At 69.9% G+C, this 111,377-nt stretch carries 106 protein-coding genes, 1 pseudogene and 2 riboswitches (2 of these 109 only partly in view); of the genes and pseudogenes, 76 read left to right on the forward strand and 31 right to left on the reverse strand.

Annotated features, from left to right (window positions below; genetic code table 11):
- From GGR24_RS17865 to GGR24_RS11900, 5 genes are all read left to right on the forward strand, one after another.
- Positions 1-1,102: the 3' portion of a cell wall hydrolase gene (locus GGR24_RS17865; protein ID WP_183395564.1), read on the forward strand. It extends 272 nt beyond the left edge of the window; 1,102 of the gene's 1,374 nt are visible here — the last part of the coding sequence; the start codon falls outside the window, past its left edge; it ends in the stop codon at positions 1,100-1,102.
- A 21-nt stretch (positions 1,103-1,123) separates the two neighbouring features.
- Positions 1,124-2,146 carry a P1 family peptidase gene (locus tag GGR24_RS11885; RefSeq protein WP_183395565.1) on the forward strand — a complete coding sequence of 341 codons (1,023 nt, stop codon included), beginning with the start codon at positions 1,124-1,126 and terminating at the stop codon, positions 2,144-2,146.
- Between the two features lie 207 nt (positions 2,147-2,353).
- Positions 2,354-2,557 (forward strand): hypothetical protein, encoded by a 204-nt coding sequence (locus GGR24_RS11890; protein ID WP_183395566.1) that lies wholly within the window; start codon positions 2,354-2,356, stop codon positions 2,555-2,557.
- 123 nt (positions 2,558-2,680) lie between these two features.
- On the forward strand, positions 2,681-3,541 hold the full coding sequence (gene murI / locus GGR24_RS11895) for a glutamate racemase (protein ID WP_183395567.1): 861 nt from the start codon (positions 2,681-2,683) through the stop codon (positions 3,539-3,541).
- An 84-nt stretch (positions 3,542-3,625) separates the two neighbouring features.
- Positions 3,626-4,162: a GNAT family N-acetyltransferase gene (locus tag GGR24_RS11900; RefSeq protein ID WP_183395568.1), complete on the forward strand. Its 537-nt coding sequence runs from the start codon at positions 3,626-3,628 to the stop codon at positions 4,160-4,162.
- Positions 4,163-4,171: 9 nt separating this feature from the next.
- Here the strand turns inward: GGR24_RS11900 and metH are convergent.
- The 6 genes and pseudogenes from metH to ettA all read right to left on the reverse strand — a co-directional run bounded on the left by metH (position 4,172) and on the right by ettA (position 13,057).
- A pseudogene (gene metH / locus GGR24_RS11905) lies at positions 4,172-7,983 on the reverse strand (methionine synthase).
- A 46-nt stretch (positions 7,984-8,029) separates the two neighbouring features.
- Positions 8,030-8,947, reverse strand: coding sequence for a methylenetetrahydrofolate reductase [NAD(P)H] (gene metF, locus GGR24_RS11915; protein ID WP_183395571.1), 918 nt, complete (start codon positions 8,945-8,947; stop codon positions 8,030-8,032).
- Complete coding sequence (locus GGR24_RS11920) at positions 8,947-9,969, reverse strand: metalloregulator ArsR/SmtB family transcription factor (RefSeq protein ID WP_183395572.1); 1,023 nt, start codon at positions 9,967-9,969, stop codon at positions 8,947-8,949. Before GGR24_RS11920 ends, metF begins: the two co-directional genes overlap by 1 nt.
- Positions 9,970-10,026: 57 nt before the next feature.
- A complete protein-coding gene (locus GGR24_RS11925) occupies positions 10,027-10,614 on the reverse strand; it encodes an MOSC domain-containing protein (protein WP_343066247.1) in 588 nt (195 codons plus the stop codon).
- A gap of 9 nt (positions 10,615-10,623) precedes the next feature.
- Complete coding sequence (tam, locus tag GGR24_RS11930; RefSeq protein WP_183395574.1) at positions 10,624-11,397, reverse strand: trans-aconitate 2-methyltransferase; 774 nt, start codon at positions 11,395-11,397, stop codon at positions 10,624-10,626.
- Positions 11,398-11,404: 7 nt separating this feature from the next.
- Positions 11,405-13,057, reverse strand: coding sequence for an energy-dependent translational throttle protein EttA (gene ettA, locus GGR24_RS11935; protein WP_183395575.1), 1,653 nt, complete (start codon positions 13,055-13,057; stop codon positions 11,405-11,407).
- A 1,971-nt stretch (positions 13,058-15,028) separates the two neighbouring features.
- On the opposite strand from ettA, the gene GGR24_RS11940 reads away from it, so the two are divergent.
- The 3 genes from GGR24_RS11940 to GGR24_RS11950 all read left to right on the forward strand — a co-directional run bounded on the left by GGR24_RS11940 (position 15,029) and on the right by GGR24_RS11950 (position 17,614).
- Positions 15,029-15,628, forward strand: coding sequence for a hypothetical protein (locus tag GGR24_RS11940; protein WP_183395576.1), 600 nt, complete (start codon positions 15,029-15,031; stop codon positions 15,626-15,628).
- 10 nt (positions 15,629-15,638) lie between these two features.
- Positions 15,639-16,562 carry a Kiwa anti-phage protein KwaB-like domain-containing protein gene (locus tag GGR24_RS11945; RefSeq protein WP_183395577.1) on the forward strand — a complete coding sequence of 308 codons (924 nt, stop codon included), beginning with the start codon at positions 15,639-15,641 and terminating at the stop codon, positions 16,560-16,562.
- A gap of 668 nt (positions 16,563-17,230) precedes the next feature.
- The gene (locus tag GGR24_RS11950; RefSeq protein ID WP_183395578.1) at positions 17,231-17,614 is read left to right on the forward strand and encodes a DUF4260 domain-containing protein; all 384 of its coding nucleotides are present in this window, start codon (positions 17,231-17,233) and stop codon (positions 17,612-17,614) included.
- 15 nt (positions 17,615-17,629) lie between these two features.
- On the opposite strand, the gene GGR24_RS11955 is transcribed toward GGR24_RS11950, so the two are convergent.
- Together GGR24_RS11955 and GGR24_RS11960 are read right to left on the reverse strand one after the other, a co-directional pair.
- Positions 17,630-18,922 carry a serine hydrolase domain-containing protein gene (locus GGR24_RS11955; protein WP_246398335.1) on the reverse strand — a complete coding sequence of 431 codons (1,293 nt, stop codon included), beginning with the start codon at positions 18,920-18,922 and terminating at the stop codon, positions 17,630-17,632.
- A 28-nt stretch (positions 18,923-18,950) separates the two neighbouring features.
- A complete protein-coding gene (locus GGR24_RS11960; protein ID WP_246398337.1) occupies positions 18,951-20,411 on the reverse strand; it encodes an alginate export family protein in 1,461 nt (486 codons plus the stop codon).
- Positions 20,412-20,599: 188 nt separating this feature from the next.
- On the opposite strand from GGR24_RS11960, the gene GGR24_RS11965 reads away from it, so the two are divergent.
- Positions 20,600-21,529 carry a sensor domain-containing diguanylate cyclase gene (locus GGR24_RS11965; RefSeq protein ID WP_183395580.1) on the forward strand — a complete coding sequence of 310 codons (930 nt, stop codon included), beginning with the start codon at positions 20,600-20,602 and terminating at the stop codon, positions 21,527-21,529.
- A gap of 31 nt (positions 21,530-21,560) precedes the next feature.
- Here the strand turns inward: GGR24_RS11965 and GGR24_RS11970 are convergent, their stop codons facing one another.
- On the reverse strand, positions 21,561-23,585 hold the full coding sequence (locus tag GGR24_RS11970) for a TonB-dependent receptor plug domain-containing protein (RefSeq protein ID WP_183395581.1): 2,025 nt from the start codon (positions 23,583-23,585) through the stop codon (positions 21,561-21,563).
- Positions 23,586-23,702: 117 nt separating this feature from the next.
- Positions 23,703-23,903, reverse strand: a riboswitch (cobalamin riboswitch).
- Positions 23,904-24,101: 198 nt separating this feature from the next.
- Between GGR24_RS11970 and GGR24_RS11975 the strand changes: the two genes are divergently transcribed.
- The gene (locus GGR24_RS11975; protein WP_183395582.1) at positions 24,102-24,836 is read left to right on the forward strand and encodes a cytochrome c biogenesis CcdA family protein; all 735 of its coding nucleotides are present in this window, start codon (positions 24,102-24,104) and stop codon (positions 24,834-24,836) included.
- A gap of 348 nt (positions 24,837-25,184) precedes the next feature.
- Here GGR24_RS11975 and GGR24_RS11980 read toward each other — a convergent pair whose 3' ends face one another.
- From GGR24_RS11980 to GGR24_RS12005, 6 genes are all read right to left on the reverse strand, one after another.
- Positions 25,185-26,285: a branched-chain amino acid ABC transporter substrate-binding protein gene (locus tag GGR24_RS11980; RefSeq protein WP_183395583.1), complete on the reverse strand. Its 1,101-nt coding sequence runs from the start codon at positions 26,283-26,285 to the stop codon at positions 25,185-25,187.
- A gap of 61 nt (positions 26,286-26,346) precedes the next feature.
- The gene (locus GGR24_RS11985; RefSeq protein WP_183395584.1) at positions 26,347-26,703 is read right to left on the reverse strand and encodes a DUF6867 family protein; all 357 of its coding nucleotides are present in this window, start codon (positions 26,701-26,703) and stop codon (positions 26,347-26,349) included.
- Positions 26,704-26,725: 22 nt separating this feature from the next.
- Positions 26,726-27,436 carry an ABC transporter ATP-binding protein gene (locus tag GGR24_RS11990; RefSeq protein WP_183395692.1) on the reverse strand — a complete coding sequence of 237 codons (711 nt, stop codon included), beginning with the start codon at positions 27,434-27,436 and terminating at the stop codon, positions 26,726-26,728.
- An 8-nt stretch (positions 27,437-27,444) separates the two neighbouring features.
- Positions 27,445-28,329: an ABC transporter ATP-binding protein gene (locus tag GGR24_RS11995; RefSeq protein WP_183395585.1), complete on the reverse strand. Its 885-nt coding sequence runs from the start codon at positions 28,327-28,329 to the stop codon at positions 27,445-27,447.
- The gene (gene livM, locus GGR24_RS12000; RefSeq protein WP_183395693.1) at positions 28,326-29,597 is read right to left on the reverse strand and encodes a high-affinity branched-chain amino acid ABC transporter permease LivM; all 1,272 of its coding nucleotides are present in this window, start codon (positions 29,595-29,597) and stop codon (positions 28,326-28,328) included. The genes GGR24_RS11995 and livM overlap by 4 nt, the downstream gene beginning before the upstream one ends.
- Before the next feature lie 47 nt (positions 29,598-29,644).
- Positions 29,645-30,562 (reverse strand): ABC transporter permease subunit, encoded by a 918-nt coding sequence (locus GGR24_RS12005; protein ID WP_183395586.1) that lies wholly within the window; start codon positions 30,560-30,562, stop codon positions 29,645-29,647.
- Positions 30,563-30,975: 413 nt separating this feature from the next.
- On the opposite strand from GGR24_RS12005, the gene GGR24_RS12010 reads away from it, so the two are divergent.
- The 4 genes from GGR24_RS12010 (at position 30,976) to GGR24_RS12025 (ending at position 34,404) form a co-directional block, all read left to right on the forward strand.
- Positions 30,976-31,734, forward strand: a complete 759-nt coding sequence (locus GGR24_RS12010; RefSeq protein ID WP_183395587.1) for a class D beta-lactamase — start codon at positions 30,976-30,978, stop codon at positions 31,732-31,734.
- A 71-nt stretch (positions 31,735-31,805) separates the two neighbouring features.
- Positions 31,806-32,114, forward strand: a complete 309-nt coding sequence (locus tag GGR24_RS12015; protein WP_183395588.1) for an XdhC family protein — start codon at positions 31,806-31,808, stop codon at positions 32,112-32,114.
- Complete coding sequence (locus GGR24_RS12020; RefSeq protein WP_183395589.1) at positions 32,111-32,797, forward strand: XdhC family protein; 687 nt, start codon at positions 32,111-32,113, stop codon at positions 32,795-32,797. Before GGR24_RS12015 ends, GGR24_RS12020 begins: the two co-directional genes overlap by 4 nt.
- Positions 32,794-34,404, forward strand: coding sequence for an NTP transferase domain-containing protein (locus GGR24_RS12025; protein WP_183395590.1), 1,611 nt, complete (start codon positions 32,794-32,796; stop codon positions 34,402-34,404). The genes GGR24_RS12020 and GGR24_RS12025 overlap by 4 nt, the downstream gene beginning before the upstream one ends.
- A gap of 12 nt (positions 34,405-34,416) precedes the next feature.
- Here GGR24_RS12025 and GGR24_RS12030 read toward each other — a convergent pair whose 3' ends face one another.
- On the reverse strand, positions 34,417-34,887 hold the full coding sequence (locus GGR24_RS12030) for a DUF488 domain-containing protein (protein ID WP_183395591.1): 471 nt from the start codon (positions 34,885-34,887) through the stop codon (positions 34,417-34,419).
- On the reverse strand, positions 34,884-35,399 hold the full coding sequence (locus tag GGR24_RS12035; RefSeq protein WP_183395592.1) for a hypothetical protein: 516 nt from the start codon (positions 35,397-35,399) through the stop codon (positions 34,884-34,886). Before GGR24_RS12035 ends, GGR24_RS12030 begins: the two co-directional genes overlap by 4 nt.
- Before the next feature lie 235 nt (positions 35,400-35,634).
- Between GGR24_RS12035 and GGR24_RS12040 the strand changes: the two genes are divergently transcribed.
- Complete coding sequence (locus GGR24_RS12040) at positions 35,635-35,940, forward strand: usg protein (RefSeq protein ID WP_183395593.1); 306 nt, start codon at positions 35,635-35,637, stop codon at positions 35,938-35,940.
- Here GGR24_RS12040 and bglX read toward each other — a convergent pair.
- Positions 35,888-38,164, reverse strand: coding sequence for a beta-glucosidase BglX (bglX, locus tag GGR24_RS12045; protein WP_183395594.1), 2,277 nt, complete (start codon positions 38,162-38,164; stop codon positions 35,888-35,890). The genes GGR24_RS12040 and bglX overlap by 53 nt on opposite strands.
- A 140-nt stretch (positions 38,165-38,304) precedes the next feature.
- Between bglX and GGR24_RS12050 the strand changes: the two genes are divergently transcribed.
- The 5 genes from GGR24_RS12050 (at position 38,305) to msrP (ending at position 42,601) form a co-directional block, all read left to right on the forward strand.
- Complete coding sequence (locus GGR24_RS12050) at positions 38,305-39,216, forward strand: NAD(P)-dependent oxidoreductase (protein ID WP_183395595.1); 912 nt, start codon at positions 38,305-38,307, stop codon at positions 39,214-39,216.
- A 51-nt stretch (positions 39,217-39,267) separates the two neighbouring features.
- Positions 39,268-39,624 carry a DMT family protein gene (locus GGR24_RS12055; protein ID WP_183395596.1) on the forward strand — a complete coding sequence of 119 codons (357 nt, stop codon included), beginning with the start codon at positions 39,268-39,270 and terminating at the stop codon, positions 39,622-39,624.
- A 75-nt stretch (positions 39,625-39,699) separates the two neighbouring features.
- Positions 39,700-40,902, forward strand: a complete 1,203-nt coding sequence (locus GGR24_RS12060; protein ID WP_183395597.1) for a pyridoxal phosphate-dependent aminotransferase — start codon at positions 39,700-39,702, stop codon at positions 40,900-40,902.
- A gap of 70 nt (positions 40,903-40,972) precedes the next feature.
- Positions 40,973-41,503 carry a DUF992 domain-containing protein gene (locus GGR24_RS12065; protein ID WP_183395598.1) on the forward strand — a complete coding sequence of 177 codons (531 nt, stop codon included), beginning with the start codon at positions 40,973-40,975 and terminating at the stop codon, positions 41,501-41,503.
- 108 nt (positions 41,504-41,611) lie between these two features.
- Positions 41,612-42,601, forward strand: coding sequence for a protein-methionine-sulfoxide reductase catalytic subunit MsrP (gene msrP / locus GGR24_RS12070; RefSeq protein WP_183395599.1), 990 nt, complete (start codon positions 41,612-41,614; stop codon positions 42,599-42,601).
- Here the strand turns inward: msrP and GGR24_RS12075 are convergent.
- Positions 42,565-42,846: a hypothetical protein gene (locus GGR24_RS12075; protein WP_183395600.1), complete on the reverse strand. Its 282-nt coding sequence runs from the start codon at positions 42,844-42,846 to the stop codon at positions 42,565-42,567. The two genes, msrP and GGR24_RS12075, sit on opposite strands and share 37 nt — an antisense overlap.
- A gap of 793 nt (positions 42,847-43,639) precedes the next feature.
- Positions 43,640-46,720, reverse strand: a complete 3,081-nt coding sequence (locus tag GGR24_RS12080) for an SIR2 family protein (protein WP_183395601.1) — start codon at positions 46,718-46,720, stop codon at positions 43,640-43,642.
- A gap of 392 nt (positions 46,721-47,112) precedes the next feature.
- Here GGR24_RS12080 and GGR24_RS12085 point away from each other — a divergent pair, with 392 nt between their 5' ends.
- From GGR24_RS12085 to GGR24_RS12180, 20 genes are all read left to right on the forward strand, one after another.
- Positions 47,113-47,409, forward strand: coding sequence for a hypothetical protein (locus tag GGR24_RS12085; protein ID WP_183395602.1), 297 nt, complete (start codon positions 47,113-47,115; stop codon positions 47,407-47,409).
- A 154-nt stretch (positions 47,410-47,563) separates the two neighbouring features.
- Positions 47,564-48,340, forward strand: a complete 777-nt coding sequence (locus GGR24_RS12090) for a DUF4198 domain-containing protein (protein WP_343066248.1) — start codon at positions 47,564-47,566, stop codon at positions 48,338-48,340.
- An 8-nt stretch (positions 48,341-48,348) separates the two neighbouring features.
- Positions 48,349-48,957, forward strand: a complete 609-nt coding sequence (gene cbiM, locus GGR24_RS12095) for a cobalt transporter CbiM (protein WP_183395603.1) — start codon at positions 48,349-48,351, stop codon at positions 48,955-48,957.
- The gene (locus GGR24_RS12100) at positions 48,954-49,511 is read left to right on the forward strand and encodes a cobalamin biosynthesis protein CbiL (protein ID WP_183395604.1); all 558 of its coding nucleotides are present in this window, start codon (positions 48,954-48,956) and stop codon (positions 49,509-49,511) included. The genes cbiM and GGR24_RS12100 overlap by 4 nt, the downstream gene beginning before the upstream one ends.
- Positions 49,512-49,513: 2 nt before the next feature.
- Positions 49,514-50,221, forward strand: a complete 708-nt coding sequence (cbiQ, locus tag GGR24_RS12105) for a cobalt ECF transporter T component CbiQ (protein WP_183395605.1) — start codon at positions 49,514-49,516, stop codon at positions 50,219-50,221.
- The gene (locus GGR24_RS12110) at positions 50,218-50,949 is read left to right on the forward strand and encodes an energy-coupling factor ABC transporter ATP-binding protein (protein ID WP_183395606.1); all 732 of its coding nucleotides are present in this window, start codon (positions 50,218-50,220) and stop codon (positions 50,947-50,949) included. Before cbiQ ends, GGR24_RS12110 begins: the two co-directional genes overlap by 4 nt.
- Before the next feature lie 188 nt (positions 50,950-51,137).
- Positions 51,138-51,440, forward strand: a complete 303-nt coding sequence (locus tag GGR24_RS12115; RefSeq protein ID WP_183395607.1) for an urease subunit gamma — start codon at positions 51,138-51,140, stop codon at positions 51,438-51,440.
- Positions 51,441-51,460: 20 nt separating this feature from the next.
- Positions 51,461-51,886 (forward strand): urease subunit beta, encoded by a 426-nt coding sequence (locus tag GGR24_RS12120; RefSeq protein ID WP_183395608.1) that lies wholly within the window; start codon positions 51,461-51,463, stop codon positions 51,884-51,886.
- 34 nt (positions 51,887-51,920) lie between these two features.
- Positions 51,921-53,639 carry an urease subunit alpha gene (locus tag GGR24_RS12125; RefSeq protein WP_183395609.1) on the forward strand — a complete coding sequence of 573 codons (1,719 nt, stop codon included), beginning with the start codon at positions 51,921-51,923 and terminating at the stop codon, positions 53,637-53,639.
- Positions 53,640-53,699: 60 nt separating this feature from the next.
- A complete protein-coding gene (locus GGR24_RS12130) occupies positions 53,700-54,083 on the forward strand; it encodes a fluoride efflux transporter FluC (protein ID WP_183395695.1) in 384 nt (127 codons plus the stop codon).
- Between the two features lie 9 nt (positions 54,084-54,092).
- The gene (locus tag GGR24_RS12135) at positions 54,093-54,476 is read left to right on the forward strand and encodes a CrcB family protein (protein WP_183395610.1); all 384 of its coding nucleotides are present in this window, start codon (positions 54,093-54,095) and stop codon (positions 54,474-54,476) included.
- A 23-nt stretch (positions 54,477-54,499) separates the two neighbouring features.
- Positions 54,500-55,186 carry an urease accessory protein UreE gene (locus GGR24_RS12140; protein ID WP_183395611.1) on the forward strand — a complete coding sequence of 229 codons (687 nt, stop codon included), beginning with the start codon at positions 54,500-54,502 and terminating at the stop codon, positions 55,184-55,186.
- A gap of 38 nt (positions 55,187-55,224) precedes the next feature.
- Positions 55,225-55,905, forward strand: coding sequence for an urease accessory UreF family protein (locus GGR24_RS12145; protein WP_183395696.1), 681 nt, complete (start codon positions 55,225-55,227; stop codon positions 55,903-55,905).
- Positions 55,906-55,932: 27 nt separating this feature from the next.
- Complete coding sequence (gene ureG, locus GGR24_RS12150) at positions 55,933-56,580, forward strand: urease accessory protein UreG (RefSeq protein ID WP_183395612.1); 648 nt, start codon at positions 55,933-55,935, stop codon at positions 56,578-56,580.
- A gap of 3 nt (positions 56,581-56,583) precedes the next feature.
- On the forward strand, positions 56,584-57,519 hold the full coding sequence (locus tag GGR24_RS12155) for an urease accessory protein UreD (protein ID WP_183395613.1): 936 nt from the start codon (positions 56,584-56,586) through the stop codon (positions 57,517-57,519).
- A gap of 14 nt (positions 57,520-57,533) precedes the next feature.
- A complete protein-coding gene (gene yut / locus GGR24_RS12160) occupies positions 57,534-58,547 on the forward strand; it encodes an urea transporter (protein ID WP_183395614.1) in 1,014 nt (337 codons plus the stop codon).
- A gap of 116 nt (positions 58,548-58,663) precedes the next feature.
- Complete coding sequence (locus GGR24_RS12165; protein ID WP_183395615.1) at positions 58,664-59,905, forward strand: ammonium transporter; 1,242 nt, start codon at positions 58,664-58,666, stop codon at positions 59,903-59,905.
- 124 nt (positions 59,906-60,029) lie between these two features.
- Positions 60,030-61,274, forward strand: a complete 1,245-nt coding sequence (locus tag GGR24_RS12170) for an SLC13 family permease (protein ID WP_183395616.1) — start codon at positions 60,030-60,032, stop codon at positions 61,272-61,274.
- An 86-nt stretch (positions 61,275-61,360) separates the two neighbouring features.
- Positions 61,361-62,134, forward strand: coding sequence for an SDR family NAD(P)-dependent oxidoreductase (locus GGR24_RS12175; RefSeq protein WP_183395617.1), 774 nt, complete (start codon positions 61,361-61,363; stop codon positions 62,132-62,134).
- 93 nt (positions 62,135-62,227) lie between these two features.
- Complete coding sequence (locus GGR24_RS12180; protein WP_183395618.1) at positions 62,228-64,051, forward strand: diguanylate cyclase domain-containing protein; 1,824 nt, start codon at positions 62,228-62,230, stop codon at positions 64,049-64,051.
- Between the two features lie 7 nt (positions 64,052-64,058).
- On the opposite strand, the gene GGR24_RS12185 is transcribed toward GGR24_RS12180, so the two are convergent.
- Positions 64,059-65,129 carry an ATP-binding cassette domain-containing protein gene (locus tag GGR24_RS12185; protein WP_183395619.1) on the reverse strand — a complete coding sequence of 357 codons (1,071 nt, stop codon included), beginning with the start codon at positions 65,127-65,129 and terminating at the stop codon, positions 64,059-64,061.
- A 402-nt stretch (positions 65,130-65,531) separates the two neighbouring features.
- On the opposite strand from GGR24_RS12185, the gene GGR24_RS12190 reads away from it, so the two are divergent.
- The 8 genes from GGR24_RS12190 (at position 65,532) to GGR24_RS12225 (ending at position 75,861) form a co-directional block, all read left to right on the forward strand.
- On the forward strand, positions 65,532-66,692 hold the full coding sequence (locus GGR24_RS12190; RefSeq protein WP_183395620.1) for an aminotransferase: 1,161 nt from the start codon (positions 65,532-65,534) through the stop codon (positions 66,690-66,692).
- A gap of 52 nt (positions 66,693-66,744) precedes the next feature.
- Positions 66,745-68,040, forward strand: coding sequence for an NCS2 family permease (locus tag GGR24_RS12195; RefSeq protein ID WP_210286156.1), 1,296 nt, complete (start codon positions 66,745-66,747; stop codon positions 68,038-68,040).
- A 68-nt stretch (positions 68,041-68,108) separates the two neighbouring features.
- Positions 68,109-69,830, forward strand: a complete 1,722-nt coding sequence (ade, locus tag GGR24_RS12200; RefSeq protein ID WP_183395622.1) for an adenine deaminase — start codon at positions 68,109-68,111, stop codon at positions 69,828-69,830.
- 5 nt (positions 69,831-69,835) lie between these two features.
- Entirely contained in the window at positions 69,836-71,206 is a 1,371-nt protein-coding gene (locus GGR24_RS12205) for a glycosyltransferase family 4 protein (RefSeq protein WP_183395623.1), read from the forward strand.
- Positions 71,207-71,260: 54 nt separating this feature from the next.
- Positions 71,261-72,361, forward strand: coding sequence for a hypothetical protein (locus GGR24_RS12210; protein ID WP_183395624.1), 1,101 nt, complete (start codon positions 71,261-71,263; stop codon positions 72,359-72,361).
- Positions 72,358-73,659 carry a DUF6716 putative glycosyltransferase gene (locus GGR24_RS12215; protein ID WP_183395625.1) on the forward strand — a complete coding sequence of 434 codons (1,302 nt, stop codon included), beginning with the start codon at positions 72,358-72,360 and terminating at the stop codon, positions 73,657-73,659. Before GGR24_RS12210 ends, GGR24_RS12215 begins: the two co-directional genes overlap by 4 nt.
- 86 nt (positions 73,660-73,745) lie before the next feature.
- Positions 73,746-74,621, forward strand: a complete 876-nt coding sequence (locus GGR24_RS12220; RefSeq protein WP_183395626.1) for an N-acetylneuraminate synthase family protein — start codon at positions 73,746-73,748, stop codon at positions 74,619-74,621.
- A 73-nt stretch (positions 74,622-74,694) separates the two neighbouring features.
- Positions 74,695-75,861 (forward strand): cytidylyltransferase domain-containing protein, encoded by a 1,167-nt coding sequence (locus tag GGR24_RS12225; RefSeq protein WP_183395627.1) that lies wholly within the window; start codon positions 74,695-74,697, stop codon positions 75,859-75,861.
- Positions 75,862-75,864: 3 nt separating this feature from the next.
- On the opposite strand, the gene GGR24_RS12230 is transcribed toward GGR24_RS12225, so the two are convergent.
- Positions 75,865-77,247, reverse strand: coding sequence for a DUF6716 putative glycosyltransferase (locus GGR24_RS12230; RefSeq protein ID WP_183395628.1), 1,383 nt, complete (start codon positions 77,245-77,247; stop codon positions 75,865-75,867).
- Positions 77,248-77,408: 161 nt separating this feature from the next.
- On the opposite strand from GGR24_RS12230, the gene GGR24_RS12235 reads away from it, so the two are divergent.
- The 3 genes from GGR24_RS12235 (at position 77,409) to GGR24_RS12245 (ending at position 80,156) form a co-directional block, all read left to right on the forward strand.
- Positions 77,409-78,218: a transglutaminase-like domain-containing protein gene (locus tag GGR24_RS12235; protein ID WP_183395629.1), complete on the forward strand. Its 810-nt coding sequence runs from the start codon at positions 77,409-77,411 to the stop codon at positions 78,216-78,218.
- A gap of 110 nt (positions 78,219-78,328) precedes the next feature.
- Positions 78,329-79,309 (forward strand): tRNA dihydrouridine(20/20a) synthase DusA, encoded by a 981-nt coding sequence (gene dusA / locus GGR24_RS12240; protein WP_246398394.1) that lies wholly within the window; start codon positions 78,329-78,331, stop codon positions 79,307-79,309.
- A 7-nt stretch (positions 79,310-79,316) separates the two neighbouring features.
- Positions 79,317-80,156: a sulfite exporter TauE/SafE family protein gene (locus GGR24_RS12245; RefSeq protein ID WP_183395631.1), complete on the forward strand. Its 840-nt coding sequence runs from the start codon at positions 79,317-79,319 to the stop codon at positions 80,154-80,156.
- A gap of 9 nt (positions 80,157-80,165) precedes the next feature.
- Here the strand turns inward: GGR24_RS12245 and GGR24_RS12250 are convergent, their stop codons facing one another.
- From GGR24_RS12250 to cobS, 3 genes are read right to left on the reverse strand one after another with little or no spacing between them, the layout of a single operon-like run.
- Positions 80,166-80,465 (reverse strand): hypothetical protein, encoded by a 300-nt coding sequence (locus GGR24_RS12250; protein WP_183395632.1) that lies wholly within the window; start codon positions 80,463-80,465, stop codon positions 80,166-80,168.
- A complete protein-coding gene (locus GGR24_RS12255; protein ID WP_183395633.1) occupies positions 80,462-80,674 on the reverse strand; it encodes a DUF1289 domain-containing protein in 213 nt (70 codons plus the stop codon). The genes GGR24_RS12250 and GGR24_RS12255 overlap by 4 nt, the downstream gene beginning before the upstream one ends.
- 58 nt (positions 80,675-80,732) lie before the next feature.
- A complete protein-coding gene (cobS, locus tag GGR24_RS12260) occupies positions 80,733-81,545 on the reverse strand; it encodes an adenosylcobinamide-GDP ribazoletransferase (protein ID WP_183395634.1) in 813 nt (270 codons plus the stop codon).
- Positions 81,546-81,662: 117 nt separating this feature from the next.
- On the opposite strand from cobS, the gene cobT reads away from it, so the two are divergent.
- The gene (gene cobT / locus GGR24_RS12265; RefSeq protein ID WP_183395635.1) at positions 81,663-82,712 is read left to right on the forward strand and encodes a nicotinate-nucleotide--dimethylbenzimidazole phosphoribosyltransferase; all 1,050 of its coding nucleotides are present in this window, start codon (positions 81,663-81,665) and stop codon (positions 82,710-82,712) included.
- 7 nt (positions 82,713-82,719) lie between these two features.
- Here cobT and GGR24_RS12270 read toward each other — a convergent pair whose 3' ends face one another.
- Positions 82,720-82,953: a hypothetical protein gene (locus GGR24_RS12270; protein WP_183395700.1), complete on the reverse strand. Its 234-nt coding sequence runs from the start codon at positions 82,951-82,953 to the stop codon at positions 82,720-82,722.
- 123 nt (positions 82,954-83,076) lie between these two features.
- Positions 83,077-84,636 (reverse strand): sensor histidine kinase, encoded by a 1,560-nt coding sequence (locus tag GGR24_RS12275; protein ID WP_183395636.1) that lies wholly within the window; start codon positions 84,634-84,636, stop codon positions 83,077-83,079.
- 90 nt (positions 84,637-84,726) lie between these two features.
- Between GGR24_RS12275 and GGR24_RS12280 the strand changes: the two genes are divergently transcribed.
- The 5 genes from GGR24_RS12280 (at position 84,727) to GGR24_RS12300 (ending at position 87,557) form a co-directional block, all read left to right on the forward strand.
- Entirely contained in the window at positions 84,727-85,383 is a 657-nt protein-coding gene (locus GGR24_RS12280; protein WP_183395697.1) for a uracil-DNA glycosylase family protein, read from the forward strand.
- A 91-nt stretch (positions 85,384-85,474) separates the two neighbouring features.
- Positions 85,475-86,029: an EF-hand domain-containing protein gene (locus GGR24_RS12285; RefSeq protein WP_183395637.1), complete on the forward strand. Its 555-nt coding sequence runs from the start codon at positions 85,475-85,477 to the stop codon at positions 86,027-86,029.
- Between the two features lie 28 nt (positions 86,030-86,057).
- Positions 86,058-86,696: a sigma-70 family RNA polymerase sigma factor gene (locus tag GGR24_RS12290; protein WP_246398342.1), complete on the forward strand. Its 639-nt coding sequence runs from the start codon at positions 86,058-86,060 to the stop codon at positions 86,694-86,696.
- Positions 86,697-86,698: 2 nt separating this feature from the next.
- The gene (locus tag GGR24_RS12295) at positions 86,699-87,130 is read left to right on the forward strand and encodes a hypothetical protein (RefSeq protein WP_183395638.1); all 432 of its coding nucleotides are present in this window, start codon (positions 86,699-86,701) and stop codon (positions 87,128-87,130) included.
- Position 87,131: 1 nt separating this feature from the next.
- The gene (locus tag GGR24_RS12300; RefSeq protein ID WP_183395639.1) at positions 87,132-87,557 is read left to right on the forward strand and encodes a periplasmic heavy metal sensor; all 426 of its coding nucleotides are present in this window, start codon (positions 87,132-87,134) and stop codon (positions 87,555-87,557) included.
- Between the two features lie 12 nt (positions 87,558-87,569).
- On the opposite strand, the gene GGR24_RS12305 is transcribed toward GGR24_RS12300, so the two are convergent.
- Positions 87,570-88,364, reverse strand: coding sequence for a transporter substrate-binding domain-containing protein (locus GGR24_RS12305; RefSeq protein ID WP_183395640.1), 795 nt, complete (start codon positions 88,362-88,364; stop codon positions 87,570-87,572).
- A 63-nt stretch (positions 88,365-88,427) separates the two neighbouring features.
- Positions 88,428-89,015 carry a molybdenum cofactor guanylyltransferase MobA gene (gene mobA / locus GGR24_RS12310; protein WP_183395641.1) on the reverse strand — a complete coding sequence of 196 codons (588 nt, stop codon included), beginning with the start codon at positions 89,013-89,015 and terminating at the stop codon, positions 88,428-88,430.
- Positions 89,016-89,192: 177 nt separating this feature from the next.
- Between mobA and GGR24_RS12315 the strand changes: the two genes are divergently transcribed.
- The 10 genes from GGR24_RS12315 to GGR24_RS12360 all read left to right on the forward strand — a co-directional run bounded on the left by GGR24_RS12315 (position 89,193) and on the right by GGR24_RS12360 (position 100,766).
- Positions 89,193-90,359: an Mrp/NBP35 family ATP-binding protein gene (locus GGR24_RS12315; RefSeq protein WP_183395642.1), complete on the forward strand. Its 1,167-nt coding sequence runs from the start codon at positions 89,193-89,195 to the stop codon at positions 90,357-90,359.
- Between the two features lie 173 nt (positions 90,360-90,532).
- Positions 90,533-91,807 (forward strand): imelysin family protein, encoded by a 1,275-nt coding sequence (locus GGR24_RS12320; RefSeq protein WP_183395643.1) that lies wholly within the window; start codon positions 90,533-90,535, stop codon positions 91,805-91,807.
- Positions 91,808-91,886: 79 nt separating this feature from the next.
- Positions 91,887-93,347, forward strand: coding sequence for a multicopper oxidase family protein (locus tag GGR24_RS12325; protein ID WP_183395644.1), 1,461 nt, complete (start codon positions 91,887-91,889; stop codon positions 93,345-93,347).
- Positions 93,344-94,600, forward strand: coding sequence for a di-heme oxidoredictase family protein (locus GGR24_RS12330; RefSeq protein WP_183395645.1), 1,257 nt, complete (start codon positions 93,344-93,346; stop codon positions 94,598-94,600). The genes GGR24_RS12325 and GGR24_RS12330 overlap by 4 nt, the downstream gene beginning before the upstream one ends.
- 19 nt (positions 94,601-94,619) lie before the next feature.
- On the forward strand, positions 94,620-95,663 hold the full coding sequence (locus GGR24_RS12335; RefSeq protein WP_183395646.1) for an imelysin family protein: 1,044 nt from the start codon (positions 94,620-94,622) through the stop codon (positions 95,661-95,663).
- 4 nt (positions 95,664-95,667) lie between these two features.
- Positions 95,668-96,786 (forward strand): DUF1513 domain-containing protein, encoded by a 1,119-nt coding sequence (locus GGR24_RS12340; RefSeq protein WP_183395647.1) that lies wholly within the window; start codon positions 95,668-95,670, stop codon positions 96,784-96,786.
- Positions 96,787-96,874: 88 nt separating this feature from the next.
- Positions 96,875-97,666: a trehalose-phosphatase gene (gene otsB / locus GGR24_RS12345; RefSeq protein WP_183395648.1), complete on the forward strand. Its 792-nt coding sequence runs from the start codon at positions 96,875-96,877 to the stop codon at positions 97,664-97,666.
- A 126-nt stretch (positions 97,667-97,792) separates the two neighbouring features.
- Positions 97,793-97,901, forward strand: a riboswitch (guanidine-I (ykkC/yxkD leader).
- Between the two features lie 97 nt (positions 97,902-97,998).
- A complete protein-coding gene (locus tag GGR24_RS12350) occupies positions 97,999-99,057 on the forward strand; it encodes a putative urea ABC transporter substrate-binding protein (protein WP_183395649.1) in 1,059 nt (352 codons plus the stop codon).
- 93 nt (positions 99,058-99,150) lie between these two features.
- Positions 99,151-99,972: an ABC transporter permease gene (locus GGR24_RS12355; protein ID WP_183395650.1), complete on the forward strand. Its 822-nt coding sequence runs from the start codon at positions 99,151-99,153 to the stop codon at positions 99,970-99,972.
- Complete coding sequence (locus GGR24_RS12360; RefSeq protein ID WP_183395651.1) at positions 99,969-100,766, forward strand: ABC transporter ATP-binding protein; 798 nt, start codon at positions 99,969-99,971, stop codon at positions 100,764-100,766. The genes GGR24_RS12355 and GGR24_RS12360 overlap by 4 nt, the downstream gene beginning before the upstream one ends.
- Here GGR24_RS12360 and GGR24_RS12365 read toward each other — a convergent pair.
- On the reverse strand, positions 100,763-102,139 hold the full coding sequence (locus tag GGR24_RS12365) for an aminotransferase-like domain-containing protein (RefSeq protein WP_183395652.1): 1,377 nt from the start codon (positions 102,137-102,139) through the stop codon (positions 100,763-100,765). The genes GGR24_RS12360 and GGR24_RS12365 overlap by 4 nt on opposite strands.
- A gap of 274 nt (positions 102,140-102,413) precedes the next feature.
- Here GGR24_RS12365 and GGR24_RS12370 point away from each other — a divergent pair, with 274 nt between their 5' ends.
- From GGR24_RS12370 to GGR24_RS12410, 9 genes are all read left to right on the forward strand, one after another.
- Positions 102,414-102,896, forward strand: a complete 483-nt coding sequence (locus GGR24_RS12370; RefSeq protein WP_183395653.1) for an MSMEG_0572/Sll0783 family nitrogen starvation response protein — start codon at positions 102,414-102,416, stop codon at positions 102,894-102,896.
- Between the two features lie 28 nt (positions 102,897-102,924).
- The gene (locus GGR24_RS12375; RefSeq protein WP_183395654.1) at positions 102,925-103,980 is read left to right on the forward strand and encodes a Nit6803 family nitrilase; all 1,056 of its coding nucleotides are present in this window, start codon (positions 102,925-102,927) and stop codon (positions 103,978-103,980) included.
- Positions 103,886-105,019, forward strand: a complete 1,134-nt coding sequence (locus tag GGR24_RS12380; RefSeq protein ID WP_428978227.1) for an MSMEG_0568 family radical SAM protein — start codon at positions 103,886-103,888, stop codon at positions 105,017-105,019. Before GGR24_RS12375 ends, GGR24_RS12380 begins: the two co-directional genes overlap by 95 nt.
- Positions 105,016-105,558, forward strand: a complete 543-nt coding sequence (locus GGR24_RS12385; protein ID WP_183395655.1) for an MSMEG_0567/Sll0786 family nitrogen starvation N-acetyltransferase — start codon at positions 105,016-105,018, stop codon at positions 105,556-105,558. The genes GGR24_RS12380 and GGR24_RS12385 overlap by 4 nt, the downstream gene beginning before the upstream one ends.
- A complete protein-coding gene (locus GGR24_RS12390; RefSeq protein WP_183395656.1) occupies positions 105,558-106,538 on the forward strand; it encodes a sll0787 family AIR synthase-like protein in 981 nt (326 codons plus the stop codon). Before GGR24_RS12385 ends, GGR24_RS12390 begins: the two co-directional genes overlap by 1 nt.
- Entirely contained in the window at positions 106,535-107,686 is a 1,152-nt protein-coding gene (locus tag GGR24_RS12395) for an MSMEG_0565 family glycosyltransferase (RefSeq protein WP_183395657.1), read from the forward strand. Before GGR24_RS12390 ends, GGR24_RS12395 begins: the two co-directional genes overlap by 4 nt.
- Entirely contained in the window at positions 107,679-107,966 is a 288-nt protein-coding gene (locus GGR24_RS12400; RefSeq protein ID WP_183395658.1) for an MSMEG_0570 family nitrogen starvation response protein, read from the forward strand. The genes GGR24_RS12395 and GGR24_RS12400 overlap by 8 nt, the downstream gene beginning before the upstream one ends.
- A 4-nt stretch (positions 107,967-107,970) precedes the next feature.
- A complete protein-coding gene (locus GGR24_RS12405) occupies positions 107,971-109,254 on the forward strand; it encodes an MSMEG_0569 family flavin-dependent oxidoreductase (RefSeq protein ID WP_183395659.1) in 1,284 nt (427 codons plus the stop codon).
- A gap of 116 nt (positions 109,255-109,370) precedes the next feature.
- Complete coding sequence (locus GGR24_RS12410) at positions 109,371-110,678, forward strand: LicD family protein (RefSeq protein ID WP_183395660.1); 1,308 nt, start codon at positions 109,371-109,373, stop codon at positions 110,676-110,678.
- 79 nt (positions 110,679-110,757) lie between these two features.
- Here GGR24_RS12410 and GGR24_RS12415 read toward each other — a convergent pair whose 3' ends face one another.
- Positions 110,758-111,377, reverse strand: the end of a protein-coding gene (locus GGR24_RS12415) for a LicD family protein (RefSeq protein ID WP_183395661.1). The gene runs 844 nt beyond the window's last position; 620 of the gene's 1,464 nt are visible here — the last part of the coding sequence; its start codon lies off the right edge, out of view; it ends in the stop codon at positions 110,758-110,760.

The following is a 111,377-nucleotide window of genomic DNA, read 5'->3' on the forward strand; positions in this document are numbered from 1 at the left end:
GCGCGTTCTGGATCTCCCGGAGCCGCCTCCGGTCGCCGGCTCCAAGAGCGAGCTGCCCGCGCCATTCGTCGACAGGACCGTGAAGGGCGACAGGCAGTTGGTGCGCGCCCCGGCGCTCGCGGAGACGGCCGCAGCGGAGCCGCGCGATCCGGCGTTTGAAGCGCTCGCATCGGCGCATACGCTGCTTCGTCCGGGCCTGACCGGGCTGAACGCCGTGCCTCAGATCGGCGATGTCGCGCCCCCCGCCACCAGCTCCGACCGGGCCGTCGCCTCGGCTGCGATCAAGGGGTCCTCGGGCCCGGCGACGCCGAAGGCGCGAGCGTCTTCTCCGGGCGCGGTGCAGGGCGAGCAGGCGGTCGCCGAGGCGGGATTGACCAGCATCCCGATGGTGCCTCGCGAGGCCGGGCTGAACCATGACGGCTCGACCCCTTCCGTGGCCAGCCTCGCCGGCGGGGCGCTGCCGCACACCACAACCCCTGCAGGCGAGGCGCCGCTCGCCGTCGCGGCGCTGCCGGTGACGCCGCTCGCGGGCCGCGTGCTCGGCGACGATCTCCGCAGCCGACGCGTCGCTCTCACGGCCAGCGAACGCGCGACGGCGGAGGGCGAAACGATGGCGTCCCGCGGCGACGTCAGCGGCGCCATCGAAACCCGCGTCTCGCACCGCGTCTACATTCCGGCGGCGCAGCTCGCCAAAGCTCAGCAATGCCTGGCCGAAGCCGTCTACTTCGAGGCGCGCGGGGAGCCGATCAAGGGCCAGTATGCGGTCGCGCAGGTCGTGCTGAACCGCGTCCGCTCCGGCTATTATCCCTCGGATGTCTGCGGCGTCGTCTACCAGAACAAGCACCGGCGGAACGCCTGCCAGTTCTCCTTCGCCTGCGATCGCATTCCTGATCGCGTCAACAACCTCCACTCTTGGCGGATCGCCGTGCGGGTGGCGCGCGACGTCACGGAGAACGGCGCCTGGCTGCCGGAGGTCGGGGACTCCACGCACTACCACGCGACCTATGTGCGGCCGAACTGGATCCGTGACATGGTCAAGGAAGACAAGATCGGTCGCCACATCTTCTACCGCGTCCGCTGGCGCGCGCCGCTCGACGCTTGATGATCTAAAGACTTTGCGCCCATGCAGCTGTCCGCAGGCCCGCGTAACCTGATCACCGACGTCGCCGGCGTCAGCGTCGGCCATGCGCAGGACCCGATTCTCGCGTCGGGCGTGACGGCGATCGTGTTCGACGCGCCCGCGACCGCATCGGTCGACGTCCGGGGAGGGGGGCCGGGCGTACGCGAAACGGAGCTGCTCGCGCCGGAACGGACGGTCTCCGCCATCGACGCGCTTTGTCTCTCCGGAGGCTCCGCCTTCGGACTGGACGCCGCCGCCGGCGTCATGGCCGCGCTCGCCGAGCAGGGCCGCGGCTTCGCCGTCGGGCCGGCGCGCGTTCCGATCGTCCCGGCTGCGATCCTGTTCGACCTGCTCAATGGCGGCGACAAGAACTGGGGCCGATATCCGCCCTATCGCGAGCTCGGCTTCGACGCGGTCCGCTCCGCGGGTCAGGACTTCGCGCTCGGCAGCGTCGGCGCGGGGCTCGGCGCTCAGACCGCAACCCTGAAAGGTGGGCTGGGCTCGGCCTCGGCGGTCATGCAGACGACGGGGATAACCATCGGCGCTCTCGCGGCGGTCAATGCGCTCGGCTCCGCGACCGTCGGAGACGGTCCCCATTTCTGGGCCGCTCCGTTCGAGCTCGAAGACGAGTTCGGCGGCCTCGGGCCCGCAAACCGGATCCCGCCGGACGCCTGGTTCGCGCCTCAGAAGCCGGTCCCGGGGGCGCACACGACGCTGGCGCTGGTGGCGACGGACGCGAGCCTCACCAAGGCCGAGGCCAAGGCGCTGGCGAGCGTCGCCAATGACGGTCTCGCGCGCGCTCTCTTGCCCTGCCACACGCCGCTCGACGGCGACATCGTATTCGCAGTCTCGACCGGCCAGCGGCAGATCGGCGACGATCGCACTACGACCCTGGCGGCGCTTGGGCACGTCGCCGCCTTGACCCTGTCTCGAGCGGTGGCGAGAGCGGTCTATGAGGCGGAAGAGCTTCCTTTCGCCGGAGCGCTGCCCTCCTGGAAAGCGAAGTTCGGAGCCCGCGCGGGTTAAGGCGGAGGCGGCCCGCGGCCGCTCTCTGTGCTGTAGCGGGACGGGCGCGCGCAGCCCGCCACGGTGGGATCGCCCCCAAAAGGCGCAGGACGCAAAAACGATTAGCGGCTTTTTGTGTTGCGTGTAGCATCGACGGCGTCGGCTGCGGCCGGCGCGGATGCGACGCTTGTCGGGGGCGCCGTGAGATCCAGCGGGCTGGGGGAGCTCGTGGCCTATTATCGCCTGTATTTTTTGAGTGCTGACGGTCGCATATCCGATGTCGTCGAGCTGCACTGCGACACCGACCAGGACGCCTTGGCCGAAGCCGAGAGCAGGCGCGAGGGCCGCCCGACGGAGCTCTGGAACGAGCAGCGGTTCGTGGCGCTGCTCGGGCAACCGACCGCATCGCCGCCCGCCGATGTGAGCCGCTGACGCTTTAGGTCGCAGCTCCCGCCAAACCCGTCACGGAAGCCACAAAGTCGCCGCCTCCGCACGATTCAGTAACCATCCGGCGCTTCAATCAAGGCTGTCGGGGGCGCGGTGCAAGGGCGGGAAATGGGCGTGGATCTGTTCGCGGGGCTCGCCAACACGACGCTGCCGCGGCTCGATAGGGCGCCCAAGGTTCTGGTGTTCGATTCAGGGCTCGGCGGCCTCACCGTGCTGGGCGCCCTGACCGCAGCACTGCCCTCCGCGGACTATGTGTACGCCGCCGACGACGCCGCTTTCCCGTATGGCGGGCTGAGCGACGAGGCGCTCGTGGCCCGGGTCCTGCGCGTGATCGACAGGCTGATCCAGCGCGAGAGGCCGGACCTCGTGGTGGTCGCCTGCAATACGGCCTCCACGCTGGCGCTGCCTGCTTTGCGCGCCCGCTTCGACCTGCCATTCGTCGGCACTGTGCCGGCGATCAAGCCAGCCGTGGCTGCGACGCGCTCGGGAGTCGTGGCGGTGCTGGCCACCCCGGGCACGGTCCGCCGCGAGCACACGCGCGCGATGATCGACGCCTTCGCGGACGGCGCGCAGGTCGTTCTGGTGGGAGCCCCGAATCTGGCGGCCTTCGCGGAGGCGGAACTGCGCGGCGCGCCCGTGGACGACGCGACCCTGGCCGCGGAGATCGGCCCGTGCTTCGTCGAGTCCGCCGGCCGCCGGACGGACTCGGTGGCTCTCGCCTGCACGCATTTTCCGCTGCTGACCGGACGTTTCAGGCGGCTCGCTCCCTGGCCGGTCGACTGGATCGACCCCGCGCCCGCCGTAGCGCGCCGTGTGGTGGCCTTGGTCGGCCGCTCGCCGTCGCCGCGACCGGGCGCTCCGATGCGCGCGCTCTTCACCTCCGAGCGTCCTCTGCCGAGCGCGCTCGAAGCCGCGCTCGAAAGCCGCGGGCTGACGGCGATCGAGCGGGAGCCGCTTCCCCTCGATTGACCGCTTCTCGTCTTCGCGCCGTCATGAAACGCTGGTCGAATGCGCCGCTGCATGGCGCTCGCCGTCTGACCGATCGGAACCGCAATGCTGGGCCGCCTCTATCCGACCATTCTCGAGATCGACGGGCTTCTGGCTGACGTTCCGCATGACGGCTACGCCGACGCGGTGGCCGCGCTGCTGCAAGATCCGCCGGCCGTCGTGACGCTCGGCGGCGCTCGTTCCGGGGAGAGCGCGACGAGCCTGATCGCCCGTGCGCGGGCGCACTGGCGGGAGGCGGGCTTCGGCCTCTGGTTCTTGCGGGACATGCGCGACGGCGGCTTCGCCGGCTGGGGCGGCCTGCGCCGGCGTGAACTCGCCGGCGGGCGCGTGGTGGAGTTCGCCTATGCGCTCGCCCCCAGGCTGCGATGCAAGGGCAACGCCGTGCGGCTCGGCCAGGCGGCGCTCCGGCTGGGCTTCGACAGCCTCGGCCTTCGGGAGATCGTCGCGGTCACGACAGCCGAGAACCAGCACGCGCTGGGCGTGACCGAGCGGCTCGGCTTCGAATACGCCGAAACGGTTGATAGGCCGGACGGCCGCGACCTCATCTACCGCCGAACGGCGGCCGCGCACGCGGCCGCCTGAGGGCGCTGCCTACTCTGCGGCCATCTTGGCGGCGGCGGCCGGATTGTAGTTCAGCACCGGCGCCAGCCACTTCTCCATCGCCGCGAGGTCGAGCCCCTTGCGCGCCGCGTAGTCGGCGGTCTGGTCGCGGTCGATCTTGCCGAGGCCGAAATAGCGGCTCTCCGGATGGCTGAAGTAGAGACCGGACACGGCCGACCCGGGCCACATCGCGTAGCTCTCCGTCAGCTTCAGGCCGATCGCCTCGGTCGCTCCCAGAAGGTCGAACAGGATGCCCTTCTCGGTATGGTCGGGCTGCGCCGGGTAGCCGGGCGCCGGGCGGATGCCCTGATACGCTTCCGCGATGAGCTCGTCGTTGCCGAGCCGCTCGTCGGGAGCGTAGCCCCAATGCGTGCGGCGAACCTCCATGTGCATCCACTCCGCCGCGGCCTCGGCGAGCCGATCGGCGAGGGCCTTGGCGAGGATGCCGCCGTAGTCGTCGTTGGCGCGCGCGAACCGCTGGGTGACCGCTTCCTCGCCGATGCCGGCGGTGACCGCGAAGCCGCCGATGTAGTCCGGAACGCCTGACTCCTCCGGCGCGATGAAGTCGGACAGCGCGAGGTTCGGGCGATCCTTGCCGCGCGCCATCTGCTGGCGGAGCGTGTGCAGCGTGGTCAGTTCGGTGGAGCGGCTCTCGTCGGTGAACAGCACGATGTCGTCGCCGCGCGAGGCGGCGGGCCAGAAGCCGATGACCGCGCGGGCCTCCAGCCACTTCTCGTCCGCCATCTGCTTGAGCATGGCGGTCGCGTCCTCGAACAGGTTCCGCGCGGCCTCGCCGTACTTCTCGTCGGTGAGAATCTCGGGATAGCGGCCCTTGAGCTCCCAGGTCGAGAAGAACGGCGTCCAGTCGATGTAGGGGATCAGCGTCTCAAGCGGGATCTCGTTGAACACCTTCGTCCCGAGGAAGGAAGGCTTCGGCTGGACCTGGTCGAGGTCCAGCGCAAGCCTGTTGGCCCGGGCGACGGAGATCGGCGAGCGGACCTTGTCCTCCTGCGCGCGCGCGTGGTTCTCGGCGAGCCGCGCATAGTCGGCCTGGATCTCGGCCACGTAGCCGGCCTTCGCATCCTTGGCGAGCAGCTGGGACACGACGTTGACGGCGCGGCTTGCGTCCACGACGTACACGGCCTGGCCGCGCTCATAGGCCGGGTGGATCTTCACCGCGGTATGGATCTTCGACGTCGTGGCGCCGCCGATCAGCAGCGGGATGTCGAAGCCCTCGCGCTCCATCTCGGAGGCGACCGTCACCATCTCGTCGAGCGACGGCGTGATCAGCCCCGAAAGACCGATGGCGTCGACCTTGTGCTCCTTGGCGGCGCCCAGGATCTTCTGAACCGGCACCATCACGCCGAGGTCGATGACCTCGTAATTGTTGCACTGGAGCACGACGCCGACGATGTTCTTGCCGATGTCGTGGACGTCGCCCTTCACAGTCGCCATCAGGATCTTGCCGGCGTTGGAGCGCTCGGTCCCGCCGTTGAGGCGCTTCTCCTCCTCCATGAAGGGCATCAGATAGGCGACCGCCTGCTTCATCACGCGAGCCGACTTCACCACCTGCGGCAGGAACATCTTGCCGGCGCCGAACAGGTCGCCGACCACGTTCATGCCGGCCATCAGCGGGCCCTCGATGACATGCAGCGGCCGCTCGGCCTGCTGGCGCGCCTCCTCGGTGTCGGCCTCGATGAACTCGGTGATGCCGTGCACCAGCGCATGCTCCAGCCGCTTGGTCACGGGCTGGTCGCGCCACTTGGTGTCGACGACGCGGGCTTCCTGCTTGCCGCCCTTGAACTTGTCTGCGGCTGCGAGCAGCCGGTCGGTCGCGTCCGGACGGCGGTTGAGGACCACGTCCTCGGCGAGTTCGCGCAACTCCGGGTCGATGTCGTCATAGACGGGCAGGGCGCCCGCGTTGACGATGCCCATGTCCATGCCGGCCGCGATGGCGTGGTACAGGAACACGGAATGCATCGCCGCGCGGACCGGCTCGTTGCCGCGGAACGCGAAGCTGAGGTTCGAGATGCCGCCCGAGATATGGGCGTGCGGCAGGTTCTCACGGATCCATCTGGTGGCGTTGATGAAGTCGACGCCATAATTGGCGTGCTCCTCGATGCCGGTCGCGACCGCGAACACGTTCGGGTCGAAGATGATGTCCTCCGGCGGGAAGCCGACCTGCTCCGTCAGAACCTTGTAGGCGCGGCCGCAGATTTCGGTCTTGCGCTCGAAAGTGTCCGCCTGGCCGACCTCGTCGAACGCCATCACCACCACGGCGGCGCCATAGGCGCGCACCTTGCGGGCGTAGTGGATGAAGGCCTCTTCGCCCTCCTTCATCGAGATCGAGTTCACGATCGGCTTGCCCTGGACGCACTTCAGGCCCGCCTCGATCACCGACCATTTCGACGAGTCGATCATCACCGGCACCCGGGCGATGTCGGGCTCTGCGGCGATCAGGTTGAGGAACTCGACCATGGCCTTCTCGCTGTCGAGCAGGCCCTCGTCCATGTTGACGTCGAGGATCTGGGCGCCGTTCTCGACCTGCTCGCGCGCGACGTCGAGGGCGGCCGCATAGTCGCCGGCGGTGATCAGCTTCCTGAACTTGGCCGAGCCGGTGACGTTGGTGCGCTCGCCGACATTGACGAAGCGGGAGGCGGCGGAGGTCATGAGGCGTCCGTTCCGTGGAAAGTTGACGACGAGGCGCAGCGCGCGGGAGGCCGGCCGGCCTCCCGCAATCGGATTCAGGCGGCGGTCAGCTCGAAGGGCTCGAGGCCGGACAGCCGCATCTTCGGCGGGATCTCCGGAATCTTCCGCGGGGCCTTGCCCTTCACCGCCTCGGCGATCGCCGCGATATGCGCCGGCGTCGTCCCGCAGCAGCCGCCGACGATGTTGACCAGGCCGGACGAGGCGAACTCGCCGACCAGCTCGCCCATCGCCTCCGGGCTCTCGTCATAGAGGCCGAATTCATTGGGGAGGCCCGCATTCGGGTAGGCGCAGATCAGCGTGTCGGCCACGCGGCTGAGTTCGGCGATGTGGCCGCGCATTTCCTTCGCGCCGAGGGCGCAGTTCAGGCCGATCGAGAGCGGGCGCGCATGATTGAGCGCGTTCCAGAAGGCCGCGGGAGTCTGGCCCGACAGCGTGCGGCCGGAGAGATCCGTGATGGTTCCGGAGATCATCACCGGCACGCGGACGCCGCGGTCGGCGAAGATCTCCTCAATCGCGAAGATCGCAGCCTTGGCGTTGAGCGTGTCGAAGATGGTCTCGACCAGCAGTATGTCGGCCCCGCCGTCGAGCAGGCCGCGGGCGGCTTCGCCATAGGCTTCGGCCAGCTGGTCGAAGGTGACGGCGCGGAAGCCGGGATTGTTGACGTCCGGCGAGATCGAAGCCGTGCGGTTGGTCGGGCCGAGCGTCCCGGCGACGAAGCGGGGGCGGCCATCTTCCTTCTCGGCGATGTCGGCGGCCTGCCGCGCGAGCCGGGCGCCTTCGACGTTCAGCTCGTAGGCCAGTTCCTCCATGCCGTAGTCGGCTTGGGCGATCGTGGTCGACGAGAAGGTGTTGGTCTCCACGATGTCCGCCCCTGCGCGGAAGTACTGTAGGTGGATGTCGCGGATGACGTCGGGCTGCGTCAGGATCAGAAGGTCGTTGTTGCCCTTGAGATCCCGCTTCCAGTCCGCGAACCGCTCGGCGCGGAAGTCCTCTTCGCTGAACTTGTGGCGCTGGATCATGGTGCCCATCGCGCCGTCCAGCACCAGGATGCGTTCGGCGGCGAGCTTGCGGATTTTGGCTTCGGTGTCGCTCATGGCGGCCCTCCTTTCGAGGGAAGTTCAGGCTGTGTCGCGCGGCGCTTCAGGCTGCGGCGGCAGGCTTCGCAGTGGCTTCCCGCGCGGGCCTCAGGCCCAGCAGGTGGCAGATCGCGTAGACCAGGTCAGCCTTGTTCATCGTGTAGAAATGGAAGTCCGTGACCCCATGATCGACGAGGTCGAGCACCTGTTCGGCCGCGACCGAGGCGGCGATGAGCTGGCGAGTGGGCGCATCGTCTTCAAGGCCTTCGAAGCGCGCCGCGAACCAGTCCGGGATGCTCGCGCCCGCCCTCGTGGCGAAACTGGCGGTCTGCCTGAAGTTCGAGACCGGCACGATGCCGGGCACGATCGGGATGTGGATGCCGCGCGCCCGCGCCTTGTCGACATAGCGCAGATAATGCGCGTTATCGAAGAAGAACTGGGTGATCGCCCGGTTCGCGCCGGCGTCGACCTTGGCCTTCAGCACATCGAAGTCGGCCTCCTCGCTGGGGCTCTCCGGATGCCTTTCCGGATAGGCGGAGACGGAAAGCTCGATCTCCGGCGCGCGCGAGCGGATGCCCGAGACAAGCTCCGCGGTCGAGCCATAGCCGCCCGGATGCGGCTCGAACTTGGCGCCGACGCCGCCGGCGGGATCTCCGCGCAGGGCCACGATGTGGCGGACGCCAGCCTCACGATAGCTGTCGACGACGGCGTCCACCTCCTCGCGCGTCGCCGAGACACAGGTGAGATGCGCCGCAGGCGGGATGTCGGTCTCCTTGACCATCCGCGCCACCGTGGCGTGGGTCCGCTCGCGGGTCGAGCCGCCGGCGCCATAGGTCACGGACATGAAGTTCGGCTGCAGCGGCGCGAGGCGCTGCACCGCCCGCCAGAGCGAATCTTCCATCTCCGGCGTCTTCGGGGGGAAGAACTCGAAGGAGACGCGGATCGGCCGGCGGCCGGAGCGGGACAGGCGCTTGTTCGGCATCAGGCGACCTCCAGGCTCGAGGGAGGGAAGGCGTCGGAGACGACGCGTGGATCGCGCGCCAGCCAGAGCGACACCGTGAGCTTGTCAGAAGCCTGATCGGGAGGAGGCAGGCTGCGCTGACTTACGAGATCAAGCCCCGCGCTCGACAGCCACGCTGCGATCGTCTCGGGCGCGAAGCCAAGCCGGCGATGCGCGTGGGTCTCGCGCAAGGCCTCAATGCCGTGCGGCGCAAAATCCACGATCAGCAGGCGACCGCCGGGGCGGAGCGTGCGCGCCGCCTCCCGAATGGCGCGCGCGCCGTCATCAAGAAAGTGCAGCACCTGGTGCACGACGACGAGGTCGAAGGAATTGGCCGGGACCGGCAGGGCGAACAGGTCGCCCTGTCGGACCTGGGCGTTCGAGACGCCGGCGCGCAGCAGATTGGCCCGCGCGAGCGCGAGCATCTCGCGGTTCGAGTCGATCCCGACCGCCCGGCCGACGCGCGGGCTGAGGAGCTCGAGCATGCGGCCGGTGCCGGTGCCGAGATCGAGCGCCGTCTCGATGCGGCCTTCGCCGATCGCCTCCAGAATCGCGCGCTCGACGGCGGCCTCCGCGACCTGAAGGCTGCGAACCTCGTTCCAGCGCGTCGCGTTGGCGCTGAAGTACCGGGCGGCGGCTTCGTTGCGCGCCGTGCGGACCTCTGCGAGACGCTGACGGTCCCGCACCAGGGCGGGATCGGAGGCGTCCAGGATCGACAGCGCGGCGCGCAGCGCGGAGCCGCCATGAGGCGGTTCGGCCAGGCCGAAGAACGCCCAGGCGCCTTCCCGGTGGCGCTCCACCAGTCCGGCGTCCACCAGGAGCTTCAGGTGGCGCGAGATGCGCGGCTGGCTCTGGCCGAGGATGTCGGTCAGATCGGAAACCGTGAGCTCGCCCTCGGCGAGCAGCGCCAGGATGCGCAGCCGCGTCGGCTCCCCGGCGGCGCGCAGCGCGGCGAGCGCGGCGTCCAGGCTCAGAGGGTCCGATCTGGGGGCGGAAAAAGACATAAAGATGTCTTTATATGGTTTGACACGGAGGCGCAACGGAGATCGGCGCCGGGAGCTCTAATAGATCCACTGCTCCGGCAGCCGCACGCGCACCTCCGAGCCGGGGACGACATGGCCCGCGCGCTCGACCGACGCCACGAGGCCCCTCAGCCTGCGCGCCGCCTTTGGAAACGTCAGTTCGTCGCCGGGCCGCTCCGTCCGGCGGCTTACCGCGCGGCCCGCATGCCGGCAGGGGACGTTCTGCGCCTCCACGACGAGGGCGGCGCCGCCGGCGAAGAACAGGCGGGTCCCGGCCGGCAGGAACGACAGGCGCGGGAGGCCGCAGAGCAGCAGATTGGCGCCGATCCAGCCCGCCTCGATCGGCCCCACGCCCATCGCGCGCCCGATCTCCTCGAGCTCCTCGGCCGACACGATCGAGATCTGACGGCCGGACCGGATCTCCTCCCCGCGCGGATACCACGGCTCGCGGCCGCTGGCCCGCCGGGTGAAGCCGGCGTGGCGGTCGCCCGGCAGGCCCTCGAGCCGCAGATCCAGCGCATCGACCGGCGCGGTCTCGAAGCTGTCGCGGTCGGCGCCCGCCAGCACAGCGACGAGCTCCGCCCGCAGCGTGCGCGCCGGCGTGATGGCGAGCGGGCCCTGTTCCACCACGAAAGCCTAGCGCCGGATCGCGACGATGAAGACGCGCGGGAAGCGCAGCAGCACCTTGCCGTTCGCCCGCTCCGGATAGAACGCCCGCAGGCGCTCCGTGTATATCTTCAGGAAGCGCTCGCGCTCCTCCCCGTCGAGCGGATCGAGATAAGGCCGCAGCCCCGTCGCCCGGCACCAGTCCGCGATCGCCTCGGCGCCGTCGAGCGGGTGCACATAGGTCGTCCGCCAGACGTCGACGGCGGCGGCGTCGGGCGCCAGCAGGTCGTGATAGCCCTCGGCCGAAAGGATCCGGGTCCGGGCCCCGCCGGCGTTGGCGATGCGCGCCGCCCAGGCGGGATCGCGCGCGGCCTCCGCCATGGCGACGTGCGACGGCTCCGACAGATTGTCCGGCATCTGGATCGCGAGCGCGCCGCCGGGCGCGAGGCTGCGGATGAGCCGCGGGAACAGCGTCTCATGATCCGGCAGCCACTGCAGCACGGCGTTGGCGAAGATCAGGTCCGGCGGCGCCTCCGGCGTCCAGTCCGCGACGTCGGCCTCGACGAAGCGCGCGGCCGGCAGGCGCTCCGCCGCGGCCGCCAGCATGTCGGGGGAGGAGTCGATCCCGACGATCTCGGCCTCGGGAAACCGGGCCGCGAGCAGTTCGGTCGAGTTGCCCGGACCGCAGCCGAGATCAACCACGAGCCCGGGGCGCTCGACCGGCACGCGCGCCAGCAGATCGGCGGCCGGGCGCGTGCGCTCGTTTTCGAAGCGGAGGTAGGTCGATGCCGACCAGTCCTCCATCACCGGTTCACCGGGCGAACTGGCGGTACTTAAGACGCTTGGGTTCGACCGCGTCCGGGCCGAGGCGGCGCTTCTTGTCTTCCTCGTAATCCTGGAAGTTGCCCTCGAACCACTCGACATGGCTGTCGCCCTCGAAGGCCAGCATGTGGGTGGCGATGCGGTCGAGGAACATGCGGTCATGGCTGATGATCACGGCGCAGCCCGCATAGTCCTCGAGCGCCTCCTCGAGCGCCCGCAGCGTGTCGATGTCGAGATCGTTGGTCGGCTCGTCGAGCAGCAGGACGTTGGCGCCCGACTTCAGCATCTTGGCGAGATGCACGCGGTTGCGCTCGCCGCCCGAGAGGTCGCCGACCTTCTTCTGCTGGGCCGCGCCCTTGAAGTTGAAGGCCCCCACATAGGCGCGGGAGTTAACCTCGCGCTTGCCGAGATGGATCACGTCGGTGCCGCCGGAGATCTCCTCCCAGACGTTCTTGCTGGGGTCGAGGGAGTCGCGGCTCTGGTCGACATAGCCGAGATGCACCGTCTCGCCGATCTTGATCGTGCCGCTGTCGGGCTTGTCCTGGCCGGTGATCATGCGGAACAGCGTCGTCTTGCCGGCGCCGTTCGGGCCGATGACGCCGACGATGCCGCCGGGCGGCAGCCGGAACGACAGGTCGTCGATCAGCAGCTTGTCGCCGAAACCCTTCGACAGGTGCTCGAACTCGACCACCGTGTTGCCGAGCCGCTCGGCGATCGGGATGACGATCTGCGCGGTGGTCGGGCCGGCCTCGGAGGCCTTGGCGACGAGCTCGTCATAGCGCTGGATGCGGGCCTTGTTCTTGGCCTGGCGCGCCTTCGGGCTGTTGCCCATCCACTCCTGCTCGCGCTTGAGGGTGCGCTGCAGGGCCTCCTCGACGCGGCCTTCCTGCTCCATCCGCTTCTGCTTCTGCACAAGCCACGAGGAGTAGTTGCCCTCGTAGGGAATGCCGCGGCCGCGGTCGATCTCGAGGATCCAGCCGGTGACGTTGTCGAGGAAGTAGCGGTCGTGGGTGACGATCAGGATCGCGCCCTTGTAGTTCCGCAGGTGGTTTTCGAGCCAGTTCACCGTCTCGGCGTCGAGATGGTTGGTGGGCTCGTCGAGCAGCAGCAGGTCGGGCTCCGACAGCAGCAGCTTGCAGAGCGCCACGCGGCGCTTCTCGCCGCCCGACAGCTTCTCGACGTTCCAGTCGTCCGGCGGGCAGCCGAGCGCCTCCATGGCGAGGTCGACCTTGGAGTCGAGGTCCCACAGGCCGAGCGCCTCGATGCGGTCCTGCAGCTCCGTCATCTCGTCGGCGGTCTCGTCGGAGTAGTTCATGGCGAGCTCGTTGTAGCGCTCGAGGATCGCGGTCTTCTCCGCGACGCCGTCCATGACGTTCTCCCGCACCGTCTTGTTCGGGTCGAGCTGCGGCTCCTGCGCCAGATAACCGATCTTGGCGCCCTTCGCGGCCCAGGCCTCGCCGGTGTACTCCTTGTCGATCCCCGCCATGATCTTGAGCAGGGTCGACTTGCCGGCGCCGTTCACGCCCAGGATGCCGATCTTGGCGTCCGGGTAGAAGCTGAGGTGGATGTTGTCGAGCGTCTTCTTGGGCCCGAAGGCCTTGGAGACGCCGGCCATGTGGTAGATGAATTCGCGCTGGGCCATGGGCTGGAAGAGCTCGCCTGGAAGTGCTCGCGCAAGCGCCGGTGGGCGCCGCGGCCGGATGTCGGAAGGGTCGCGCGCCTTGTAGCGCGCCCGGCCCGCGAGCGGCAAGGGCGGCGGGCGCCGCCCGGGCGGCGCAGGGCAGGGGGCGCGAACAACAAGCCGTCATGCCCGCGCCTTCCCGGGCGCCCACGACTTGGGAGCGGGCGCCGCCGTGGAAGCGAAGTCGTGGACGCCGGGCCTCGCGGCCGGGCATGACGGTCTCCGCTTCGGGCCCCCGGTTCGCCAGCGCGCGCGGAGGCGCCGCGCGAGGCGGTTGGATCATCACCCAGAAATCAAACAGCGCAGGGAAGGCGCGGAACGCCGGGCCACCTGTCATGCCGTAGTTCAGCGGCGAACCGGTCGCCCGGCGTCCCGCGCGGCGGCGATTTGGCGACGGATGCGGAACCGCGCTCCGGTCGCGGGCGGCCCGTTCTCCCTTGCGGGGTCGGTCCCTTTGCGGGTTTTGGGCTCCGCGGCGTCCCTTGCGGGCCGCCGCCTCGCCCAAAACCCATCCCGCGCCTTAAGGCGCTCGACGGCGCGGCCCCGTCCTAGTGCGGGGCGGGCGGTCATCGCCCCGAAAGCCCAGGCGCGGACGCCTGGCCTGCCGAGGCCCGCAGCCGACGTCCCGGGACGGAAAGCTCCGGTGCTCCCCGCCGCAGGCGCCGCTCCTCCCCCGCATGGCCGGCCGGTCCGGACACGCCTCCCCGCACGGGGAAGGACGAGGGGAGTGGAGCATGGAAGGGGAGGGATGTCAAGGAATTTATTCTTAGACGCGACGCCAGCTAAGGACCGGGTCCGTTTCTGACCCTAATCGGAGGTTCGGCACGGGCGCTTAAGGCAGGACGGCCGGAATGACGCCCGCCATCCACGGCGGGATCGCCGGCGCCGGTTGAGGCTTCGCTCGAGGGGGGAGGCCAGGCTATTTATTCTTGGCTTGATCGTGATGCCATTTGATAGCGAAGAACATCCCGGTTGCGAGCACAATGAGTTTGAGGGGAAAGAACACTATCGGGAACCAATCCCACGCGCTCGAGAATTCCATTGTATTGTTCAACGCTTTATAAGTGACGGGGTCGGCGCTTTTTAGCTTCGGAAGCGTCGTTTACGCGACGTGCTCTCAGGTCGCAATCAGCGGATCTGGATCCCTGAACCCGACGGTGGCGCCGCCGCCTTCGCCCGGGCGCCTCGAAGATCTCTCCGCACTGCGACAGGAGGTCCATACACCCTTTGAATTTGTATGGCTATCAACTGCGCGCACACCTGCCCTGCTGATCGCCGCAAGCCTCGGCATGGCCAAATTGCTTGAGGTCCCAAGCGCTTCGCAAGGCCGTACATTATCACGAATTGTCAGATGGAGACCGGCTCAAGCCGGTGGCTAGCGTCGCATGGCCGGCCGGTCCGGACACGCCTCCCCGCCCGGGGAAGGACGAAGGGAGTGGAGCACGAAGGGGAGGGATGGCAAGGAATTTGCTCTTATAAGAACGGCAGTGAAAGGGCGCGTCCGTTTCTGATCCAAAGCTGTCATTGACGAGACCAGTTTCCGCACGCGCCTAACTGTCCCTCGGCGCTGGTCAAGTAAGCGTCGGCGTCACTTCCGTCCGACTCCGCCTGACGAGGGAGACGGGAAGAGAATCTGTCTCGGCGAGCCCGGTGTCCTCGCAACCGCCGCCATCTCGGACAGCGAATGGCAAGTGAATTGCTGGTCCAGTCCGTCGGCAACGGCGTTTTCGCCAGCTTGACGCCATCTGATCGCATCGCTGCGCGCAGTCCGGCTGACGTCGCCTCTCGTCCCGTGAGGGAATTGAGCTTCGAGCTTCGTCCACGAGCGCCCTTGAACAAATAAGGAACATTGAAACGGGCCAGCGTTTGAGACAAAGTGAGCACCACGACGGAAGCGCGAGGCGTTTCACCGGATTGAGAAGCAGTGGGCGCATGCCGGTCAGGCTCTGGGCTGCCATCGTTGTCTTCATCGGCTCGTACCTGCCGCTCGGCCTAATCCTCCTTGTGCAGGACGTCGATCTTACCAGTAGGAATTTCCTGTGCTGCGTTGAGCAGGGTGGGTTTCTGCCCAGTTGCCTCGCGCCGCTGAAGCATCCGGTCGTCGCCCTTGGATTCGTCGCCGTTTCGGCGATCTGCTTCGCGCTGACGGCCGGTTTTCTTTCCAAATGCAGAACGAAGGCCAAGACATCTATCGTCATCCGTGAAGCAGTCTACAAGCCGAATGATATGATAAGCTACGTATTTCCGTATTTGGTCACGTTTATGACTGTCACCTTTGACGATATTCCTAGAATTCTTGGTTTCACGATTTTCATGGTCTGGCTGTTTGTTATCACATACAAGGCTGGGCGGATATTTGTGAACCCCCTCCTGATCGTATTTGATTGGCGGCTCTACGAAGTAACCTACTCTTTTGCTGGGGATGAGCAGCGTTTTTCGAGCTTGGCACTTGCCAAGGCGGGTAACGTCGCTGAAGGCTCGTGGCTCAGCATGCAGGTCGAAGATCTGCTGATCATTCGGGCGGTGGAGTGAGGCTCGAGACATGCCAGATCTGGCGAAGCTGAAGGCGTTCGACATCGATGGCGCCAGCCTGTCGCTTTGGGTGTTCAAGAAGAGGGTCCCCAAAGGCGCGGCACCGATCTACACCGGCCGTTGGGCCGAAATCGGCGATGACCTGACCACGGAGATAAAGCGGGTTACGGCCACCTCGATCGCACGGATCGAGGAGGTCATCGAATATTCCCATCTGGCCCAGAACCACGAGACCAGCGTCCTAACGATTTCCACCGCCGAGACGCATGCGGGCCTGCTCAAGGACAAGGCCGCGGCGCAGCAGGAAAACAAGCGTGTCCGCAACTCCGCCGACCTCGAAAACATTGAGTTCTACGCCTTTCGCTTCGTCAAGGACGAGACGGTTCTCTACGCCATCCGGAAGGCCGATCAGAGTTGGAAGACCAGGAAGCGGCGCGACATAGTCTCAGTAGTATTGCAGAATCACGAGTTGGTCCTTGATAGAACGCCGAGCTTCAATATTTCGAAGGCCGTTGATTTCTTCGTCTATGACGAAGCGATTTTCATCGCGGCTAAGCAGAATTTCGAGTCAGTGCTGGCCTACAAGGCCGGTCATCAGGACGACTTCGTTGAGATGCAGGCGGAGGATGCGTTCAAGGGTGCGTTCGTCGATCTTGAGGAGATCGTCAAGTTCGTCGGCGACAACAAGATCCAGCTGAGACGGATTTCAGCGATTCGTCAGAAGGGCCACTACAAAGACCGGGTGTTTATGGATAATCTGCGGCGTCTTTACAAAGAAAATGGATTGAACATTGTGTTCGACGGCTCGGGTAAGATTGTTCCGTCAGAGGAGACCTGCAGGGACATCTTCCAAGCTTTGCTGGACCACAGGCTAGGCTCGGATTTCTCCAGAAGGAAGTACGACGTCCCCGACACCTCGTCGGTCACGGTCTGACTGCGCGTTACAGGGTTAAGCGCGGGCACCGTTGCCCTCATGATATCGAAGGTGCGAACTTCCAAATTCCTTCGTGGCTACGAGTGCGGCCCGGTGTAGGGGTACTTTCAGAAGCCTCTACGACGCTAGGTCTTAGCGGCGCCAATCGGCTCCGGCGGCCGGCACTAGATGATCCGAAGAGGCGGTTCGAAGTGGATTGGAATTCAAACATCATCCGGTAGTGTATACACGGTACTGACCGTCTGACGCCTCGCTTCCGTCCTCGAGAGCCGCGAAAGCGCAGCGCGGCCCACTCCGCCCGTACTAACCCTCAGCGCGTCTTGAGATATCGCGAGCCGGCGCGGAACGCCGGGATAGAGAGTCGCCACACTGAAAAGGCCGTCGCCTCTCATGAGCCCGGCTCCCGTCTCGCCGGGCGATCCCGACCTTCCCGATCGCGCGCGTGCGGACTGGCCCAGGCCGCTGACACGCGCCATGATCGCGTCGCCAGCCGTGGCCTGGGCCGAAAGCGACGCGGTCTCGCGTGGGGCGTCCAGCCGTTCATCCGCCGCTGTGGCGGGTCGCTCGAAACTGAACGGCCACGGATTGTTCGCGCTACGGTCGGTCTGATGACGGCGCGCCGAACCGCGCTGACGCAGTGAGCGCCCCAATCTCTGGAGTATCGGAGCATGACAGAGGGCTATGTGCAGGGCGCGCCGCGCTCGCTTCTCAGGTTGGAAGGCGCGGCGCTGCTGCTGTTCGCGCTCGTGGGCTACTGGTGGTCCGGGCAGCCGTGGTGGCTGCTGGCGGCTCTGGTTCTCGTTCCGGACCTCAGCATGCTGGGATACCTGGCAGGCCCGAAGGTCGGCGCCGCGCTCTACAACGCGGCCCACAGCACGACAGCGCCGCTCGTGCTCCTGAGCGGTTCGGCCCTTCTGGACGACCGCATGACGCTGGGCCTGGCGCTGATCTGGCTGGCCCATATCGGGTTCGATCGAGCCTTGGGCTACGGTCTGAAATATGTCAGCGGCTTCGGTGACACTCACCTCGGACCCCTCGGGGGGAGGTTGTAAGCGGGAGGGCGTCCCTCACCGCGACTTCAGGTATTGCGAGACGGCGCGGAAGGCCGGGAGCGAGGTGGGGTCGATCAGCGGGTTCTGCGCCTTCGGGAAGGAGGCGAAGCGCACCAGGACCATCTCGGCGGAGGGGTCCACATAGATCGTCTGGCCGTGGACGCCGCGGGCGGCGATGACGCCCTCGTCGCCGGGATAGAGCCACCACATGCTGGAGTAGCGTCCGCCGACCAGCGCCGGATAGCTTTCGCCGAACTTCGCCGGATCGCCTCCGGCGCGGATCTTCTTCACGACCTCGGCCGGAAACAGCCGCTTTCCGTCGATCACGCCTTCGTTCAGCATGAGGAGGCCGAGGCGGCCGAGATCGCGCAGGCCCGCCGAGAGGCCGCCTCCGGCGTAGGGCGTGCCCTTGCCGTCGACGGTCATATAGGCGTCCTGCTCGGCGCCCATCGGCCGCCACAGCCGCTCCGAGGCGAGCGCGGTCACCGACTTGCCCGAGACGCGGGAGATGATCCAGCCGAGCATGTCGGAGTTGACGGTGCGGTAGTGGAAGGCGTCGCCGTGCCGGCCCTCCGGCTTCACCTGCTGGAGATACTCCCAGTAGCCGTCGGGGCCGGCATAGCCCGCGGGCTTCGGGAGCGGGCTGGCGGCGGCCGAATAGGTCCAGATGTCGGCGTTGGGGTCGGCGTAATCCTCCGAGTAGCGCAGGCCCGTGGTCATATCCATCACCTGCCGCACCGTCGCGGAGCCGAAGGCGCTGTCCCTGACCTCGGGGACGATGGCGGAGACCGGCGCGGCGTCGTCGAGCTTGCCCTCGACCACCAGGATCTCGGCCAGAAGCCCGGTCAGCGACTTGGTCATCGACATCGCGGCGTGCTTGCCGTCCGGCTGCAGGCAGCCGAAGTAGCGCTCGTAGATCACGCGGCCCTTGTGAAGGATGAGAACGCCGTCGGTGTAGTTGGCGTAGAGCGACTGCTCCCAGCTCATCGGCGCGTGGGCGCCGAGCGGCGTGAAGGTCAGGGCGTCGATGGCGTCCCGCAGGTCGCCGAATTCGTAAGGAGGCGGATAGGCCAGCGGGACCGGCGCGCCGAGGCCGCGGCTGATCTCCTCCGTCGGAAGAAACTCGCGCAGGTGGCAGACCGACCAGCGCAGCTTCGGAAACGAGAAATAGACCGAGTCCGGCTGCGTGATGATCTTGTCCTTCGGCGGCGGAAAACCCTCCATCCACCCCATCACGCGGGGGTCGGACTCCTGAGCGGACAGCGGGGCCGCGTCGGCGACCGCGCCGTTGGATGATCCGAGCGTCATGACGAGGCTCGCGGCGAGGGTCGCCGCCCTAAAAGTTGACGACGGCATTGACGAAGCCTCCGACCCAATTGGGCGTTCTCCCGTCGGCGACGCCCCGGATGCCTTTGCCCGGGACGGACATGCTGACGCCGGCTGTCAGAAACGTGTTCGGATTGATCGTGCGTCCGTATTCGAGGAACACGTCGTCCGAGAGGTGGTGCTCCGTCACCCCCGAGATCAAGTAGGCTGCGCCCCCGAAGTTCAATAGGCGGGTCGCCTGTCCGAACTGGATTGGGCTGCCGAGTTCGTTGGCCAGGATGCGCGCATAGCGCAGCGTGACCGTGTCGCGCTCGGTGGGCTGCACGCGCAGCGACACCTCATGCGCGCGGATGTTCGAGTTGATGAAGACGAGCGACGACTTCGATCCCGTGGCCCACGCGCCGGGCGAGCCCTCGTAATACAGCGGATCGAAGCGTTCGAGGCGCGACGTCTTGGGATCGTCTCCGGAGAAGGTCTGGAACGAGTAGGTCAGGACGGTGGGCCAGGGCAGGCCGCTGAAGGCGTAGCCGACCTGAACGCGCCCGCCCCAGGCTTCCAGGTCGACCCTCCTGTTCCACTCATAGGCGAAGTCTCCGGTCAGGAACCAGTTCCGGAAGGCGCCGCTGAACGGGTTCGTCCTGGCGTAGAGATTGAGCGCGTTGGTTCCGTCGCGTCCGCGGGGCAGGAGGGTCGGCGGCCCGACGCCGCCGCGAGGCGCCTTCACATAGGGCGAGTCCGAGTGGAGCACGTTGATGTAGGAGAGGCCGAGGAACCCGCCGGCGGCGGCGTCATATCGGAGATCCCCGCCAGCGAGCTTGTTGTGGCCGTCGTTCGAGGGCAGCTCGTTTGGCTGGAGGAAGAAGGGCGTCGCCGTGAACCCGTCCTCGTAGACATGCGCGAACGCGGCGCGCTTCCAGGCCTTCCTCGGCCCGAACTTCAGAGCGCCTCTCTCGAAGCCGCTCGAGCCGCCGTTCGCGATCAGCATGCCGCTGCCGAGCTTCAGCTCGCGCGAACCCAGAGACAGGTCGAGCCCCGTCGCCTCGGCGGACCCGACCCGGTACCCGAGATACGCCTCCTCGAGGGTGATCCGCCCCGTGTCGCTCCAGTCGAAAGCGTCCGTCCCGGCCGTGTAGGAGCCGACGGAGGACAGCTTTCCGTAGAAGGTCGACCGGCCGAAGGGAGTCCATTCGAAACTCAGGCCCGGTTCGACATAGCCCTCGAGCCAGTGGGAGACCGGATCGAAATCAGACTGAGGCGAGGTCGTCGCCGCGAGGTTCCAGTACAGGTTGCGCTCGCTCACGGCGTTCAGTCCCAGCTGAAGATGCCAGCGCAGCTTCAAGCCGTTTTCGTCGTAGAGCAGCGTCTGGTCCGGCTGCTGCGCGTTTGCGACCTCGGCGGCGTTGGCCGTCGCGAACGCCAGCAGCAGTGCGCAGGCTGGGCGATATGCGTGGATGGCGCCCTCCCGTCGCATGCCAAGCCCATCACACTGACCGCGGCGCGGCGGGCGCGCAACCACGGCGTGCGTCGCGCAGGTCGGTCCCGCGCTTTCCCGCCAATGGCGGACGGATCACGTGCAATCGTGACCGTGGGCTCTTGGTTTCGAGAAACGGCGCCTAACTGGAGAAGGTCGGTGTTCGTCCATCTGCCAGCGAGTGCATAATGTCTGAAATCCGCGGCGCGATCCCTGGTTCCACGAGCGCCGACGACCGCATGCGGCTCGCGCTGGACGTCCTGCCGGTCGCGGTCTCCTGGTGCCGGCTCGGGGACGGCCGCGTCGAGTTCGTCAACCGCGCCTTCACGCGGATGTTCGGGCTGGCGCTGGCGGACTGCAGGGACGTCTTCGACGTGGTTTCGAGGACCTTCGCGGACCCGGGCGCGGCCGAGCGCCATCTCGCGCAGGCGATCAAGGACATCTCCTCGCCGCACGAAAGACGCGTCGACATTCCGGAGGAGGAGCTGCTGTGCCGCCGCCAGGACGGCGCGCAGTTCCATGCTGCCTTCAGCGTCTCCCTCATCCCGGAAGCCGGCATGTGCCTGGCCGTGTTCGTCGACATCACCGAGCGCAAGAAGCGGGAGCGGACGCTGCTCACGCTGGCCGAGCGCGATCCGCTTACGGGCCTCAAGAACCGGCGCTCCATCGAGGACGCGCTGAGCGCGGCCGTGCACGACACCTTCGGCCTGCTGGTGCTCGACCTCGACGGCTTCAAGCAGATCAACGACAATTTCGGCCATTCCGTTGGCGACGACGTGCTGAAGGAGTTCGCCCGACGCCTCTCGCGGCATTTCCGGGAGAGCGACGTGGTCGGACGACTGGGGGGCGACGAGTTCGCCGTGCTGCTGTTGCCGGCGATGTCCACGCAGGACGCGGACCGCATGATCAAGCGCCTGTACGACGCGCTCGAGGAGCCGTTCCTGCTGGGCGAGGCGACGGTGCAGGTCGCCTTCAGCGCCGGCTATGCGGTCCACCCGCACGACGCGTCGTCGCTGATCCAGCTCTTCCGGGTCGCCGACGCGCGCATGTACGAGGCGAAGAGGGACCGGCGCCTCGCTGCGGCGCGGGGCGCTCCGACGCCCTTCGGCGCGCCCTGACGGGACGCCCGGCGCGGACGCCGGGTCTGCCTCAGAACGAGACCTTCACCCCGCCATAGGCGGCGCGGCCGGTCGAGGCGTAGGTGCGCGCCTCCTCGTAGCGCCTGTCGAGCAGGTTCTCGATCCGCCCGTAGAGCTCGGCGTTGTCGGTCACCTTGTAGGACGCCGCCATGTTGACCAGCGTGTAGGCCTTCAGGGGCGCGGTGGTGCGGGCGTAGGTGACCGCGTCGTAGATGAACTCCCGCTGACGGCCGTTGTAGACGACGCCCAGGTTCACGTTCGCCCGGCCGTCGAGGAAGGCGTAGTTGGCGTTGAGGCTCCCGACATGGCGCGGCCGGTGCACCAGCGTCGCGCCGGTCGCGTCCTCGCCGTCGTTGAAGGTGTAGGCGGCGCGCAGCGTCAGCCCATCGATGGGCCTGACGGTCAGGCCGAGTTCGACGCCGTCGATCCTGGACGCGCCGGCGAGGTTGATCGCCCGGCTGACGAAGCCGCCCGGGTCGCTCGGGTCGGCGATGGTCTCGCTGGAGATCAGGTCGCGGACGCGCTGCTTGAAATAGGTGGCGTCGACGACGATCCGGTCGCTCCACAGCGGCTGGTCGAAGCCGATGTCCCAGCCTTCGCCGCGCTCGGGCTTGAGGCCCTCGTTCGGGACGTAGTCGCCGGAGTAGCCGAACAGCTCGAAGGCGGTCGGGTTCTTTACGCCGGTGCCCCACGAGGCGCGCAGCTTGGTCCTCGTGTGATCGAACGTGTAGGCGCTCGCGACCCGGTAGGTGGTCGCCTCGTCGAACCGGTCGTTGAAGTCCTGCCGGATGCTGCCGGTGACGAAGAACCGTTCGAGGAAGCCGATCTGGTACTGGCCGACGAGCCCCGACGTGTCGAGGTGCTTGCGCAGCGGGTTCGGCGCGTCGGCCGGGAACGGGAAGGCGGTGTAGCTCTTCACCGCGTCGCGCGTATGGTCGGCGCCGAAGGTCACGACGTGGCTCGTCGGCAGCGCGCCGGCCGCGTCGAACCGGATGTTGGTCTGGTAGTCGAACCGCGTCATCTCGCCGAGCGTGGCGTAGGTCTTGAGGTCGCTCCCGTCGAAGCTGCGCCGGTCCTGCCGCGTGTAGGACATGCCGAGCACATGGTCCCACGCGCCCTCGAGCAGGGTCGCCCTGGCCTGCGCGCGGCCGAAGAACTGCTTGCCCTTCTCGGTGTCGCGGCTGTCGACCGCGGCCGCCACAGGATATCCGTCCGAAGCCGCGCCAAAGTTGTCCCGGTCGGCGTCGAACGCGGTGTAGCGGGCGACGCCCGTGAATTCGAGGTTATCGGTCGGCCGCACCGAGACCTTGGCGAGCCCGGTGCCGCTCCGGTAGCCGTCGCGGTCGAGCGAGCCGGTCGGCGCATAGGCGTCGAAGCGCCGCGCGCTGGAGATCCCGCGCGTTCGGAAGCCCTGGCCGGCGATCAGGTAGTCGTAGGCCTGCGTCCCGCCAGAAACCGAGGCCGTGCCGGTCGCCGTGCCGAAGGAGCCGCCCTCGATGCTGGCGCGCAGCCGCGTCGGGCCGGGCTCGCCCCTGCGGGTCACGATGTTGACGACGCCGCCGATCGCGTCCGAGCCGTAGAGCGCGCTCTGGGGGCCGCGCAACACGTCGATGCGCTCGACCTCGAGGTTGAGCAGGTTGGCGAAGTCGAACTCCGCGCCGGCGCCCGGGTCGTTCATCCGGATCCCGTCGATGAGGACGAGCGTCTGGTTGGCTTCGGCGCCCCGAATGCGGACCGCCGTCGCGGCGCCGATCGGCCCGGTCCGGTTGACCGCCACGCCCGGCAGCTCGCGCAGAGCGTCGGAGACGACGCGGATCTGCTGTTGCTCGAGCTCCTTGCGGGAGATCGACGAGACCGCGCTGCCGATCGCGGCCTGCGGGCCTTCGATCCGGTTCGCGGTGACGGAAATCTCCTCGAGCTCGGCTGCGCCGTCGGAAGCCTCGGCCTGCGCGGCCGCGGAGGAGATCTGCGCTGCGGAAAGGGCCAGGGACGCTGCGAGAGCCGCGCATCGTGAACGGCAGGGAAGGCTGGACATCAAGACCCCGGGCGGGACGGGTGGCACGTCACCGCGAACCGGAGGTCTCACCGCAGACGCCTCTCATGCGCCCGCGGTTCGCCCACCATCGGTGCACCCCGCCCGATGCGTTCGCGTGTGACCACACGAATGACGGCAGGTCTCCTGGCTTGCGGGTCGTAGCTCGCTCCGTCGCCTTCCCAGACCGCGTGGGTCCAGTGGCCGATGACGAAGTCACTCGCCGCTCACAGTAGCGGGGGCTGCCGCGGCATGAGGTCCGAAAACCATCACCGCGTTCCCTTTTGATCCCCGGGGGGAACCGTCGCGGCGGACGCTATGGCGGGACTGTGGCGGGAGTCAATGCGACAAGCTCGTGAGCCGGGAGCGTGGCGCGTGACCCGGCCGTCCCGGGCGCTTGGCCGCGCGCCTGAGGGGCTCAGCCTCATCACGTCCCGTTGCGCCGCCTTCCATCGCCGCGCGCGCCGCGCTAAGCCGCCCGCGCGCGCCGCGTCATCAGCCCGGCGCGAGGAGCGGCGCATGGTGTCCAACGTCACGCTGCCGGCGGTCTTCGGCGCCGGCGCCCTGAGCTTTCTCAGCCCCTGCGTGCTGCCGCTGGTGCCGCCCTATCTGTGCTACCTCGCCGGCGCCACGCTCGAGGACCTGATCGGCGGCGACGCGCCGCGCCGGGCGGTCGCCCGCACGCTCGGGGCCGCGCTGCTGTTCGTGGCGGGCTTCTCGACCGTGTTCGTCGCGCTCGGCGCGACCGCCTCGGCGGTCGGCGGGCTGCTGTTGCAAAACGCCCCGCTGCTGGCGACGCTTGCGGGCCTCGCGATCATCGTGATGGGGCTGCACTTCCTCGGCGCCTTCCGCATCCCGTTGCTGATGCGCGACACGCGGATGCAGGTGGACAAGCCGGTGGGGCTCTGGGGCGCCTATGTGATGGGGCTCGCCTTCGCGTTCGGCTGGACGCCCTGCATCGGTCCCGTGCTGGCGGCGGTGCTGGCGGTCGCGGCCTCGGAGGCGACGGTGGCCAAGGGCGCGGGGCTGCTCGCGGTCTACGCCGCGGGCCTCGGCCTGCCCTTCGTGATCGCCGCGCTCGCCATGAAGCCGTTCGTCGCCTTCCTGAAGCGCTTCCGCAGCCACCTCGGCACGGTCGAGAAGGTCATGGGCGGCCTGCTGGTGCTGACCGGGATCGCCTTCCTCACCGGCTGGACCACGACGGCCTCGTTCTGGCTGCTGGAGACGTTTCCGGGCCTGGCGACGCTCGGGTAGCGCTCGTTTCCCTCCCTCGCGAGACGGGAGGGTGGGGGGCGAAGCCCGGCCGGGCGGGGATGGTCTCGGAAGGACCCGCGCGAACCTCCGCGTCATGCCCGCGCCTTCGCGCGGGTATCCACGACTTGTCTCGCACCTGGTGAGAAGGAAGTCGTGGATGCCCGCAAGCGGGCATGACGGGCTGAGCCCCATGCCCAAGACCCCACCCGACCTCGGCCTGTCCGCCGAGGCCACCCTCCCCACGGCTTCGCCGCGAGGAGGGAGCGAGGTGTGCCCAGGACGAGCGATCGGCCCCCGCTGGCGCGAGGGCCGGCCTCCCCGCCGTCTCCGGGCGAGGAGGCCGAAGGCTCACATCTGGCTGTAGCCGCCGTCCTTGAACTCGTAGAACACGAAGCCCGCGATGGTCGGGTCGCCCTTGTCGTCGAACTTCAGGTCGCCGATCACGGTCTTGAAGTTTTGCTTGTTCATCTCGGCGGCGACGGCCTCGCCTTCGGTCGACTTGGCCGCGTTGGCGGCCGCCGCCCAGATCTGCATGGCGGCGTAGCTGTAGAGCGTGAAGCCTTCCGGGCTGATCTTCTTGTCCTTGAACTTCTGGACGATCTCGGCGGCCGCCGGCGACTTGGTCTGGTCCGGCGGGAAGGTGAACATGGTGCCTTCGCCGCCCTTGCCGGTGATGCCGAGGAACTCCATGCTCTGAAGCGCGTCGCCGCCCAGCAGCTTGGCCTGCAGGCCCTGGTCGCGCATCTGGCGCACGATCAGGCCGGCCTGCTGGTAGTATCCGCCGAAGTAGACCGCGTCGACATTGGCCTGCTTCAGCTTCGACACCAGCGCCGAGTAGTCCTTCTCGCCGGGCGTGATCGCCTCATACATGACTTCCTTGCCGCCGCCGTCGCGGAAGGTCTTGAGCGTCTCGTCGGCGAGACCCTTGCCGTAGGACGACTTGTCGTGGACGATCGCGACCTTCTTGTCCTTGAAGTTGTCGAGCAGATACTTGCCGCCGATGGCGCCCTGCTGGTCGTCGCGGCCGCAGACGCGGTAGATGGTCGGGCCGGGGCGCTTGTCGGTGAAGGCCGGGTTGGTGGAGGCCGGCGAGATCTCGATGATGCCTTCCTCGGCGTAGACCGACGAGGCCGGGATCGACGAGCCCGAGCAGTAATGGCCGATCACCACCTTGGCGCCTTCGGAGACCAGCTGGTTCGCGACGTTGACGGCCTGCTTGGGATCGCAGGCGTCGTCGCCGACCTTGACCACCAGCTTCTCGCCATTGACCCCGCCGGCCGCGTTGATGTCGGCCACCGCCTGCTCGGCGCCGTTGCGGATCTGGGCGCCGAAGACGGCGTTCTCGCCCGTGATGGGCGCCCCGATGCCGACCACGATGTCCGCATAGGCCGGCGCGGCGAGCGCGACGGCGAGGCCGAGGCCCATGGCTGTTCCGAGATGTCGCTTCATGCCGAGAGTCCCCTTCGATAGCGCTGCCTGGAGCCATTGTTGGCGCGTCGCGCCGCGTCTGTCACGCCGCTCCTCCGCGGTCGCGGCGCCGCCAGCCGAACGGGCCGGCGCGCTCGTAGAGCCAGCGATACTGGCGCGCCATGCGGCCGGCGAGCGTCACGCGATGGCCCGCGAGCGCGAGCGCGATCAGGATCACGAGGTCGACGACGAAATAATGAAGCGTCAGCAGGCTGCCGCTGAACAGCGCGTAGTGGATGAAGCGCACGGCGGCGGCGAGCGGGACCATCCACAGCGCCGCCTTCCAGGCCGGCTCCCAGGAGCGCGCCAGCGCGCGCCCGGCGAGCCACGCCGCGCCGCCGCCGAGCACGACGGTGACGAAGCCGAACTCGGCGAGCGAGATCTCCCAGATCAGGCCCATCGCGCGTCTCCGCCGGGCGCGCTCACCGGCCGCCCTCCAGATAGGCCGCCCGGACCTCGGGGCGCTCCAGAAGCTCGAGCCCGCCGCCGCTCATGGTGATCTGGCCGTTGACCATCACATAGCCCCGGTGCGCGAGCTTGAGCGCGTGATAGGCGTTCTGCTCGACCAGGAACACCGTCAGCCCCTCGTTGCGGTTGAGCTCGCCCACCACCGAGAAGATCTGCTTGGCGATCAGCGGCGCGAGGCCGAGCGAAGGCTCGTCGAGCAGCAGCAGGCGGGGCCGGCTCATCAGCGCGCGGGCGATCGCCAGCATCTGCTGCTCGCCGCCCGACAGCGTGCCGCCGCGCTGGCTGGCGCGGTCCTTCAGGCGGGGGAAGATGTCGAAGACGCGCCGCAGATCCTCGTCGAAATGCGCGAACTGCGTCACCGCCGCGCCCATCTGCAGGTTTTCCAGCACCGTCATGCGCGGGAAGATGCGGCGGCCCTCGGGCGACTGCGCGATCTTGAGCCGCGCGATCTCGTAGGTCGGCAGATGCGTGATGTCGCGGCCGTCGAACAGGATCGAGCCGTCGCGGGCGCGCGGCGCGCCGAAGATCGTCATCATCAGCGTCGACTTGCCGGCGCCGTTGGCGCCGATCAGCGTGACGATCTCGCCGGCCGGCACCTCGATGTCGACGCCCTTCAGCGCGGCGATGGCGCCATAATAGGCCGTGACCCCGCGCAGCGAGAGCATGGCTTCGCTCACGCCCCGCTCTCCTCGGCGATGCGCTCGATCTCCTGCTCGACCTTCGCGACCTCCTCGTCCTCCACGCCCAGATAGGCGGCGATCACCTTCGGGTCCTCGCGCACGGCCGCGGGCGAGCCGTCCGAGATCTTCTTGCCGTAGTCCAGAACCACCACGTGATCGGAGATCTCCATCACCACGCTCATGTCGTGCTCGATCAGCAGCACCGCGACGCCCTCGTTGCGGATCGAGCGCAGCAGCGTGTTCAGCTCGGCGCTTTCGCGCGGGTTGAGGCCGGCCGCCGGCTCGTCGAGGCACAGCAGAACCGGATCGGTGCACATCGCGCGCGCGATCTCGAGGCGGCGCTGGTCGCCATAGGGCAGGTCGGCGGCCGCGTCGTCGGCGCGATCGATGAGGCCGATGCGCTCCAGCCAGGCGGTCGCCTTGTCGATCGCCGCGCGCTCGGCGCGGCCATAGCTGGCGAAGCCCAGAACGCCCAGCAGGGTGAAGCCCGACGCCCGCATCAGCGGCCCGTGCTGCGCCACCAGCAGGTTCTCGAGCAGCGTCATGCCGCCGAACAGGCGGATGTTCTGGAAGGTCCGGGCGACGCCCGCGGCGCGCGAGATCTCGTGGTCGCGCAGCCGCTCCAGCAGCCAGCTCTCGTCCTCGGCCCTGCGCAGCGTCAGCCGGCCCACGGTCGGCTTGTAGAAGCCGGTGATGCAGTTGAAGACGGTGGTCTTGCCGGCGCCGTTGGGCCCGATCAGCGCGGTGATCTCGTCGCGCCGCACGTCGAAGGACACGTCGTCGACCGCCACCAGGCCGCCGAACCGCATGGTGAGATGCTCGACCCGCAGCAGGACCTCGGGCGGCAGTTCGGGCGCGTCGAGCGGCCTCACCGTCATCCATGTCCCTCCTGCACGAGGGAGCCGGCGATCGCCTTCTTCTCCTTGAGGAACACCGAAGGCGTGCGCGAGGAGACGAGGCCGCGCGGCCGCCACACCATGATTCCGACCATGACGGCGCCGAACACGATCATCCGGTAGTCCTTGAACTCGCGGAACAGCTCGAAGCCGCCGATCATCGCCACGGCGGCGATCGCGACGCCGATCTGCGAGCCCATGCCGCCGAGCACCACGATCGCCAGGATCATCGCGCTCTCCATGAACACGAAGCTTTCGGGGCTGATGAAGCCCTGCCGGGTGGCGAAGAATGAGCCCGCGAAGCCGGCGAACATGGCCCCCAGCGCGAACGCGGTGAGCTTCGTGTTGACCGTGTTGACCCCGAGCGACCGGCACGCGATCTCGTCCTCGCGCAACGCCTCCCAGGCCCGGCCGATCGGCAGGCGGCGAAGCCGGATTGTCACGAAATTGGTGATCAGCGCCAGCGCCAGGATCAGGTAGTAGAGAAAGATGATCCGGTGCAGGGGCGAGAATTTCAGCCCGAATGTCGCCGCGAAGCCATCGGGCCCGGGCGTGAAGTCGAGCCCGAAGAAGCTCGGCCGGGGGATGCCGCCGATGCCGTTCGGGCCGCCGGTGAACCAGTACCAGTTGAGCAGGACGATCCGGATGATCTCGCCGAAAGCCAGCGTCACGATCGCCAGATAGTCGCCGCGCAGCCGCAGCACCGGGAAGCCGAGCAGCACGCCCCAGAACGCCGCGAGAATGCCGGCGAGCGGCAGGCACACCCAGAACGACAGGCCGAAATGCTGGGCGAGCAGCGCGTAGGAATAGGCGCCGACCGCGTAGAAGGCGACGTAGCCGAGGTCCAGAAGGCCCGCGAGGCCGACCACGATGTTGAGGCCCCAGCCCAGCATCACATAGGTCAGCACCAGGATCGCGAGATCGACCGTGTAGCGCTCGACGCCCGGCAGGAAGGGCAGCGCGACCGCCAGCGCGACCGCGACGGGGGCGAACCAGCGGCCGAGCCGGGCGAGCGTCGCCTCGACGCGCGGCGGGATCTGGGTCCGGGTCCGGCCCGCGTCGGGCCGCCAGATCGTCAGGTTGAGCGCGAGCCGCCCCAGGAAGACCAGGCCGACCGCGATCGCGACCCGCTCCCAGTGCGGCTCGAGCCTCAGCCCGTTGGGGCCCTGGACGGTGACCAGCCCCATCATCGGCGCCGCGAGCCCCAGCGCGATCAGCGCCGTGATGAACGCGTTCCGCAGCGCCGCCATGAAGGGCGAGGACGGATGAGCCGGCGCGTGATCCGCCACGAGCCGCCTCAGACCTTCTCGACTTCCGGCCTGCCGAGCAGGCCGGAAGGCAGGAAGATCAGCACGATCACCAGAATGGAGAACGCGGCGACGTCCTTGTATTCGACCGAGAAATAGGCGGACCAGAGGGTCTCGATCAGGCCGATCAGCAGCCCGCCCAGCATCGCGCCCGGCAGCGAGCCGATGCCGCCGAGGACGGCGGCCGTGAAGGCTTTAATCCCGGCCACGAAGCCGATGTAGAAGTCGGCCACGCCGTAATAGAGCAGGTACATGAGGCCCGCCACGGAGGCGAGCGCCGCCCCCATGACGAAGGTCAGCGAGATGGTGCGGTCGACGTCGACCCCGAGCAGCGCGGCCATCTTGCTGTCCTGCTCGCAGGCGCGCTGCGCGCGGCCGAAGGACGTCCGGGTGACGATCAGCCAGAACGCGATCATCGAGACGATCGTGGTCAGCACGATGATCACCTGCACGTTCGAGATGTTGACGACGAAGCCGCCGCCGCCCTCGGACTGCCAGAAATAGCCGCGCACCACCGGCGGCAGCGGCTTGACCCGCGCGCCCTGCGCGACCTGGACGTAGTTCTGGAGAAAGATCGCCATGCCGATGGCGGAGATCAGCGGCGCCAGCCGGAACGAGCCCCGGAGCGGCCGATAGGCGATCCGCTCCACAGTCCAGCCATAGAGTGCGGTCAAAGCCATCGCCACGACCAGCACGATCAGCAGCGCCAGCGGCGCGAATGCGACGCCGAGCGCCGCGAGGGCAAGATAGACGATGAGCGCCAGGAACGCGCCGACCATGAAGATGTCGCCATGAGCGAAATTGATCATGCCGACGATGCCGTAGACCATCGTGTAGCCGATGGCGATGAGCCCGTAGATCGAGCCGAGCGTGACGCCGTTGATCAGTTGCTGCGCGAAATACTCCATCGGGTTCCTTCGCGTTGCCGACTTCGCTTCCGCGCCCCGACTCAGGGGCGGCGCCCCTTCCGTGGGCGAGCACGGTTGGTGTGCAGTCTTAGCAAGCGTCGCGGTCGGCCACAACGCGCCGGGCGTGGTTCGCGCACGTTCGACCACGGGAAAAATTGGAACGCCGGGCTGCGCTTTCCGCCGGTCGCGCGGGCGCTATCTTGTCCTGTTTTCCCGCGCGCCCGCGCCCGCCTCGCCGAGGACGCCGCGGGCCCGGCGTTTTGCGTGCGTGTAGAGGATGACGGGGCGAGAGCCGCCCATCGGGGATCAGGCCGCGTATGACGGCGACGTTTGAGAATCAGCAGGGCCAGGGGAGAACGGACATAGGGGGTTTCCGGCGAGCCGGCAAAGTATCCTGGGCCGCCGCGGGCCTCGTGCTCGCCGCGGTCCCGCTGGCGCGCGCGCAGACGCCCGATCTGCAGGCGGCCTTCTCCAAGGCCTTCGCCGGGGTCGAGGCGTGCATCGCGATTCGCGACGTCGCGGCCGGGACCGCGCCGGCGAGTTCCGGAGAGCCGACCTGCGAGCGCCGCCTTCCGCCTTGCGCGACCTTCGACATACCCGCGAGCGTCATCGCGCTCGACCGCGGCGTCGTTCCGGACGCCGGCGCGCGGGTGAAGCGCAATCCGCCGATCGAGGGCGATCCGCCCGACGGCGTCAGCCTGCGCGACGCGTTCCGCAACGGTGCGGCCTGGGTCTATGAGGAGGTGTCGCGCCGGATCGGCTCCGACGCCTTCGCCAAGGCCCTTGCGGCGATGCGCTACGGAAACGCCGATTCGGGCGGGCCCGTGGAGCGGCTCGGTCGTGGCGACCGGCCGGACGGGCTCGCGCTCAACCCGGTCGAACAGGTCGAGTTCCTCGCGCGACTCAAGCGCGGCGAACTGCCGACTTCGGCGGAGTCGCAGGCCCGGACGGTCGAGATCGTGCCGACGGAGCGCTGGGGCGAGGCCACGGTGGCGATCAAGAGCGGCGCCTGCGACGGCGCGGCCTGGTCCGTCGGCTGGGTCGAGCGCGACGGACGCAGCACGGTCTTCGCGGCGCTTGAAAGCGGCGGGGAGGGCATGTCCGCGGACGACGCGGTGAAGCGGGCGAAGCGGTTCATCGTCGAGGCGGGGCTCGCGCCGCCGCCGCCGTAAGGCGGCCGCAGCCCGTCATTGTGCGGACGCGCGCGGCGGCCTATCTCGGGCTCTGCACCCGGAGGGCGCCCATGGATCTACTGTCGACCGCTGAAGAGTGGGCTCGCGAAGGGCGCTCCGTCGCGCTCGCCACCGTGGTGGAGACCTGGGGATCGGCGCCGCGGCCGGTCGGCAGCCATCTGCTGATCGACGCCGACGGCGAGTTCCAGGGCTCGGTCTCCGGCGGCTGCGTCGAAAGCGCGGTCGTCAGCGAAGCCGCCGAGGTGATCGCCTCCGGAGAGCCCCGGCTGCTCGAGTTCGGGGTCGCGGACGAGACCGCCTGGCGCGTCGGGCTGTCGTGCGGCGGCCGCATCAGGGTTTTCGTCGAGAAGCTGGCATGAAGCTCGATCTGCTCGCCGCGCTCAACGCCGCGCGGGCGGCCCGGCGTCCGGCGGTCGTCGTGACCGCGCTCGACAGCGGCGAGCAGCGGCTCGTGCTGGAGCCTGCGCAGGATCCGCTGGCCGCCGAGATCGGCCGCGCGCTGGCGTCCGGCCGCAGCGGCGTCGTCGAGGACGCGGCAGGGCGCTCCGTGTTCCTCAACGTCCACGTCCCGCCGCCGCGCCTCGTCCTCACGGGCGCCGTGCACATCGCGCAGACGCTGGGGCCGCTGGCGACCGCGCTCGGCTATCAGGTCGCGGTGGTCGATCCCCGGACCGCCTTCGCCACGCCCGAGCGCTTTCCGGACGTCGAACTGCGGCCCGAGTGGCCGGACGTCGCGCTGCCGGAGCTTGCGCTCGACCCGTTCACCGCCTTCGCAGCCCTCAGCCACGATCCCAAGATCGACGATCCGGCTCTCGCGCGGGCGCTTGAGAGCGGCTGCTTCTATGTCGGCGCGCTCGGCTCCCGCCGCACCCATGCGGCGCGGCTCGACCGGCTGAAGGCGCAGGGCGTCCCGGACGCCGCGCTGCAGCGGATCCGCGCGCCGATCGGGCTTCCCATCGGGGCCTCCTCGCCGGCCGAGATCGCGGTTTCGATCATGGCGGAGATCACCGCCGTGCTGCGCCGCGCGGAGCTCGCCTCGTGAAGTTCGGTCCCGTGAGCGTGTCGCGGGCGCAGGGCTGCGTGGCCGCGCACGCCATCCGGCTCCCGGGCTATGTGCTCAGGAAGGGCGCGCGGATCACGGCGGCCGACGTGACCGCGCTCGAGCAGGGCGGGGTGCGCGAGGTCGTGGTCGCAGAGATGGCTGCGGACGACGTCGCCGAGGACGCCGCCGCCCAGCGCGTCGCGGCCGCTCTGCTCGGACCGGGCCTGCGCGCCGACCCGGCGTTCACCGGGCGCGCCAATATCTTCGCCGACAGGGCCGGCCTGCTGCTGGTCGATCGCGCGGGCGTCGACGCGCTCAACGACATCGACGAGGCGGTGACGCTCGCGACGCTCGACGAGCATGCGCTGGTCCCCCAGGGCGCCATGGCCGCGACAGTGAAGATCATCCCGTTCGCGGCGCCGGAGGATCTCGTCGCCCGCGCCGAGGCGCTCGCCCGCGCGCGCGGGCCGCTGGTGCGTCTGGCGCCGTTCGAGGTCAGGCGCGTCGCCGCCATATCGACGCTGCTGCCGGGGCTCGAGCCCAAGGTGGTCGAGAAGACCATGACGGTGCTGCAGCGCAGGCTCGCGGCGGCCGGGGCGAAGCTGGTGGCCGAACGCCGGGTTCCGCATGACGAGCGCAGCCTCGTCCGCAGCCTGCGCGAGCTGGCGCTGGAAAGGCCCGAGATCATCATCGTGTTCGGCGCCTCGGCGATCACCGACCGGCGCGACGTCATCCCGGCGGCGCTGGAGGCGGCGGGCGGCGAGATCCGCCGGCTGGGAATGCCGGTCGATCCGGGCAATCTGCTGCTGCTCGGCGACCTTGCGGGCGTCCCGGTGCTGGGCGCGCCGGGCTGCGCGCGCAGCCCCAGGGAGAACGGTTTCGACTGGGTGCTCAACCGGCTGCTCGCGAAGCTTCCGCTCAGTGGCCGCGACATCAGCCGGATGGGCGTCGGAGGATTGCTGATGGAGATACCGGCCCGCCCGCAACCCCGCCAGGAGCGCGACCTGCCGCGCGCCCCGAGCGTCGCCGCGGTGGTCCTGGCCGCCGGCCGCTCGACCCGCATGGGCGGGCCGAACAAGCTGCTGGAGACCGTGCAGGGGCGGCCGCTCGTGCGGCATGCGGTCGAGGCGGCGCTCGCCGCCGGGCTGGGGGAGGTCCTGGTGGTGACCGGCCATCAGAGGGCGGCCGTCGAGGCGGCGTTGTCCGGGCTGCCGGTCCGCTTCGTGCCGAACCCGAGCTTCGCCGAGGGACTCTCGACCTCCTTGCGCGCCGGGCTGGAGGCGCTTCCCGCGAAGGCCGACGGGGCGCTGGTGCTGCTCGGCGACATGCCGCTGGTGAAGCCGGCGCTGCTCGCCCGTCTGGTGGCGGCGTTCGATCCGGCCGGCGGCGCGCATGTCGTGGCGCCTGTCCGCGACGGCCGGCGCGGCAATCCGGTGCTGTGGGGGCGACGCTTCTTCCCGGCCCTCTGCGCGATCGAGGGCGACGCCGGCGGACGCCATCTGCTGGCGGAACAGACCGAGACGGCGCGCGAGGTCGAGGCGGATGACGGCGCGCTGATCGACGTCGACACGCCGGAGGCGCTGGCCGCGATCCGCGCGCTCGGCTGAGGCCGCGGCGGCTCAGGGCCGCTCGAAGGTCGCCGGCAGCGGGTGCAGATGCTCGATCGCGACGTCCGCGTCCGCGGCCTCGACGCGCTCGGCGATCATCAGCCGGTGGCAGTGCTCGGGCTCGCGCTCGAAGCACAGCAGGCAGAGCCGCTTGCCCGTCCGGATCAGCTGCTCGAGCGCCGTCAGCTCGTCCCGGGCGGCCTCGGTCTGGAGATGGGCTTCGTAGATGCGGCGCATCTCGTCGTGCCGCCCGGAGCGCGCGGCCGCCCGCCCGTCGGCCGGGGTTCCGAGCGCCCGCATGTGCAGGTAGCCGACGCCGCGCTCCGCGAGCCCCGCCGCAAGCGCCCGCTTCGAGAAGCCGGGGCGGCGGGAGTTCGCCACCGCGCGCACGTCGACCAGCGTCTCGACGCCGGCGTTCGCCAGCGCGTCGGCCAGCGCGTTGGGCGTGGCGCCCTCATATCCGATGGTGAAGAGACGGCTCATCTGATCCTGCAGGCCCAGATCTTCTGCACCCGGGCGCCGAAGCGGACGGCCGGGTAGCCCTCGTAGAATCCCGGGATCACGAACGCGCCTTCGCCCGATGGCGGCACGAGCCCCGCGCCGGTGAACCCGACGTCGTTGAGGTCAAGGTTCTGGGCCGACACCTCGATCTTCGTCAACACGCGGTCGGCAAACGGGTTTCTGGCGTCCCAGATGAACACGTTGGACTGCACGTAGAAGGACGGGCTCGCGGCCCTGACCTTGCGCAGGTCCTCGAGCGACAGCTGCTCGGCGGGGCAACTCGCGGACTTCTCCAAGAGCCCGTCGCGCTGCAGCGCGGCGCGGGCCCCGTCCTCGCAGGTCCGGCGGCACGCGAGCGCGGCGTCCTTGATCTCGATGTCGCTGGCGGTGGCGCTGATCCGGCCGTTGAGGCAGTCGCGCAGACAGCTCTGCGCCGCCGCGAGGTCGGGCGCGGCCGCGATCGCCAACGCCAGTATCAGTCGTTTCGCGATCATCCGGCTGCGCTCGCGTCAGGGCCGCCGGTGCGGCGGGCGTCCTGCCATACGCACGAGAGCCCGGGACGGATCCGTCCGGCGGCTCGGGTCGCTGGCAGCAGCTGCCCGCGCATGCTGCTAAAGCACTGAAATCACAAGGCTATTACCCGCTTTTCGATTGTCATGAAAGTGAGTCGCAGAACACACTGACGTTGCGGCGCTTCGGCAACCGCGCCGCGAGGCGATGGAGCATGCGATGAGCGAGCGTGAGTTCCCCAAGTCGAGCGTCCAGCGGGCGAGTGCGGATTTCGAACTTCAGATGCAGGGTTACGGGCTGATCACCGCGGAGATCCTCTACCGCATGCCCGATCACCCCAAGCTGCTGCAGTCCTTCCTCTGGCAGGACTACGACCATTCCCCCGAGTTTCCGGTCCTGCGGCGCTTTCTGGACTGGTGGCGAAAGGAGCTCGAGGGCGTCCTGCACTCGGTCAGGGTGGCGCACAAGGCGCTCATCGGTCCGGCGGACTTCCAGCCGGTGAGGGCCGAGTTCCGCCTGAACTGAGCTCAGCGTCCCTCAACGGCCTGTAGTCGAAGACGGCCGTGCGCACGTCGGCGGCGTCGGGGCCGGTCATCACCTCGACCGGCCCGGCCGTCGCGGCGAAGCGATCGTCCGAGAGCCAGTACGCGAAGTCCTCGGCGCGGATCGAGAACGTGACCGTCCTGCTCTCTCCAGGCGCGAGCGCGACCCGCTGGTGGCCGCGGAGCTGGCGCAACGGCGGGGCCACGCGCGCCACGCGCGGCCGAAGATAGAGTTGAGCCACGGTCTCGCCGGCCCGGGCGCCTGTGTTCGTCACCTCGACCTGCGCCGTCACGGTCTCGCCGTCGCGCAGCACGTCGCGGTCGAGCCGCGGGGCGCCGAACGAGAAGCTCGTGTAGCCGAGCCCGAAGCCGAACGGGTAAAGCGGCTCGTGGCTCTCGTCGCCATAGCCTGCGGTGTAGGGCTCGGGCGGCAGCGTGGCGGGGCGGCCGGTCGGCCTCTGCTCGTGATGGATCGGGACCTGCCCGACCGTCCGCGGGAACGTCATCGGCAGGCGCCCGGTGGGGGAGACTTCGCCCATGATCAGCCGGGCGAGCGCGAGACCGCCCATGCTGCCGGGCTGCCAGGCGTAGAGAATCGCGGGGGCCTGCGCGGCAAGCTCAGTCAGGACGAGCGGCCGGCCTGCGAACACCACCGCGACGGCGGGCTTGCCGAGCGCCAGCACGGCCCTGGCGAGCTTCGCCTGGTCGCCCGGCAGATCGAGCGAAGCGCGGCTTGCGCCTTCTCCGGACTGGTTGAACCGCTCGCCGAGCGCGAGCACCACCGCGTCGGCGCCGTGCGCGGCCTCGACTGCGGCGGCGATGTCGGCGTCCGAGGACGCTTCGGCCGCGCCGCCGGCGGCGAACGAAAGCTGGACGGCGTCGCCCAGGACCTGCGCGAGGCCCTGCCGAAGCGTGACCGTCTCCGAGGGTTCTCCGCGGCCGGCCCACGGCCCGAGCGTGTCGGCCGGCGAGTCGCCGATCGGCCCGATCAGGGCGACCTTGCGGACGTCCCGCCGGAAGGGCAGGACGCCGCCGTCATTCTTCAGCAGGACGGCTGATTTCTCCGCGAGCTCCTGCGCGACCGCCCGATGCTCCGGACGGAACAGGGTCGCTTCCGCGCGGCCGGGCCGGGCGCCGCGCGACGGATCATCGAACAGGCCGAGCGCTTCCTTGAGCCGGAGCACGCGCCGAACGGCCGCGTCGAGCGCGTTCTCGGGCACGACGCCCGCGCGGACAAGGTCCGGCAGGCTTCTGACGAACGCCTTCGACTGCATGTCGACATCGGCGCCCGCCGCGAACGCCTGGGCGGCCGCGTCCTCGGCGTCCCGTGCGAAGCCATGGACGACCAGCTCCCTCACCGCGCTGAAGTCGCTGAGCGCCGGCCCCTCGAACCCCCATTCCCGCCTGAGCACGTCGGTCAGCAGCCAGGCGTTGGCGACCGTCGGCAGGCCGTCCGGCGCGTTGAAGGCGGCCATCATGCAATGCGCGCCTGCCTCCACGGCGGCGTGGAAGGGCGGCAGGTAGGTCTCGCGCAGCCCGCGCCGGGAAAGATCGGGCGCCGTGTAGTCCCGCCCGCCCTCGACCGCCCCGTTGGCCCCGAGATGTTTTGCGCAGGCGGCCGTCGCATCGGGCGCCGCGAGATCGTCGCCCTCCAGTCCCTTCACCCGCGCTTCCGCGATGCGCGCGGCGAGCCATGGCGACTCCCCCGGCCCCTCGACGGCGCGGCCCCAGCGTGCGTCGCGCGTCACGTCGAGCATCGGCGCGAAGATCACGTTGACGCCGTCCGCCGCCGCCTCCGTCGCGGTGACCCGTTCGGCCCGGCGGATCAGCTCCATGTCCCAGCTCGCCGCCTGGCCAAGGGGCGTCGGGAAGATCGTCCGGTAGCCGTGGATGGCGTCGAACGCCAGGAGCAGCGGCACGCCGAGGCGGCTGCGGCCGGCCGCCTCCTGCGCCGCCCGCGCGGCGTCGGCGCCGTGGACGTTGAACAGGCTTCCCACACGGCCCGCGGCGATCTCGTCGCGCACCTCGGCGGCCTTCGGGTCGTCCTCCGGAAGGGCCGAGATCATGTTGAGCTGCCCGGCCTTCTCCTCGAGCGTCATCCGCCCCAGCAGCTCCTCTGCCCGGTCCGACCCTGACGGCGCTGCGCTCGCAGGCGCGACCGCCAGGAGGGCGCACAGGGTCAGCCACGCGGGACGGAAGACGATCATGATCGGCGGCTCTTGAGACGCGGAGGCAGGGCGACGCGGCCATCTAGGGCGAGACGGCGGGAGGGCAGCCTTCACGTTCACGTTGCGCGCGGCGAGCCGGAGCGGTAACGCGCTGAGAGGCCTGACCGGGAGCCCTTCAGATGACGTCCGCGCGACCCAGCATCGGTTTCCTTGGCATAGGCCTGATGGGCGCGCCGATGGCGCGGCGCCTGCTGGGCGCCGGCTTCGAGGTGGTGGCCTGGAGCCGCACGGCCGACAAGGCGCGGGCGCTGGCGCAGGACGGCGCGCGCGCCGCAAGCTCGGCGGCCGAGGCCGCGGCGGCCTGCGACGTGCTGATCGCCATGCTGGCCGACGGACCCGCGGTCGCCGACACGCTGTTCGGGGCCGGGGGCGCGGCAGCGGCGCTGAAGCCCGGCGGCCTCGTGATCGACATGAGCTCGATTCCGCCGTCGCTCGCCCGTGACCACGCCGCGCGCCTCGCGGGGCAGGGCGTCGCCCATCTCGACGCGCCGGTGTCGGGCGGCACGAGGGGCGCGGCGGCCGGCGCGCTGGCGATCATGGTCGGCGGCGATCCCGAGGCGTTCGAGCGGGCCCGGCTGGTTTTCGCGCCGCTCGGCCGCGCGATCCGCGTCGGCCCGGCCGGCGCCGGGCAGCTCGCCAAGCTCGCCAACCAGGTGATCGTCGGCGTGACGATCGGCGCGGTCTCGGAGGCGCTGCTGCTGGCCGCCGCCGGCGGCGCCGATCCGGCCGCCGTGCGCGAGGCGATCCGCGGCGGTTTCGCGGAGAGCCGCATCCTCGAGGAGCACGGCCGGCGCATGCTCGAGCGCGACTTCCGGCCGGGCGGCATGGTCGGCACCCAGATCAAGGATCTCGACACCGCGCTCGCCGCCGCCGCGGAGGCCGGCGTGACGCTGCCGCTGTCGCAGGACGTCCGCGACCGCTTCGTCGAGCTGCGCGACAGGTTGGGCGCCGGCGGCTACGATCACTCGGCGCTGCTGCTGCAGCTCGAGGCGATGGCGGGCGCCCGGCTGACCGACATCGCGCCCGGCTGACCCGGCGCCCCGCCTCCTTCCGTCCGCTACCGTCCCTCCACCGGTGCTCCGATGCCGAACCTGTCGCCTGCGCTCGCGCCGCTCGTGCTTCTGCTGTGCTCGAACGTCTTCATGACGTTCGCCTGGTACGGCCACCTCAAGTTCAAGGCTGCGCCGCTGTGGGCGGCGATCCTGGTCAGCTGGGGCATCGCGCTGATCGAATACTGCTTCGCCGTGCCGGCGAACCGGATCGGCAGCGCGGTCTATTCGGGCGCCGAGCTCAAGGCGATGCAGGAGGTGATCACGCTCAGCGTGTTCGCGGTGTTCTCCGTCGTCTATCTGGGCGAGCGGCTGACGGTGAACCACGTCGTCGGCTTCGCGCTCATCGCGGCCGGGGCCTTCTTCGTCTTCAAGGGCCCGCTGCGCTGACCCGTTTCGGGTTGCGTCGCCCGGGTCCCGCGACATAGGGTCCGCCCGGAAATCGATGCCCGGAGCTCGCAAAAAATGGCCTTCCTCGCCGACGCGCTGTCGCGCGTAAAGCCGTCCGCCACCATCGCGGTCACCCAGAAGGCCCGCGACCTCAAGGCGGCGGGCCGCGACGTCATCTCGCTCGGCGCCGGCGAGCCCGATTTCGACACGCCGCAGAACATCAAGGACGCCGCGATCGACGCGATCCGCCGCGGCGAGACCAAATATCCCCCGGTCGCCGGCATCGCGCCGCTGCGCGAGGCGATCGCGCAGAAGTTCAAGCGCGAGAACGGGCTCGACTACCGGCCGTCGCAGACCATCGTGGCGACCGGCGGAAAGCAGATTCTCTACAACGCCTTCGTGGCGACGCTTAACCCCGGCGACGAGGTGATCGTGCCGGCGCCGTACTGGGTGAGCTACCCCGAGATGGTCGCGCTCAACGGCGGCACGCCGGTGATCGTCGACACCCGGATCGAGCACGGCTTCAAGCTGCGCGCCGAGGACCTCGAGGCGGCGATCACGCCGCGCACCAAGTGGGTGCTGCTGAACTCGCCCTCGAACCCCTCCGGCGCGGCCTATTCGCGGGAGGAGATCAAGGCGCTGACCGACGTGCTGCTGCGGCACGAGCATGTCTGGGTGCTGACCGACGACATGTATGAGCACCTCGTGTTCGGCGGCTTCGAGTTCACCACGCCCGCGCAGGTCGAGCCGGCGCTCTACGACCGCACGCTGACCATGAACGGCGTCTCCAAGGCCTATTGCATGACCGGCTGGCGCATCGGCTACGCGGCCGGGCCGGACAAGCTGATCCGGGCGATGGAGATGGTGCAGGGCCAGCAGACCTCCGGCGCCTGCTCGATCGCCCAGTGGGCGGCGCTCGAGGCGCTCGCCGGTCCGCAGGACTTCCTGCCGGGCTTCCGCGAGGCGTTCGAGCGGCGGCGCGACCTCGTGGTGTCGATGCTGAACCAGGCGCGCGGCCTGTCCTGCCCGACGCCGGAAGGCGCGTTCTACGTCTACCCGTCCTGCCAGGGCGCGCTCGGCCGCAAGGCGCCCTCGGGCAAGACCATCGAGACCGACGAGGACTTCGTCTCCGAGCTGCTCGAGGCCGAAGGCGTCGCGGTGGTGCACGGCTCGGCCTTCGGCCTCGGGCCGAACTTCCGCATCTCCTATGCGGCGGCCGACGAGACGCTAGAGGAGGCCTGCCGGCGCATCCAGCGTTTTTGCGCGGAACTGCGCTGACGCGGTCGAACGAAACCCGCGCCTGAAGCGTTCGGTCATCGCGGGGACGACACCCGGGAGACCCACGACCATGCACGCACTGATCAGGGCCGGCCTCGTCGCGGCCGGCTGCCTCGCAGCCGGCGCGGCGCTCGCGGCCGACGCCAGCCACCCGTCCGTCACGATCTCCAAGCAGCCGCGCTACTACCAGCCGGTGTCGGGCTACCAGACCGGCACGCTGACCTGCGAGACGCCGGGCACGATCGGCTATGTGGTCGGCTCGCGGCGCGAGCTGTCCTGCATCTACCGGCCGAGCGCCGGCCGCAACGCGGTCGACCTCTATGTCGGCCACATCAACAAGGTCGGCGTGGACGTCGGCGCCACCGGGCCGGGCGTGCTCGCCTGGGCGGTGCTGGCGCATTCCAAGGACCTCGGGCCGGGCGATCTGGCCGGCAAGTATCTGGGCGCCTCGGCGAGCGCCACGGCGCTGATCGGCGTCGGCGCGAACGTCCTGGTCGGCGGCTCGGACACCACCGTCTCGCTGCAGCCGATCAGCCTCGAGGGCAGCACCGGCATCGCGGTCGCGGCCGGCCTGTCGTCGCTGACGCTCGATCCGATCTGACGCCGCCCGCGCTCGCGGGCTCGTGAAGACGCGCTGCGGCCGGAGGCGTAACCTCCGGCCGTCGTCGTTCGTAGATCGTCGCAGCGTATGCCTGCCGCGGAGACCATCATGCTCATCCGACGCGTTCCGTCCTGGGCGATCCCCGAATCCGGGGCGACGCCCGAGCATGTCTGGCTGAACCGCCGCAGCTTCATCGCGGCGGCTGGCCTCGCCGGCGCGGCGCTTGCGGCCTCGCCCGCGAGCGCGTTCTTCGGCTTCGGCGAGAAGAAGGCCGCAGCCCCCCAGCCGCCGGACCCCTCCGCCGGGCTCTACCCGGTGAAGCGCAACCCGGCCTATGTGCTCGACCGGCCGGTGACGCCGGAAGCCTACAATCTCGGCTACAACAACTATTACGAGTTCAACACCTCGAAGAGCGTCGCCGAGGACGCCGCCGCGCTGCCGATCCGGCCCTGGACCATCAAGGTCGGCGGCATGGTCGAGAAGCCGTTCGAGGTCGGCATCGACGACCTGCTGAAGAAGCTGCCGCCCGAAGAGCGGCTCTACCGGCACCGCTGCGTCGAGGCGTGGTCGATGGCGCTGCCCTGGTCGGGCATCCCGCTCAAGGACTTCGTCGCGATGGCGAGGCCGCTCGGCTCGGCCAAATACGTGGTGATGAAGACCTTCCTCAACCCCGACGTCGCGCCCGGCCAGGCGAGCCCGCTGTTCGACTGGCCCTACACCGAGGGGCTGACCATGGCGGAGGCCACCAACGACCTCGCCTTTCTGGCCACCGGCGCCTATGGCAAGCCGCTCGCCCGCCAGATGGGCGCGCCGATCCGCCTCGCCGTGCCGTGGAAATACGGCTTCAAGTCCGTCAAGGGCATCGTCAGCTTCGACTTCACCGACAAGCGCCCCAAGACGCTGTGGGCGGTCGCCGGCCCCGGCGAATACGGTTTTTGGGCCAATGTGAACCCGGAGGTGCCGCACCCGCGCTGGAGCCAGGCCAGCGAGCGCGTGCTCGGCACCAACGAGCGGCGGCCGACCCTCCTGTTCAACGGCTACGCCGAACAGGTCGCCGGGCTCTACAAATGGCTCGGCAACGAAGAGCTGTACCGCTGAGCCCTGCGCCGCGCCGCGCTCTTGCGGCCCCGTCGCGGAACTGCGGCGGGCGGCGGCGGGGCCTCCGCCTCGCCTGACCTCACGCCCTCCCGCAGGCTGCGGCCGAGCGCGTCGAAATCCACCCGGTCGCGCTGCTCGGCGAGGCACGCGCAGCCGAGATCGCCCTGGCAGCGGCCGGCCCTCCGGCAGCCGGCCGACAGGCAGGCGCGCCACAGCTCATAGGCGTCCGAGAGCTTCTTGCGCACCGCGAGCCCTTCCGGCGGCGGCGCCGGCAGGCCCCTCCGGCGCGCAGGCCCCGCGGGCGGGCAGGCGCGGGCGCGCAAGGGGCGGGCGCGGCGCGGCCATAGGCGGGCGGCCCGCGCTCCTCCTCCGGCGGCGAAGGCGGCACGGCGGGCGCGGCCGGCTGGGCTCGCCGCGCGGCCACATAGGCGGCCTTTCGCGGCCAGACGGATTGCGGAACGAGCGCCACCGGGACCTCCTTCTGAAAACGGCGCGGGCGCGCGCACGAGCGTCGGCGTCTCCCGCGGGGCGAGGCCGCGCGTGAGCCGGATGGGGAGGCGCAGGGCGCCGGGCCACCGCATCTGACATTTCAATGCCGGTCGCCCGGCGCCCCACGCGCGGCGGTTTCGCGACGGCCGGGGGGATCGCGCTCCGGTCGCGGGCGGCCCGCAGCCCCTTGCGGGGTCGGTCCCTTTGCGGCCCCGGACCGGGGCTCCCGAAGAAGCCCGAACCCGAAAGGCCATCCCGCGCCTTAAGGCGCTCGAAGGCGCGGCCCCGTCCTAGTGCGGGGCGGGCGATCGCGTCTCGACCGGACGAGGGAAGAAAAACCTCAGCCGGAGAGCCCAGGCCGACGTCCCGAGCCGCGAAGGTCCGGCCTCCGCGCCGCAGGCGCCGCCCTCACATCCCGCGCGAACGGCCGGTCCGGACGCGCCTCCCCGCGGGAGAAGGTCCTTTGAACATGCACGGGGGGAGGGGAGGTGTCAAGGAAAAAAAACCTATAGCTCCTTCGATTTCCCACGGGCCTCGCAACCTGCCTTATCAGTGCTCTGCGGATGAATTGCCTTGCTCTCGGAAATAGTCAGACTCCTCCATGCTCCTAAGAACGCCGTTTACTGCCTTGGCGCCAGGAGCATCTTTCCGTAGTTCACGCTTAGCTTGTATCAGTGCAATTAACCGTTTTAGGTCTTGCCTTTCTCTTAGAGAGTTCACGCCTGTCTGGAGTTGATCGAAAGTGACGAAGAGCATGGCTCTCATATAGAAGCTATTCCGGTTTGTGTCAGTTATAACGGACTCGGCTATTCGTGGCCAATCATTTGCTTTCGACCGTAATATAAGCGCGTATTTCAAGAGGAGCGAAAATCCCACATCTTTTCCATCCTCGACGATTTTCTTGAACGCCTCCGAAAGTTTTCTAGTGCCAATGTCATCTATTGCTTTCGAGGTGATGGTATTCGGGGTCGCGCACACGACCTCGTAAATACGTTCATCTATCCCAACGCTTTCTTCAAAGTTCATTTCATTTAAGAAAGCGATTCCGTTCCAAGCAAATATACGACTAGTCGCAATTACCGGAGAGAAGAAAAGCGCTATCTGGAATACCGCTTCATAGCTCTCAAGCACACACTCAACCGCAGTTCGTTTTGCGTGCCCTGAGACGTAGCTGCTATTTACCAGAGCGTCAATCAGCGCACGCTGCATTCGTGCGAGAGCCTGCTTCATCCGGTCAAACCGCCGAATGACAACAGTTTGGTCATGAGTTCGTCTCTCAGACAGCAAAGATCGCTTTACGTTATCAATTTCGGAGGCGGAAGTGGGGCCGGCTTCTATCGCTCGATTTATTGGATCCCAAAGCGCTCTCTCCTCCGACGTATTAATCGGCCACTGAAAATCGAGAAGGGGATCAAACCGCTCATCGAAATAACGATCTTTAAATTCATCGAGAGATGATCTGAGCTTGTGTGTTAGATCAACTATTAGCTCTGTGCTATCTACGCTCGTTCCGGAAATTACATCAACAAGCCCATCTGTATCCATATGAGAATCGGACCGCAAAAAGTCTGCGAGCAAAGCAGGGCGATCTGAAACATGGCGACCGAGAAAATAACTGTAGAACAGCCGATACCTAAATCCGTACGTAGATTCGACACTACATAATATCTTTGAATCAAGGAGCTCAGTTAAGATGGCTAAAGAATCGAACTGAATTAGTGCCTCATTCATCCATTCTTCACAGAATGCCGACCACTCAGCTTTGGTGAACAGTGACTTCTGCTGAGAAAACAAACGGAATACAAACGACCCGACAAGGTCTATCTTATTCCGCGAGTTGAATGAATCGATATAGTCATTACTTGGACGCGTTAGCACCTGCTGTATGTATCTCTCCATAATTTGGACTCTATTTAAGGGCTGGAAATCACCTTCCTTGTACAATATCGTTATGTACATTATCACGTTCGTGGGCGTGAGAGGGATGCAGAGACTTAGCAGGTCTGAGTAGACGCGATCAACCACGGATGAGATGATGTTGCTGTCGCTCGTCTCAAACACCGACGCTGTTAGCGTGCGGATATCTTGCCGGTGAAGCCCTTCAAGTTCCGCAAGCTCAAGCTCAAAGGGAAAATCCGGATCTCGCAACATTGACTCGTCCCCAGTTCGAAATGAATGGGAAACTAAAATAAACCGGCTAAAAATACTCAGGCCGTGAAGTTCCCGAATTAGCCTCTCATGTCTTTCGATAGAGAAATTGTCGAGGATAAGTACGGCTCCTGGCGGAGTCTTGGACCCGTTGAATTCTTTCATTAATTTAGCTTGGTAGGCAGGCAATGAATTAGCGTCTTTGACAAGGCAAAACGATCCTGAATTAGTCAGGTCAAGTCGAAGGCGCCGACACAGCGTAGTAGCGCCATGCTCGGGTCGGCAAGATATCAGGTATGACGTTTTGCCTCCCACGACTTCAGACAACAGGATGGGGATCGGGTGCTGATTTGTTTCATATTGTGATGCGTTCATTGGTTTGGTAAGGCGCGGATCAACATACAAGGGGCGGCCGGATCTCGTCATGAGGAGATCGTCGCCCAGATCCCTTAGATCATGCGCAGCAAGGGGGGCATTGGCGGGCAGCCTACCTGAGTTTGTGAAAGGGGAGCTTTCCGCTGGTGCGTCGGTGGCGCCGGGGGCAATATGTGGAGCGTAGATGCCTGTATTTGAGAGGAGAAGCTCAAGTAATGGCTGCAGACTTTCGTGAGACGAGAAGCCAGTGAGGGCATCCTTATTTAACGCATAAAATATGGGTGAAATACGATATTTCCGCATAAACTGTTCGCGTATGAGAGGTGTGGTAGGTTGATCCGTTGGTCGTCCAATGAACGCAAAATGCCGCTGACCAGTCTGCGCAGAACGCATTGAACCCTCTGCTAGACGACTTAAAAACGGATCGTTAAAGCTAAAGCCGATAAAAAGAACCTGCCGTGATGCTAACAGGTGCCTAATAAAGTTCGTGTTGTGGCTATCGCTATAGAATTGATCATAATCATCGGAGGTGAGCATCATACCATCGGGATCGGCAGCAGTGCCATGCCAGTGCAAAACTGTTGTACGTTCAGTGGAGAATACGTCGCCTTGCGTCCATCTAGCCAGCTCGGAGCGATCAGTGGCACGGGCCTGGAAGGCGGATTTCTGACAGGAGGCCGCGTAGGCCACCTCTAGGCCATCGTCGTAATTAGTCGTTATAAAAGCCGACGTCGGTAGCTTGCATAAATTGCTATGGGACGCCGTGTAATGAGCGTTACTGTTGCGGAAGATGTCCGCTATGAAAGATCGGAAGACGCTCTTGGTCATTCGCCTTTCTAGGGTCGAAGCAAGCTCAAGAGGATCGGATATAATCTGCGAGCGGCATAAGGCGACCTCACCGATATCTGTAATGAAGCCATCTAGCTGAGCTTTTTCGAGGAGCTTAGACAATAGTGAAGGCCACGTTGGGTATGCTGGCGCGCTTGCCCCAGCTCCAACGAACGGAACGATCTTGGAGCTGCGCATCTCATTCGATAACGCCGTAAACGCCTGAATATTTCCCGGGAAGGCGTCTTCGCGAAGTAACGACTCATCTGCCAGCGGCAAGGGAAGCTCCGTCGATATGGGGTTCTTTCGGGTGTCAGAACGGCAGGAGAATGTGAATCGCGCAGGGCATATTGGTCAACTGACATTAGCCGACGGAGCTTCGTAGTTCCATGTCAGGGCCGCTGGCAAAGCCGGATATTCCAGCTGGTTGATGCAAGCAGGGTCGCCGATCGTCGAAACTTCCGCAGCAGAAAGCGATTGCGCGAAGCGCAATTGACGACGGGCAATTTGCCCGGACAAATCAAGGCTTGGATGGCTGCGCCTCTTCGATGCAACGTCTTCGTGTGTCGTTCGCCTTGTCGCTCCCCCGGAACCCTCCCCAGCCTCCCGCGTTTTCTCCCCCGAAGGGCACAGACGCTGAGCGGGCCCATGGGCCCGCCGGGAGGACTTATATGACGCTGAAGAACACCGACATGCTTGGCCGCATGAAGCTGCTCGGCCCCGCGGCGGTCGTGGCGGCCGCGCTGGCGGCGAGCGGCGCCGCGCAGGCGCAGACCACCACCATCACCACCGACACGCCCTCGGTGTCGACCGAGCGCCAGACCACCATCCGCACCGACGACGCCGCGGCGGTCGAGAAGCGCAAGACCGTCACCGAGCACAGCGACGGCTCCGTCACCAAGAAGACGACCACCACCAAGGTCGACGAGCCGGACACGACCACGCGCACCACGATCGAGGCGCGCTGATCTTTTCGTCCCAAGGAGAGCTGAAGACGGCGGCCCACGGGCCGCCGTTTTTCGTTTCGCAGCCGTCGAAGCTTTGCCGACGCGGGCGCGGGGGCTGGTCGGCGCCGGCCGGCGCGTCAGATGGTAGTATTGGTCTCGTCGCTGGAGTCTCGCGGTGGCCGGTTTCGCCTCGTTCACGCGCTGCGCCGCTTGGCTCCTGCTCGGCTCCGCGCCGGCCTTCGCGCATTTCCAGGAGATCATCCCTTCAGCCGACGTGCTGCCCGACGGCGGCGGCGTCACGGTCGACATGATCTTCACGCACCCCTTCGAGCGCGGCCCGACGATGGAGATGAAGCGCCCCCTCCGGGCGGGGGTGCTCAAGGACGGCAGGAAGCTCGATCTTACGTCGTCGCTGACCCAAAAAACCGTGGGCGGCGCGACCGGCTGGACGCTCGCGCATGAGATGGGCGAGCCGGGCGTCGCCATCTTCTATGTCGAGCCGGAACCCTATTTCGAGCCCGCCGAGAACAAGCAGATCGTCCACTACGCCAAGGTGATCGTCGACGGCTTCGCCTCCGGCGAGGGCTGGGACGCGCTGGTCGGCCTGCCGGTCGAGATCCGCCCGCTGACGCGGCCGACGGGGCTGTGGACCGGGAACCAGTTTTCCGGCGTCGTGCTGAAGGACGGAAGGCCGGCGCCCTTCGCCGAGATCGAGGTCGAGTTCATCAACGACGGCTCGGTGAAGGCGCCGAACGACGCCTTCGTCACCCAGGTGCTGAAGGCCGACGCCAACGGCGCGTTCTCCTACACGATGCCGCGCGGCGGCTGGTGGGGCTTCGCGGCGCTGATCGAGGGCGACGCGCCCGGCCGGTCGCCCGACGGCCGCGAGGTCGCGGTGGAGGAGGGCGGCCTCATCTGGGTCAAGGCGACCGACATGCCCGGCGCGCGGTGAGGCGGCCCGTGGCGCACATCCCCGACGGCCTGCTCTCCGCGCCCGTGCTGGTCTCGGGCGCGGTCGCGGCCGTCGTGGGGGTGGGGCTCGGTCTGCGGCGCCTCGACGAGCGGCTCATTCCGCGCGCCGGCATTCTCGCCGCGGCGCTGTTCGTCGGCTCGCTGGTGGCGATCCCGGTCGGGCCGACCAGCGTGCATGTCCTGCTGAGCGGGCTGATGGGCCTGATGCTCGGCGTCGCGGCCTTCCCGGCGGTGTTCGTCATGCTGCTGCTGCAGGCGCTGCTGTTCGGTTTCGGCGGCCTGACGACGCTCGGCGTCAACACCGTCAACATCGCCCTGCCGGGGGTGGCGTTCGCGGCGCTGCTCGGGCCGATGATCCGGCGCGCCGACAACGGGCGGGCCGCGCTCGCGGGCCTGCTCGGCGCGCTCTCGGTCGCCGGAACCGGCGGGCTCGTCGCCCTGTCGCTCGCGCTGTCCTCCTCGGACTACACGCCGGTCGCGAGCGTGCTGCTCGCCACCTATGCGCCGCTGATGATCGGCGAGGCCTTCGTCACCGCCACCATCGTGGCGTTCCTCGGCCGCGTGCGGCCCGCCGCGCTGCAGCCCGCAGCCTCATGAAACGCCTCGCCGCAGCGTTGCTGATCGCTGCGGCGACCGCCACGCCCGCGGCGGCCCACAAGCTGCGGGTGTTCGCGACCGTCGAGGGCGGGAGCGTGCGGGGCTACGCCTTCTTCGTCGGCGGCGGCCGGCCGGAGGGCAGCGCCTGGGCGGCGAAGGGCGGCGCGGGCGAACTCATCGCCTCCGGCGCGACCGACGCCGAGGGCCGCTTCGCCTTCGCGCTTGCGGACGCGGCGCCGGGCGACGTGACCGTGACGGTCGACACCCATGAGGGCCACGTCGCCTCCGCGACGCTGTCGGCGCGCAGGTTTTCCGGAACGGCCGCCGTCGCGGCGCCGGAGCCGGACGCGGCCACGGAGACGTCCGCCGCGGCGCGCGACGACGCCAGGCTCGCCGGCCTCGTGGCCGCCGCGGTGCAGAGGGAGATCGAGCCGCTTCTGGAGCGGCTGGAGGCGATGGACGCGCGGCTCCGCTACACCGACATGCTGTCCGGGGTGTTCCTGATCATCGGGCTCGCCGGCATCGGTCTGTGGGCGCGGCGGAGGCGCAGCTGACCATGCCGGACGATCCGCGGCTGCGCCTCGTCGCCGCGCTGGTCGCCGTCTCGGCGATCTCGCTGCTGCGCACCGTGCCGGTCGCGGCGGCCGCCTTCGCGCTCGCGGCGCTGGCGACCGCGCTGCGGCGGCCGGAGCCGCGCTTCTGGCGCCGGCTGCTGCATGTCGAGATGTTCGTGCTGCTGCTGTTCGTGACGCTCCCCTTCACGGTGGCCGGGCCCGCCGTCGCCACGCTCGGGCCCTTCACGGTGAGCGGCGCCGGCCTGTGGCGCGCCACGCTGGTCGCGCTCAAGGTGTCGGCCTCCGTGCTGCTGCTGCGGGTGCTGCTCGGCGACCTGGAGCCGGAGCGGCTCGGCGCGGTGCTGCGGGCGCTGCTCGTGCCGGAGCGGCTCGCCCATCTGTTCGTGATGACCGCCCGCTATGTCGCGCTGATCCGCGACGAGGCGCGCCGCCTGATGGACGCCATGCGCGCGCGCAGCTTCCGGCCCCGCTCCAGCCGCCACACCTGGCGCAGCTATGGCAATCTTCTCGGCATGATCCTGGTGCGCGCGCTCGAACGGGCGGAGCGCGTGCAGGAGGCGATGCTCTGCCGCGGCTATGCGGGGCGCTATCGCAGCCTGCCGCTCGACGCGCCGCAGGCCCGCGACTGGGCCTGCTTCGCGCTGCTTTCGGGCGCCGCGATCCTCGCAGTGGTGATCGACCGGCTATGAACCCGCTTCTCGAACTGACCGGTCTGACGGTCTTGCGCGACGGACGCCCGGTGCTGAGCGGGGTCGACCTGACGCTGCGGCCCGGCGAGCGGGTCGCGCTGGTCGGGCCCAACGGCGCCGGGAAGACCACCCTGCTGCGCGCCATCATCGGGCTGGAGCCGGCGGCGGCGGGCCGGATCCGCCTGTTCGGCGAGGAGTGCGCGACCGAGCCGGCGTTCCGCAAGTTCCGCCCGCGCATCGGCTTCCTGTTCCAGGACAGCGACGACCAGCTGTTCTGCCCAACCGTGGTCGAGGACGTCGCCTTCGGGCCGCTCAATCTCGGTCTCGGCGCCGCGGAGGCGGAACGGCAGGCGATCGCGACGCTCGAGGAGCTGGGCATCGGCCATCTCGCCCAGCGCGTCACGCACCGTCTGTCCGGCGGAGAGAAGCGCCTCGTGTGCCTCGCGGGCCTGCTCGCAATGAAGCCGGACGTGATGATGCTCGACGAGCCGACCAACGGCGTCGACGACGAGCATGGCCGCCAGTTGCGGCAGGCGCTTCTCGATTGCCCGGCGGCGCTGCTGCTCGTGTCCCACGATTCACAGTTCGTGGGGGGACTGGCGACCCGGGCGATGATCATCCGGCAGGGTCGGCTGCTGCGCGCGGAGATCCACGACCACCCGCACGTGCACCAGCATTTTCACATACACCTGGCCCATGATGCGCGCGGCGGCGCAGAAGATAATTGATCTAAGTCAATCGCGAGCCGTCTTCTTTTTTGCATCTTCGGCTGGATGTTTATTTCGGTCGCGGTACAATATTGCATTGCGGGCGGCCCTGTAGAATACGCCGCCGCCAAGGCTCTACGATCCCGCAGTCCGATCCGGCGACGTCGTTTCGGCGGACGCGCAGGGCCGCCTCATCGAGGAAACCGCTCATGCATTTCACGCCACGTGAAATCGACAAGCTCCTCATCTACACGCTCGCCCAGGTCGCGCAGAGGCGTAAGGACGAGGGATTGAAGCTCAATCATCCCGAAACCGTCTCGCTCATCGCGGTCGCGGCGCTCGACGGCGCCCGCGCCGGCAAGACCGTCGAGGAGGTGATGGAGCTCGCCGGCAAGGCGATCACCCGCGGCGACGTCATGGAGGGCGTCGTGGAGATGATCCCTTACGTGCAGGTCGAGGCCGTCTTCACCGACGGCAGTCGCCTCGTCACCGTGCACAACCCCATCAAGTAGCCGCGCGGGGAGAGGTCAGCATGAGCAAGAACCAGCAGAACCAGAACCAGAAAAAGGCCGGAGTGGGCGGCCTTGTTCTTGGCGACGGCGACATCGAGATCAACGCGGGCTATCCGACGACCAAGATGAAGGTGCGCAACACCGGCGATCGGCCGGTGCAGGTCGGCTCCCATTTCCACTTCTTCGAAGTGAACGCGGCGCTCGAATTCGATCGCGAACACGCCTTCGGCAAGCGGCTCAACATTCCGGCCACCACGGCGCTGCGCTTCGAGCCCGGCGACGAGAAGGAGGTGGTGCTCGTGCCCTTTCAGGGCAAGCAACGGGTGCTGGGCTTCAACGGCCTCGTCAACGGCTGGGTCGGCGACGAGAACTACAACGACTATCGACCCCGCCTGACAGACGCCCTCGAGCGCGCCGGGCGCTACGGCTTCAAGAGCAAACCGTAAGGGGCCGCCACGTTCTCGAAATGGAGCTCCGGAGATGGTCAAGATCTCGAGGCAGCAATACTCCGACCTTTACGGCCCGACGACCGGCGACAAGGTGCGGCTCGCCGACACCGATCTCTACATCGAGATCGAGAAGGATCTGCGCGTCTATGGCGAGGAGGCCGTCTATGGCGGCGGCAAGACGCTGCGCGACGGAATGGGCTTCGACAACGAACTCACCAGCGCGGCCGGCGCGCCCGATCTCATCATCACCAATGTCACCGTGCTCGACGCCATCCAGGGCGTCGTCAAGGCCGATGTCGGGGTCAAGAACGGGCTGATCTGCGGCATCGGCAAGGCCGGCAACCCGTCCATCATGTCCGGCGTGACCCCGGGTCTTGCGCTCGGACCGGGGACCGACGCCATCTCGGGCGAGCACCTCATCCTCACCGCGGGCGGCATCGACGCGCATGTCCACTACATCTCGCCGCAGCAGGGGCTGGCGGCCCTGTCCAACGGCGTGACCACGCTGTTCGGCGGCGGCATCGGACCGAGCGACGGCACCAACGGCACCACCATCACTCCGGGCACCTGGAACATCGAGATGATGCTCCGCTCGTTCGACGCCTGGCCCATCAACGCCGGCGTGCTCGGCAAGGGGAACGGCTCGGCGCCGGTTCCGCTGAAGGAGCAGCTCCGCGCCGGGGCGGCGGGCTTCAAGATTCATGAGGACTGGGGGTCGACCCCGGCCGCGATCCGCAACGCGCTCACCGTGGCGGACGCTTACGACGTTCAGGTCTGCATCCACACGGACACGCTGAACGAGTCCGGCTTCGTCGAGAACACGATCGCGGCCTTCGAGGGCCGCACGATCCACACCTACCACACGGAGGGCGCCGGGGGCGGCCACGCCCCGGACATCATCCGCGTCGCCTCGCTCTCGAACGTCATACCGAGCTCGACCAATCCGACGCTGCCCTACGGCGTCAACTCGCAGGCCGAATTGTTCGACATGACGATGATCTGTCACAATCTCAGCCCGAAGATCCCCACCGACGTCGCCTTCGCGGAAAGCCGCGTCCGCCCCGAGACCATCGCCGCGGAGAACGTGCTCCACGACCTCGGGGCGATCTCGATCCTGTCCAGCGACAGCCAGGCCATGGGGCGCGTCGGCGAGAACTGGGCGCGCGCCACCCAGACCGCGGATCTGATGAAGCAGCGCCGGGGCGCCTACAAGGGCGACAACTCGGGCAATGACAACGAACGCGTCCTGCGCTTCGTCGCCAAGATCACCATCAATCCCGCCATCGCACAGGGCGTGTCTCACGTCATCGGCTCGGTCGAGGTCGGCAAGATGGCGGACCTCGTGCTTTGGGAGCCGGCGTTCTTCGGCGCGAAGCCGAAGATGGTCATCAAGGGCGGCATGATCTCCTGGGCCCTGATGGGCGACCCGAACGCGTCACTGCCGACGCCCCAGCCGGTGATGTACCGGCCGATGTTCGGCGCCCAGGGCTCGGCGCTGACGAAAACCCGGGCGACCTTCACCTCGCACGCCGCCCTGGAGGACGGCATCGTGGAGCGTTACGAGCTGAAGTCTCAGGTCGTGCCGGTCTATCGCACGCGGACGATCACGAAGACCTCGATGGTGCGCAACACCGCGATGCCGGTCATCGAGGTCAATCCGGAGACGTTCGCCGTCACGGTCGATGGCGTTCACGCCACGATCGAGCCGGCGACCCGTCTCCCGCTCGCCCAGCTCTACTTCTTCAGCTGAGCCCTGCGTCCTGCGGTGGAGGGCGGCGCCCCTCCACATGAACCGGGTGGCATGTTCCGTATGAACGCGAGCGATTTCCTGTGGGTGGGCGTTGGAGGCGGCATCGGCTCCCTGCTGCGCTGGCAGGTCGGCGCTCTCATCGGCCGCTGGATCGATGCGCCGTTCAAGTTCGGCACCTTTTTCGTCAATGTCTCGGGCGCGTTCGTGATCGCCTATATTTCCGCCCTGCTGGCGATCGGCTGGGAAGAGCGCTTCGGAACGCTCATTTCTTCGCTGGTGCTCACCGGAGTGCTCGGCGGCTACACGACGTTCAGCACCATGCAGCTTGACGCGGTCCAGATGACCGAGGGCGGGCGCAGCGCGCTGGCCCTCGTCTATCTCGTCACATCCGTCGGCGCCGGGCTTCTCGCCGCGGCCGCAGGCGTGATGCTGGCGCACGCATAGGAGGCGGGGATGCTGGCGTCGGCGCTCATCGTCTTCGTCGGCGGCGGTTTAGGCGCGATGGCGCGCGAGCTCTCCATGCTCGCTCTCGGGCGCTACAGCGCCGCGTTCCCGTTCGACATCTTCGTGGCGAACATCCTCGCCTCGTTTCTTCTCGGTCTGGTGTTCGGCCTTCATCGCGCGCGCCGGGCGTCCGACAATGCTTCGCTGCTGCTGTCGACGGGCTTCTGCGGGGGCATGTCGACCTTCTCCTCCTTCGTCTACGGAACCTATTCGGAGATGACGAAGCCCGGGGAGTTCGGTCTTGCCATGCTCTATGTGCTGGCCAGCCTTGTCGTCGGTTACGCCGTTACTTGGTGCGGTCTTCGGGCGGCGACCTCGTTGCGCCGCGCCTGAGGTCGAACTGCTTGGAGGCGGACATGATCCTCGTCGAAGGAACGCTCGGCAATCTCCGAGACCCGCTCTGGCGGGAGCGCGCGGCGTCAGGCGCGCTCGACCTGCTGGTGCTGGAGCAGTGGGAGGCGCCGAAGAGCCGGCTGCGCAAGGCGAGCGAAGGCGGCGTCGAGCTCGCCGTCTCGCTGCCGCGCTCCGAGCAACTGCATGACGGTGACGTGCTGCATTACGACGAGGCGACCAACACCGTCATCGCGGCGCGCATCGCCCTCAAGGACGTGCTGGTGATCGAGCTCGAAGGCGTCGAGAAGCTCTCGCCGCCAGAAATCCTGCGCACCTGCTTCGAGCTGGGCCACGGCCTCGGCAACCAGCACTGGCCGGCGGTCATCAAGGGAACGACCGTCTATGTGCCGCTGTCGGTCGACCAGAAGGTCATGGCGTCGGTGATGCGCACCCACGCCTTCCAGCACGTGAAGACGCATTTCGCGCCCGGCGAGGAAATCGCCGCCAGGCTGGAGCCTCGCGAGGCGCGCATGCTGTTCGCCGGCGCGGACGCCACGCCGCACCACCATCACGACCTGCATCCGCACGAGCACGACCATGCGCATGACCACGACCACGGCCATTCGCATGATCATGGCCACGCCCATTCGCATGATCATGATCATGACCACGGGCATGCGCACGCCCACAGCCATGAGCCGGTGAAGTGATGGCGGACCGGGCGAGCGGGCGCGGCGGCTCTCCGGGCATGGCGCATCTCGCGCGCCTGCTGCAGTTTTCCGACTCGACGCTGCCGATCGGATCTTTCGCCTTCTCCAACGGACTGGAGTCGGCGGTGCAGACCGGCGTCGTATCCGACCCTGAAAGCCTGCTGGCCTATGTCGATCTCATCCTGCGACAGACCGCGCGGATGGACGGGATCGCGCTGCTCCATGCGCATCGCGCCGCGCTCGCCCGCGACCATGAGGCGATCCTTCTGGCCGACCGCGAGCTGTTCTGCCGGAGGGTCGGCGAGGAGCAGCAGCTGATGCTGACCCGCGTCGGCAAGAAGTTCGCCGAGCTGGTGATCAAGATCATGCCGTCGCCGGCGCTGGAGCGCTGGCTCGCGGACATCAGGGCGAACGCGACGCCCGGTTGCCTGCCGGTCGGCCAGGCGATCGCGCTCGCGCACATGGACGTCGACGAGGCCGAGGCCTTCGTCATGCACCAGTACGCCATCGCCTCCATGATCATGAGCGCGGCGCTGCGGCTCATGCGCATCGATCATCTCGACACGCAGCGCATCCTGTTCACCGCGCAGGGGCGCGTCGAGGGCGACTATCGGGCCGTCCGCGACCGCTCGCTCGATGAGATGGCGTCGTTCGCCCCGGTGTTCGACGTCCTGGTCGCCCATCACACGACGACGCATGTCCGCCTGTTCATGAACTGAACACGGCATCGGCGAAGGAGCCGTCCAATGAAGAAGATCACGCGCATCGGCATCGGCGGCCCGGTCGGCTCGGGCAAGACCGCCGTGATCGAGACGATCACGCCGCGGCTGATCGATCTCGGCGTCAAGCCGCTGATCATCACCAACGACGTCGTCACCACCGAGGACGCCAAGCAGGTGCGCCGCACGCTCAACGGCATCCTGGTCGAGGAGAAGATCGTCGGCGTCGAGACCGGCGCCTGCCCCCACACCGCGGTGCGCGAGGACCCGTCGATGAACATCGCCGCCGTCGAGGAGCTCGAGGCGGCCTATCCGGACAGCGACGTGATCCTGATCGAGTCCGGCGGCGACAACCTGACCCTGACCTTCAGCCCGGCGCTGGCGGATTTCTACATCTACGTCATCGACGTCGCGGCCGGCGACAAGATCCCGCGCAAGAACGGCGCGGGCGTCTGCCAGTCCGACATTCTCGTCATCAACAAGAAGGACCTCGCGCCCTATGTGGGCGCGAGCCTCGAGGTGATGGACCGCGACTCCCGGCTGATGCGCGGCAAGAAGCCGTTCGTCTTCACCAACTGCAAGACCGGGGAGGGCGTCGACGAGCTGATGCGCCTCATCCTCGACCTCGCGCTGTTCGACGTGAAGGTGGCCCGGCCCGAGAAGGTGGACGCCTGAGGCATGGCGCTTCTCGAGCAACTCGGACGTCTCGACTCGGCGCGGGAGCTGCGCGACTTCCAGACGGAGCCGGCGCAGATGCGCGCGGCCGCGCCGGGCAAGGTCGGAGAGCTGCGGCTCGGCTTCTCGCTGCGCGACGACCGTTCGGTGTTGCACGACCTCTACCGCGTGGCGCCGCTTCTGGTGCAGCAGGCGCTGTACTGGGACGAGGCGATGCCGGAACTGCCGATCTGCTCGATCATCTCGATCGGCGGCGGCATCCTCCAGGGCGACCGCTACAGGATCGACATCACGGTCGCCGAGGGGGCGTGCGCCCACGTCACCTCGCAGAGCGCCAACAGAATTCACCAGATGGACGCGAACTACGCCTCGCAGCACCAGACGGTGACGCTGGAGAGCGGCGCCTATCTCGAATACCTGCCCGATTTCACCATCGCGTATCGCGACTCCCGCTTCATCAATCACAGCGACATCGTCATCGCCGAAGATGCGACGCTGCTCTATGGCGAGATGATGCTTGCGGGCCGCAAGCATCACCATGCGGATGAGCGCTTCGGCCTCGATCTGCTGTCGGTGGCGGTGGCGGTGCGCCGCCCGGACGGCCGCAAGCTGTTCGCCGAAAAGATCCTGATCGAGAAGGGCGACCCCACCATCGACTATCCGGCCGTGATGCGCGGCTACGACGCCTTCGCCAACATCATGTGCCTGACGCCGCCCGCCGTGGCGGCGCGCATCCGGGACCGCTACGAGACCAATTTCCCGCCGGAGGCGCCGCGCGCGATCTCCGGGGTCTGCCGCCTGCCCAACGACGCCGGACTGATGCTGCGCGCGGTGGGCGAGGAAACCTACGACGTGCGCAACGAGGTGCGCCGGTTCTGGCGCATCGTCCGCGAGGAGGCGCGCGGCCGGACGCTTCCAGAAGAGTTCCTCTGGCGCTGACAGAAGGAAACGTCATGGCCCAGCAGAGCAGCAATATCGCCGTCGAATTCCTGAAGGGGGCCAGTCAGGTGTTCTTCATGGAGAACGCGGTCACGGGCGCCCTGTTCTTCGTCGCCATGGCCTACGCCTCCTATGTCACCGGCGTCTGGGCGACCACGATCGGCGCCGCGGTCGGCGTCGTGGTCGCGACGCTCACCGCCCGGCTCATGGATTGCGACCAGAAATCCGTGGCGTCCGGACTCTACGGCTTCAACGGGATCCTGGTCGGGGCCGCGCTGCCGACCTTCATCGCCGCGTCGCCTCAACTGTGGATCTACGTCGTCGTCGGCGCCGCGGTCAGCACCGTGGTCACCGCCGCCTTCAGCGCCACGCTGACCGCGCGATGGGAGATTCCGGGATCGACCGGGCCGTTCGTGCTGACCGGGTGGCTCCTGGTGGCCGGCGCCTACGCCTTCGGCGGGCTGGACGTCACCGGGGACGAGCCGAAGCTCGCCACCGATTACGTGCAGGGGCTGGCGGCCGTTCCCGGGCCGCTCGAACTCGTCGAGATCTTCTTCCGCAACATCGGGCAGGTCTATCTGCTCGGAAGCGCGGTCTCCGGGGCCATCATCCTGCTCGGCGTGTTCATCGCGTCGATCCCTGCAGGCGTCGCGGCGGCGGCGGGCTCGCTCATCGCGATGCTGGTGGCGATCGGATTGGGCGCCGATCCGGCGACCGTGAGCCAGGGGCTCTTCGGCTTCAGTCCGGTGCTGACGGCGATGGCCGTGGGCGTGATCTTCATGAAGACTTCGCCGAGGGTGGTCGTCTATGCGGCGCTCGCGACCGTGACCACCGTCTTCGTGCAGGGCGCGCTCGACGTGATGGTGGCGCCGGCGGGCCTTCCGTCCTTCACGGCGCCCTACGTCCTGACGATGTATCTCTTCATCGCCCCGAAGGAACTTCTGGCGCCGCACCCGCATCGCCCTGTGTCGGATCATCTCTTCGGACATCGGCATGCCGAAAAGAGTCCGTCCACCAAGACGACTTGAGCAGGATCAGGGCGCGGCGACCGACAACAGGGTGATGTGGGCGACACACGGGCCCGCGGGGTTCGAGCGCGGCCGGGCGACGGTTCCGGGCGCGCGCGTCGGAAAGGGGAACTGGTATGCAAGCGATCAACGCGGGCGATACCGCCTTCATGCTCCTGTGCACCGCCCTGGTCTGCATGATGACCCCGGCGCTAGCGCTGTTCTACGGCGGCCTGGTCAAGCAACGCGACATGCTGTCGATCATGATCCAGAACTTCGTCTGCATCGGCGTCGTCGGGCTGATCTGGGTGTTCGGCGGCTTCAGTCTCGCCTTCGGGCCTGACGTCGGCGGCTTCATCGGAAGCATCGCGCCGTATTTCGGCATGTATCACGTCGGCGTTCAGCCCAATCCGGACCTTGGGCCGAACGTCCCGTTCATCATGGTCTTCGCCTATCAGATGATGTTCGCCATCATCACGCCGGCGCTGATGACTGGCGCGTTCGTCGGGCGGTTCCGCTTCGGCGCCTATCTGTTCTTCATCGCCTTCTGGACCATCTTCGTCTACCTGCCGGCGGCGCACTGGATCTGGGGCGGCGGCTTTCTGGCGACGTTCGGCGTCGTCGACTTCGCCGGGGGCATCGTCATTCACACCTCGGCAGGTTTCTCCGCGCTGGTGACGGCCGGTTATCTCGGCAAGCGCAAGCTCGCCCCGGGCGAGAGCGAGAGCGCGCCGGCCAGCCTGCCGCTCGTGGCGCTCGGCGCAGGCCTGCTGTGGTTCGGCTGGTTCGGCTTCAACGCCGGCGGGGCCTACGCCGCGGACGCGCTGGCGGCCTACGCCTTCACGAACACGATGCTGGCCGGCTCGATCGCGATGCTCGTCTGGATGTTCTGGGAATGGCAGGAGAGCGGCCACCCGTCCTTCTCCGGCGTCCTGGTGGGCGCGGTGGCGGGCCTCGCCACCATCACGCCCGCGTCCGGCTATGTCGAGCCGATGGCCGCGCTGGTCATCGGCGCCATCGGCGCGACGGCCTGCTATCATGCCAAGCATGTGCAGGCATGGCTGAAGATCGACGACACGCTGGAGGTCTGGCGGGCGCATGGCGTCGGCGGCATGACGGGCGCGATGCTGATCGGCGTGCTGGCGAGTTCGCACATCAATCAGGTGTCGGCCGGCCTCGACCAGCTCGGCGTCCAGGTGCTCGCCGTGGCGATCGTCGCGGCCTATGCGAGCCTCGTCACCTTCATCCTGCTGAAGATCCTGGATGGGCTGGGCATCCTGCGGGTGTCGGAAACCATCCAGCAGACCGGGCTGGACGAGCCGTTCTACGGCGAGGCCGCCTTCAATCTCTGGGACATGGATCGCGGAAGGCCGAAATGACGCCAGCGCGCGACATGGATGCGCCGCTCCGCCCGCCGTCCCACGCGCCTGACGCCCGCTCCGGACGCCCGCCGGAGCGGGCGAGCCTGTTCAGCCTGTCCCGCCGCCTTGCTTGCGTGCCGCAGTGGACCTGACGCTCGCGATCTTCCTCCTGGTCTACGTCGCCATGGGCGTCGGCCATATGCCGGGCCTTCGGCTCGACAGGACCGGCGCGGCGATGGTCGGCGCGATGCTGCTCATCGCGACCCGGGAAATCTCGCCCGCCGCGGCGTGGGCGTCGGTCGACTTTCGGGTCCTCGGTCTGCTGTTCGGCCTGATGACGGTCTCGGCCGCCTTCGTGGTCTCCGGCTTCTACGACTGGGTCGCCGTCAAGGTCGGAAATCTCAAGGTCGGGCCGAAAGGGCTCCTCGCGATACTGATCGCCGTCACCGCCGCCATGGCGGCCCTGCTGAACAAGGATGTGGTGGCGGTCGCGATGACGCCGATCTTCTGCTCGGTCTGCGTAGCGCGGCGACTTAACCCGCTGCCCTTTCTGCTCGCCTTCTGCTTCGCGGCCAATTTCGGCTCCGCCGCGACCCTCCTTGGCAGTCCGCAGAACATGATCGTCGCCGAGACGCTGGAGCTTTCCTTCGCCAGCTTCATGGCTGCGACGGCGCTCCCGGCCGTGCTCAGCCTGCCGCTGACCTGGATCGTCATCGTGCTTTTCTATCGCGGGCGATGGCGCCTGTCCGAAGAAACGGCGCCCGCCGGCGCGACCGCTCCGGACCCGCAGACGCCCGTGGAATTCGATCGCGGCGAGACCATCAAGACCGGCCTGGTGACCATCGCCATCCTGGCGGCGTTTCTCTTCAGCGACCTGCCGCAGATGCTGGTCGCCCTGATGGGGGCGAGCGTCCTGCTCATCAGCCGCCGCGTCTCCTCGAGCAATATGCTGCATCACGTCAATGGCGACCTGCTGCTGCTGCTGTTCGGCCTGTTCGTCGTCAACGGCGCGCTCGCCGCGACGGGACTTCCCGAGCAGGTGTTGCACGCGCTGCGCTCGGTCGGGCTGGACCTGCACAATCCGCCCTCAATGCTGGTCATCATGGCCGTGCTCAGCAACATCGTCGGAAACAACCCGTCCGTAATGCTGGTCGCCCCGTTGATCGGCGGCGCGCACCACCCGGAGGCGCTTGGCGCGGCGATCGTGCTGGGCACCTCGTTCTCGTCCAGCATCGTGGTCTTCGGCAGCATCGTCGGGATCGTGGTCGCCGAGGAATGCAGCAAGCGCGGCATCACGCTCAGCTTCGGCGAATTCGCGCGCGCGGGCGTCCCGACGTCGCTCCTGTGCCTGCTGATGGCGGCCGTCTGGATCTATCACCTCAACTGAGTTCTCCGGCTCATGCCGAGCCTCGGGCCTGATCGACTCCACGGTCGCGTGGCGGTAACTCCTGCGCCTCCGCGCGGAGCCCAAGCATGTCCTATCCCAGCCTCGACCCCTCGACCCTCACCGTGTTCGTCACCGGCGCGACCTCGGGCTGCGGCGAGGCGATCGCCCGCCGTTTCGCGGGCGCGGGCGCAAAGGTGATCGGCACGGGCCGCCGCCGCGAGCGGCTGGAGAAGCTCAAGGCCGAGCTCGGCGAGGCGCTGCATGTCGCCGAGCTCGACGTGCGGGACTATGCGGCGATCGAGAAGCTGCTGGCCGAGCTGCCGGCGCCGTTCGCGGGCGTCAACGTCGTGGTGGCGAACGCCGGCCTCGCGCTCGGCCTCGGCCCGGCCGACACGGTCGGGATCGACGACTGGCACACGATGATCGACACCAACGTCACCGGCCTGGTGAACACCGTGCGGGCAAGCCTGCCGGGCATGATCGCCCGCGGCCGCGGGCATGTGTTCGGCGTCGGCTCGGTGGCGGGCGACTATCCCTATCCGGGAGGCAACACCTATGCGGGCACCAAGGCCTTCGTGAAGCAGTTCCTGCTCGCAACGCGCTCCGACATGCTCGGCAAGAACGTGCGGGTGACCAACATCGAGCCCGGCATGACCGAGACCGAGTTCTCGCTGGTGCGCTTCAAGGGCGACGAGGGCAGGGCGTCGAACGTCTACGCCAATACCCGCGCCTTGAAGGCCGAAGACGTCGCCGAGACGATCTTCTGGTGCGCGACGCTGCCCGAGCACGTCAACATCAACCGGCTGCAGGTCATGCCGATCGATCAGGCCTTCAGCGCCACGACGGTGCATCGCGGCTGAAACGCGCGCGTTGCGCGCAATTTCAGCGGTCGGCGAAACCAAATGGTAGGTGGTCCGGCCGCATCATCCGGGCTGGTTTGAGGGGGGTCTGCGTTGTCACTGTCGCGCGCGCGCATGGTCCAGGGCGTCCTGCTCGCGCTCGGCTACTTCCTCGTCGCCTATGTGACGCTGGTCTATGGCCGCGCCCATGGGGTGGCGGCGGTGGTGTGGCCCGCGAACGCCATGGCGCTCGGCGCGCTGATCTTCCTCAAGCGCGCCGGCGGCATGCCCGAATTCGCCGCGCTCGCCGCCTCGAACGCGCTCGCGCACTGGGCGATCGGCGACGGCGTCGGCCCCTCGATCGCGATCGGCCTCGCCAACGGCATGACGATCGGCGCGACCGGCTGGCTGCTGGTCCGCACCGGCGTCACCCAGGAACAGCCGACCCGCACGCGGTCGGTGCTGGCGCTGTTCTTCATCTCCGTCGTCGGGCCATTTCCGGGCGCGGTGCTGGGCAGCATCCCGCTCAGCTTCGCCTTCGGCCAGACGGTCGGGATCGCGCCGCTCGCCTTCTCCTGGTGGCTGATCGAGGCGGTCAACTTCCTGATCCTGCTGCCGCCCTGCCTGTTCTGGCGCAGCGCCGAGCAGCGGCGCGTCGCGGCCGAGTTCCGCCGGCGCTTCTCGAACGAGCCTTCGGCGCGGCTGAGGACGCTCGAGCTCGCCGCCGCCTCGCTGACGCTCGCCATGGCGGGCGCGCTGGTGCCGCTGACCGGCGAGCTCTGGCTGATCGAGCTGTCCGGCACCGCGCTGCTCTGGTTCGCGCTGCGCTTCGGCATGTTCTACACGGCCGTCACCGCGCTGATCTTCTCGGTCTGCGCGGTGACGAGCGCGCTGCTCGGCTACTGGCCCGGCGCCCATGACGCCAACGCGCCCCAGGTGCTGCTGCCGCTGCAGGCGATGCTGGGGCTCACCATGCTGCCGGCGCTGGTGGTCGCCGCGATCGTATCGCAGCGCGAGCGCGCCCGCCGGGCGCTGCACGCCGACGCCCGCCGGCTCGCCTATGCGCTCGAGGGCGCCAATGACGGGCTGTGGGACTGGGACCTGCCGAGCGGCCAGGGCTTCTTCAGCCAGCGCGCCGCGCGGATGTTCGGCTACGGCCCGGAGGAGTTCAGGACCGCGTCGCGCTGGGACCTGCTGATCCACGAGGACGACCGCGGCCCCGCCAAGGCGGCGTTCGAGGCCCATGCGCGCGGCGAGACGCCGTTCTACGAGGCCGAGGTCCGATGCCGCCACAAGGACGGCAGCTGGATCTGGATCCACGACCGCGGCAAGATCGTCGAGCGCGCCGCCGACGGAACCGCGATCCGCGCCGTCGGCACCTATACGGACATCTCCGACCGCAAGCGCCTCGAAAGCGCGCTCGAACATCTCGCCAATCATGACGCGCTGACGGAGCTCGCCAACCGCGTCGTGTTCGAGCGCGAGCTGGATCGGGCGGCCGGGCGGATGGAGCGCCATGGCGGCCGCGTCGCGGTGCTGCTGATCGACGTCGACCACTTCAAGTCAGTCAACGACACCTTCGGTCACGCGGCCGGGGACGCCCTGCTGGTCACGGTCGCGCGGCGGCTGCGGAGCACGGTGCGGAGCGCCGACCTGGCCGCCCGGCTCGGCGGCGACGAATTCGCCGTGGTGGCCTCAGGCCAGAGCGCGGCCGAGTTCGACATCCTGGCGGAGCGGCTGTGCGCGGCGCTCTCGGAGCCGCTCGAGGGGCCGGGCTACGTCATCAAGCCGAGCGTCTCGATCGGGGTCGCGGTCGCGAATTCCCCGTCCGCCGTCGGCGAGGAGATCGTCGCGCGCGCCGATCGCGCGCTCTACGCGGCGAAAAGGGACGGCCGGGCCACCTGGCGGTACTTCGCCGGCGCGGGCAAGGTCGCCTGACGCGGCGTCAGGCGACGAAGCCGAGCACCTCGACGGCGAGCTCCGCGTCCTCCAGCCGCTCGACCGCGGCGGTGAAGTAAGGCTCGTCGCAGGGCGCGGCGACGATCAGCACCCCGTAGGGCTCGCCGCCGGCGGCGCCGAGCGAGCCAGCCACGATGCCGAGGTCGAAGCCGAGCTCGCGCGCCACGCTGGTCAGCACCGGGCGCGTCGCGCTGACGCCCTCGAAGGCAAGTCTGATCAGCGCGCGGCCGCGCGGGGTGGGCTCGTCCTGCAGCTTCTCGGCCAGGAAGGGCGGCAGCGTCGCGCCGGTCGCGGCCGCCGCGAAGCGCCGCGTCACCGGGTGCTCCGGCCGCGCCAGCACGCGCGCCGTGGAGCCCTGCTCGACGAGCCGGCCGCCGTCCAGCACCGCGACGCGCGGCGCGATCGCGGTCACGGCCGTCATGTCGTGCGTGATCAGCAGGATGGTCAGACCGGTCTCCGCGTTGACGCGGGTGAGCGCCGTCAGGAAGAAGCCCGCGACCTCCGGGTCGAGCCCGGCCGTGACCTCGTCGAGGATCAGCAGCCGCGGATTGCCCGCGAGCGCGCGGGCGAGCGCGGCGCGGCGGCGGCCGCCCTCGGAGAGCTCGTCCGGATAGCGGTCGAGATCGGCCTCCATGTCGAGCAGCTCGAACAGCCGCGCGAGTTCGAGCCCCGGCGCCTGGCCGTGGGCGCAGACCGCGCGGCGCTCGGCGACGATGTCGCGCAGCGTGCGGCCGCAGGGCAGGTCGGGGCTGGCGTCGAGGATCGCGATCCCGCGCCGCGCGCGCGGTCCGGCGGCGGCGATGTCGAGCCCCTCGAACGCGACCAGGCCGGCGGTCGGCGCGGCGAGGCCGGCCGCGAGCTGCGCCAGGGTCGACTTGCCGGAGCCGCAGGAGCCGATCAGCGCCAGCACCTCGCCCGCCGGAAGGTCGAGCGAGACGCCAGCGAGCGCGAGGCGTTCGCCGCCGTCCCGCAGGGCGTAGCTCATGTGCAGGTCCTGGAGCCGCAGCAGCGGTTCGGCGAAGATGGGCGTCGGCGCGAGGCGCAACGGAGCGTTCATGGCGGAACCCCGGAATTCTGGTCCCCAGGAGGGGACGGGCGAGCGGAACGGAAACGCGGCGGCGGCGCTACAGCGCGGCCAAGAGCTTCAACAGCACCAACGTTTCGATACGTTCGCCACGGCTATTCGCCCTGCTGCTCTCCGTCTGCGGAGAGAATGATCCCGTTCCACGACGAGAGAGTGACGCGGGACAGCCGGTCTCGACGGGGTGTGTTAACTTTCGTTCGGAGTAGCGAACGTGTCAATCAGTCGAAAGGTGGGGAATCATGTTTTTCATCCTAAGAAATTCTGAATAAGACGGTCCCAAAGTGGAGCGTCCCGGATTCCGCGCTCATTCGCAGTCACGGCGCCGGTTTCGCTGCCGCGAAGGCCGATCGAATCGTTCTAAATAAAGAACACCGCATGCTGTCCTTCAACGCTGTCTTCGCCGGCCTGCCGGTCACGGTGTTCGAGACCATGTCGCGGCTCGCCCGCGACCTCGGCGCGATCAATCTCGGCCAGGGCTTCCCGGACGATCCGGGCCCGGAGGATGTCCGGCGCAGAGCCGCCGAGGCGGTGCTCCACGGCTCGAACCAGTATCCGCCCATGATGGGCGCGGCCGAGCTGAGAGCCGCGGTCGCCGGGCACTACGGGCGCTTCCAGGGCGTGAGCCTCGATCCGGAGAGCGAAGTCCTGATCACGTCCGGCGCGACCGAGGCCATCGCGTGCGCGCTGCTGGCGCTGCTGGAGCCCGGCGACGAGGCGGTGCTGCTGCAGCCGCTCTACGACGCCTATCTGCCGCTCGTGCGTCGCGCCGGCGGCCTGCCGCGGCTCGTCAGCCTGACGCCGCCGGACTGGCGGCTGGACGCCGACGCGATCCGCGCCGCCGTCGGCCCGCGCACCAAGCTCGTCCTGCTCAACAACCCGCTCAATCCGGCCGGCGCCGTCTATGGCCGGGCGGAGCTGGAGGAGCTGGCCCGGGCGCTCGAGGGGACCGACGCCGTGGTGGTCGCCGACGAGGTCTGGGAGCACGTCGTTTTCGACGGCCGCGCCCATGTCTCCGTGCTCTCCGTTCCCGGCCTCGCCGAGCGCGCCGTGAAGATCGGCTCGGCCGGCAAGATCTTCGGGCTGACCGGCTGGAAGGTCGGCTTCGTCTGCGCGCCTGCCGAGATCCTGCGGGTGATCGCCAGGGCGCATCAGTTCCTCACCTTCACCACGCCGCCCAATCTGCAGGCGGCGGTGGCCTATGGGCTCGGCAAGGAGGCCGGCTGGTTCGACGCCATGCGGCGCGGGCTGCAGGCCAAGCGCGACCGGCTGGCGGACGGCCTCGCGGAGGCGGGGCTGACGCCGCTGCCGAGCGCCGGGACCTATTTCCTCAATGTCGACCTCGCCCGGCTCGGGGTCGCGGACGACGCAGCGTTCTGCGAACGGCTGGTGCGCGAGGCCGGGGTGGCGGCGATCCCGGTTTCGAGCTTCTACGCAGAGAACAAGGTGACGACCGTCGCCCGCTTCTGCTTCGCCAAGGACGACGACACGCTCGACCGCGCGGTCGAGCGTCTGGCCGCCTTCGCCCGCGGCCTCTGAGGGCGCCTGCGGCATGCGAATTGCCCCGCTGGGCGGAGAGGGAGGCGGCGTCATGCTGGAGCGGATCTTCGGGCTGGGCGCGCACGGGACCAGCGTGCGCGGCGAACTCCTCGCCGGCCTGACGACCTTCCTCACGATGGCCTACATCGTCTTCGTCAACCCGGAGATCCTCGCCGCGGCCGGCGTCCCGAAGGAGGCCGCCTTCGTGGCGACCTGCCTGGCGGCCGCCTTCGGCAGTCTGCTCATGGCGTTCATCGCCAACGTGCCGGTGGCGATCGCGCCGGGCATGGGGCTCAACGCGTTCTTCGCCTACGTCGTTGTCGTGCAGATGCACTACAGCTGGCAGGCGGCGCTCGGCTGCGTGTTCCTCTCCGGCTGCCTGTTCGTTCTGGTGACGGTCACGGGCGTCCGCGAGGCCATCGTCGGCGGCGTCCCGCGCTCCCTCAGGATCGCGATCACGGCCGGCATCGGACTGTTCCTGGCGATCATCGCGCTCAAGAGCGCCGGCCTGGTGGCCGCCAGCCCGGCGACCTTCGTCACGCTCGGCGACCTGCATGAGCCCGGCGTGATCCTCGCCGCCCTCGGCTTCCTGTGCGTCGCGGGGCTCTCCGCATGGGGTTTCCGGGGCGCGCTGCTGGCGGGCATCCTGGCCGTCACGGCGCTCAGCTTCGTCTTCGCCGGCAACGTCTTCCAAGGGGTGTTCGCCGCGCCGCCGTCGATCGCCCCGACGCTGTTCGCGCTCGACATTCCGGGCGCGCTTTCGGGCGGGCTGATCAACGTCATTCTCGTGTTCTTCATGGTGGAGCTGTTCGACGCGACCGGCACGCTGATCGCCGTCGCGGGCCGCGCCGGGCTGATGCGGGAGAAGGGCGACCGCAGGCTCAGCCGCGCGCTGCTCGCCGACAGCCTTTCGATCCCGGTCGGCGCCATGCTCGGCACGTCGAGCACGACCGCCTATCTGGAGAGCGCGGCCGGCGTCGCGGCGGGCGGCCGCACCGGGCTGACGGCCGCGACCGTCGCGGCGCTGTTCCTCCTCTGCCTGTTCTTCGCGCCGCTCGCAGGCTCCGCGCCCGCCTACGCCACCGCGCCGGCGCTGCTCTACGTCGCCTGCCTGATGCTGCGCGACATCGCGGAGCTCGACTGGGACGACGTCACCGAATGGGCCCCGGCCTGCGTGGCGGCGCTCGCCATGCCGTTCACCTACTCGATCGCCAACGGCGTCGCCTGCGGCTTCATCGGCTACGCCGCGCTGAAGCTCGTGACCGGGCGCGCCCGGGAGGCGAAGCCGGTGGTCTGGATCGTCGCGGCGCTGTTCCTGCTGCGCTACGCGGTGATGCCTGCAGGATAGCGACGCCCGAGCTTGACCGCGCGCCGCGCGCGCCCAAGATCGCGGCGCACGCGGGGAGACGCTTAAGCATGAGCTACGAGTCCGAAGGTCAGGAAGCCGCGATCGAGCGGCGGATCGTGCAGGGCAGGGGGCTCGAGCTCGCCGACCTGGTGATCAAGGGCGCGCAGGTGCTCGACGTCGTCACCGCCACGCTGTTCGAGAGCGACGTCGCGATCTGCGGCGACACGATCGTCGGCACCTTCGCCTCCTATGACGGCGTCGAGACCATCGACGGGCGCGGGCTCACCGTCGTCCCCGGCTTCATCGACAGCCATCTGCACATCGAATCCTCGCTGCTGACGCCGCTCGAGTTCGACCGCTGCGTGCTGCCGCACGGCGTCACGACCGCGATCTGGGACCCGCACGAGATCGCCAACGTGCTGGGGCAGGGCGGCATCGAGTACGCGCTCGCCGGCGCCGAGGCCGCGCTGATGGACATCCGCGTGAACCTGTCCTCCTGCGTGCCGGCCTCGCCGCTGGAGACCTCCGGCGCGCGGCTGGAGATCGAGCATCTGCTGCCGTTCCGCGATCACCCCAAGGTCATCGGGCTCGCCGAGTTCATGAACTTTCCCGGCGTGCTGGCGCGCGACCCCGGCTGCCTCGCCAAGCTCGCGGCGTTCCAGGACGGCCATATCGACGGCCACGCGCCGCTGGTCCGCGGCAAGGACCTCAACGGCTATCTGGCGGCCGGCATCCGCACCGACCACGAGGCCACCTCCTACGAGGAAGCGCTGGAGAAGCTCCGCAAGGGCATGAGCGTGCTGATCCGCGAGAGCTCGATCGCCAAGGACCTGCACGCGCTGTGGCCGCTGATCCGGACCGAGACCTCGGCCTTCATCGGCTTCTGCACCGACGACCGCAACCCGGTCGAGATCGCCGAGGAAGGCCACATCGACCACATGATCCGCTGGACGATCGCGCAGGGCGTTCCGGCCGCTCATGTCTACCGGGTCGCCAGCTGGTCGGCCGCCAACGCCTTCGGACTGCGCGACCGTGGCGTCGTGGCGCCGGGCAAGCGGGCCGACCTCGTGCTGCTTTCCGACTACGAGACCTGCGAGATCGCGCATGTGATCGCGGGCGGCGGGCTCGTCACCCCAGAACGGTTCGCGGCCCGCAAGGCGCCGCGGCCGGTCGGCCTCGACAGCATGAAGGTCGCCCCGGTGTCGGCCGCGGACCTGATCGTGCGCGGCGCCGGCGGGCCGCGCCCCGTGATCGGCGTGGTCCCTGGCAAGATCGTCACCGAGAGCCTGACGCTCGACCTCAAGGAGCGTGGCGGCTTCGTGCCCCCGGACCCGCAGAAGGACGCGGCCGCCGTCGCGGTGATCGCCCGGCACGGCGTCAACCAGAACATCGGCCGCGGCTTCGTGAAGGGTTTTGATCTCGAGCGCGGCGCGATCGCCTCCTCGGTCGGCCATGACAGCCACAACATCTGCGTGGTGGGCGCCGACGCCGAGTCGATGGCGATCGCCGCCAACCGGGTGATCGCGCTCGGGGGCGGCATCGTGGTCGCGGCCGGGGGCGAGGTGCGGAGCGAGCTCGCGCTGCCGCTCGCGGGCCTGATGAGCCTCGATCCGCATGAGAGCGTGCGCGAGAAGCTGCTCGAGTTGCGCGCCGCCGCGCGCGAACTCGGCTGCCAGCTGTCCGAGCCGTTCCTGCAGGTCGCCTTCCTGCCGCTCGCGGTGATCCCGCATCTCAAGATCACCGACCTGGGCATGGTGGACGTCGACCGCTTCGAGGTGCTGGCGGACTAACGGGGATGCCCGCATCCGGCGAGCTGCCGCCGCGCGACGTGCTGGTGGTCTCCGATCGCTATCCGCCCGACGTGGCCGGCGGCGCCGAGCTCAGCCTGCACCTCGTGCTGCGCGAGCCTCGCCTGCGCGACCGCGTCCTCGTGGTGACCTTCGACAAGGCGCTCGCGGCGCCGGCGCGGCGCAGCCTCGACGGCGTCGAGATTCTCGCGCTGCCGGCGCCCGCCGCTTGGCCGCTGCACCGGCTGTCGCAGGCGCGGGTCGACCGGCTGAAGCGCCTGCCGTTCCGGCTCAAATGGCCGTTCTTCTGGGCCGAGGCCGCGGCGGGCGGCGTGCGGGCGCCCGGGGCGGCGCTCGGGCCGCTCGCGGTGCGGTTCTCGGGGGAGGATCCGCCCGGCGGGCTGCGGATGGACCATGTGACGGCGCGCGAGAGCGCGGCGGCGGGCGAGCTGCGCGCCCTTGTCCGGCGCCTGCGGCCGCGGCTGGTGCACGCCGACAACGCCCGCGCCATCCTGCTCGCGGCCGTGGCGCTGGAGGGGAGCAGGGTTCCGCTGCTCGCGCTGGTGCGCGACCACCGCTTCACCAGCGCCCGCTTCGACCAGACCTTCGAGGACGCGCCGGCCGATGACTGGCGCGGGCGCGTCGCGGCTCTCGCGGCGGAGCGCGCGCTGCGCTTCCGGCAGGAGATGCTGCGCCGCGCCGCCCGGGTGGCGGCCACCAGCCGGCATCTCGCGGCCTCGCTCGAGGGGCTGCTCGCCGCGGACCGGCTGGTCCGCCTGCCGCTGATCCCGATCGCGAGCCCCGCCGAGGCCCCGGGCCCGCGTCCGGCCGACGGGCGCTTCCGCATGCTGCTGGTCGGCGCGCTGACGCCCAACAAGGGTCAGGCCCATCTGCTGGAGGCGTGGCCGGAGATCGCGGCGCGCGTTCCGGGCGCGGAGATCGACGTCGCGGGCGACGGGCCCTCGCGGCCGCGGCTCGCGGAGATCGCCGCAGCCGCGCGGGGCCGCATCCGTCTGCACGGCCGCCTCGCGCCCGAGGCGCTCGCCGATCTCTACGCCGCCTGCGACGTGGTCGTGCTGCCGACGCTGTGGGACGAACCGTTCGGGCGGGTGCCGCTGGAGGCCGGCGGCTTTGCCCGGCCGGTGGTCGCCTATGCGGCCGGCGGGCTCGCCGAGACGGTGCGCGACGGCGAGACCGGGCGGCTGGTCCGCCGCGGCGATCGCGCCGGCTTCATCGCGGCGCTTGCGGAGCTCGCCGCCGCGCCGGAGCTGCGGGCCCGGATGGGAGCCGCCGGCCGCCGTCAGGCGCTCGACCACGCGCCGGACCGCCAGGCCTCGCGGCTTGAGGCGCTGTGGCAGGAGATGATGGGAAGCGACTGATCGACGGGTCGTCCATCCGCTCGCGCAACCCTGCGCTCCGGTGTATCGAAGCTCATGACCCCCGCCGTCGACCTCGTGGTCGTCTCCTCGCCCCTGCAGGTCCTCAACGCCATCGAGTGGCGGCGCCGCGACGTCGACGCGCCGGCCGACCTCGTGCTGCTCGGCGACCGCGCCGGCGGACGCGACGCGGCCCTTGCTCTGCTGAAGCGCGAGCCCGGCCTGTGGCGCAAGATCCTCGAACATCCCGGCCGCCCCCGGCCCGCCGGGTGGCTGCCGGCCTTCGGGCGCGACGTGCTGGACGCCGGCCACCGGGCCAGCCTGGAGCGGCTCGCCGCGCAGCTCGGCCCGCGCCGCACCCTGGTGTTCGGCGACTATCGCAACGTCTCGCAGCGCGCGCTGGCGGCCGCGGTCGCTCATGAGGAGCTGATCCTGCTCGACGACGGTTCGGTCGCGCCCCAGGTCGCGGCGGCCCGCGCAGGCCTCGCCGCGCCGGCGCCCGAGCGCTTCCGGCCGGGCTGGCTCCGCACGGAGCTCGGCCGCCGCACGCTCGGGGAGCGGGCGCCCGCCGCGCCGCCGCGGCTCGCCTTCTTCACGATCTACGAACCCCTGATGCGCGGCCGGCTGGCGGGCTCCGACCGGATCGTCCCGCATTCTTACGAGGGATGGCGCGCTGCGGCCGCCAGCGCCGGGCGCGGCGACGAGGTCTGGGTGCTGGGCTCGAACCACGCCGAGGCGGGAATCTGCTCGGGCGAGGACTACGCGCGGGTGGTCCTGGCGGGGCTCGCGGCCCTCAGGGCCGAGGGCCGGCCCGGACCGTTCCTGTACAGGCCGCACCGCGGCGAGGACAAAGCCAAGGCCGCGGCGCTCGCCCGCGCGGGCGGCATGGAGCTCGCCGAGGACGGCGCCCCGGCGGAGCTCGCCTATCTCGAGGCGCGACGCCGCCCGGCGGCGGTGCTGGTGGTCGCCTCCTCGGCCGCCGACACGCTGAGCGTGCTCGATCCCGGGCTCGAGATCCTTCGCGTGGCGCTGCCGGCGAACTATCTGCGCCGCCAGCGCGACCATATCCTGGCCGTGGTCGCAGGGCACGACGCGTTCAATCCGCGCCTCCGACTCATCGGCGCGCCTGAGGATCAAGCCGGAGGTCGCCCCGTTTGAGCACCGCTCCTGCCTCGCAGACCGCCGCGGAAGGCCGCTTCGCCGGCCGCCGCGTGCTGGCGCTCGGGACGTTCGACAGCTTCGTCAAGACCGCGGCCCAGATCGGCCGGCTGTTCGAGGCCGAGGGCGCGAGCATGCGGGTCGCGGCGCTTGCGGCGGAGCCGGGCCAGCTCACCGCGCGCCAGCTGCGCGCCGGCGGCGTGCATGAGAGCATCCCGGTGGTGGCGGCCGAGAGGCTGGTCGGCTCCCGCCTGTTCCGCGACGCGCAGGTGGTGGTCGCGGTGGTGGACGGCGGACGGGCGCGCGAGCTGTTCCTGTCGCTGGCCGCGGCCGACCTGTCGCGCGAGCCGTCCCGGCCGATCGTGGCGGTGGCCTCGCCCGGCGTGGTGCTGGCCGACCATCTCGCCGGTTTCATGAGCCGCGCCCCGGCCGACGTGCTCTGCTTCAACACCGAGGCCGACCGCGCGCTCTATACGGCGGCGGCGGCCGAGATCGGCCTCGACGCCACCAACGCGGTCGTGACGGGGCTGCTCGGCCTGGAAAAACGGCCATGGAGCAGGCCCGTCGGCCGTCCGGCCGTGATCTTCTTCGAGCAGCCGGTCATCCCCGCGCGGCGCATGCAGCGCGCCCATCTGCTCGCCGGCCTCGCCGAGCTCGCGCGGCGCTTCCCGCAGGCCGACGTGCTGGTGAAGCTGCGTCACGGCCGCGACGAGCGCGCCCATCACGCGACGCGCTTCCACCTCGAGGACATCGCCCGGGAGCTGTTCGCCCGCGGCGGGCGCCCCCGCAACCTCAGCTTCACGCACGATCCGGCCCACGAGCTTCTCGACCGCGCCTCGCTCGCCGTGACGGTCAGCTCCACTATCGCGGTCGAGGCCATGGCGCGCGGCGTGCCGACCCGGATCGTCTCGGATTTCGGGATCTCGGAGCTTCTCGGCACGACCTATTTCGTCGGCTCGGGCTGTTTCGCCCGGCTCGCCGATCTCAGTCCGGACATGGCGGCCGTCGTGCGGCCGGACTGGCTCGCCGAGTCCGGCGCCGCGACGCGGCCCGAAGCCCTGCTCGACCAGTGCGCGGTGCTGCTCGGCGGACAGGACGCGCTCGGGGCCGCGCTGCCGCTTCGTCCGCTCACCCCCGCCTATGGCTCGCCGGACTGGATGGCCTACGCGCTCGGGAACGGCGGCCCGATGGCGGTCCATGCGCCGCATCTGCTTGAAAAGCCGCGCCGCGGCCTCGGCTTCGTGGCCGCCGTGGCGAACCGGCTGAAGGAGGGCCGCCGGTTCGTTCCGCGCGGCTGACGAGAAGGTTTTCTGTTACAACCCTGCGCAGCTGCTCTAGGTTGCGCCGCACAGCGCGCCGCGGGGCGCGCGCCCGGAGCGTCTCGATGGTCAAGGTTATCGCGGAGATCGGCTGCAACCATATGGGCCGGCTCGACATCGCGAAGCGCATGGTCGAGGTGGCGGCCCGCGAATGCCGCGCCGACGTCGCCAAGTTCCAGAAGCGCAACAATCGCGAGCTTCTGTCGCCGAAGCAGTATGGCGAGCCGCATCCGGTCCCGGCCAACGCCTATGGCGAGAGCTACGGCGCGCACCGCGAGGCGCTGGAGTTCAGCGTCGAGCAGCACGCCGAGCTCAAGGCCCATTGCGAGGAGCTCGGCGTCGTCTACGCGACCTCGGTCTGGGACATGACCTCGGCGCGCGAGATCGCCGGGCTCAATCCCGCCCTGATCAAGATCCCCTCCGCCACGAACCTCAATTTCGAGTTGCAGGGCTGGCTCTGCGAGAATTTCGCGGGCGAGATCCATGTCTCCACCGGCATGACCACGCGCGACGAGATCGAGGTCGTGGTGGAATTCTACGAGCAGCGCGGGCGCGCCCAGGACGTCGTGCTCTACGCCTGCACCTCGGGCTATCCGGTCAGCTTCGACGACCTGTGCCTGCTGGAGGTGGCGCGGCTGCGCGACGTCTATGAGGGGCGTGTGAAGCAGATCGGCTTCTCCGGGCATCATCTGGGCATCGCGGCCGACGTGGCGGCGCTGACGCTCGGCGCCGCCTGGGTGGAGCGGCACTTCACGCTCGACCGCACCTGGAAGGGCACCGATCACGCCGCATCGCTCGAGCCTGATGGGCTGCGCCGGCTGTGCCGGGACCTCCGCAACGTCGAGATCGCGTTGTCCTACAAGGACAAGGACCTGCTCGACGTCGAGGAGGAGCAACGCAAGAAGCTGAAGTGGCTGCCGGGGCTTAGGGCCGTCGGCTGACAGGCGCCTTGCGGCCTTCGCCGGCCCGTGCGACAGGCTCGGCGAGCATCTTCTTGATCCGGAGCAGACCAGCGTGCGTTGCGTCGCGGTGATCCCCGCCAGGGGCGGGTCGAAGGGACTGCCGCGCAAGAACCTGACGCCGCTCGGCGGGGTTCCGCTGGTGGTCCGCACGATCGCGGCCGCGCGCGGCGCCGCGCTGGTCCAGGCGGTCTACGTCTCGACCGACGATCCCGAGATCGCCGCGGCGTCGCGCGCCGCCGGCGCGGCGGTGATCGACCGTCCCGCCGAGATCGCCACCGACGAGGCTTCCTCCGAGAGCGCGCTGCTGCACGCGCTCGAGATGATCGAGGCCGAGAGCGACCCGGTCGACGTGCTGGTCTTCCTGCAGTGCACCTCGCCGTTCACGACCCCGGCGGAGGTCGACGCCTGCGTCTCCGCCATCGGCCGCGGCGGCGCGGTCTGCGCCTTCACGGCGGCGCCCGACCATGGCTTCCTGTGGACGGTCGGCGAGGACGGCTTCGCGGCCGGCCTGAACCACGACCACACGGCCCCGCGCCGGCGCCGCCAGGAGCTGCCGCCGCAGTTCCGCGAGACCGGCGCGGTCTATGCGATGGATGCGACCGCCTTCCGCGCGGCCGGCGCCCGCTTCTGCGGTCCGGCGGCTGTGGTTCCGGTGGAGACCGCTCCGGTCGAGATCGACAGCGCGGCCGATCTCGCGCTGGCGGAGGCGCTTCTCGCGCCGCGCCGGCCCGCGCCGCTCGCCTTCTCGGCGGGGGTGAAGGCGCTGGTGATGGATTTCGACGGGGTGTTCACCGACGACCGCGTTTTGGTCGACCAGGACGGCCGCGAGGCGGTGTTCGCCAGCCGCTCCGACGGCATGGGGCTCGACCGGCTGCGCAAGCTGACCGCGATCCGCACGCTGATCCTGTCGAAGGAGGTCAACCCGGTGGTCTCGGCGCGGGCGCGCAAGCTCAGGATCGAGGCCCGCCAGGGCATCGACGACAAGCTGCCCGAGCTCGACCGCTGGCTCGCCGAGAACGGCCTGACGCGCGCCGAGACGGCCTATATCGGCAATGACGTCAACGACCTCGACTGCCTGAACGCGGTCGGCTTCCCGATCGCGCCGTGCGACGCGCGGCCCGAGGCGCTCGCCGTCGCGCGCCACGTCACCTCCGCGCCGGGCGGCCGCGGCGCGCTGCGCGAGCTCTGCGAGGCGCTGATCCGCGCAGGCGGGGACTGAGGCTCAGCTCGGGAACTCGCCGAGCAGCCGCGTTCTGAGCGCCTTGTAGGTTCCGTAGAGGCCGAGCCGGCGGGCATAGCGCGCGCCCTTGCCTTCGCGCGTCCGCCAAGCCTCGTCCATCGCCCGCTGGCGGTCGGAGCGCTCGAGCGCCTGGCCGAGCTTGCCGAGAGCTGCGCGCGCGCCCGCCTTGTCGCCCGCCGCGAGCGCGGCCTCCGCTGCCTCGCGCGCCGCCGAGATCGGCGCCGAGTAGCGGCCCGAAGGCGCCGCGCCGCGCGCCGCCTCGTCGAAGCCGTAGAGCGCCGGCGGCAGCGGCGCCGTGGGGTCGAACGCCTCGAGCCTGTCGATCAGCGCGCCCGCCGAATGGGCCGGGCCATAGCCGACGCGGTCGAGCCAGCGCGGGTTCGGCCGCCGCCGCGGGGCGTCGTCCAGCGAGGCGAGCTCGCCGAGCCGCACCGACACGCCGCTGCCGAGCATCAGATGGGTGCCGTGGGCGTTGCGGACGCCGAAATCCGCCGCCAGCACGGCCGGCACGCCGTGGTCCAGCGCGTCGAACAGCGCGGTCGAGGAGATCGTGCCGAACAGGTCGGCGGCGGCCAGCAGACCGTCGATCGGCGCGTAGGAGACCAGCAGATTGGCCGGGCGCACGGCGAGCTTCGCCACCAGATGTTCGACATGGTGCGTCTGGTCGTGGAACGTCTGCTCCTGGGGCCGGACGCGGGCCTTGACCACGACGTCCCAGTCGGGGCTTGCGGCCGCAAGCCTTGCGAGCGCCGCGACGAGTTCGCCGCGCCGCCTCGGGTCGCCCGGCACCGCGACCTGCTCGGCGAACACAAAGACCTTGCGGCGTCCCGGCTCCGGCGGCGGCTTCAGGCCGCGCAGCGGCGAATCCGGCCGGCGGCGGAGCCCGGTGATCACCGCGGGCTGCCCCGAGAAGTCCGTGGTGGCGAGAAACGCCGCGAAGGCGTCGCGGTCGCGGGGCCCGTTGAGGCAGATCTGGTCGTAGCCCAGCCGCCACGCGACGCCTTCCTCGAAGCGGCCGAGCACCAGCCCGTTGAAGCCGCAGAACAGCGCCGGCCGCGGCCGCTCCAGCGCGCGGGCCGCGAGCTCGCAGACATGCCGGAACAGCAGCACGCGGCTGCCGGTGGCGTAGACCCCGACCGCGTCGCTGCCGAGCGCGGCCTCGTCGAGCGCGAGCGCGCCGAGCGAACGCTCGATGATCTCGAACCGTCCCCCGAGGCGCTCGGCGGCCGACGTGGTCAGCCCCCGCCCGGCGTCGATCGCGAAGGTCGGCCGCCAGCCGCGCGCCTCGAAGGCGAGCGCGAGCGGCAGCGCGCCGAAGACCTGGCTGTCGAGGTCGCAGGCGAACAGGACGCGGCGGTCACTCATGCGGGCGGGATGATCTCGTGCGGAGGCGGTTCGGGCGCAGGGGAGCGGGCTGATCGGAACGGGAGGGCGCGGTCCCGTTCAGGCCCGCGATCGCTCGAATCCGAGGCCCAATGTTCTATATTCGCTTTTCCGCCGCGAGGCGCGCGCACCCGGCGGCCACCATGAGAATTCGCATCGGCTTCGAGATCGTCCACACCTTCCCGCAACCGACGCCGTTGCTGGCGGTGCTCAACGTGCATCCGAGCCGTGAGAAGGATCTTCTCATCCCGGACCGGATCAACGCCTGGCCGCCCACGCCGATCTCGACCTACGTGGATGATTTCGGCAATGTCTGCAGCCGGATGCTGGCGCCGGCCGGCGATTTCACGCTGCAGACCGACGCGCTGGTGGCCGACAGCGGCGAGCCCGACCTCTACGCGCCGGACGCCGCCCAGGTGGCGGTGGAGGAACTTCCGGACGACGCGCTGCTCTACCTGCTCGGCAGCCGCTATTGCGAGACCGACCGGATGAGCGACATGGCGTGGTCGCTGTTCGGAAACGTTCCGGGGGGGTGGGGCCGCGTGCAGGCGATCGTCGACTATGTGCACGACCGCGTCGCCTTCGGCTATCAGCACGCACGCTCCACCAAATCCGCCTACGAGGCGCATGAGGAGCGGCAGGGCGTCTGCCGCGACTTCGCGCATCTCGCCGTCACGCTGTGCCGCTGCATGAACATCCCGGCCCGCTACGCGACCGGCTATCTCGGCGACATCGGCGTGCCGAAGGATCCCGCGCCGATGGATTTCAGCGCCTGGTTCGAGGTCTATCTCGGCGGGCGCTGGTACACGTTCGACGCGCGCCACAACCAGCGGCGGATCGGCCGCATCGTGATGGGCCGCGGCCGCGACGCCTCCGACGTCGCGCTCACCAACACTTTCGGGCCCGGCGTGCTCAAGAGCTTCAAGGTCTGGACCGACGAGGTGACCGCATAGCGGCGCCCGGTTTCGGCGCGCCCGCGCCTCGCGTATAACCCGGCCTCCCGGCCTCCCAATCCAAGACGCCCTTGACCCGCTTCCGCTCCCACCGCTTCTCCGTCGCGCCGATGATGGACTGGACCGACCGGCATTGTCGGCTGTTCCACCGCGCGCTGACCAGCCAGGCGCTGCTCTACACCGAGATGGTCACGACCGGCGCGGTCCGGTTCGGGCCGCGCGAGCGGCTGCTCGGCTTTTCGTCCGAGGAGCGGCCGCTCGCGGCGCAGCTCGGCGGCTCGGAGCCCGAAGAACTCGCCGAGGCGGCGCGGATCTGCGAGGGCTTCGGCTATGACGAGATCAACCTCAATGTCGGCTGCCCCTCCGACCGCGTGCAGGACGGCCGCTTCGGCGCCTGCCTGATGGCCGAGCCGGACCGCGTCGCCCGGGGCGTCGCGGCCATGAAGGCCGCCGTCTCGATTCCCGTGACGGTGAAGTGCCGCATCGGGATCGACGACCAGGACCCGGAAGAGGCGCTCGACCGGCTCGCCGACGCCGTGGTGGCGGCCGGCTGCGACGCTCTGATCGTCCACGCCCGCAAGGCCTGGCTGAAGGGGCTGAGCCCGAAGGAGAACCGGGACGTCCCGCCGCTCGATTACGACCGCGTCTTCCGCCTCAAGCGGCGTTTCCCGGACCTGCCGGTCTCGATCAATGGCGGGATCGGCTCGATCGAGCAGGCGAGGGCGCTGCTCGAGCCGCGCGACGGCGTCACGCTCGACGGCGTGATGCTCGGCCGGGCGGCCTATCAGAACGCGGAACTGCTGCTCGCCGTCGATCCGCTGCTGTTCGGCGAGGCGGCCCCGCACGCCGACGCGCGGGCGGCCGTCGAAAGCCTGTTCCCGGCGATCGAAGCGCATCTTGCGCGCGGTGGCCGGCTGTCGAACTTCACGCGCCACATGCTCGGCCTGTTCCCAGGCCGCCCCGGGGCGCGCGCGTTCCGCCGGCTGCTGAGCGAGGAGGGGCCGAAGGCCGGCGCCGGGCTCGACGTGCTGCGCGCGGCGCTCGACCTCGTCGGCGACGCGAGGCCGTCCGCCGTCGCCGCCGCCGCGTGACCGCCGGATGGAGCTGATCGCCGGCCTCCCGGCCGCGGAGATCGGCTGGCTGGTCGCCGGGCTCGTCATCGGCGGGATCGTCACCGGCATCCTCTCGGGGCTGTTCGGCGTCGGCGGCGGGGCGGTCATCGTGCCCGTGCTGGCCGAGCTGTTCGACCATGTGGGGGCCGGCCCGGACGCCCAGATGCACCTCGCGGTCGGGACCTCGCTCGCCATCATCATTCCGACGTCGCTCAGATCCTTCGCCGCCCAGCGGGCGCGGGGCGCGGTCGACATGGCGGCGCTGCGGCTGTGGATCCTGCCCGTGGCGGCGGGCGCGGCCGCGGGCGCCGCGATCGCCGCCGTGGCGAGCTCCGACGCGCTCAAGGCGGTGTTCGCCGTCTTCGCGCTCTCGATGTCGGCCAATCTGCTGTTCGGGAGCGATCGCTGGCGGCTCGCCGACGATCTGCCGAGCCGCGCCGCCACGTCGCTCTGGGGCTTCCTGATCGCGGTCGTGTCGGCGCTGATCGGCATCGGCGGCGGCGCGCTCGCCGCGCTGTTCCTCACGCTCCACAACCGGCCGATCCACACCGCGCTCGGCACCTCGTCCGGGTTCGGCGTGCTGGTCGCCATTCCGGGGGCGATCGGCTACGCGGCGGCGGGCCTGCCGCATCTGGGCGAGCTGCCGCCGCTCTCGATCGGCTATGTCTCGCTGCTCGGCCTCGTGCTGATGGCGCCGATCTCCGTGCTCGCCGCCCCGCTCGGGGTGCGGCTCGCGCACCGGCTGTCGAAGCGGCGACTGCGGATGGCCTTCGGCTGCTTTCTGGCGCTGGTCGCGACGCGCTTCATCGTCGACCTGCTGACCTGAGCGAAAGCGTCAGTCGATGTTGACGCCGAGCCCGAACAGAACGTCCTTGCCGTAGACGTAGAGCAGGGCGAACGCGCAGGCGATCGCGAGCCAGATCGCGATCGCGCGGAGCGCTCCGGCGCCGTCGCCGGCGTAGCGCCGCAGCAGCCCCGGGCCGATCCACACCGCAAGGCAGATCATCGCGATCGCGCTCGCCCAGCTGGCGTTCGGAAAGGTCCCGAAGCCGCCGGCGAGGTCCGCCACCACGAAGGTCGCGATCGCGGCCAGCGTGACGGCGATCAGCAGCTCGGCGACGCCCCGGCGCTTCATGTGTCGGACTCCAGGACGGCGGGCGCCGCGCGCGCCGTCTTGCGACGGGCGGGCAGCAGCCGCATCACCCGCTCGCGCTCCTCGGGCGAGTAGCGCGCCCACGCCCCGATCTCGGCGAGGGTGCGGAAGCAGCCCTCGCACCAGCCGGTCGACGGGTCCATGACGCAGACCGAGATGCAGGGACTCTTGATCGGACGATGCTCCAGCATCGCCGATGGATGGCGCGGCCGGCCGGGCGACGCAAGGCGCCATTTCGTGCGCCGGCCGTCAGCCGGCCGCCGCAGCCACCAGCGCGACCAGCGCCGCGATCTCGGCGACCTCGGTCGCCGCGCCGCAGACGTCGCCCGTGTAGCCGCGGATCTGCGCGCGCGACAGCGCGGTCACGCCGAGCGCCGCCACGGCGGCGGCGGCGGCGGCCGCCAGGCCCGCTCCGACGCCCGCCAGCAGCAGAGCCGCCAGCGCGCCGAGCCCGCATCCCACCGCGACCGAGGCCGCGCGCGGCCGCGCCGCCCGGCCCGCCCCGTCGGCGCGCGCTGGCTTGAGCAGCAGCGCGGGCAGCAGCGCGAGCGGCCGGGACAGCGCCGCTGCGGCGATCAGCGCGAGCAGCGCGCCTTCCTCGCCGAGCCGCTCCGCGAGCGCCGCGACCAGCGTGATGCGCGCGCCGAGCGCGAGCGTCAGCGCGGAGACGCCGTAGGCTCCGACGCTGCTGTCGCGCATGATCTCGAGCTTGCGCTTGCGGGTCGCGCCGCCGCCGAACCCGTCGGCCACGTCTGCGAGCGCGTCCTGATGCAGGGCGCCGGTCAGTGCGACGCCGGCGATCACCGCGAAGGCGGCGGCCGGCAGGGCGGGCAGGCCGAGCGCGAGGCCGGCCCCGAGCGCCTCGCCCGCGACCGCGCCCGCGACCGCGCCCGCGAGCGGCGCGGCCGCGGCGACGCCGTCGAAGATCCGCTCCGGCTGCGGCGTCGACCAGGCGGACGGGACCGGCAGCCGCGTGAAGAAGCGGAGCGCGTCGCCGGCCGCGTCGAGCGCCCGGCGCGGCGACGAACGCCCGGATGGCGGCGGCGGGCCGTTCGGCGTCATGGGCTTCTCCGGCAGAGTGACCTGCGGCCTTTAGCACGTCGCCGCGCGGCCGGCCCGGCTTGGCGCGCGCAGGCGGTTCGGTTATGCCGCTCGTCCCCCCACCGTCACGGTTTCGAAATGCCGCAATCGACCGGCGCGGTCATCCCGCCCAACCCGACGGGCCTTCCCTTCGACGACATCCGGGCGCTGCTCGCCCGCATGCCCGGCCCGGACGAGGCGTCGGCCGCTTCCGTGCGCGCCCGCGAGGCCGAGCTGATCAAGCCGGCCGGCGCGCTCGGGCGGCTGGAGGAGATCGCCGAGTGGCTCGCCGCCTGGCAGCGCAAGCCGACGCCGACCGTGGACCGGCCGCTGGTCGCGATCTTCGCCGGCGCCCACGGCGTCGCGGCGCGCGGCGTCTCGGCCTATCCGGCCGCCGTCACGCGGCAGATGCTGGACGCGTTCTCTTCCGGTCAGGCGGCGATCAACCAGATCTGCGGCGCCTTCGGCCTCGGGCTCAAGGTGTTCGACCTCGCCACCGAGAAGCCGACGCCGGACTTCACCGAGGACGCGGCGATGACGGAGGCCGAATGCGCCGCCACCATGGCCTACGGCATGGAGGCGATCGCGGGCGGCGTCGACCTGCTGGTCGTCGGCGAGATGGGCATCGGCAACACCACCGTGGCTTCCGCGCTCGCGGCGGCGCTGTTCGGCGGGGACGTGGCCGACTGGGTCGGCCGCGGCACCGGCGTCGACGAGGAGGGGGTCGCCCGCAAGGTCGCGGCCGTGGAAGCCGCGCTCGAGCGCCACGCCGGCAATCTGGACGACCCGCTGGAGGCGCTGCGCCGCGTCGGCGGCCGCGAGTTCGCAGCGATCGGCGGCGCGATCCTGGCCGCCCGCCTCGAAGGCGTGCCGGTGGTCATCGACGGCTTCGTGGCGACGGCTGCGGCCGCCGTGCTGCACGCCTATGACGCGAGCGCGCTCGCGCATTGCGTCGCGGGCCACAAATCAGCCGAGGCCGGCCACAAGCGGCTGCTGAAGCGGCTGGAGCTCAAGCCGCTCCTCGATCTCGACATGCGCCTCGGGGAAGGCTCCGGCGGCGCGCTCGCGGTGACGATCGTCAAGGCCGCGGTCGCCTGCCACACCGGCATGGCGACCTTCGCCGAAGCCGCGGTGTCGGAGAAGGGCTGAGAGCCCGTCAGATCGGCAGCTCGACCGGCTCCTCGGAGAGCGGAATGTCAGCCGAGCGGCGGGCGCTTTCCAGCGCGGCGTAGTGCAGGGCGGCGTCGCGGCTGGCGAACAGGCCGCCGCCATGCCCCTGGCGCTCCACCGCGACCCACTGGCCGAGGCGGTTCTGGCCGACGATGAAGTCGGGCGTCGGGGCGAGCCCGAAGCGGGCGGAGGGAGGCTTCGTGTCTGCGGGCGTGCTCATGAGGGTTCGTTCGGTGAACGGCGCGACGGGTGCGCCGCGCAGGAAAGCTATGAGGGCCTTTGTGAGGGCGCGATGCGGCGCTGGCGGTCCGGGCGTTGGGTTTCCGTGAGCGTCGCGGCCTGATCAGCCGGCCCGCCTAAGCGCGGCGGCCGGGGCCTCCGCCCGGGCTCTGGCCGGGGCGCCTTTCTCGGGGATCGGCGCGAGCGGGGCCATCACGCGGGTCGCGGGAAGCGTCACGATCACCTCTGTGCCTTCGCGCAGGCGGCTCTTCAGGGAGAAGCTTCCGCCGTGGAGGTCGATCAGCCCCTTCACGATCGGCAGGCCGAGCCCGGCGCCCTGTTCGGCGGTCTTGATCGCGAGCGTGCCCTGGCCGAACGAGGCGAGCACGGTCGGGATCTCGTTCTCCGGAATGCCCGGCCCGGTGTCGGCGACCGAGATGTACTGGCCGCCCGAGGCGGTCCAGCCGACCTTCAGCCGGATCTCGCCGCCCTGCGGGGTGAACTTGATGGCGTTCGACAGCAGGTTGAGCGTGATCTGGCGCATGGCGCGCTCGTCCGCCCAAACCGGCGGCAGGCCGGCCTCCACCGCCTCGCGGATGACGATGCCGCGGTTCTTGGCGCGCAGCTTCAGCAGATGGTGGCAATCCTCCACCACATAGGCGAGGTGGACGCTCTCCTCGTTGAGCTCGTAGCGCCCCGCCTCGATGCGCGACAGGTCGAGGATCTCGTTGATCAGGTTGAGCAAATGCTGCCCGCTCTGGTGGATGTCGCCGGCGTATTCCTTGTAGGTCGGCGTCGCGTGCGGGCCGAAGATCTCCGACTTCATCACCTCCGAGAAGCCGAGGATCGCGTTCAGCGGCGTGCGCAGCTCGTGGCTCATGGTGGCGAGGAAGCGGGACTTGGCGAGGTTCGCCTCCTCGGCGCGGCGCCGGGCTTCGTCGGAGTTCGCCTTGGCCTGTTCGAGCTCGCCGATCAGGGCGTCCTTCTCGGCCCTGAACTCGAGAGTCTCCAGCGTGTTGCGGTAGAGCCGGTGGGCGAGCAGCAGGAAGTAGACCTCGGTGCCGGCCGTCATCGCGGCGACCGCCGTCGAGGCCGCGCCGCCATGCAGCGTGTAGACGGCGATCACCAGCGAGGCGATCGGCAGGGTCGCGGCCCACACCGCCGCCGGAACGCTCGCGGCCAGCATGGTGGCGACCGCGACGCCGACCAGCATCACGAACAGCGAGATGACCTCGGCCGTCACGCCCCCCGGATCGGCGCGCCCGAGCAGCACGATGATCGACGCCCAGGCGACGCCGTTGACGGCCTCCGCCAGCACGAAGCGCAGCTTCCACGTCCTGATCTTCAGCTTGTCGGCGGGCCTGCGCAGGAAGCGGCGCGCGAACAGCGCGATCATGCCGTGCCCGAGCGCGACCGCGGCGAGCCAGGCCGCGGCCATCTGCGGCGCGATCCAGAGCGTCGCGACCGCCGCGATCACGCTCGCCAGCGCGAGCGCCACCACCGCGGCCGAGAGCCGGTTCTGCGCATAGATGCGGGCGAGTTCGAGGTCGAAGGCCGGGCGGACGCCGCTCGACGAGGTCAGCCGCTCGCGCTCCGCGCGCAGCTTGGCGGTCACGGCGCGACGGCGATCGGGCGTGTCGTTCGGCCTGCGGTCGGACGTCCCGTCCGACGGAAGATCGAACATGTCCACGATTTGGCCTGCCCCGCGCCCTAGGTTGAGACGCATGGACGATGACGGGAAACGATTAAGGCCGTGCTGACGGATCCGTTCGAATTGGCTTCGCCGCTCGAGACGCCGGAGCAGCCGGACGCCGAGGCGCGTCTCGACGCGCTGCTCGGGCGGGTGCGGGCCTGCCGGATCTGCCGCGAGGCGCCCCTGCGGCGACCGCTGCCGCACGAGCCGCGCCCTGTCGTGCGGGCGCGCGCGACCGCCCGGATCGCGATCTGCGGCCAGGCCCCGGGGACCCGCGTGCATGCGAGCGGGGCGCCGTTCTCCGATCCCTCGGGCGTCCGGCTGCGCCGCTGGCTCGGGGTGACGGACGAGGAGTTCTATGACGAGAGCCGGATCGCGATCGTGCCGATGGGCTTCTGCTTCCCCGGGCTGACGGCGGACGGCGCGGATCTGCCGCCGCGCCCGGAATGCGCCCCGGCCTGGCGGGCGGCGGTGTTCGCCGAGCTGCCGAAGGTCGAGCTCGTGCTCGCGATCGGGCGGCCGGCGCAGCTCTGGCACCTCGGCCCGGACGCGGGAAAGAGCCTGACCGAGACGGTGGCGCGCTGGCGCGAGCTGCTGGGCCGGCCGGGCGCGCCCAGGATCGCGCCGCTGCCGCACCCGTCCTGGCGCAACAACAGCTGGCTGAAGAAGAATCCGTGGTTCGAGGACGAGGCCGCGCCGGAGCTGCGCCGCCTCGTTCGCGCCGCGTTGGAGCGTTAGCGGAGATCGATGCGCGGCCGCGCAGGGAGAAGCGTTCGGCGGCGTGAGACGCACTGAGGACGAGGGGCACACCAGCAAAGGAGCTTCCCTCATGGAGCGAACCATCGCGGCCACTCTTTTCGCCGCCGTCATGGCGACCGCCGCAACCGGCGCCGCCACGGCGCAGACGGCCGAACCTGCGGCGAAGTCGGGCGCGACCGCCGGCGAGACCGCCGGCCCCGCCCGCGCCGAGCGCATGCAGAAATGGTCGAACCGCCTCAACAAGCGCTTCGAGGCGGACGACAAGAACCGCGACGGCGCGCTTGATCGCGCCGAGGTCGAGGCGCGGCTGAACAAGGCGTTCGACCGGCGCGACAAGAACCGTGACGGCTCGCTCGACGCCGACGAGGTCAAGGCGATCGGCGCGAGGCAGGGCGGCAAGGGCGCCAAAGCCCTGCAGGCCCGCTTCAAGCGCGCCGACGCCGACCGCGACGGCAAGATCAGCCGCCAGGAGTTTCTGGCGACGCTGCCGCCCTGGTTCGTGCGGGCGGACGCGGACAAGGACGAGAAGGTGACGAAGCAGGAGCTCGACGCCTTCATCGCCAAGCGCGGCAAGCAGGCCAAGGCCGCCGTGAAGGCCGACGACGACGAGGACGACGACAACTGATGCGGCGCGCGGGGGGCGGGGGTGCGGCATGACGGTCGCCGCGCGACGGATGGCGTCGGTCTCCGGCGGCAGCCGCATGGCGGCCGCTGACCGCGTGCGGCCGCCGCGCGCCGACACGGAGGCCGACGAAGACGACGACCTGATGGCGCGGATCGCGGCGGGCGACCAGCGCGCCTTCGCCACGCTGGTCGCGCGTCACGGCGCGCGCGCCCAGGCGCTGGCGCACCGGTTCACCGGTTCGGCCGTGGACGCGGAGGAGGTCGCGCAGGAGGCGTTCTGGAGGGTCTGGCGCTCGGCCGATCGGTGGACCGCCGGCGGCGCCCGGTTCACGACCTGGCTGCACCGGATCGTGGTCAATCTCTGCGTTGACCACGACCGCCGGCGCCGGATCAGGCGGCTGCTGCCGTTCGCCGAAACCTTCGACCCGCCATCAGATGAGGCCGGGCCGGAGCAGACGCTCGTCGCGCAGGACGAGGTGGCCGCCGTGCGGCGCGACATCCTCGAACTGCCGGCCCGCCAGCGCGCGGCGCTGCTGCTGTCGGCGGACGGCGAAAAATCGAACGCGGAGATCGCGCGGATCTTGCAGACGAGCGAGAAGGCGGTGGAATCCATGCTGGTGCGCGCCCGGCGCATGCTTCGGACGCGGCTCGCCGCCCGTGGAGAATGAGGATGACCGTGGAAGCGGGCCTGAAGGATTTTGAGCGGCGGCTCGACGCGCTTGGCGCCGATCTCGACCGCTGGCCGGCGAGCGCGGCCGCCGAGGCGCGCGCGCTGATGGCGCGTTCGCCCGAAGCCCGCGCGCAGCACGACGCGGCGGCGCGGCTCGCCCGGCTGCTGGCGGCCGCGGCCCAGGCGGAGGCTCCGAACGGTCTCGCGTTCCGGATCGTCGGCGAGGTCGCCGCCCGGCGAACGCAGCGGTTTGCGTGGCTGGCGTCGCCGGGACGGCTCAGCCTCGCGGGCGCGAGCCTCGGCGCGGCCGCGCTGGCCTGCGGGCTGATGCTGGGCGTGGTCTCGGGGGCGAACTCCTCGCAGAGCGCCTTCGCCGGCGGACTCGGTTTTGGCGGGCCCTTCGAGGTCTCGCTCGCGACCGGCGATCTCTGACATGAAGCGACGCGCGCCCGGCGTTCTCTACGCCGTCCTGGCTGTCTCGATCGCGCTCAATCTGGCGGCCGCCGGCTATCTTGGGGTCACGCGCTTCCATTCCAGAACGCCGCCGCGCACCGTCGAGACCACGATCGGCTTCATCAGCAGCCGCTATCCGCCCTCGGTCGGCGCGGTGATCCGCGAGAAGCTGGAGGCGCGGCGCGACGAACTCACCCAGGCGCTGCAGGAGATGAAGGAGGCCCGGCGGGCGACGCGGGACACGATGAGCCAGGCGCCGCTCGACCGGGCGCAGATCGACGCGGCTTTCGCCAACGCCCGCGTCAAGGCCGCGAACTTCCAGAAGGTGATCCACGAGGCGATCACCGAGGCCCTGCCGGGCGTGCCGGAAGCGGACCGGGCCAAGATCGACCGCGATCCGGACTGAGCGCTTTCCGCGTCAGTAGATGCTGAACGGGAAATATCTGGCGTTGATCCGCTCGTAGGTTCCGTCGGCCCGGATCTGCGCGAGCGCCCCGTCGATCATCGCCTTGAGGTCGGCGTCCTGCTTGCGCAGGGCCGCCCCGACGCCCTCGCCGAAATAGGCCGGGTCCGCGAGGTCGTGGCCGATGACCTGGCAGCAATCGCCGTCCCCGGCGTTCTTGAGCCACGGCAGCATGACCAGCTTGTCGGCGAGCACCGCGTCGAGCCGGCCGGCGGAGAGGTCCAGATTGGCCTCCTCCTGGGTCGCGTAGAGCTTCACCTTGGCGCCGGCGGGCGCATAGACCTCCTCGAGATAGCGCGCGTTCACGGTGCCGCTCTTGGCGCCGAGCGTCCTGCCCGCGAGCGCCCTGGGCGAGGAATCCATCAGCCCGCTCGTCTTGTCGGCCACGAAAAGGGCCGGCGAGGCGTAGTAGCGCTCCGAGAAGGCGACCACCTTCCTGCGCTCGGCCGTGATCGACATCGAGGCGAAGACGACGTCGAACTTGCCCGCGAGCAGCGCCGGGATCAGGCCTTCCCAGTCCTGCGCGACGAATTCGCAGCTCACCTTGGCGGCGGCGCAGACCGCGCGGGCGACGTCGACATCGAAGCCTTCGAGCTGATTGTCCGCGTTCAGCATGTTGAACGGCGGATAGGCGCCCTCGGAGGCGATCCGGATCCGGGTCCACTGCTTCGCCTGCGCGTCGTCCCAGGAGAGCGTCGCCGCCGCGACCGCGAGGCCGAGCAGGAGGCGGCGCAGGGATTTGGGGGCCATGGCTCGTCTCCGCCTGCTCGCCCGTCCGAACGTTCCACCGGCCGCCGAGGCCCGCATCGCGCGTTACGTCCCGAGCGCGCGCGCTTGCGCCCGCGCGAGATCGTCCGGCGTGTCGACGTCGAGAAAGGCGTTCGGGTCGGTGAAGTCCACCGGCGCCGCCGCCAGCATTTCGAGCGCGCGCTTCGGCGACCGCACGCCGTCCGCGAGCGACAACGTCAGCCGCTCGCGCGCGGCGAGCGGCCACAGCGCATGCAGCGGCTCGACGCCGTTCGGACCCATTGCGACGGCGGCGCCGTCGGCCGCGGCCGCGGCGAGGCGGGCGACGAGGTCATGCGGCGGGAAGGGGCCGTCTCCGGGGATCGTGGCGAGATGGCTGACGCCCGGCAGCGCGGCCGCCCATGCGAGGCCGGCGAGCACGCCGGCGAGCGGCCCGCCAGGACCGTTTGCGGCGTCGGGCAGCACCGGCAGGCCGAAGCTCGCGAAGCGCTCGGGATCGCCGTTCGCCGACAGCGCCAGCAGTCCGACCTGCGGCGCGAAGCGGTCGAGCGCATGCGCCAGGATCGGCCGCCCGGCGAGCTCCAGCAGCGCCTTGTCGCCGCCGCCCATGCGCGAGGCGAGGCCGCCCATCAGAACCAGGCCGGCGATAGTCATGAGGATCGGCTCCTTCGAGTGGCCCGGCCGGCCGCGACCGCGAATCCGCGTCGTTCAGGCTAGCCGCTGGGAGCCCTGCGCCCAAAGCCCCGCCATGGGAGGTCCCGTGGCGGCATGCGACGTTTGACCTCGGGGGCCGGGAAGGTCCATAGCGCGGCGGACAAGATGGAGTGCGCGATGGCTGCGACTGAAGACGACATCCGGCGGGCCCTTGCTGCGGTGCCCGCGCCTGACGGCGCGACGAGCCTCGCGGAGTCGCCCTCGCTGTCGAGCATCGCGCTGATGCCGGGTGGTCGCGTGATCTTCTCGATCGAGACCACGCCCGAGCAGGCCGCCGGCGCCGAGAGCATCCGGCGCGCCGCCGAAGCGGCGGTGCGGGCGCTTCCGGGCGTGTCGGACGTTCTGGTCGCGCTCACCGCCGAGCGCGCGCCCGGCAGCGCGCCTGCGCCCCGGCCGCAGCCGCCGTCGATGAGCCGCGCGCCGCGCCCCGCCGCGCCCGGCGCGGAGACGCCCGCGCGTCCAGCGGGCGACACGCGCGGCGCCGGAATTCCGGGCGTCCGTCACATCGTGGCCGTCGCCTCCGGCAAGGGCGGCGTCGGCAAGTCGACGACCGCCGCCAATCTCGCGCTCGCGCTCAAGGCGCAGGGCCTGCGCGTCGGCCTGATGGACGCCGACGTCTACGGCCCCTCCGTGCCCACCCTGTTCTCGCTGCATGCGCGGCCGCAGGTCGAGAACCGGATGATGCAGCCGCTCGAGGCCCACGGCCTGAAGATCATGTCGATCGGCTTCCTGGTCGACGCCGGCACGGCGATGATCTGGCGCGGGCCGATGGTGATGTCGGCGCTGACCCAGATGCTGACCGAGGTCGCCTGGGGCGAGCTCGACGTGCTGATCGTCGACATGCCGCCCGGCACCGGCGACGCGCAGCTCACCATGGCGCAGCGGGTGAAGCTTTCCGGCGCGGTGATCGTCTCGACCCCGCAGGATCTGGCGCTCGCGGACGCGAGGCGCGGCGTCGCCATGTTCCGCAAGGTCGACGTGCCGATCCTCGGGCTCGTCGAGAACATGAGCTACTACAACTGCCCGAACTGCGGCCACCACGCCCATCTGTTCGGCCATGGCGGGGCGCGCGCCGAGGCGCAGGCGATGGGGACGCCGTTCCTCGGCGAGGTCCCGCTCGCGCTCGACATCCGCGAGACCTCCGACGCCGGCGCTCCGATCGTCGCCTCCTCGCCGAACTCGGAATACGCCGCCGCCTATGGCCGCATCGCCGAGGCGCTCTGGGCGCGACTGTCGACCGGCGCACCCGGCCGCGCGGCCCCGAGGATCGTCATCGAACGTTAGGCCCGGCGGAGGCGGGTCCGTCCCGCCCCGCACTGTCTGGACTTATTCAAAGTCGACGCCGGAGCAGAAAAACGCCAAGGATCAAAGGCCCTTAGGGGCCGATTGACTTCCCCTCGGAGCAGGTTCTCCGTGGCCCCCGACGCGGCGTGCGCCGGGGCAGGGGAGACAGGCGGATGACTAGCAGATGGATCGCGGCGCTCGCGGGGGCGGGCCTCAGCGCGCTTGCGATGACGGCCGCGTTCGCCGATGCGCCGGCCCCGAAGGACGTGGTGAAGACCTACGCGGACATCGCCCTGGCGATGTATGGCGACTCGGTCACGACCGCGAAGGCGCTCGACGCCAAGGTCGACGCCTTCCTCGCCAATCCGACCGACGAGACGCTCGCCGAAGCCCGGAAGGCCTGGATCGCGGCCCGGGCGCCGTACCAGCAGACCGAGGGCTACCGCTTCGGCAACAAGGCCGTCGACGACCTCGAGGGCGCGGTCAACGCCTGGCCGCTCGACGAGGGGCTGATCGACTATGTCGACGCCAGCTATGGCGAGACGTCCGACGAGAACCCGTACTACCGGCTCAACGTCATCGCGAACCCCAAGTTCAAGATCGGCCGCAAGACCGTCGACGCCTCCAGGATCGACAAGAAGCTGCTGGCCTCGCTGAACGAGGCCGGCGAGGTCGAGTCCAATGTCGCGGCCGGCTACCACGCGATCGAGTTCCTGCTGTGGGGCCAGGACCTGAACGGGACGGGCCCGGGCGCCGGGAACCGTCCGGCGACCGACTACGTCCAAGGCGCCGGCTGCACGCATGACAATTGCGACCGCCGCGCCGCCTATCTCAAGGCGGCGAGCGACCTTCTGGTCGACGACCTGACCGCGATGGAGAAGCTCTGGGGGCCGAAGGGCAAGGCCCGCGCCGCGCTGATGAAGAAGAAGGGCGCGGCCGCGCTGGCGCCGATCTTCACCGGCCTCGGCAGCCTGTCCTATGGCGAGCTCGCGGGCGAGCGCATGAAGCTCGGCCTCATCCTCCACGATCCGGAGGAGGAGCACGACTGCTTCTCGGACAACACCCACAACTCGCACTTCTATGACATCCTCGGCATGACCGAGATCTGGCGGGGCAAGTACACCCGTCTTGACGGCACGGTGGTCGAGGGCCCCTCGCCGAAGGCTTACGCCGAAGCCAAGGCGCCCGAAGAGGCGAAGAAGCTCGACGCGCTGTTCGACGAGACGCTCGCCCGGGCCCAGGCGATGAAGGACAAGGGCGACGGCGGCATGGCCTATGACCAGATGATCGGCGAGGGCAACGCCGAGGGGAACAAGCTGGTGCAGGAGGTGATCGACGCCCTCGTCGCGCAGACCCGCGGCATCGAGGCCGTGGTGGCGAAGCTCGGCGTGAAGATCACCGTCGAGGGCTCCGACAGCCTCGACAGCCCCGAGAAGGTGACGCAGTAAGCGTCTTCGATCGGTCCGGGGCATGCTCCCGGACCGGTCCTCCGGGCCGCCCGCGCCGCGGCCCATCCGGACGTCCCCCATGCCGAACGCTCTCTCCCGCAGGATGCTGCTCGGCGGCGGCCTCGCCGTCGCCGGGGCGGCGCTCGTCTCCGCCCGCGGCTTCGCGCGCGCTCCTGCGGCGCTGCCGGAGAGGGCCGAAGCGGCCGCTTCCGGCGAGGTGAAGCTTTCGCTGGTCGCCTCCGAAATGCAGGCGCGGCTGCTCGGCCCGGAGGGTCCCGCGACCCCGGTCTGGAGCTATGGCGAGACGCCGTTCCGGCTGGTGCGCATCCGCCAGGGGCAGACGCTCTCGATCGACTTCGAGAACCGGCTGCCGGAGCACACCTCGATCCACTGGCACGGGCTGAGAATCCCGAACGACCAGGACGGCGTGCCCTACGTCACCCAGCAGCCGGTGCGGCCCGGCGAGCGCCACGCCTACCGCTTCACCCCGCCCGACACCGGCACCTTCTGGTTCCATCCGCATTGCGACACCGTCGCCCAGCTTGGCCGCGGGCTCGCGGGCGTGATGATCGTCGAGGGCGACGAGAGCCGGCCCTACGACGCCGACCTCGCGCTCGTGCTGAAGGACTGGCGGCTCGACCCGAAGACCGGCGGCTATCTGCCGTTCGCCACGCGGCGCGGCGAGCTGCGCGCGGGCACCTTCGGCACGGTCCGGACCGCCAACGCGGAGGTCGCGCCGCGGCTGGAGATCCCGGCCGGCGGCGACGTGCGGCTCAGGCTGCTGAACCTGGACTCGACGCGCGTCGGCAGCGTCGGCTTCGAGGGCATGGAGGCGGCCGTGATCGCGATCGACGGCAATCCGATCGCGCCCTTTCCGCTGAGCGAGTGGCGGCTCGGGCCGGCGATGCGGCTCGACGTCGTGGTGCGGGCCCCGGCCGAAGGCGCCGAGGGGCGGCTGATCGACTTCTTCGCCGCGGAGCCGGTGAGGCTCGCGACCTTCGTGGGGACGGGCGCGGCCCAGCCGAAGCGGGATTTCGACCCGGCGCCGCTGACCCGCAGCGCGATCCCCGAGCCGCGGCGGAAGGGCGCCGGCCGGCTGCGGCTCGCCTTCGCGACCGCTTCGGGCGGCAAGGCCGCGCTCACGGTCGATGACGATGACCCCCTGTCTCAGGCGCTGCTCGACAGCCTGTGCGCCGCGAGCGGCGTCAACTGGAGCATCAACGGCCAGGCCTGGCCGGGTGGGGACCATTCCCGCCTGCCGCCGCCGCTGTTCACGCTGCAGGCAGGGCGCTCCTACGTCGCGGAGCTGACGAACGAGACCCCGCACGTGCATCCGGTTCATCTGCACGGCGCGACCTTCAAGGTGGTGAAGTCGACGCGCGCCGACCTGCCGGTCCACTTCGCCGACACCGTGCTGCTCACGCCCAAGGACCGCGTCACGATCGCCTTCGTCGCGCCCGAGCCCGGCGCCTGGATGGTGCACTGCCACCTCTTGGAACACCAGGACAGCGGCATGATGGGCTATGTGAGGGTGGCGTGACGGCGCCCCCGGAGGCCGCGTCGCCCCCCGGCGCGCGGACGCGTCTTCTCCGCCTGGCCCTGCTCTCCCTGCTCGTCGGCGCCCTGACGGCGACGGCGGGCCTCGCGGCGACCGACGGGCTGGACGTCGCGATCGGCAAGGCGGTGTTCGACCGCATGTGGGTGCGGGCTCCGTCCTCGACCCGACACGCCGACGGGCTCGGGCCGCTGTTCGCGGCGCGCTCCTGCGCGAGCTGCCACGCCGGCGGCGGCCGCACCACCTTCCGCCTCGGCCGCGACGATCCGGCGGCCCATCCCGGCCTCGTGGTCCGGCTGGGCGACGCCTCCGGCGCGGGCGACGCCCTCTACGGCCAGGAGCTTCAGCCGGAAGGGCTCGGGGACGTCCCCGGGGAGGGCCGTCCCGCGGTGCGCTTCGCGGCCGCCGCGGCCGGCTTCCCGCCGCGGCCCGAATGGCGGGTCGAACGCTGGGGCTATGGCGCGCCCTCCGCAGGCCTGCGGCTCTCGCCGCGCGTCGCGCCGGCGCTCGACGGGCTCGGCCTGCTGGCGCGCGTGCCGGACGCCGAGATCCTGTCGCGCGAAGATCCGGACGACCGCGACGGCGACGGCGTCTCCGGCCGCGCCAACCGCGTCGGCGGCGGGATCGGCCGCTTCGGCTGGAAGGCCGCGGAGCCAACGCTGGAGGCGCAGGCCGCGCTCGCCTTCTCGCTCGATCTCGGCCTGTCCACGGCGTTCCGGCCCGACGGCGCGGGCGATTGCACCGCCGCGCAGGCGGCGTGCCGCGCCGCGCCCCACGGCGCCGCGACCGGCGAACCCGAGGTGGCGCCGGCCCTGATGGCGAGCCTGATGGCCTTTCTGGAAGCCCGGCCTGCGCCCCCGGCCGCGAAGACAGGCGGCCGCGGCGCGGTCCTGTTCGCCTCGGTCGGTTGCGCCGCCTGCCACGCGCCGGCGCTGAAGCTCGCGGGCGGCGGCGTCGCCGCGGCCTATACGGACCTGCTGCTGCACGACATGGGAGACGGGCTCGACGACGGCATGGGCGAGGCGGGCGCGGCCGGCGCGGAGTGGCGCACCGCGCCGCTCTGGGGTCTGTCGCGGGCGCTCGCGCAGGGCTCCGGCTTGCTCCATGACGGCCGCGCCGCCAACGTGCCCGCGGCGGTCGCCTGGCACGCCGGGGAGGCGGCCGGCGCCCGGGCGCGCTTCGACGCGCTCTCCGCCGGCGACCGCAAGGCGCTGGTCGATTTCGTGAACGGCCTCTGATCTGGACAGGATGCTCGCCATGCGGCTGCGGCTCGCCCTCATCGCCCTTCTGATCGGCGCCGCTCCTGCGCTCGCCGGGCCGCCCGCGCCGGGTCCGCTCGCCTCCGCCATGATCGAGAGCTACCTCCTGCCGCGATACGAGGCGTTCGGCCGCGCCACGGCGGAGCAGGCGCGGGCCTGGAAAGACGCCTGCCAGGACGGCGACTTCTCCGCGGATCTTGAGACGCTGCGCGAGCGCTTCCAGGTCGCTGCGGACGGCTGGGCCGCCGTCGAGCACGTCACGATCGGCCCGGCGAGCGTCGGCCTGCGCGCCGACCGGATCTATTTCGGGCCGGACCGGCGCAACGCCGTCGCCAAGGCTCTCGGCGAACTGGAGGCGAAGGCCAGCGAAGGCGACGTCGCCGAGGAGGCGGTCCAGCGCCTGAGCGTCGCCGGTCAGGGCTTTCCGGCGCTCGAGCGGCTGCTCTACGAGACCGACAAGGCGACGCCGCAGGCGCGCTGCCGGGCTGGCGTCGCGATATCCCGCAATCTCGCGATGATCGCCGAAGAGATCCTCTCCGGATGGCGGGCCGCGGACGGACCGCTGGCGCGGCTGAAGCGCGGCGAGGGCGACCCGGTGCATTTCGCAGATCCGGCGCAGGCGGCCGCCCGGCTGATGACCGACCTCGCGGGCGGCTTCCAGCGCGTCAACGACATGAAGCTGTTTCCGGTGCTGGGGAGCGCGCCCGACATGGCGCGCCCGAAGGCCGCGGAGGGCTGGCGCTCCGGCCGCTCGGCGCGGGCGATCAGGGCAGCGGTGGCCAGTCTCGCCGCGCAGGCGCGGATCTTCGCCGCGGCCGCGCCGAAGGATGTCGCGGCCGCCGTCGACAAGGACCTCGCCGCCGCCGAGGCGGCTGTCGCGAAGCTGCCGGACGATCTCGGGCAGGCCGCCGAGGACCCGAAGCGCCGCCCGGCGATGGAGGCCGCGATCGCCGCGCTGAAGACTGCGCAGAACGACCTCGCGAAGAGCATCGCGCCGGCGCTTGGCGTCCCGCTCGGCTTCAACGCGCTCGACGGGGACTGAGGCGATGCACCTGACGCGCCGGGCGATCATCGGCGGGGCGGCCGCCGCCTCGCTTGCGGCCGTGGCTCCGAAGCCGCTGCGGTCGGCGGGCCTCGAGCCGCGCCTGCTCGGCTCGGCGATGGACGCCACAGGAGGGTTCCGGGTCGGGCTGCTCGACGGCGCGCTGGACGGGTCCGGCGGCGCCCCGGTCCCGGTGCGGCTGCACGCGCTGTCGCCCCGCCCGGACGGCCGCGAGGCGGTCGCGGTCGGCAGGCGGCCGGGCGACGTGTCCTTCGTGCTCGACGGCGAGGGGCGGCGCCTGCGCGGCAGCTTCCGCGCAAGCCCCGGCCGGCGATTCTCCGGTCATGGCGCCTATGCGGAGGGCGGCCGGACTTTCCTCTCCGCCGAGATCGACGCAGCAACGGGCGAAGGCTTCGTGGTGGTCCGCGACGTCCGCGAAGGCTATGCGCCCAGAGGCGAGCTCCGCTCCGGCGGGGTCGGGCCGCATGAGGTCATATCCGCCGGCGGCCTGATCGCGGTCGCGAACGGCGCGAAGGAGCCCAAGAGCGAGCCCGGCGTCGCGGCGCTCGGGACGACGCGCGCCCGCTCGAACCTCGCGCTGGTGCGGCCGGAGAGCGGAGCGCTCGAGACGGTGGCGGAGGTCGACGAGGACTTCGCCACGCTTTCGCTGCGTCATCTGGCGCTCACGCCCGACGGCGGCGTGCTGGTCGCGGCGCAGGACACCGCGGCCGGAGCCCATGATCGTCCGCTGGTGGCGCGGCTCGACGGCGCGCGGCTCCGATGGCTCGACGCCGGCTATGCGGTGAACGCCTGCATCGGCGGCTCCGTCGGCTCGCTCGCGATCGACCGCTCCGGCCGCTTCCTCGCAGCCTCGGGGCCGAGAGGCGGCGTGGTGGTGGTCTACGATCTCGCGGTCGAGGACGCCGTCGGGGTGGTGACGATCCCGGATTGCTGCGGGCTCGCGGCCGAGCCGGAGCCCGGCAGGTTCATCGCGAGCAACGGGCTGGGCGAGGTGGTCCGCATCGCGGCCGACGAGGACGGCGCGGCCATCGTCGCCCGGCGCATCGGCGCGCTGCGCTGGGATAACCATCTCGCGACCTTGCCGCAGTCCGCGCCCGGATGAACGCGCGCCGGCTTGCGGCTGCGGTCGAGGCTGCTATCTAGCCGGTCCTACGCTTGTTTTCCGCGTAAGTTCTGGTCCGGGAGCAGCCATGCCGGATGGCATTGTCGACGCGCGCCACGCCGGCGCCAGGGAGCTCACGCCGCCGCCCGCGCAGCCGGACGGCTTTCCGGACAGGCTCGCGCTGTTTCTCGACCTCGACGGCACGGTTCTCGATCTCGCGCCGACGCCGGACGCCGTGTGGATCGCGCCCGAGACGGTGGCGGCGATCGACCGGCTCGCGGAGCGGCTGGGCGGCGCGCTCGCGGTGATCACCGGCCGGGCGCTCGACGACGCCGACCAGATCCTGGCGCCACTGCGGCTTCCGACCGCCGCGCTGCACGGCGCGGAGCTGCGCCGGAGCGGCGGCAGCCGCGTGGCGGCGGCCGGCGAGCCGCCCTCCGAGCGGCTGAGGGCCGCGCTGACGGCCTTCGCGGACGCCCGTCCGGGCCTGATGCTCGAAGACAAGGGCCAGAGCGTCGCGCTGCATTACCGGGCGGTCCCGGAGCTCGAGGACGAGGTGCGGGCGCGCGTCTCCGAACTCGTCGCCCAGTTCGCGCCGGACCACGAGCTTCAGCCCGGCAAGATGGTCGTGGAGATCCGCCCGCATGGCTGCGACAAGGGCGGCGCGGTGCGCGCGCTGATGAGCGAGCCGCCTTTCGCGGGCAGGATCCCGCTGGTTCTGGGCGACGACCTCACCGACGAGTTCGCCTTCGAGGCCGCCGTCGGCCTCGGCGGCGGCGCGATCCTGATCGGCGCCGCCGATCGCCCCACCGCGGCCGCGCACGTCCTGCGCGATCCGGAGGCGGCGCGCCGCTGGCTGGCCGAGCTCGCCCGCGCCTGACGGCGCCGCCGCGCTGCAATAATTGCCCTTTGCTCAATCCTTAGGCGCCGCGTGGGCGACGGCCCGCGCGTGACCGCTACGGCGCGCCCGAGGCGGGGCTGGCATGGCGCTTGCTCGATCATGATCGTGCAGAGCGTCTAGGGTTCCGGCCGTCATAGCGGCGGCGCTGGTCCGAGAGACGCACTTTCCGCGGCCTCAGAGCGGGAAGACACGGCGGGGCAAAAGCCCGGGAGGTCACTGCACGGGTTCGCCGCCGCGAACCGACCTCCACGCTTGCGGCGAACTCCCCTGGAAACGACGCGGCCGAGACGCCGCACGACCGAGGAGCAGCCATGCTGCGCAAACTGACCGCCGCGCTCGCCCTTTCGCTCATGGCCTTCGCCGCGCCGGCCGAGGCCGCGCCGAAGAAGAGCTTCAACGTCGCCTGGACGATCTATGTCGGCTGGATGCCGTGGCAGTACGCCGCCGAGAACGGCATCGTCAAAAAGTGGGCCGACAAATACGGCATCGACATCAAGTTCACGCAGCTCAACGACTACGTGGAGTCGATCAACCAGTTCACCGCCGGCAAGTTCGACGCGGTCGGGCTGACCAACATGGACGGACTGACGATCCCGGCCGCCGGCGGCGTCGACACCACGCTGCTGATCGTGGGCGACTTCTCGAACGGCAATGACGGCATCGTCTCCAAGACCGCCAAGTCGATCCCGGACCTGAAGGGCGAGAGCATCAACCTCGTCGAGCTTTCCGTGTCGCACTACCTGCTGGCGCGCGCCCTCGACATGTCCGGCATGAGCGAGCAGGACGTGAAGGTCGTCAACACCTCCGACGCCGACATCGCCAGCGCCTACAAGTCGCCGGACGTCACGCATGTCGTGACCTGGAACCCGATGCTGGCCGAGGTGAAGGCCGAGCCCGGCACGACCGAGCTGTTCGACAGCTCCAAGATTCCCGGCGAGATCATCGACTGCCTCGCCGTCAACACCGAGACGCTCAAGGACAACCCGGACTTCGGCAAGGCGCTCACGGGGATCTGGTACGAGACCCTGGCGCTGATGTCGGGCGACGGCGACAAGGCCCGCGAGGCCAAGACCGCGATGGCCAAGGCCTCCGGCACGGACCTCGCCGGCTTCGAGGCGCAGCTGCGCGGCACCAGGCTGTTCTCCGATCCGGCCGAGGCGGTCGCGCTCATCCAGAGCCCCGACGTCGTGAAGACCATGGAGCTCGTCCGCACCTTCTCGTTCGACCACGGCCTGCTCGGCGAAGGCGCCAAGTCGAAGGACGTCGTCGGGATCGGCTTCCCGGGCGGCAAGACCCTGGGCGACGCGAACAACGTGAAGCTGCGCTTCGACTCGACCTACGCGAAGATGGCGGCCGACGGAAAGCTTTGAGCGGAGACGCTCCCCGCGCCCGATCCGGACGGCGCCTCGCGCCGCCCGGGACGACTTCCCCGCGTCATCCCGCGCGGCTTTGATGAGGTGTGTATGCGTCGCGCGATGAATGTCCGTCCGGGCGCGGGGGCCCGGCTCCTGCTCGCCCTGCTGCCCTTCGCGCTGCTCGCGGCCGTCTATGTCCTGGGCTCGGCCGAGCGGCGCGCCGCGAACCCGAACGACAAGCTGCTGCCGCCGATCTCCGAGATGGCCGCCACGGTGGGGCGCCTGGCCACCGAGCAGGACCGCCGCACCGGCGAGATCACCATGGTGGCCGACACCGCCTCGAGCCTCCGACGGCTCGCGATCGGGCTCGGATGCGCGACCCTGATCGGCCTGACGCTCGGCGTCGCGATCGGCGCGCTGCCGGTGGTCACGGCCGCCGGCGGCCCGCTGGTCGCCGTCATATCCATGATCCCGCCGATGGCGGTGCTGCCGATCCTGTTCATCGTCTTCGGGCTCGGCGAACTGTCGAAGGTGGTGCTCATCATCGTGGGCGTCGCGCCGCCGATCGTGCGCGACGTCACGCTCGCCGTGCAGGCGATCCCGAGCGAGCAGCTCGTGAAGGCCCAGACGCTCGGCGCCTCGAGCTGGACGGCGGTGCTCAGGGTGGTGCTGCCGCAGATCACGCCGCGGCTCATCGAGACCGTCCGGCTGCAGCTCGGCCCGGCCTTCCTGTTCCTGATCGCCGCCGAGGCGATCGCCTCGGATTCCGGCCTCGGCTACCGGATCTTCCTGGTGCGCCGCTACCTCGCGATGGACGTCATCCTGCCTTACGTGGCCTGGATCACGCTGATCGCCTTCGTGATGGACTTCGGGCTCGCGCGGCTGGCGCGCTCGGCCTTTCCCTGGGCCTATGCGGAAGAGCGGCGATGAGCGCGATCACGGTCGAGAACGTCTGGGTCGAGTATGGCGACCAGATCGTGCTCGAGAACCTCAATCTCGAGGTCGCGTCCGGCGCCTTCCTGGCGATCGTCGGCCCCTCAGGCTGCGGCAAGAGCACCTTCCTGCGCATGGTTCTGGGGCAGGAGCGGCCGACCCGCGGCCGGATGCTGATCGACGGCGAGCCGCTTCCCGACGAGCCGGGGCCTGATCGCGGGGTCGTGTTCCAGCGCTATTCGGTGTTCCCGCACCTCACGGTCCTGGGGAACGTGCTGCTCGCCTACGAGCTCGGCAGATCCCGGGTCTTCGGCCGCCTGTTCGGGGCGGCGCGGCGCGAGGCGCGCGACAAGGCGGAGGCGCTGATCGCGCGGGTCGGGCTCTCCGCCCATCGCGACAAGCATCCGAGCGCGCTTTCGGGCGGCATGCAGCAGCGCCTCGCGATCGCGCAGGCGCTGGCCAAGAACCCGAAGGTCCTGCTGCTCGACGAGCCGTTCGGCGCGCTCGATCCCGGCACCCGGGCGCAGATGCACGCACTGATCAAGCCGCTGTGGGCGAAGCTCGGCATGACGGTCGTCATGGTGACGCACGACCTCAAGGAGGCCTTCAGCCTCGGCACCCGCGTGATCGCCTTCGACAAGGTGCGGCACGATCCCCAGGCGCCCGGGCGCTACGGCGCGCGCGTCACCTACGATCTCGATCTGACCCGCGAGGGGCCGGTGCCGGTGCTGGGCGCCGTCAAGCCCGACATCGGGGCGCCGTGGAGCGTCCGCGTCGTGGCGGCGGGCTAGAGAAAGCTCGCCACCGGCGCCTCGCCGAGGGCGTGCTCCATGAATTCGAGCCCGTGACGGATCTTGTCGCGGCTCGCCGGCCCGCCGAGACAGACGCGCACCGCCTCCTCGGGCGCGCCGCCGGCCGTGAACGCGTCGCTCGCCACCATGCCGAGGCCCGTCGGCCGCATCTGGTCGACGAAGGCCGCGCGGGTCCAGGGCTTGGGCAGCGTGACCCAGAGGTTGAAGCTCAGCGGATCGGCCCGGAACGAGCCCGCCGGCAGGATCTCGGCCGCCAGCGCCTGCCGGGCCATCGTCTCGCGCCGGATGAAGCGCAGGATGGTGTCGGCGGTGCCGTCCTCGATCCAGCGGGTGGCGAGCGCGACCGTGAGCGGCGACGCCATCACGTTCGCGGCCTTCAGGGCCGCCGCGAAGGGAAAGCCGGCGCGCGCGGTCGGCAGCACCACATAGGCCGCCCTGAGCCCGGCCCCGATGCATTTGGCCAGGCCCGCTATGTGCCAGGTCAGGTCCGGCGCGAGCGCCGCGAAGGGCGAGATCTTGGCGGTCGGCACGAAGCCATAGGCGTCGTCCTCGACGATCGGCAGCGAGAAGCTGCGGGCGATCGCGGCGAGCTCGGCGCGCCGATCCTCCGGGATCGTCAGCGTCGTCGGGTTCTGCAGCGTGGGGTTGAGGTAGAGCGCCTTCGGGGCGAGCCGCTCGCACGCCTCCGTCAGCGCCTCCGGCGTCACCCCGTGCTCGTCCATCGGCAGGCCGGCGAGCCGCAGGCCGAGCTGCGCCGCGATGGCGCGGGCGCCCGGATAGGTGATCGCCTCGCACAGCACGACGTCCGATCGACGGGCCAGAACCCCGAAGACGCCCAGCAGCGCCGCATGCGCCCCGGGCGTGACGAACACGCGGTCCTGGGTAGGCACCAGCGCGCGCCGGCCGAGCCAGGCGGTCGCGGCGTCCTTGTCCGCGGGCGCGCCGCCGAACGGGTGGTAGCGCAGCAGCGAGACGAGATCGCGGCCGACCTCCGCCATGCCCTCCTGCATGCGGGCGACAAGCGCCGGGTCGTCGATCTCCGGTGGCAGGTTCATCGAGAGGTCGACGAGTTCCGGCCGCGAGGAGCGCGGCGCCGGCGCGGCTGACGGGCGGCCGACCACGAAGGTGCCCTGGCCGACGCGCGACTCCACGAGGCCGCGCTTGCGCGCCTCCACATAGCCGCGCGCGACGGTGGTGAAGTCGATCGTCAGCCTGCCGGCGAGCGTGCGCTGCGGGGGAAGCCGGTCTCCGACCGACAGGCGGCCCGTCTCGATGTCGCGCGCGACGGCGTCGGCGATCGCCAGGTAGCGGGGCTTTCCGCTGGCGGCCAGGTCGGGCGTCCAGTCGTGCATCTGCCTCTCCTGCGGCGGCTAATTGACTGTATATTGTTGCAGAGCCGGCTTGTCACCTTCTTGATCTCGATCGGGTCGCTTTGCGAAGACTTGCTGATGCTGTCGGTTTGAGCGGGCGCCGCCCAGCGTTTCGGCAGTCATGCGCGACAATTGAATGCATTTTGACTGCAAATAAGACGGGATAGCTGGCGCGCCGTGCAGGCCGGTCGCTGGCACGTCGTTTGCTGATCTTCCTCCGTCGTCGGCGATCCCGCCGCGTGGAGGAGAGGCGCTCATGCCAGCCGTGACCAAGGCCGCCCATAAGAAGGGCGATTTCTTCGTCGACTACGAGGACAAGAAGTTCGAGGACGTGAAGGCGCTGCCGGGCGAGAAGGCGCTCGTCACCTTCCACACCGTCGCGTTCGAGGGCTCGATCGGCCTGGTCAACCTGCTGCAGGCCACGCGGCTGCTGCGCAAGGGCTTCGAGACCTCGGTGCTGCTCTACGGCCCCGGCGTGACGCTCGGCGTGCAGCGCGGCTTCCCGACGCTCGGCGACGAGGCCTTTCCGGGCCACCTGAACTTCAACAACCAGATCACCAAGTTCATGAGCGAAGGCGGCAAGGTCTACGCCTGCCGGTTCGCGCTGCAGGCGCTCTACGGCCATGGCGAGCCCTCGCTGATCGAGGGCATCACGCCGATCAGCCCGCTCGACGTGCTCGACCTCGTGCTTCTCCACCGGCGCGACAACGCCTTCATCCTGGACAGCTGGACGCTCTGAGCGTCCGCGGCGCGCCGGGGAGGCGGGCATGGCGGAGAAGCGCATCGTACGGGCCGCGGCGGTCCAGATCGCGCCGGACCTCGAACAGCCCGGCGGCACGCTCGATCGCGTGCTGGCGGCGCTCGCCGAGGCGGCCGGCAAGGGGGCGGAGTTCGTCGTCTTCCCCGAGACCTTCGTGCCCTGGTACCCGTATTTCTCCTTCGTGCGCCCGCCGGTCGCGATCGGGGCCGAGCATCTGCGGCTCTATGACGAGGCGCCGGTCGTGCCCGGCCCCGTCACGGACGCGGTCTCGGCCGCGGCGCGCCGGCACGGCGCGGTGGTCGTGCTCGGCGTCAACGAGCGCGACCACGGCTCGCTCTACAACGCCCAGCTGATCTTCGACGCCGACGGCGCGCTGAAGCTCAAGCGCCGCAAGATCACGCCGACCTATCACGAGCGGATGATCTGGGGGCAGGGCGACGGCGCCGGCCTCAGGGTCGTGGACACGAGGGTCGGCCGGGTCGGCGCGCTGGCCTGCTGGGAGCACTACAACCCGCTCGCCCGCTACGCCCTGATGGCGCAGCACGAGGAGATCCACGCCGCGCAGTTTCCGGGCTCGATGGTCGGGCCGATCTTCGCCGACCAGATGGAGGTGACGATCCGTCACCACGCGCTCGAGAGCGCCTGCTTCGTGGTCAACGCCACCGGCTGGCTGACCGACGAGCAGCGCGCCGCGATCTCGCCCGACGAGGGCCTGCGCAAGGCGCTCACCGGCGGTTGCATGACCGCGATCGTGTCGCCCGAAGGCGCGCATCTGGCCCCGCCGCTGACCGCCGGCGAGGGGATCCTGATCGCCGATCTCGACCTCGCGCTCGTCACCAAGCGCAAGCGGATGATGGATTCGGTCGGCCATTACGCCCGCCCCGAACTGCTCAGCGTGACGCTCGACGACCGGCCGCAGGCGCCGGTGCGCCGCCCGCATTCCTCACCCGCATCCGGGAGGACGCACGATGAAGCCGATGCCCCCCAAGGCTCCGATCCCGGTGAGGACGGAGGAGCTGATCAACGCGTTGCAGTCCTCAGGAGTGCGGCTGGTCGACCCTAGCGCGGGGGCGGACAGCCGCCGCGGCGGCGCCGGACCTTCGGACCACAAGGCGATCACCATCGACGGCATGACCGTGATGGCGCCGGTCCACACCGCGCCGGCCTTCGACAGCCCCTATCTGGTCGAGAAGCCGGACGCCTTCGGGCGCTCCCGGCTGACGCGCGACGGCAAGGTCATCGCCGACGTGTCGTTCCCGCTCCGGCCGCGCTTCTACGAGCTCAGCACCGCCGACGGCGTCGAATACTGGAAGATCGCGACCCTGCACGGCCGCGACGTGCTGGCGACGACCGTGCTGCAGAGCTGCGTGCGCTACCAGAGCCGCGCCAAGACCTGCCAGTTTTGCGCGATCGGCGAGTCGCTCGCCGCCGGCCGCACCGTGGAGCGCAAGACCCCGGCGCAGCTCGCCGAGGTGGCTGAGGCCGCGGTGCGGCTCGACGGCGTGCGGCACATGGTGATGACCACCGGCACTCCGCCCGGCAAGGACCGCGGCGCGGCCATTCTGGCCGAGAGCGCCGCGGCCGTGAGGGCGGCGGTCGACCTGCCGATCCAGGCGCAGTGCGAGCCGCCGAACGACGACGCCTGGTTCGGACGCCTCAGGGAGGCCGGCGTGGACGCGCTCGGCATGCATCTCGAGGCGGTCACGCCCGAGGTGCGGGCCCGGATCATGCCCGGCAAGGCGCAGGTCTCGCTCGAACGCTATGACGCCGCCTTCGCGGCGGCCGTGCCGGTGTTCGGGCGCGGGCAGGTCTCGACCTACATCCTCGCGGGCCTCGGCGACGCCCCGGAGGCGATCCTGGCGACCTGCGAGCGGCTGATCGGGCTCGGCGTCTATCCCTTCGTGGTGCCGTTCGTCCCGATCTCCGGCACGCCGCTCGAGCGTCACCCGACGCCCTCGGCCGACTTCATGGACGCCATCCTGCGGCCGCTCGCCCGGATGCTGGTCGCGGGCGGCCTGAAGGCCACGGACGTCAAGGCCGGCTGCGCCAAATGCGGCGCCTGCTCGGCGCTCTCCACCTATGAAAGGGCGCTGGCGTCATGATCTTCGAGCCCGTCCGCCCCTTCGTGCCCGGCGGCTACCAGATCAAGTGGGCGACCGATCCGTGGGAGGTCGCCGGCGCGATGGCGCTGCGGCGCGACGTGTTCTGCGCCGAGCAGGGGCTGTTCGACGCCTCCGACCGCGACGCGATCGACGACGTCGCGACGCCGATCGTGGCGCTGTCGTCCTTCGTGGTCGCGACCGACGCGGTGGTCGGCACGGTGCGCATCCACGAGGAGGCGCCGGGGGTCTGGTGGGGCTCCCGGCTCGCAGTCGCGCAGTCGCACCGGCGGGTCGGCGCGCTCGGCGCCTCGCTGATCCGGCTTGCGGTGTCGTCCGCGCACGCCCGCGGCTGCACGCGCTTCCTCGCCCATGTGCAGGCGCAGAACGGCCCGCTGTTCCGCCGCCTGCGGTGGCGGACGCTGGAGGAGATCGAGCTGCGCGGCCACCCGCATCTCAAGATGGAGGCGGACCTCGCCTTCTATCCCCCCTTCGAGACGCCGCAGATCGGCTTCCTGGCGCTGACCCGGCGGGCCGCCTGATGATCCCCGAAGGCGCGCTCGAGCGGATCGCGGAGCGGCTGCGGGGCAGCCGGGCCTTCGCGGCCAAGGCCGACATCGCCGCGACCGCGGCGCGGCTCGGGCTCGACGGCGCCTCCGCCATTCCGGTCGGCGACGACTGCGCCGCGATCCCCGACGGCGAGGGCTTCCTGCTGCTCGCCCAGGAGGGCTTTCTGGACGCCTTCGTCGACCAGGACCCCTGGTTCGCGGGCTGGTGCGGCGTGATGGTCAACGTCTCGGACGTCGCCGCCATGGGCGGCCGGCCGATCGCGGTGGTTGACGCGCTGTGGGCCGACGGCGACGCCTCGGCCGCCCCGGTGCTGGACGGGCTGCGGGCGGCCTCGGAGCGTTTCGGCGTGCCGGTGGTGGGCGGCCACGCGAATCTCTCCTCGGACGCGCGCCGGCTTTCGGTCGCGATCCTTGGCCGCGCCCGGCGCCTTCTCACGAGTTTCGACGCGGCCCCGGGGGACCGGCTGGTCGCCGCGATCGACCTGCGTGGGCGCTACCGCGAACCGTTCTCGAACTGGGAGGCCGCGACCGCGGCGCCCGCGCCGCGGCTGCGCGGCGATCTGGAGCTGCTGCCCGAGATCGCCGAGGCGGGGCTTTCGCGGGCCGCCAAGGACGTCAGCCAAGCGGGCGTTGTGGGCACCGCCGCGATGCTCGCGGAGTGTTCAGGGGTCGGGGTCGAGATCGATCTCGACGCGCTGCCGAAGCCGGAAGGCGCGAAGCTCGAGCGGTGGCTGCTGAGCTTTCCGAGCTTCGGCTATCTGCTCGCGGTGCGGCCGCCGGACGTCGCGGCCGTGACGGCGCGCTTCCATGCGCGCGGGATCGCGGCCGCCGATTGCGGCCAGATCAGCGAGGGCGGGCTGGTCTCCGTCGCGTCAGGCGGGGCGCGCGCCACGGTCTGGGATCTCGCTCAAAAACCTCTGATCGGCTGCGCGCCGCGGCGGGTGACGGCATGAGGGCTCCTCTCCGGATCGCGATCCTGTGCCACTCCACCAATCCGCGCGGCGGCGTCGTCCATGCGCTGGAGCTCGGCGACGCGCTGGCGCGGCTCGGTCACGCGCCGACGGTGCTCGCGCCAGCCGGCGCCGGGTTCTTCCGCAAGACGCTGTGCGAGACGGTCGTCATTCCCGCGCGGAGCTTTTCGGGCGGCGTGCTCGAGATGGCGGAAGCGCGCATCGCCGACTACCTCGCCTGGTTCGACGTTCCGTCGCTCCGGGGCTTCGACCTCTTCCACGCCCAGGACAGCATCTCGGGCAACGCCCTCGCGACCCTCAAGGAGCAGGGCGCGATCGACCGCTTCGCCCGCACCGTGCACCATGTCGACGCCTTCTCCAGCCCTGCGCTCGAGGCGCTGCAGCGCCGCGCGATCGTCTCGGCGGACGTCCATTTCGCGGTGAGCGAGACCTGGCGCGCGCAGCTGTCCGGCACGCATGGCCTGAAGCCGGTCGTGGTCGGCAACGGCGTCGACGCCGACCGCTTCAGTCCCATCGCCGACGGGCGCGAGGCGGCGTTGCGCGCGCGGCTCGGCCTCGGGTCCGGCCCGGTGGTGCTGTCGGTCGGCGGGGTCGAGAGCCGCAAGAACAGCCGTCGGATCCTCGCCGCGTTCCGCCAGCTCGCGCTCATGCTGCCGGGCGCGCAGCTGGTGATCGCCGGCGGGGTCTCGCTGCTCGATCATTCCGAATACCGCTGCGCCTTCGCGCAGGAGCGCGCCGAGGCCGGCCTGCCGCCCGACGCCGTCGTGCTCGCCGGCTTCGTTCCGGACGCCGACATGCCCGCGCTCTACCGCGTGGCGGACGTGCTGGCCTTCCCGTCGCTCGTCGAGGGCTTCGGCCTCGCGGCGCTCGAGGCGCTCGCCTCCGGCCTGCCGGTCGTGGCGTCACGGATCGCGCCGTTCACCGAATATCTCGGCGACAGCGACGTCGCCTGGTGCGACCCGCTGAACGAGGCCTCGATCGCCAACGCGTTGATGGCCGCGCTCGCCGAGCCGCTGCGCTCGCGGCTTGCGGCGCGAGGCCCCGCAGTGGCCGCAAGCCGCGGCTGGGGCGCGGTCGCGGCCGCGCACCTTCCCGCCTATCGCCGGCTCGCGGAGCTCGCCCATGCCTGAGATGCGCTTCGTGATCCGCTGGCCCGACGGCGCGTCCGAGACCTGCTACTCGCCCTCGCTGGTCATCAAGGACTTCTTCCGCGTCGGAGAGGCCTACCCGGTCGAGGCGTTCGCGGCCTCGGCGCGCGAGGCGCTGACCATCGCGAGCGACCGCGTCGCCGCCCGCTACGGCTTTCCATGTTCGCGCGCGCTCGGCCAGTTGGCGCGGATCGAGAGCGTCGCAGCCCGCTTCCGCGCCCAGCCGGACGCGCATGTCTTCGTCCAAGCCTTCGAGGAGTGAGGCCATGACCTCCCACGCAGCAGGCGAACATCGCTCCGTCGTCATCGTCGGCGGCGGCCAGGCGGGCCTTTCGGTCAGCGCGCATCTCTCGAAGCGCGGCGTCGACCACGTCGTGTTCGAGAAGCACCGGATCGGCCATGCCTGGCGCACCCAGCGCTGGGACGCCTTCTGCCTGGTGACGCCGAACTGGCAATGCCGGCTGCCGGACTTCCCTTACCAGGGCGACGAGCCCAGGGGCTTCATGAGCAGGGACGAGATCGTGGCCTATGTGGAGGCCTTCGCCCGACATGTCGGCGCGCCGGTGCGCGAAGGCGTCGCGGTCGAGCGGATCGCCCCGCATGCGCGGCGCGGATTCGAGGTCGCCACCAGCGAGGGCGTGGTGACCGCGGACGCGGTGGTGCTGGCGGTCAGCGGCTACCACAAGCCGAAGATCCCGGCGCTGGCGCAGACGCTCGATCCGGCGATCGTCCAGATCCACTCCTCCGAATACAGCAATCCCGACCAGCCGCCGCCCGGCGCCGTGCTGGTGGTCGGCTCCGGCCAGTCCGGCTGCCAGATCGCCGAGGACCTGCACCTCGCCGGCCGCAAGGTGCATCTCGCCGTCGGCTCCGCCCCCCGCTGCCCGCGCGTCTATCGCGGGCGGGACGCGGTCGAGTGGCTGGATGAGCTCGGGCAGTACGACCTGCCGGTCGAGCGCCACCCGAAGAAGGAGGGCGTCCGGCGCCAGGCGAACCACTATCTGACCGGCCGCGACGGCGGCCGCGACATCGACCTCCGGCGGTTCGCGCTGGAGGGGATGCGGCTGCATGGCCGGCTGGTGGGCGGCGAGGGCGGGCGCATCGCGTTCGGCCCCGACCTCGCCCGCAATCTCGACGCCGCCGACGCGGTCTATAACGGCATCTGCGACCTGATCGACCGGCACATTGCCGAGACCGGGGTCTCGGCGCCCGGGGGAGATCGCTACGCGCCGGTCTGGCGGCCGGCGGAAGGAGAGGGCGGGGGCGCGATCGATCTCGCGCAGGTGGGCATCGCCAGCGTCGTCTGGGCGACGGGATTCTCCGCCGACTGGTCGTTCGTGGACCTGCCGTTTCTCGACCCCGAGGGCTATCCGGCGCATCGCCGCGGCGTGACCTCCGTCGACGGCCTCTACGTCGTGGGGCTTCCCTGGCTGCACACTTGGGGCTCCGGACGGTTCGTGGGCGTCGGCGCCGACGCCGCCCATCTGGCGGAGGCGATCGGGGACAGGCTGGCCCGAAACGCGCCGCAGCCGCTCGCCGCCGCGATCTGAACGGCCGTCCAGCGACCCCGCGCCGCAGGCTCAGCCGCCACTGGAACGCCGGCCTGTTTCGGCGCAGAGTCGCGGCGCGCCCGCACCCCGGGGCGCTTCCTGGAGAAACCTGCCCGATGTCCTACGCTGCGCTGCTGAGCAAGATCGTTTCGCAGGGCAACGGGACGTCGAGGCGCAAGCAGCGCCTCAAGTCCGCCATGCGCGAGGCGGCCCAGGACAGAAGCTTCGAGATCGCCGAGCGGGGCAGCCGATCGGCCGGCGGGGACTGGTTCGTCTGCCGCCTCGCCGAGATGAAGCTCGACATCGGCGACGTCGGCCATGTGAAGGCGCTCCGGGACGCGGGCCACAAGATCTTCAAGAGCCAGGACGGGCAGGGGGTGCTGGCGCGCGCCCTCATCATGGAGGGCAGGACCCAGGAGGCCGAGAAGATCATCCTCGACCTCGTCCTGCGCAACCAGTCGCCGGACCCGCTGCGCCTGCTGCGTCTGCTGCCGCCGGAGCCGACCCTGCTCGACAAGGCCTGCGCCGCCTTCCAGCGCAGTGAGCGCACGAGCTACCGCAAGGCGATCCAGGCGTCGCATCTCGTCGAGGTCGCGGTCGCGACCGGCGACGTCGAGCGCGGCCTGGAGATCACCAACCAGGCGCTGCGCTGGCTGGACGGCGCGAAGCCCGAGCGCGTGACCTATTCGGAGCCCGACCGGCTGGAGGATCTCGACAAGGCGCTCGCGGACTTCCACGAGCTGATGAAGGGCGTCGGCGAGTTCTTCCTGATCAGCGGCACGCTGCTCGGGATCAAGCGTGAGAACAGCCTTCTCGAGTTCGACAAGGACATCGACGTCGGCGTGTTCGATCCCGCCGTGGTGGAGCGCCTGGCGCAGGCCGTCGGCTCATCCTTCGCGTTCGCGCCGGACATCTCCTCGAACATCGACGGCTTCAAGGTGAAGCACCGCAACGGCGTGTTGGTGGACGTGTTCCTGCACCACGTCGAGGGCGACTCCGTCTGGCACGGCGGCCCGGCCCATGTCTGGGACAACAGCAAGTGGTGGAGCCGCGACGAGGAGAAGTTCGAAACGGTCACCTATAAGGGGCGCGACTATCTCGCGCCGGCGGATTGGGACAAATACCTCACCGAGAACTACGGCGACTGGCGCTCGCCCGTCCGCCAGTACAACGCGTCGCTCGAGGCGCCGAACCGGCGCCTGCGGGACGCGGGGCTGGCGCGGCTCTACTCACGGCAGAACTTCGTCAAATACTACCACCGCGCGGACTTCCAGATGCTGCTGCGCGCAATGGCGGCCTATGAGGCGGCGTTCGGGGCCGACGCCTTCCTGCTGAACGCCAAGCGCGTCATGCTGGCGGACTCCCGCGAGGACGCCCATCCGTTCGCGGCCACGCCGCGCCCGCGCCTGCTGGCCGACACCTGAGGAAAAAAGGCCGAAAGGCGCGGCCGCGGCCGCGCCTGAAGCCGCGTTGGCGGGAGGGCGAAGCGCTCCCGCGGCGCGCCTACGGCTTCAGAACCGGCGGCTGGGCCGCGTCGAGCTTGATGCGCTCCATCGCGTGGGCGACCGCCGCGTCATGGCCGATCAGCTCCCGCAGCGCGTCCCACACCTTGAACAGCTGGGTGCGCTTGCCCGCAAAATAGTAGTCGTGCAGCCTGGTGAAGAAATACCAGATCATGTGCTCATTGTCCTGAATGATCATGTTCGGCGTATCGACGAACGTCTCGAATTCAGGCTGCGGAATCGACCAGCTGTCGCCGTAGTTCTCGATCAGGTATTGATCCGGATTGGTCGGGATCTTGAACGTTCCGCCAAGGAACTCGACGTCCTGGAGCTCGAAGTCGGAGTTCCACCACCGGGTCTTCTGGCCTTGGTGGTAGATCTTGCCATCCTCGCGCCAGTGCAGGAAGACGTCGAGCATCACGCCATTGGCGTGCTCGACCTGCACGAGGTGGTCGGTGGTGAGCGCGCGGACCTTGAAGCGGCCGCTCGCCGCGAGCGTCTGGCGGATCGTCTCCGGCGGCACGTCGGTGAGCACGCCGACGTCGATGTCCTTGTCGTAGCTGAGGATGGTCCCCTCGCGCACGCAGCCGAGCAGCGTGCCGCTGATCAGGAAGAACTCGA

Source organism: Hansschlegelia beijingensis (assembly GCF_014196425.1).
GTDB classification, from domain to species: domain Bacteria; phylum Pseudomonadota; class Alphaproteobacteria; order Rhizobiales; family Methylopilaceae; genus Methylopila; species Methylopila beijingensis.

Bases quoted from the DNA above. Each gene is read 5' to 3' on its own strand.
- GGR24_RS11885 (WP_183395565.1), top strand. From the start codon at position 1,124: ATGCAGCTGTCCGCAGGCCCGCGTAACCTGATCACCGACGTCGCCGGC.
- murI (WP_183395567.1), top strand. From the start codon at position 2,681: ATGGGCGTGGATCTGTTCGCGGGGCTCGCCAACACGACGCTGCCGCGG.
- GGR24_RS11900 (WP_183395568.1), top strand. From the start codon at position 3,626: ATGCTGGGCCGCCTCTATCCGACCATTCTCGAGATCGACGGGCTTCTG.
- metF (WP_183395571.1), bottom strand. From the start codon at position 8,947: ATGCCGAACAAGCGCCTGTCCCGCTCCGGCCGCCGGCCGATCCGCGTC.
- GGR24_RS11920 (WP_183395572.1), bottom strand. From the start codon at position 9,969: ATGTCTTTTTCCGCCCCCAGATCGGACCCTCTGAGCCTGGACGCCGCG.
- tam (WP_183395574.1), bottom strand. From the start codon at position 11,397: ATGGAGGACTGGTCGGCATCGACCTACCTCCGCTTCGAAAACGAGCGC.
- ettA (WP_183395575.1), bottom strand. From the start codon at position 13,057: ATGGCCCAGCGCGAATTCATCTACCACATGGCCGGCGTCTCCAAGGCC.
- GGR24_RS11940 (WP_183395576.1), top strand. From the start codon at position 15,029: ATGCCGGTCAGGCTCTGGGCTGCCATCGTTGTCTTCATCGGCTCGTAC.
- GGR24_RS11945 (WP_183395577.1), top strand. From the start codon at position 15,639: ATGCCAGATCTGGCGAAGCTGAAGGCGTTCGACATCGATGGCGCCAGC.
- GGR24_RS11950 (WP_183395578.1), top strand. From the start codon at position 17,231: ATGACAGAGGGCTATGTGCAGGGCGCGCCGCGCTCGCTTCTCAGGTTG.
- GGR24_RS11955 (WP_246398335.1), bottom strand. From the start codon at position 18,922: ATGACGCTCGGATCATCCAACGGCGCGGTCGCCGACGCGGCCCCGCTG.
- GGR24_RS11960 (WP_246398337.1), bottom strand. From the start codon at position 20,411: ATGCGACGGGAGGGCGCCATCCACGCATATCGCCCAGCCTGCGCACTG.
- GGR24_RS11965 (WP_183395580.1), top strand. From the start codon at position 20,600: ATGTCTGAAATCCGCGGCGCGATCCCTGGTTCCACGAGCGCCGACGAC.
- GGR24_RS11970 (WP_183395581.1), bottom strand. From the start codon at position 23,585: ATGTCCAGCCTTCCCTGCCGTTCACGATGCGCGGCTCTCGCAGCGTCC.
- GGR24_RS11975 (WP_183395582.1), top strand. From the start codon at position 24,102: ATGGTGTCCAACGTCACGCTGCCGGCGGTCTTCGGCGCCGGCGCCCTG.
- GGR24_RS11980 (WP_183395583.1), bottom strand. From the start codon at position 26,285: ATGAAGCGACATCTCGGAACAGCCATGGGCCTCGGCCTCGCCGTCGCG.
- GGR24_RS11985 (WP_183395584.1), bottom strand. From the start codon at position 26,703: ATGGGCCTGATCTGGGAGATCTCGCTCGCCGAGTTCGGCTTCGTCACC.
- GGR24_RS11990 (WP_183395692.1), bottom strand. From the start codon at position 27,436: ATGCTCTCGCTGCGCGGGGTCACGGCCTATTATGGCGCCATCGCCGCG.
- GGR24_RS11995 (WP_183395585.1), bottom strand. From the start codon at position 28,329: ATGACGGTGAGGCCGCTCGACGCGCCCGAACTGCCGCCCGAGGTCCTG.
- livM (WP_183395693.1), bottom strand. From the start codon at position 29,597: ATGGCGGCGCTGCGGAACGCGTTCATCACGGCGCTGATCGCGCTGGGG.
- GGR24_RS12005 (WP_183395586.1), bottom strand. From the start codon at position 30,562: ATGGAGTATTTCGCGCAGCAACTGATCAACGGCGTCACGCTCGGCTCG.
- GGR24_RS12015 (WP_183395588.1), top strand. From the start codon at position 31,806: ATGGATCTACTGTCGACCGCTGAAGAGTGGGCTCGCGAAGGGCGCTCC.
- GGR24_RS12020 (WP_183395589.1), top strand. From the start codon at position 32,111: ATGAAGCTCGATCTGCTCGCCGCGCTCAACGCCGCGCGGGCGGCCCGG.
- GGR24_RS12030 (WP_183395591.1), bottom strand. From the start codon at position 34,887: ATGAGCCGTCTCTTCACCATCGGATATGAGGGCGCCACGCCCAACGCG.
- GGR24_RS12035 (WP_183395592.1), bottom strand. From the start codon at position 35,399: ATGATCGCGAAACGACTGATACTGGCGTTGGCGATCGCGGCCGCGCCC.
- GGR24_RS12040 (WP_183395593.1), top strand. From the start codon at position 35,635: ATGAGCGAGCGTGAGTTCCCCAAGTCGAGCGTCCAGCGGGCGAGTGCG.
- bglX (WP_183395594.1), bottom strand. From the start codon at position 38,164: ATGATCGTCTTCCGTCCCGCGTGGCTGACCCTGTGCGCCCTCCTGGCG.
- GGR24_RS12050 (WP_183395595.1), top strand. From the start codon at position 38,305: ATGACGTCCGCGCGACCCAGCATCGGTTTCCTTGGCATAGGCCTGATG.
- GGR24_RS12055 (WP_183395596.1), top strand. From the start codon at position 39,268: ATGCCGAACCTGTCGCCTGCGCTCGCGCCGCTCGTGCTTCTGCTGTGC.
- GGR24_RS12060 (WP_183395597.1), top strand. From the start codon at position 39,700: ATGGCCTTCCTCGCCGACGCGCTGTCGCGCGTAAAGCCGTCCGCCACC.
- GGR24_RS12065 (WP_183395598.1), top strand. From the start codon at position 40,973: ATGCACGCACTGATCAGGGCCGGCCTCGTCGCGGCCGGCTGCCTCGCA.
- msrP (WP_183395599.1), top strand. From the start codon at position 41,612: ATGCTCATCCGACGCGTTCCGTCCTGGGCGATCCCCGAATCCGGGGCG.
- GGR24_RS12085 (WP_183395602.1), top strand. From the start codon at position 47,113: ATGACGCTGAAGAACACCGACATGCTTGGCCGCATGAAGCTGCTCGGC.
- GGR24_RS12100 (WP_183395604.1), top strand. From the start codon at position 48,954: ATGAAACGCCTCGCCGCAGCGTTGCTGATCGCTGCGGCGACCGCCACG.
- cbiQ (WP_183395605.1), top strand. From the start codon at position 49,514: ATGCCGGACGATCCGCGGCTGCGCCTCGTCGCCGCGCTGGTCGCCGTC.
- GGR24_RS12110 (WP_183395606.1), top strand. From the start codon at position 50,218: ATGAACCCGCTTCTCGAACTGACCGGTCTGACGGTCTTGCGCGACGGA.
- GGR24_RS12115 (WP_183395607.1), top strand. From the start codon at position 51,138: ATGCATTTCACGCCACGTGAAATCGACAAGCTCCTCATCTACACGCTC.
- GGR24_RS12120 (WP_183395608.1), top strand. From the start codon at position 51,461: ATGAGCAAGAACCAGCAGAACCAGAACCAGAAAAAGGCCGGAGTGGGC.
- GGR24_RS12125 (WP_183395609.1), top strand. From the start codon at position 51,921: ATGGTCAAGATCTCGAGGCAGCAATACTCCGACCTTTACGGCCCGACG.
- GGR24_RS12130 (WP_183395695.1), top strand. From the start codon at position 53,700: ATGAACGCGAGCGATTTCCTGTGGGTGGGCGTTGGAGGCGGCATCGGC.
- GGR24_RS12135 (WP_183395610.1), top strand. From the start codon at position 54,093: ATGCTGGCGTCGGCGCTCATCGTCTTCGTCGGCGGCGGTTTAGGCGCG.
- GGR24_RS12140 (WP_183395611.1), top strand. From the start codon at position 54,500: ATGATCCTCGTCGAAGGAACGCTCGGCAATCTCCGAGACCCGCTCTGG.
- GGR24_RS12145 (WP_183395696.1), top strand. From the start codon at position 55,225: ATGGCGCATCTCGCGCGCCTGCTGCAGTTTTCCGACTCGACGCTGCCG.
- ureG (WP_183395612.1), top strand. From the start codon at position 55,933: ATGAAGAAGATCACGCGCATCGGCATCGGCGGCCCGGTCGGCTCGGGC.
- GGR24_RS12155 (WP_183395613.1), top strand. From the start codon at position 56,584: ATGGCGCTTCTCGAGCAACTCGGACGTCTCGACTCGGCGCGGGAGCTG.
- yut (WP_183395614.1), top strand. From the start codon at position 57,534: ATGGCCCAGCAGAGCAGCAATATCGCCGTCGAATTCCTGAAGGGGGCC.
- GGR24_RS12165 (WP_183395615.1), top strand. From the start codon at position 58,664: ATGCAAGCGATCAACGCGGGCGATACCGCCTTCATGCTCCTGTGCACC.
- GGR24_RS12175 (WP_183395617.1), top strand. From the start codon at position 61,361: ATGTCCTATCCCAGCCTCGACCCCTCGACCCTCACCGTGTTCGTCACC.
- GGR24_RS12185 (WP_183395619.1), bottom strand. From the start codon at position 65,129: ATGAACGCTCCGTTGCGCCTCGCGCCGACGCCCATCTTCGCCGAACCG.
- GGR24_RS12190 (WP_183395620.1), top strand. From the start codon at position 65,532: ATGCTGTCCTTCAACGCTGTCTTCGCCGGCCTGCCGGTCACGGTGTTC.
- GGR24_RS12195 (WP_210286156.1), top strand. From the start codon at position 66,745: ATGCTGGAGCGGATCTTCGGGCTGGGCGCGCACGGGACCAGCGTGCGC.
- ade (WP_183395622.1), top strand. From the start codon at position 68,109: ATGAGCTACGAGTCCGAAGGTCAGGAAGCCGCGATCGAGCGGCGGATC.
- GGR24_RS12205 (WP_183395623.1), top strand. From the start codon at position 69,836: ATGCCCGCATCCGGCGAGCTGCCGCCGCGCGACGTGCTGGTGGTCTCC.
- GGR24_RS12210 (WP_183395624.1), top strand. From the start codon at position 71,261: ATGACCCCCGCCGTCGACCTCGTGGTCGTCTCCTCGCCCCTGCAGGTC.
- GGR24_RS12220 (WP_183395626.1), top strand. From the start codon at position 73,746: ATGGTCAAGGTTATCGCGGAGATCGGCTGCAACCATATGGGCCGGCTC.
- GGR24_RS12230 (WP_183395628.1), bottom strand. From the start codon at position 77,247: ATGAGTGACCGCCGCGTCCTGTTCGCCTGCGACCTCGACAGCCAGGTC.
- GGR24_RS12235 (WP_183395629.1), top strand. From the start codon at position 77,409: ATGAGAATTCGCATCGGCTTCGAGATCGTCCACACCTTCCCGCAACCG.
- dusA (WP_246398394.1), top strand. From the start codon at position 78,329: ATGATGGACTGGACCGACCGGCATTGTCGGCTGTTCCACCGCGCGCTG.
- GGR24_RS12245 (WP_183395631.1), top strand. From the start codon at position 79,317: ATGGAGCTGATCGCCGGCCTCCCGGCCGCGGAGATCGGCTGGCTGGTC.
- GGR24_RS12250 (WP_183395632.1), bottom strand. From the start codon at position 80,465: ATGAAGCGCCGGGGCGTCGCCGAGCTGCTGATCGCCGTCACGCTGGCC.
- GGR24_RS12255 (WP_183395633.1), bottom strand. From the start codon at position 80,674: ATGCTGGAGCATCGTCCGATCAAGAGTCCCTGCATCTCGGTCTGCGTC.
- cobS (WP_183395634.1), bottom strand. From the start codon at position 81,545: ATGACGCCGAACGGCCCGCCGCCGCCATCCGGGCGTTCGTCGCCGCGC.
- cobT (WP_183395635.1), top strand. From the start codon at position 81,663: ATGCCGCAATCGACCGGCGCGGTCATCCCGCCCAACCCGACGGGCCTT.
- GGR24_RS12270 (WP_183395700.1), bottom strand. From the start codon at position 82,953: ATGAGCACGCCCGCAGACACGAAGCCTCCCTCCGCCCGCTTCGGGCTC.
- GGR24_RS12275 (WP_183395636.1), bottom strand. From the start codon at position 84,636: ATGTTCGATCTTCCGTCGGACGGGACGTCCGACCGCAGGCCGAACGAC.
- GGR24_RS12285 (WP_183395637.1), top strand. From the start codon at position 85,475: ATGGAGCGAACCATCGCGGCCACTCTTTTCGCCGCCGTCATGGCGACC.
- GGR24_RS12290 (WP_246398342.1), top strand. From the start codon at position 86,058: ATGACGGTCGCCGCGCGACGGATGGCGTCGGTCTCCGGCGGCAGCCGC.
- GGR24_RS12295 (WP_183395638.1), top strand. From the start codon at position 86,699: ATGACCGTGGAAGCGGGCCTGAAGGATTTTGAGCGGCGGCTCGACGCG.
- GGR24_RS12300 (WP_183395639.1), top strand. From the start codon at position 87,132: ATGAAGCGACGCGCGCCCGGCGTTCTCTACGCCGTCCTGGCTGTCTCG.
- GGR24_RS12305 (WP_183395640.1), bottom strand. From the start codon at position 88,364: ATGGCCCCCAAATCCCTGCGCCGCCTCCTGCTCGGCCTCGCGGTCGCG.
- mobA (WP_183395641.1), bottom strand. From the start codon at position 89,015: ATGACTATCGCCGGCCTGGTTCTGATGGGCGGCCTCGCCTCGCGCATG.
- GGR24_RS12315 (WP_183395642.1), top strand. From the start codon at position 89,193: ATGGCTGCGACTGAAGACGACATCCGGCGGGCCCTTGCTGCGGTGCCC.
- GGR24_RS12320 (WP_183395643.1), top strand. From the start codon at position 90,533: ATGACTAGCAGATGGATCGCGGCGCTCGCGGGGGCGGGCCTCAGCGCG.
- GGR24_RS12325 (WP_183395644.1), top strand. From the start codon at position 91,887: ATGCCGAACGCTCTCTCCCGCAGGATGCTGCTCGGCGGCGGCCTCGCC.
- GGR24_RS12335 (WP_183395646.1), top strand. From the start codon at position 94,620: ATGCGGCTGCGGCTCGCCCTCATCGCCCTTCTGATCGGCGCCGCTCCT.
- GGR24_RS12340 (WP_183395647.1), top strand. From the start codon at position 95,668: ATGCACCTGACGCGCCGGGCGATCATCGGCGGGGCGGCCGCCGCCTCG.
- otsB (WP_183395648.1), top strand. From the start codon at position 96,875: ATGCCGGATGGCATTGTCGACGCGCGCCACGCCGGCGCCAGGGAGCTC.
- GGR24_RS12350 (WP_183395649.1), top strand. From the start codon at position 97,999: ATGCTGCGCAAACTGACCGCCGCGCTCGCCCTTTCGCTCATGGCCTTC.
- GGR24_RS12355 (WP_183395650.1), top strand. From the start codon at position 99,151: ATGCGTCGCGCGATGAATGTCCGTCCGGGCGCGGGGGCCCGGCTCCTG.
- GGR24_RS12360 (WP_183395651.1), top strand. From the start codon at position 99,969: ATGAGCGCGATCACGGTCGAGAACGTCTGGGTCGAGTATGGCGACCAG.
- GGR24_RS12365 (WP_183395652.1), bottom strand. From the start codon at position 102,139: ATGCACGACTGGACGCCCGACCTGGCCGCCAGCGGAAAGCCCCGCTAC.
- GGR24_RS12370 (WP_183395653.1), top strand. From the start codon at position 102,414: ATGCCAGCCGTGACCAAGGCCGCCCATAAGAAGGGCGATTTCTTCGTC.
- GGR24_RS12375 (WP_183395654.1), top strand. From the start codon at position 102,925: ATGGCGGAGAAGCGCATCGTACGGGCCGCGGCGGTCCAGATCGCGCCG.
- GGR24_RS12380 (WP_428978227.1), top strand. From the start codon at position 103,886: ATGAAGCCGATGCCCCCCAAGGCTCCGATCCCGGTGAGGACGGAGGAG.
- GGR24_RS12385 (WP_183395655.1), top strand. From the start codon at position 105,016: ATGATCTTCGAGCCCGTCCGCCCCTTCGTGCCCGGCGGCTACCAGATC.
- GGR24_RS12390 (WP_183395656.1), top strand. From the start codon at position 105,558: ATGATCCCCGAAGGCGCGCTCGAGCGGATCGCGGAGCGGCTGCGGGGC.
- GGR24_RS12395 (WP_183395657.1), top strand. From the start codon at position 106,535: ATGAGGGCTCCTCTCCGGATCGCGATCCTGTGCCACTCCACCAATCCG.
- GGR24_RS12400 (WP_183395658.1), top strand. From the start codon at position 107,679: ATGCCTGAGATGCGCTTCGTGATCCGCTGGCCCGACGGCGCGTCCGAG.
- GGR24_RS12405 (WP_183395659.1), top strand. From the start codon at position 107,971: ATGACCTCCCACGCAGCAGGCGAACATCGCTCCGTCGTCATCGTCGGC.
- GGR24_RS12410 (WP_183395660.1), top strand. From the start codon at position 109,371: ATGTCCTACGCTGCGCTGCTGAGCAAGATCGTTTCGCAGGGCAACGGG.